Source organism: Rhizobium laguerreae (assembly GCF_019778565.1).
Lineage (GTDB): Bacteria > Pseudomonadota > Alphaproteobacteria > Rhizobiales > Rhizobiaceae > Rhizobium > Rhizobium laguerreae.
Genome location: NZ_JAAXQT010000005.1, coordinates 55860 through 170959 on the forward strand (window position 1 = coordinate 55860; position 115100 = coordinate 170959).

Annotated in this window: 106 protein-coding genes, 1 tRNA gene and 1 pseudogene (1 of these 108 only partly in view); 47 read left to right on the forward strand and 61 right to left on the reverse strand. The window is 60.9% G+C overall.

Annotated features, from left to right (window positions below; all coding sequences use genetic code 11):
• Window positions 1-57: 57 nt before the first annotated feature.
• The 4 genes from uvrA (at window position 58) to HFO71_RS16745 (ending at window position 5336) form a co-directional block, all read left to right on the forward strand.
• A complete protein-coding gene (gene uvrA / locus HFO71_RS16730) occupies window positions 58-2979 on the forward strand; it encodes an excinuclease ABC subunit UvrA (protein ID WP_131716547.1) in 2922 nt (973 codons plus the stop codon).
• Window positions 2976-3437 carry a GNAT family N-acetyltransferase gene (locus HFO71_RS16735; RefSeq protein WP_029875188.1) on the forward strand — a complete coding sequence of 154 codons (462 nt, stop codon included), beginning with the start codon at window positions 2976-2978 and terminating at the stop codon, window positions 3435-3437. The genes uvrA and HFO71_RS16735 overlap by 4 nt, the downstream gene beginning before the upstream one ends.
• A gap of 24 nt (window positions 3438-3461) precedes the next feature.
• On the forward strand, window positions 3462-4268 hold the full coding sequence (locus tag HFO71_RS16740) for a DUF72 domain-containing protein (RefSeq protein WP_168258388.1): 807 nt from the start codon (window positions 3462-3464) through the stop codon (window positions 4266-4268).
• 102 nt (window positions 4269-4370) lie between these two features.
• The gene (locus tag HFO71_RS16745) at window positions 4371-5336 is read left to right on the forward strand and encodes a magnesium and cobalt transport protein CorA (protein ID WP_065279920.1); all 966 of its coding nucleotides are present in this window, start codon (window positions 4371-4373) and stop codon (window positions 5334-5336) included.
• Between the two features lie 27 nt (window positions 5337-5363).
• Here the strand turns inward: HFO71_RS16745 and HFO71_RS16750 are convergent, their stop codons facing one another.
• The 4 genes from HFO71_RS16750 to HFO71_RS16765 all read right to left on the reverse strand — a co-directional run bounded on the left by HFO71_RS16750 (window position 5364) and on the right by HFO71_RS16765 (window position 11257).
• Window positions 5364-6383: a DUF808 domain-containing protein gene (locus HFO71_RS16750; RefSeq protein WP_168258387.1), complete on the reverse strand. Its 1020-nt coding sequence runs from the start codon at window positions 6381-6383 to the stop codon at window positions 5364-5366.
• A gap of 113 nt (window positions 6384-6496) precedes the next feature.
• Complete coding sequence (locus HFO71_RS16755) at window positions 6497-8230, reverse strand: Na/Pi cotransporter family protein (RefSeq protein ID WP_168258386.1); 1734 nt, start codon at window positions 8228-8230, stop codon at window positions 6497-6499.
• A gap of 117 nt (window positions 8231-8347) precedes the next feature.
• Window positions 8348-9439, reverse strand: a complete 1092-nt coding sequence (gene pstS, locus HFO71_RS16760) for a phosphate ABC transporter substrate-binding protein PstS (protein WP_168256246.1) — start codon at window positions 9437-9439, stop codon at window positions 8348-8350.
• A gap of 345 nt (window positions 9440-9784) precedes the next feature.
• Window positions 9785-11257 (reverse strand): NAD(P)H-hydrate dehydratase, encoded by a 1473-nt coding sequence (locus HFO71_RS16765; protein ID WP_168258385.1) that lies wholly within the window; start codon window positions 11255-11257, stop codon window positions 9785-9787.
• A 344-nt stretch (window positions 11258-11601) separates the two neighbouring features.
• Between HFO71_RS16765 and HFO71_RS16770 the strand changes: the two genes are divergently transcribed.
• The 3 genes from HFO71_RS16770 to hspQ all read left to right on the forward strand — a co-directional run bounded on the left by HFO71_RS16770 (window position 11602) and on the right by hspQ (window position 14017).
• Window positions 11602-11940, forward strand: a complete 339-nt coding sequence (locus HFO71_RS16770; RefSeq protein ID WP_003539626.1) for a P-II family nitrogen regulator — start codon at window positions 11602-11604, stop codon at window positions 11938-11940.
• Between the two features lie 78 nt (window positions 11941-12018).
• Window positions 12019-13428, forward strand: coding sequence for a type I glutamate--ammonia ligase (glnA, locus tag HFO71_RS16775; protein ID WP_011651961.1), 1410 nt, complete (start codon window positions 12019-12021; stop codon window positions 13426-13428).
• A gap of 259 nt (window positions 13429-13687) precedes the next feature.
• On the forward strand, window positions 13688-14017 hold the full coding sequence (hspQ, locus tag HFO71_RS16780) for a heat shock protein HspQ (RefSeq protein WP_020049907.1): 330 nt from the start codon (window positions 13688-13690) through the stop codon (window positions 14015-14017).
• A 114-nt stretch (window positions 14018-14131) separates the two neighbouring features.
• Here the strand turns inward: hspQ and HFO71_RS16785 are convergent, their stop codons facing one another.
• Complete coding sequence (locus HFO71_RS16785) at window positions 14132-14794, reverse strand: invasion associated locus B family protein (RefSeq protein WP_020049906.1); 663 nt, start codon at window positions 14792-14794, stop codon at window positions 14132-14134.
• Between the two features lie 285 nt (window positions 14795-15079).
• Between HFO71_RS16785 and HFO71_RS16790 the strand changes: the two genes are divergently transcribed.
• Window positions 15080-16885: an extracellular solute-binding protein gene (locus HFO71_RS16790; RefSeq protein ID WP_170269561.1), complete on the forward strand. Its 1806-nt coding sequence runs from the start codon at window positions 15080-15082 to the stop codon at window positions 16883-16885.
• A gap of 65 nt (window positions 16886-16950) precedes the next feature.
• Complete coding sequence (locus HFO71_RS16795) at window positions 16951-17622, forward strand: DsbA family oxidoreductase (protein ID WP_077981015.1); 672 nt, start codon at window positions 16951-16953, stop codon at window positions 17620-17622.
• Window positions 17623-17639: 17 nt separating this feature from the next.
• On the opposite strand, the gene HFO71_RS16800 is transcribed toward HFO71_RS16795, so the two are convergent.
• The 3 genes from HFO71_RS16800 to HFO71_RS16810 all read right to left on the reverse strand — a co-directional run bounded on the left by HFO71_RS16800 (window position 17640) and on the right by HFO71_RS16810 (window position 21974).
• Window positions 17640-18107: an OsmC family protein gene (locus HFO71_RS16800; protein ID WP_077981016.1), complete on the reverse strand. Its 468-nt coding sequence runs from the start codon at window positions 18105-18107 to the stop codon at window positions 17640-17642.
• 64 nt (window positions 18108-18171) lie between these two features.
• The gene (gene mfd / locus HFO71_RS16805; RefSeq protein ID WP_077981017.1) at window positions 18172-21672 is read right to left on the reverse strand and encodes a transcription-repair coupling factor; all 3501 of its coding nucleotides are present in this window, start codon (window positions 21670-21672) and stop codon (window positions 18172-18174) included.
• On the reverse strand, window positions 21669-21974 hold the full coding sequence (locus HFO71_RS16810; protein ID WP_003539598.1) for an FAD assembly factor SdhE: 306 nt from the start codon (window positions 21972-21974) through the stop codon (window positions 21669-21671). The genes mfd and HFO71_RS16810 overlap by 4 nt, the downstream gene beginning before the upstream one ends.
• A 92-nt stretch (window positions 21975-22066) precedes the next feature.
• Between HFO71_RS16810 and recG the strand changes: the two genes are divergently transcribed.
• A complete protein-coding gene (recG, locus tag HFO71_RS16815; RefSeq protein WP_168258383.1) occupies window positions 22067-24172 on the forward strand; it encodes an ATP-dependent DNA helicase RecG in 2106 nt (701 codons plus the stop codon).
• Between the two features lie 81 nt (window positions 24173-24253).
• Here the strand turns inward: recG and HFO71_RS16820 are convergent, their stop codons facing one another.
• The 14 genes from HFO71_RS16820 to pcsA form a co-directional block, all read right to left on the reverse strand.
• A complete protein-coding gene (locus tag HFO71_RS16820; protein WP_025394528.1) occupies window positions 24254-24961 on the reverse strand; it encodes a DUF502 domain-containing protein in 708 nt (235 codons plus the stop codon).
• 135 nt (window positions 24962-25096) lie between these two features.
• Entirely contained in the window at window positions 25097-26923 is a 1827-nt protein-coding gene (gene glmS, locus HFO71_RS16825) for a glutamine--fructose-6-phosphate transaminase (isomerizing) (RefSeq protein ID WP_170269559.1), read from the reverse strand.
• 109 nt (window positions 26924-27032) lie between these two features.
• On the reverse strand, window positions 27033-28394 hold the full coding sequence (glmU, locus tag HFO71_RS16830; RefSeq protein WP_168258381.1) for a bifunctional UDP-N-acetylglucosamine diphosphorylase/glucosamine-1-phosphate N-acetyltransferase GlmU: 1362 nt from the start codon (window positions 28392-28394) through the stop codon (window positions 27033-27035).
• 164 nt (window positions 28395-28558) lie between these two features.
• The gene (locus tag HFO71_RS16835; RefSeq protein ID WP_025394525.1) at window positions 28559-29344 is read right to left on the reverse strand and encodes a FadR/GntR family transcriptional regulator; all 786 of its coding nucleotides are present in this window, start codon (window positions 29342-29344) and stop codon (window positions 28559-28561) included.
• A 16-nt stretch (window positions 29345-29360) separates the two neighbouring features.
• Window positions 29361-30329: a galactofuranose ABC transporter, permease protein YjfF gene (gene yjfF, locus HFO71_RS16840; protein WP_221988236.1), complete on the reverse strand. Its 969-nt coding sequence runs from the start codon at window positions 30327-30329 to the stop codon at window positions 29361-29363.
• On the reverse strand, window positions 30326-31336 hold the full coding sequence (locus tag HFO71_RS16845) for an ABC transporter permease (protein ID WP_168258380.1): 1011 nt from the start codon (window positions 31334-31336) through the stop codon (window positions 30326-30328). Before HFO71_RS16845 ends, yjfF begins: the two co-directional genes overlap by 4 nt.
• Window positions 31333-32856 (reverse strand): galactofuranose ABC transporter, ATP-binding protein YtfR, encoded by a 1524-nt coding sequence (gene ytfR / locus HFO71_RS16850; protein ID WP_168258379.1) that lies wholly within the window; start codon window positions 32854-32856, stop codon window positions 31333-31335. The genes HFO71_RS16845 and ytfR overlap by 4 nt, the downstream gene beginning before the upstream one ends.
• A 223-nt stretch (window positions 32857-33079) precedes the next feature.
• Complete coding sequence (ytfQ, locus tag HFO71_RS16855; RefSeq protein ID WP_027665874.1) at window positions 33080-34042, reverse strand: galactofuranose ABC transporter, galactofuranose-binding protein YtfQ; 963 nt, start codon at window positions 34040-34042, stop codon at window positions 33080-33082.
• 144 nt (window positions 34043-34186) lie between these two features.
• Window positions 34187-35263, reverse strand: a complete 1077-nt coding sequence (locus tag HFO71_RS16860; protein WP_168258378.1) for a BMP family ABC transporter substrate-binding protein — start codon at window positions 35261-35263, stop codon at window positions 34187-34189.
• Between the two features lie 50 nt (window positions 35264-35313).
• Window positions 35314-36234 carry an ABC transporter permease gene (locus HFO71_RS16865; RefSeq protein WP_131642644.1) on the reverse strand — a complete coding sequence of 307 codons (921 nt, stop codon included), beginning with the start codon at window positions 36232-36234 and terminating at the stop codon, window positions 35314-35316.
• Complete coding sequence (locus tag HFO71_RS16870; RefSeq protein ID WP_132609503.1) at window positions 36231-37316, reverse strand: ABC transporter permease; 1086 nt, start codon at window positions 37314-37316, stop codon at window positions 36231-36233. Before HFO71_RS16870 ends, HFO71_RS16865 begins: the two co-directional genes overlap by 4 nt.
• The gene (locus HFO71_RS16875) at window positions 37306-38874 is read right to left on the reverse strand and encodes an ABC transporter ATP-binding protein (protein WP_131661919.1); all 1569 of its coding nucleotides are present in this window, start codon (window positions 38872-38874) and stop codon (window positions 37306-37308) included. Before HFO71_RS16875 ends, HFO71_RS16870 begins: the two co-directional genes overlap by 11 nt.
• Window positions 38875-38913: 39 nt before the next feature.
• The gene (locus tag HFO71_RS16880) at window positions 38914-39894 is read right to left on the reverse strand and encodes a quinone oxidoreductase family protein (RefSeq protein WP_170269558.1); all 981 of its coding nucleotides are present in this window, start codon (window positions 39892-39894) and stop codon (window positions 38914-38916) included.
• Between the two features lie 10 nt (window positions 39895-39904).
• Window positions 39905-40633, reverse strand: a complete 729-nt coding sequence (gene pcsA, locus HFO71_RS16885; RefSeq protein ID WP_012757415.1) for a phosphatidylcholine synthase — start codon at window positions 40631-40633, stop codon at window positions 39905-39907.
• Between the two features lie 355 nt (window positions 40634-40988).
• Here pcsA and HFO71_RS16890 point away from each other — a divergent pair, with 355 nt between their 5' ends.
• The gene (locus HFO71_RS16890) at window positions 40989-41801 is read left to right on the forward strand and encodes a ferredoxin--NADP reductase (RefSeq protein WP_168256255.1); all 813 of its coding nucleotides are present in this window, start codon (window positions 40989-40991) and stop codon (window positions 41799-41801) included.
• 50 nt (window positions 41802-41851) lie between these two features.
• Here the strand turns inward: HFO71_RS16890 and HFO71_RS16895 are convergent, their stop codons facing one another.
• From HFO71_RS16895 to HFO71_RS16945, 11 genes are all read right to left on the reverse strand, one after another.
• Window positions 41852-42466, reverse strand: coding sequence for a GntR family transcriptional regulator (locus tag HFO71_RS16895; RefSeq protein WP_168258376.1), 615 nt, complete (start codon window positions 42464-42466; stop codon window positions 41852-41854).
• A 300-nt stretch (window positions 42467-42766) separates the two neighbouring features.
• On the reverse strand, window positions 42767-43126 hold the full coding sequence (locus tag HFO71_RS16900; RefSeq protein ID WP_168258375.1) for a VOC family protein: 360 nt from the start codon (window positions 43124-43126) through the stop codon (window positions 42767-42769).
• 96 nt (window positions 43127-43222) lie between these two features.
• On the reverse strand, window positions 43223-44425 hold the full coding sequence (locus tag HFO71_RS16905; RefSeq protein WP_168258374.1) for an ABC transporter permease: 1203 nt from the start codon (window positions 44423-44425) through the stop codon (window positions 43223-43225).
• Complete coding sequence (locus tag HFO71_RS16910; protein WP_132609513.1) at window positions 44415-45131, reverse strand: ABC transporter ATP-binding protein; 717 nt, start codon at window positions 45129-45131, stop codon at window positions 44415-44417. The genes HFO71_RS16905 and HFO71_RS16910 overlap by 11 nt, the downstream gene beginning before the upstream one ends.
• A 12-nt stretch (window positions 45132-45143) precedes the next feature.
• Window positions 45144-46436, reverse strand: a complete 1293-nt coding sequence (locus tag HFO71_RS16915) for an efflux RND transporter periplasmic adaptor subunit (protein ID WP_168258373.1) — start codon at window positions 46434-46436, stop codon at window positions 45144-45146.
• A 160-nt stretch (window positions 46437-46596) separates the two neighbouring features.
• Entirely contained in the window at window positions 46597-46971 is a 375-nt protein-coding gene (locus HFO71_RS16920; protein ID WP_131642635.1) for a GFA family protein, read from the reverse strand.
• Between the two features lie 9 nt (window positions 46972-46980).
• Complete coding sequence (locus tag HFO71_RS16925) at window positions 46981-47190, reverse strand: hypothetical protein (protein WP_131642634.1); 210 nt, start codon at window positions 47188-47190, stop codon at window positions 46981-46983.
• Window positions 47191-47484: 294 nt separating this feature from the next.
• Window positions 47485-48111, reverse strand: a complete 627-nt coding sequence (locus HFO71_RS16930) for a methyltransferase family protein (RefSeq protein ID WP_131642633.1) — start codon at window positions 48109-48111, stop codon at window positions 47485-47487.
• 90 nt (window positions 48112-48201) lie between these two features.
• Window positions 48202-48909, reverse strand: a complete 708-nt coding sequence (locus HFO71_RS16935; RefSeq protein ID WP_131642632.1) for a helix-turn-helix transcriptional regulator — start codon at window positions 48907-48909, stop codon at window positions 48202-48204.
• Window positions 48906-49838, reverse strand: coding sequence for an NAD(P)-dependent alcohol dehydrogenase (locus HFO71_RS16940; RefSeq protein WP_168258423.1), 933 nt, complete (start codon window positions 49836-49838; stop codon window positions 48906-48908). The genes HFO71_RS16935 and HFO71_RS16940 overlap by 4 nt, the downstream gene beginning before the upstream one ends.
• A gap of 337 nt (window positions 49839-50175) precedes the next feature.
• Window positions 50176-50916 carry an SDR family oxidoreductase gene (locus HFO71_RS16945; RefSeq protein ID WP_131642631.1) on the reverse strand — a complete coding sequence of 247 codons (741 nt, stop codon included), beginning with the start codon at window positions 50914-50916 and terminating at the stop codon, window positions 50176-50178.
• A 484-nt stretch (window positions 50917-51400) separates the two neighbouring features.
• On the opposite strand from HFO71_RS16945, the gene HFO71_RS16950 reads away from it, so the two are divergent.
• From HFO71_RS16950 to paoC, 6 genes are all read left to right on the forward strand, one after another.
• Window positions 51401-51781, forward strand: coding sequence for a DUF2255 family protein (locus HFO71_RS16950; RefSeq protein WP_168258372.1), 381 nt, complete (start codon window positions 51401-51403; stop codon window positions 51779-51781).
• Window positions 51782-51847: 66 nt separating this feature from the next.
• Window positions 51848-52831 (forward strand): aldo/keto reductase, encoded by a 984-nt coding sequence (locus HFO71_RS16955; protein WP_131642629.1) that lies wholly within the window; start codon window positions 51848-51850, stop codon window positions 52829-52831.
• A 102-nt stretch (window positions 52832-52933) separates the two neighbouring features.
• The gene (locus HFO71_RS16960) at window positions 52934-53401 is read left to right on the forward strand and encodes a (R)-mandelonitrile lyase (protein ID WP_376766913.1); all 468 of its coding nucleotides are present in this window, start codon (window positions 52934-52936) and stop codon (window positions 53399-53401) included.
• 53 nt (window positions 53402-53454) lie between these two features.
• Entirely contained in the window at window positions 53455-54249 is a 795-nt protein-coding gene (locus HFO71_RS16965) for a carboxymuconolactone decarboxylase family protein (RefSeq protein ID WP_131642627.1), read from the forward strand.
• Window positions 54250-54378: 129 nt separating this feature from the next.
• Window positions 54379-55272, forward strand: a complete 894-nt coding sequence (locus tag HFO71_RS16970; RefSeq protein WP_017960398.1) for a LysR family transcriptional regulator — start codon at window positions 54379-54381, stop codon at window positions 55270-55272.
• 555 nt (window positions 55273-55827) lie between these two features.
• Window positions 55828-58038: an aldehyde oxidoreductase molybdenum-binding subunit PaoC gene (gene paoC / locus HFO71_RS16975; protein WP_168258370.1), complete on the forward strand. Its 2211-nt coding sequence runs from the start codon at window positions 55828-55830 to the stop codon at window positions 58036-58038.
• Between the two features lie 38 nt (window positions 58039-58076).
• Here paoC and HFO71_RS16980 read toward each other — a convergent pair whose 3' ends face one another.
• The 5 genes from HFO71_RS16980 to HFO71_RS17000 all read right to left on the reverse strand — a co-directional run bounded on the left by HFO71_RS16980 (window position 58077) and on the right by HFO71_RS17000 (window position 65129).
• Complete coding sequence (locus HFO71_RS16980) at window positions 58077-59156, reverse strand: ABC transporter ATP-binding protein (RefSeq protein WP_168258369.1); 1080 nt, start codon at window positions 59154-59156, stop codon at window positions 58077-58079.
• A 31-nt stretch (window positions 59157-59187) separates the two neighbouring features.
• The gene (locus HFO71_RS16985) at window positions 59188-60237 is read right to left on the reverse strand and encodes a carbohydrate ABC transporter permease (RefSeq protein ID WP_003539547.1); all 1050 of its coding nucleotides are present in this window, start codon (window positions 60235-60237) and stop codon (window positions 59188-59190) included.
• A complete protein-coding gene (locus HFO71_RS16990) occupies window positions 60234-61271 on the reverse strand; it encodes a carbohydrate ABC transporter permease (RefSeq protein WP_130655509.1) in 1038 nt (345 codons plus the stop codon). Before HFO71_RS16990 ends, HFO71_RS16985 begins: the two co-directional genes overlap by 4 nt.
• Before the next feature lie 11 nt (window positions 61272-61282).
• Entirely contained in the window at window positions 61283-62542 is a 1260-nt protein-coding gene (locus tag HFO71_RS16995) for an ABC transporter substrate-binding protein (protein WP_168258368.1), read from the reverse strand.
• A 64-nt stretch (window positions 62543-62606) separates the two neighbouring features.
• Entirely contained in the window at window positions 62607-65129 is a 2523-nt protein-coding gene (locus tag HFO71_RS17000; RefSeq protein WP_168258367.1) for a hypothetical protein, read from the reverse strand.
• 188 nt (window positions 65130-65317) lie between these two features.
• Here HFO71_RS17000 and HFO71_RS17005 point away from each other — a divergent pair, with 188 nt between their 5' ends.
• Window positions 65318-66373, forward strand: a complete 1056-nt coding sequence (locus HFO71_RS17005; protein WP_168258366.1) for a LacI family DNA-binding transcriptional regulator — start codon at window positions 65318-65320, stop codon at window positions 66371-66373.
• Between the two features lie 22 nt (window positions 66374-66395).
• Here the strand turns inward: HFO71_RS17005 and HFO71_RS17010 are convergent, their stop codons facing one another.
• The 5 genes from HFO71_RS17010 to HFO71_RS17030 are packed head-to-tail and all read right to left on the reverse strand — an operon-like array spanning window position 66396 to window position 71510.
• Window positions 66396-67139, reverse strand: coding sequence for an ABC transporter ATP-binding protein (locus HFO71_RS17010; RefSeq protein WP_168258365.1), 744 nt, complete (start codon window positions 67137-67139; stop codon window positions 66396-66398).
• Window positions 67136-67981: an ABC transporter ATP-binding protein gene (locus HFO71_RS17015; RefSeq protein WP_168258364.1), complete on the reverse strand. Its 846-nt coding sequence runs from the start codon at window positions 67979-67981 to the stop codon at window positions 67136-67138. The genes HFO71_RS17010 and HFO71_RS17015 overlap by 4 nt, the downstream gene beginning before the upstream one ends.
• Window positions 67968-68870 carry an ABC transporter permease gene (locus HFO71_RS17020; protein WP_017960388.1) on the reverse strand — a complete coding sequence of 301 codons (903 nt, stop codon included), beginning with the start codon at window positions 68868-68870 and terminating at the stop codon, window positions 67968-67970. The genes HFO71_RS17015 and HFO71_RS17020 overlap by 14 nt, the downstream gene beginning before the upstream one ends.
• A complete protein-coding gene (locus HFO71_RS17025) occupies window positions 68867-69895 on the reverse strand; it encodes an ABC transporter permease (RefSeq protein WP_025394486.1) in 1029 nt (342 codons plus the stop codon). Before HFO71_RS17025 ends, HFO71_RS17020 begins: the two co-directional genes overlap by 4 nt.
• A gap of 19 nt (window positions 69896-69914) precedes the next feature.
• Window positions 69915-71510 carry an ABC transporter substrate-binding protein gene (locus HFO71_RS17030; protein WP_168258363.1) on the reverse strand — a complete coding sequence of 532 codons (1596 nt, stop codon included), beginning with the start codon at window positions 71508-71510 and terminating at the stop codon, window positions 69915-69917.
• A 134-nt stretch (window positions 71511-71644) separates the two neighbouring features.
• Between HFO71_RS17030 and HFO71_RS17035 the strand changes: the two genes are divergently transcribed.
• The 3 genes from HFO71_RS17035 (at window position 71645) to kdgD (ending at window position 74354) form a co-directional block, all read left to right on the forward strand.
• Complete coding sequence (locus HFO71_RS17035) at window positions 71645-72355, forward strand: FadR/GntR family transcriptional regulator (RefSeq protein ID WP_131642617.1); 711 nt, start codon at window positions 71645-71647, stop codon at window positions 72353-72355.
• Window positions 72356-72420: 65 nt separating this feature from the next.
• Window positions 72421-73395: a mannonate dehydratase gene (locus HFO71_RS17040; protein ID WP_025394483.1), complete on the forward strand. Its 975-nt coding sequence runs from the start codon at window positions 72421-72423 to the stop codon at window positions 73393-73395.
• 32 nt (window positions 73396-73427) lie between these two features.
• Window positions 73428-74354 (forward strand): 5-dehydro-4-deoxyglucarate dehydratase, encoded by a 927-nt coding sequence (gene kdgD / locus HFO71_RS17045; RefSeq protein WP_131642616.1) that lies wholly within the window; start codon window positions 73428-73430, stop codon window positions 74352-74354.
• Window positions 74355-74509: 155 nt separating this feature from the next.
• Here the strand turns inward: kdgD and HFO71_RS17050 are convergent, their stop codons facing one another.
• Window positions 74510-75508, reverse strand: coding sequence for an AraC family transcriptional regulator (locus HFO71_RS17050; RefSeq protein ID WP_244735510.1), 999 nt, complete (start codon window positions 75506-75508; stop codon window positions 74510-74512).
• 166 nt (window positions 75509-75674) lie between these two features.
• Here HFO71_RS17050 and HFO71_RS17055 point away from each other — a divergent pair, with 166 nt between their 5' ends.
• Window positions 75675-76445, forward strand: a complete 771-nt coding sequence (locus tag HFO71_RS17055; RefSeq protein WP_168258361.1) for an alpha/beta fold hydrolase — start codon at window positions 75675-75677, stop codon at window positions 76443-76445.
• A 171-nt stretch (window positions 76446-76616) separates the two neighbouring features.
• On the opposite strand, the gene HFO71_RS17060 is transcribed toward HFO71_RS17055, so the two are convergent.
• The 6 genes from HFO71_RS17060 to HFO71_RS17085 all read right to left on the reverse strand — a co-directional run bounded on the left by HFO71_RS17060 (window position 76617) and on the right by HFO71_RS17085 (window position 82430).
• Complete coding sequence (locus HFO71_RS17060; RefSeq protein ID WP_168258360.1) at window positions 76617-77117, reverse strand: GFA family protein; 501 nt, start codon at window positions 77115-77117, stop codon at window positions 76617-76619.
• An 85-nt stretch (window positions 77118-77202) separates the two neighbouring features.
• Window positions 77203-77970, reverse strand: coding sequence for an alpha/beta hydrolase family protein (locus HFO71_RS17065; protein ID WP_168258359.1), 768 nt, complete (start codon window positions 77968-77970; stop codon window positions 77203-77205).
• 195 nt (window positions 77971-78165) lie between these two features.
• Window positions 78166-79239 carry an ABC transporter ATP-binding protein gene (locus HFO71_RS17070; protein ID WP_025394477.1) on the reverse strand — a complete coding sequence of 358 codons (1074 nt, stop codon included), beginning with the start codon at window positions 79237-79239 and terminating at the stop codon, window positions 78166-78168.
• Window positions 79240-79261: 22 nt separating this feature from the next.
• Window positions 79262-80110 (reverse strand): carbohydrate ABC transporter permease, encoded by an 849-nt coding sequence (locus HFO71_RS17075; protein ID WP_077981051.1) that lies wholly within the window; start codon window positions 80108-80110, stop codon window positions 79262-79264.
• On the reverse strand, window positions 80103-81041 hold the full coding sequence (locus HFO71_RS17080; RefSeq protein ID WP_027684787.1) for a carbohydrate ABC transporter permease: 939 nt from the start codon (window positions 81039-81041) through the stop codon (window positions 80103-80105). Before HFO71_RS17080 ends, HFO71_RS17075 begins: the two co-directional genes overlap by 8 nt.
• A gap of 84 nt (window positions 81042-81125) precedes the next feature.
• Window positions 81126-82430, reverse strand: a complete 1305-nt coding sequence (locus HFO71_RS17085) for an ABC transporter substrate-binding protein (RefSeq protein ID WP_077981052.1) — start codon at window positions 82428-82430, stop codon at window positions 81126-81128.
• Window positions 82431-82633: 203 nt separating this feature from the next.
• On the opposite strand from HFO71_RS17085, the gene HFO71_RS17090 reads away from it, so the two are divergent.
• From HFO71_RS17090 to HFO71_RS17100, 3 genes are read left to right on the forward strand one after another with little or no spacing between them, the layout of a single operon-like run.
• The gene (locus HFO71_RS17090) at window positions 82634-83833 is read left to right on the forward strand and encodes an ROK family transcriptional regulator (protein WP_168258358.1); all 1200 of its coding nucleotides are present in this window, start codon (window positions 82634-82636) and stop codon (window positions 83831-83833) included.
• A gap of 45 nt (window positions 83834-83878) precedes the next feature.
• Entirely contained in the window at window positions 83879-84979 is a 1101-nt protein-coding gene (locus HFO71_RS17095; protein WP_168258357.1) for a Gfo/Idh/MocA family protein, read from the forward strand.
• An 18-nt stretch (window positions 84980-84997) separates the two neighbouring features.
• The gene (locus HFO71_RS17100; RefSeq protein WP_168258356.1) at window positions 84998-85639 is read left to right on the forward strand and encodes a ThuA domain-containing protein; all 642 of its coding nucleotides are present in this window, start codon (window positions 84998-85000) and stop codon (window positions 85637-85639) included.
• A gap of 423 nt (window positions 85640-86062) precedes the next feature.
• Here HFO71_RS17100 and HFO71_RS17105 read toward each other — a convergent pair whose 3' ends face one another.
• Window positions 86063-86539, reverse strand: coding sequence for a DUF2938 domain-containing protein (locus HFO71_RS17105; RefSeq protein ID WP_168258355.1), 477 nt, complete (start codon window positions 86537-86539; stop codon window positions 86063-86065).
• A 409-nt stretch (window positions 86540-86948) separates the two neighbouring features.
• Here HFO71_RS17105 and HFO71_RS17110 point away from each other — a divergent pair, with 409 nt between their 5' ends.
• The 4 genes from HFO71_RS17110 (at window position 86949) to HFO71_RS17125 (ending at window position 89885) form a co-directional block, all read left to right on the forward strand.
• Window positions 86949-87836, forward strand: coding sequence for an AraC family transcriptional regulator (locus tag HFO71_RS17110; RefSeq protein WP_168258354.1), 888 nt, complete (start codon window positions 86949-86951; stop codon window positions 87834-87836).
• 166 nt (window positions 87837-88002) lie between these two features.
• Window positions 88003-88401, forward strand: a complete 399-nt coding sequence (locus HFO71_RS17115) for a GlcG/HbpS family heme-binding protein (protein ID WP_131642330.1) — start codon at window positions 88003-88005, stop codon at window positions 88399-88401.
• Between the two features lie 51 nt (window positions 88402-88452).
• On the forward strand, window positions 88453-89256 hold the full coding sequence (locus HFO71_RS17120; protein WP_168256284.1) for an SDR family oxidoreductase: 804 nt from the start codon (window positions 88453-88455) through the stop codon (window positions 89254-89256).
• A gap of 80 nt (window positions 89257-89336) precedes the next feature.
• Complete coding sequence (locus HFO71_RS17125) at window positions 89337-89885, forward strand: nuclear transport factor 2 family protein (RefSeq protein ID WP_077981058.1); 549 nt, start codon at window positions 89337-89339, stop codon at window positions 89883-89885.
• Window positions 89886-90045: 160 nt separating this feature from the next.
• Here HFO71_RS17125 and HFO71_RS17130 read toward each other — a convergent pair whose 3' ends face one another.
• The 3 genes from HFO71_RS17130 to HFO71_RS17140 all read right to left on the reverse strand — a co-directional run bounded on the left by HFO71_RS17130 (window position 90046) and on the right by HFO71_RS17140 (window position 90846).
• Entirely contained in the window at window positions 90046-90312 is a 267-nt protein-coding gene (locus HFO71_RS17130) for a hypothetical protein (RefSeq protein WP_077981059.1), read from the reverse strand.
• On the reverse strand, window positions 90312-90482 hold the full coding sequence (locus HFO71_RS17135; protein ID WP_162039352.1) for a hypothetical protein: 171 nt from the start codon (window positions 90480-90482) through the stop codon (window positions 90312-90314). Before HFO71_RS17135 ends, HFO71_RS17130 begins: the two co-directional genes overlap by 1 nt.
• Before the next feature lie 106 nt (window positions 90483-90588).
• The gene (locus HFO71_RS17140; RefSeq protein WP_003539480.1) at window positions 90589-90846 is read right to left on the reverse strand and encodes a DUF982 domain-containing protein; all 258 of its coding nucleotides are present in this window, start codon (window positions 90844-90846) and stop codon (window positions 90589-90591) included.
• Window positions 90847-91282: 436 nt separating this feature from the next.
• Here HFO71_RS17140 and HFO71_RS17145 point away from each other — a divergent pair, with 436 nt between their 5' ends.
• Window positions 91283-92110 (forward strand): nickel-binding protein, encoded by an 828-nt coding sequence (locus HFO71_RS17145; protein WP_131642318.1) that lies wholly within the window; start codon window positions 91283-91285, stop codon window positions 92108-92110.
• 180 nt (window positions 92111-92290) lie between these two features.
• On the opposite strand, the gene HFO71_RS17150 is transcribed toward HFO71_RS17145, so the two are convergent.
• Entirely contained in the window at window positions 92291-92581 is a 291-nt protein-coding gene (locus HFO71_RS17150; protein WP_168258353.1) for a DUF982 domain-containing protein, read from the reverse strand.
• A gap of 1020 nt (window positions 92582-93601) precedes the next feature.
• Between HFO71_RS17150 and coxB the strand changes: the two genes are divergently transcribed.
• The 6 genes from coxB (at window position 93602) to HFO71_RS17180 (ending at window position 99988) form a co-directional block, all read left to right on the forward strand.
• Window positions 93602-94573 carry a cytochrome c oxidase subunit II gene (gene coxB, locus HFO71_RS17155; protein WP_206116594.1) on the forward strand — a complete coding sequence of 324 codons (972 nt, stop codon included), beginning with the start codon at window positions 93602-93604 and terminating at the stop codon, window positions 94571-94573.
• A complete protein-coding gene (gene ctaD / locus HFO71_RS17160; RefSeq protein ID WP_132609558.1) occupies window positions 94570-97086 on the forward strand; it encodes a cytochrome c oxidase subunit I in 2517 nt (838 codons plus the stop codon). The genes coxB and ctaD overlap by 4 nt, the downstream gene beginning before the upstream one ends.
• A gap of 4 nt (window positions 97087-97090) precedes the next feature.
• Window positions 97091-97471: a hypothetical protein gene (locus HFO71_RS17165; protein ID WP_025394464.1), complete on the forward strand. Its 381-nt coding sequence runs from the start codon at window positions 97091-97093 to the stop codon at window positions 97469-97471.
• Entirely contained in the window at window positions 97468-98100 is a 633-nt protein-coding gene (locus HFO71_RS17170) for a cytochrome c oxidase assembly protein (protein WP_077981064.1), read from the forward strand. Before HFO71_RS17165 ends, HFO71_RS17170 begins: the two co-directional genes overlap by 4 nt.
• Entirely contained in the window at window positions 98091-99137 is a 1047-nt protein-coding gene (locus tag HFO71_RS17175) for a c-type cytochrome (RefSeq protein WP_168258352.1), read from the forward strand. Before HFO71_RS17170 ends, HFO71_RS17175 begins: the two co-directional genes overlap by 10 nt.
• A 113-nt stretch (window positions 99138-99250) precedes the next feature.
• Window positions 99251-99988 (forward strand): hypothetical protein, encoded by a 738-nt coding sequence (locus HFO71_RS17180; protein ID WP_168258351.1) that lies wholly within the window; start codon window positions 99251-99253, stop codon window positions 99986-99988.
• 19 nt (window positions 99989-100007) lie between these two features.
• Here HFO71_RS17180 and HFO71_RS17185 read toward each other — a convergent pair whose 3' ends face one another.
• Both HFO71_RS17185 and HFO71_RS17190 read right to left on the reverse strand, forming a co-directional pair.
• Window positions 100008-101501 carry an FAD-dependent monooxygenase gene (locus tag HFO71_RS17185; protein WP_168258350.1) on the reverse strand — a complete coding sequence of 498 codons (1494 nt, stop codon included), beginning with the start codon at window positions 101499-101501 and terminating at the stop codon, window positions 100008-100010.
• Window positions 101502-101823: 322 nt separating this feature from the next.
• Window positions 101824-101994: a hypothetical protein gene (locus tag HFO71_RS17190; RefSeq protein ID WP_020049827.1), complete on the reverse strand. Its 171-nt coding sequence runs from the start codon at window positions 101992-101994 to the stop codon at window positions 101824-101826.
• Window positions 101995-102138: 144 nt separating this feature from the next.
• Here HFO71_RS17190 and HFO71_RS17195 point away from each other — a divergent pair, with 144 nt between their 5' ends.
• Complete coding sequence (locus HFO71_RS17195) at window positions 102139-102366, forward strand: hypothetical protein (protein WP_020049826.1); 228 nt, start codon at window positions 102139-102141, stop codon at window positions 102364-102366.
• Between the two features lie 71 nt (window positions 102367-102437).
• On the opposite strand, the gene HFO71_RS17200 is transcribed toward HFO71_RS17195, so the two are convergent.
• A complete protein-coding gene (locus tag HFO71_RS17200; protein ID WP_168258349.1) occupies window positions 102438-102641 on the reverse strand; it encodes a CsbD family protein in 204 nt (67 codons plus the stop codon).
• 169 nt (window positions 102642-102810) lie between these two features.
• Window positions 102811-102984: a hypothetical protein gene (locus tag HFO71_RS17205; RefSeq protein ID WP_231283788.1), complete on the reverse strand. Its 174-nt coding sequence runs from the start codon at window positions 102982-102984 to the stop codon at window positions 102811-102813.
• A 304-nt stretch (window positions 102985-103288) separates the two neighbouring features.
• Between HFO71_RS17205 and HFO71_RS36325 the strand changes: the two are divergent.
• The 4 genes and pseudogenes from HFO71_RS36325 to HFO71_RS17220 form a co-directional block, all read left to right on the forward strand.
• A pseudogene (locus tag HFO71_RS36325) lies at window positions 103289-103480 on the forward strand (hypothetical protein); the annotation flags it as partial.
• A 127-nt stretch (window positions 103481-103607) separates the two neighbouring features.
• Window positions 103608-103808 (forward strand): hypothetical protein, encoded by a 201-nt coding sequence (locus tag HFO71_RS17210; protein WP_020049824.1) that lies wholly within the window; start codon window positions 103608-103610, stop codon window positions 103806-103808.
• Window positions 103809-104227: 419 nt separating this feature from the next.
• A complete protein-coding gene (locus tag HFO71_RS17215) occupies window positions 104228-106156 on the forward strand; it encodes a hypothetical protein (RefSeq protein ID WP_168258348.1) in 1929 nt (642 codons plus the stop codon).
• A 24-nt stretch (window positions 106157-106180) separates the two neighbouring features.
• A complete protein-coding gene (locus tag HFO71_RS17220; RefSeq protein ID WP_020049822.1) occupies window positions 106181-106399 on the forward strand; it encodes a hypothetical protein in 219 nt (72 codons plus the stop codon).
• Window positions 106400-107028: 629 nt separating this feature from the next.
• Here the strand turns inward: HFO71_RS17220 and HFO71_RS17225 are convergent.
• Window positions 107029-107104 (reverse strand) — tRNA-Lys (locus tag HFO71_RS17225).
• Between the two features lie 231 nt (window positions 107105-107335).
• On the opposite strand from HFO71_RS17225, the gene HFO71_RS17230 reads away from it, so the two are divergent.
• The 3 genes from HFO71_RS17230 (at window position 107336) to HFO71_RS17240 (ending at window position 110129) form a co-directional block, all read left to right on the forward strand.
• The gene (locus HFO71_RS17230; RefSeq protein WP_168258347.1) at window positions 107336-108085 is read left to right on the forward strand and encodes a cytochrome c biogenesis CcdA family protein; all 750 of its coding nucleotides are present in this window, start codon (window positions 107336-107338) and stop codon (window positions 108083-108085) included.
• A gap of 239 nt (window positions 108086-108324) precedes the next feature.
• The gene (locus tag HFO71_RS17235; protein WP_077981274.1) at window positions 108325-109095 is read left to right on the forward strand and encodes an SDR family NAD(P)-dependent oxidoreductase; all 771 of its coding nucleotides are present in this window, start codon (window positions 108325-108327) and stop codon (window positions 109093-109095) included.
• A gap of 239 nt (window positions 109096-109334) precedes the next feature.
• The gene (locus HFO71_RS17240; RefSeq protein WP_077981072.1) at window positions 109335-110129 is read left to right on the forward strand and encodes an ion channel; all 795 of its coding nucleotides are present in this window, start codon (window positions 109335-109337) and stop codon (window positions 110127-110129) included.
• 93 nt (window positions 110130-110222) lie between these two features.
• Here HFO71_RS17240 and HFO71_RS17245 read toward each other — a convergent pair whose 3' ends face one another.
• Window positions 110223-110387 (reverse strand): hypothetical protein, encoded by a 165-nt coding sequence (locus tag HFO71_RS17245; RefSeq protein ID WP_168258346.1) that lies wholly within the window; start codon window positions 110385-110387, stop codon window positions 110223-110225.
• A 224-nt stretch (window positions 110388-110611) separates the two neighbouring features.
• Between HFO71_RS17245 and HFO71_RS17250 the strand changes: the two genes are divergently transcribed.
• The 3 genes from HFO71_RS17250 to HFO71_RS17260 all read left to right on the forward strand — a co-directional run.
• Complete coding sequence (locus HFO71_RS17250; protein ID WP_168258345.1) at window positions 110612-111649, forward strand: alpha/beta fold hydrolase; 1038 nt, start codon at window positions 110612-110614, stop codon at window positions 111647-111649.
• Between the two features lie 255 nt (window positions 111650-111904).
• A complete protein-coding gene (locus HFO71_RS17255; protein ID WP_077981074.1) occupies window positions 111905-112942 on the forward strand; it encodes an LLM class flavin-dependent oxidoreductase in 1038 nt (345 codons plus the stop codon).
• 697 nt (window positions 112943-113639) lie between these two features.
• Window positions 113640-115100 carry the 5' portion of an aldehyde dehydrogenase (NADP(+)) gene (locus HFO71_RS17260; RefSeq protein WP_168258344.1) on the forward strand. 69 nt of this gene lie beyond the right edge of the window, so 1461 of the gene's 1530 nt are visible here — the first part of the coding sequence; it begins with the start codon at window positions 113640-113642; its stop codon lies beyond the right edge, outside the window.

The window sequence follows — 115100 nt, forward strand, 5'->3', positions numbered from 1 at the left end:
CTCGCCCGTCGGCATCACTAAATAAGGGCTGTCATCCAGAAAACCAAAGCAGAGACGATGAGCGAACTGAAGACGATCTCCATCCGCGGCGCGCGCGAGCATAATCTCAAGAGCATCGATCTCGATCTGCCGCGTAACAAGCTGATCGTCATGACCGGGCTTTCGGGATCCGGCAAATCCTCGCTCGCCTTCGACACGATCTATGCCGAGGGCCAGCGGCGCTATGTCGAGAGCCTGTCGGCCTATGCCCGCCAGTTCCTCGAGATGATGCAGAAGCCCGACGTCGACCAGATCGACGGGCTTTCGCCGGCAATCTCGATCGAGCAGAAGACCACCTCGCGCAATCCGCGCTCGACGGTCGGCACCGTCACCGAGATCTACGACTATATGCGCCTGCTCTTTGCCCGCGTCGGCGTTCCCTATTCGCCGGCGACCGGCCTGCCGATCGAGAGCCAGACTGTCAGCCAGATGGTCGACCGCATCCTCGATTTCGGCGAGGGCACCCGTCTTTATATTCTTGCGCCGCTCGTGCGCGGGCGCAAGGGCGAATACAAGAAGGAACTGGCGGAGCTGATGAAGAAGGGCTTCCAGCGCGTCAAGGTCGATGGTCAGTTCTACGAGATCGCCGAGGCGCCGGTGCTCGACAAGAAATACAAGCACGACATCGACGTGGTGGTCGACCGCATCGTCGTGCGCTCGGATGTCTCGGCGCGCCTGGCCGACAGCCTGGAGACCTGCCTGAAGCTCGCCGACGGGCTGGCGGTCGCCGAATTCGCCGACAAGCCGCTGCCGCCGGAAGAGACGTCGGCCGGCGGTTCGGCCAACAAATCGCTGAACGAGACGCATCAACGCGTGCTGTTTTCGGAGAAGTTCGCCTGCCCGGTCTCCGGCTTCACCATTCCCGAGATCGAACCCAGGCTCTTCTCCTTCAACAATCCCTTCGGCGCCTGCCCGACCTGTGATGGCCTCGGCGCCCAGCAGAAGATCGATCCGGATCTGATCGTGCCCGAGCCCGAGCGGACGCTGCGCGACGGGGCGATCGCGCCCTGGGCCAAGTCGACCTCGCCCTATTACAATCAGACGCTGGAAGCGCTCGGCAAACATTACGGCTTCAAGCTCGGCACCCGCTGGAACGATCTTTCCGACGAGGCCAAGGACGTCATCCTCAACGGCACCAACGACAAGATCGAATTCCACTATGCCGATGGCGCCCGCTCTTATACGACGCAGAAGAATTTCGAAGGCATCATCACCAATCTCGAGCGCCGCTGGAAGGAGACCGATTCCGCCTGGGCGCGCGAGGATATCGAGCGCTTCATGTCGGCCGCCCCCTGCCCTTCCTGCAACGGCTTCCGCCTGAAGCCGGAGGCCTTGGCGGTGAAGATCGACACGCTGCATATCGGCGAAGTGACCGGTATGTCGATCCGCATCGCCCGCGACTGGTTCGAGACGCTGCCGGCAAGCTTCAATGCCAAGCAGAACGAGATCGCCGTGCGCATCCTCAAGGAAATTCGCGACCGGCTGCGCTTCCTCAACGATGTCGGCCTGGAATATCTCAGCCTGTCGCGCAATTCCGGCACGCTGTCGGGCGGCGAAAGCCAGCGCATCCGGCTCGCCTCGCAGATCGGTTCGGGGCTGACGGGCGTGCTTTACGTGCTCGACGAACCGTCGATCGGCCTGCATCAGCGCGACAATGCCCGGCTGCTCGACACGCTGAAGCACCTGCGCGACATCGGCAACACCGTCATTGTCGTCGAACATGACGAGGATGCGATCCTGTCGGCCGACGACGTGGTCGATATCGGCCCGGCCGCCGGCATTCACGGCGGCGAGGTCATCGCACACGGCACGCCGCAGGATATCATGGATAATCCGAAGTCGCTGACCGGCAAATATCTCTCCGGCGAACTCGGCGTTCCCGTTCCCGACGAGCGCCGAAAGCCGAAAAAGGGCCGCGAGATCAAGGTGGTCGGCGCGCGCGGCAACAATCTGAAGAATGTCACGGCGTCGATCCCGCTCGGCGTGTTCACGGCGGTGACCGGCGTTTCCGGCGGCGGCAAATCCACCTTCCTGATCGAAACGCTGTATAAATCGGCAGCAAGGCGCGTCATGGGCGCGCGTGAAAACCCGGCCGATCACGACCGCATCGACGGCTTCGAGCATATCGACAAGGTGATCGACATCGACCAATCGCCGATCGGCCGCACGCCGCGCTCGAACCCGGCGACCTATACCGGCGCCTTCACGCCGATCCGCGACTGGTTCGCCGGCCTACCGGAGGCCAAGGCACGCGGCTACCAGCCGGGCCGTTTCTCCTTCAACGTCAAGGGCGGGCGCTGCGAGGCCTGCCAGGGCGACGGCGTCATCAAGATCGAGATGCACTTCCTGCCCGATGTCTACGTCACCTGCGACGTCTGCCACGGCAAGCGCTACAATCGCGAGACACTCAACGTCACCTTCAAACAGAGGTCGATCGCCGACGTGCTCGACATGACCGTGGAGGAAGGCGTCGATTTCTTCACGGCGGTGCCTGCGGTGCGCGACAAGCTGCAAGCGCTGAAGGATGTCGGTCTCGGTTATATCAAGGTTGGCCAGCAGGCCAATACGCTCTCGGGCGGCGAGGCACAGCGCGTCAAGCTTGCCAAGGAACTGTCGAAACGCTCGACGGGGCGCACGCTCTATATTCTCGATGAACCGACGACCGGCCTGCATTTCCACGACGTCGCCAAGCTGCTCGAAATGCTGCACGAACTGGTCAACCAGGGCAATTCGGTAGTGGTGATCGAGCACAATCTCGAAGTCATCAAGACGGCCGACTGGGTGCTCGATTTCGGCCCCGAAGGCGGCGACGGCGGCGGCGAGATCGTCGCGACCGGCACGCCCGAAGCGATCGTCAAGGAAAAGCGGTCCTATACCGGACAGTTCCTGAAGGAATTGCTGGAACGGCGGCCGGCGAAGAAGGCGGTTGCGGCGGAATGACGATGAGGCCAGCGTCGCCCGATGATCTGGAAACGATCGCGACGCTGACGTCAGCCGCTTATCGGCCCTATAGCGAACTCTTCGGCGCTCCGCCGATGCCGGTGACGGAGGATTACACGCCGCGGATCGAACGCGGCGAGGTCTGGCTGCGCGAGATCGGCGGGCAAACGGCTGGCCTGGTGGTCGTCGAGCAGCATTCCGATCACCTCATGCTGTTCAGCATCGCGGTCTCGCCGGCGTTTCAGGGTGCCGGGCATGGACTGGCGATGCTGCGCTGGCTGGAGGGCAAGGCACGGGAATGGGCCGTGCCGGAGATCCGGCTCTACACGAATGCGCGGATGGAGCGGAATATCGCGCTCTACAGCGCCTTCGGGTTTCAGGAAACGGGTCGCCGGCCGAACCCTTATCGGCCAGGATGGACGCTCGTCGACATGACGAAAGAGATCAATGCGGCCTGAGCGGCTGCAAATGGGGAGGACGACATGACGAAATCCGGCACTATCCGCACCGGCATCGGCGGCTGGACCTTCGAGCCCTGGCGCGGGCATTTCTTTCCCCAGGGCCTGAAACAGAAGGACGAGCTGAATTATGCCAGCCGCCAGCTGAAGGTCATCGAGGTCAACGGCACCTATTACAGCACGCAGAAGCCTGCGGTTTTTGCCAAATGGGCGGCTGATGTGCCCGACGGTTTCATCTTCTCGCTGAAGGCGACACGTTTCGTCACCAATCGGCGGGTGCTTGCCGAAGCCGGTGAATCGATGGAGCGGTTCCTGTCATCGGGCATCAGCGAACTCGGCGATCATCTCGGGCCGCTGCTGTGGCAATTCGCGCCGACGAAGAAATTCGATGCAGACGATTTCGAAGCCTTCCTGAAACTGCTGCCGGCAAAACAGGACGGACTGTCGCTCCGCCACGTGGTCGAAGTACGGCACGATTCCTTCAAGGTGCCGGAGTTCGTGGCGCTGCTTGCAAAATACGGCGTGGCGCCGGTCTGTGCCGAACATTTCGAATATCCGATGATCGCCGACGTGACGGCCGATTTCGTCTATGCGCGGCTGCAGAAGGGCTCGGACGACATTCCGACCTGCTATCCGGAAAAGGACCTGAAGGCCTGGGCAGACCGGCTGGAGACCTGGGCCGAGGGCAAGATTCCCGACGACCTGCCGCTGATCGATGGAGATCGCAAAGTGAAGGTCGAGCCACGCGACGTCTTCGCCTTCATGATCCATGAAGGCAAGGTCAATGCGCCGCATGGGGCGATCGCCCTGCAGCAGGCGTTGTCGAAATAGGCGGGGCTCGATAGTCACAAAAGGATCGTGACCTTGTGGGTATCACATCGTCAGACACGCATTGCATGAGGGCATTATGAGCGTGGTAACCCGGGAGCCCGCATGAGCGTTGCCGCATCCTATCTCTATCGCGACGGACGCCGGGTCGAGGCTGTCCCTTTCGAGGCTGCCTCCATTCCGGCGACGGATAACGAATTCATCTGGATCGGCCTGCACAAGCCCAGCCGGGACGAACTCCTGCTGCTGCAAAGCCGTTTTGGCCTTCACGAACTCTCGATCGCCGATGCGCTCAGTTCCCTGCAGATGCCGAAGCTCAGTGTTTATGACAACCAGCTGTTCGTCATCGCCAAGACGGCGCAGCTCGAGGGAGACCACATCACCTACGGGGAAACCGCAATTTTCGTCGGCAAGCGCTATATCATCACCGTGCGGAATGGTTCCGAGCGTGGGCACGGAGAGCTGCGCGGCCGGCTGGAGACGTCGCCGAAGACGCTGTGCCACGGCACCGATTATATTCTGCATGCCATTCTCGATTTCATCATCGACGGCTATCTTCCCATCGTGCGCACGATCGAGGATTCCGTTTTCGACATGGAACGAAAAATGCTCGACGCGTTTCTCGACCGCAGCCAGATCGCCCGCATTTTCAAGTTGCGCCGGGAAGTCATTCTATTTCAGCGGGTGCTGGACGCGATGCTCGACCTTTGCGGGAAGCTCTACCATCTCGACCTGCCGTCGCTCGACAGGGAAGCGAAGCCCTATTTCCGCGATGCGCTTCAGCACATGCACCGTGTCGAGACGATGGTTGCAAGCTTGCGCGACGTGATCACATCGGTTTTCGAAGCGAGCAATCTGCTTGAACAGCAAAGACAGGGCACGATCACCCGGCAGCTAGCGGCCTGGGCTGCTATTCTCGCCGTTCCAACGGCAATCGCCGGCATCTACGGCATGAATTTCGACAATATGCCCGAGCTGAAAACCAGCTACGGTTATTTTATCGTCCTGGCAGTCATCGCCGTCATGTGCATCGCACTTTTCATCCGTTTCAAGCGCGCCCGCTGGATATGACGCCTTGCTCGTCAACGGACTCGGGCTTCATTTCTTCCCGTCCGCCAGCGCCTCTTTGCGGCGGCGCGGCAGGAGCGATTTGAGGTAGCGCCAGATCGGCGAGACGGCGTAGCCGGCGACCGGAATAGCGATCAAGCCGGCGACGATACCGACGATGCCCGCTCCTGCGGCCTCGACGATCCAGCTGAGCACGGATGCCAGAGCGGGAATGGCATGCGCGGTCGCCTCGCCGGCATCATGGATCAGATGCGCAGGGCCGCCGATACCATAGGCTTCGAGGCCGTGAACGAAGATGCCGCCGCCGACCCAGATCATCGCGGCCGTTCCGACAATGCCGAGCACTTTCAGAAAATAAGGCATGCCTGTGACAAGCCCCTTCCCGATCGAGCGCAAGAAGGCGCCCATCGCCGATGCCGTCCGCACGCGCGCCAGCATCAGACCGAGATCATCGGCCTTCACGATAAGCGCGACGCCGCCATAGACCAAGACCGTGATGCCCAGTCCAACGACGGCAAGGATGAGGGCCTGTGTGAACATGCTGCCTGACGGAACCGCGGCGAGCGTAATCGCCATGATTTCGGCCGAGAGGATGAAATCCGTCTTGATTGCACCGGCAACTTTTTCGTCTTCTACCGATTTGGCATCGAGGCTTGCCGTCTCGAGTGCCGATTCATGGGCGTGAGCTGCATGCGGCAGCACCAGTGCGTAGACTTTCTCCACACCCTCGTAGCAGAGATAAAGTCCGCCGATCATCAGCAGCGGTGTGATCGCCTGCGGTGCGACAAGGCTCAGGATCAGTGCAGCCGGAAGCAGGATCACAAGCTTGTTCTTCAGCGAGCCGAGCGCGATCCTGCCGATGATCGGCAATTCGCGCGCTGCCGAAAATCCGGTGACGTAGCGGGGTGTGACTGCGGCATCGTCAATGACGACGCCGGCCGCTTTCGCGCCTGCCTTGGCAGCCTGGCCGGCAATATCGTCGAGCGATGCCGCAGCCACCTTGGCCAATGCCGCGATATCATCAAGAAGGGCGATCAGGCCAACACTCATTCGAGCCTCCGTCGGGAAGACAGACTTATGCAGCAAAAACGGAAGGCCCGTCAACGAGACGTGGCATCCTCCGCCGGGAAGATGCCACGCAAGGATCGCGACCGCGATGGCCGTTATTCAGCCGGCATCGGGCTCAACCCGCCCTCGTCCAGCGGAGGACGTGCCTGCCGTTCCCGTTTCTGCGAAACTCGCGACAGAACGCTCTGCCTGTTCACGGATTTGCGCTCCTCGTCGATGCGGCGGATCAGAATCTCCGCGCGCTCGACGGAGCCGAGAAGCGCCAGGATCGTGCCGCGTTCAGCCGCGCCGGCATTCGGGCCAAGCGCCAGTGTCTGAGTCCGAAGTTCGGTGACGGTGGGAAGGCTGACATGGCCGGCCGGCATGGAGGGACGAACCACGCCGTAGTCGGGCATGATTTCCTGCAAAGAGGCATCGAGCTTGCTCAATGCCTGGTTGACGATCGCCAACGCGGGCTCGCTGAATTTTTCACGCTTCACGCGCCGGGCGACCTGATGCATCGATTCCGTCAATGCAGCGGTGAAATCGGCCTCCTCGATCAGGCTGGCAACCAGATCGAGTTGCTCGTAAGGCAGATCCTCCTTCATCAGCGATGCGGTATAATCGCGAATGTCGCGGCTGAGGATATCGGTGGCGAGATAATGTTCGCCCGGATCGGATGGAGCCGACTTGGCGGACCGGGCAATATCCAGGAACATCGCGCCGGCCTGCAGATGCCGCGCGGTCTCCTGCTGGACGGCCGGAACCGCCCGCGCGAAGTCGCTGGTGAGCCTGCGATCGAGGAATTTCGGCGTCGAATAATCTTCCACATCCTCCGCATCGGTGCGGCCAATACGCGACAAGACACGTTCGAAGACGCTGACGAAAGGAAACAGCAGCGCTGTGTTGAAGACGTTGAAGAAGGTCGAATACAGACCGACAGCGACCGGGACCAGCGGAAATGTCTCCTTGCCCTCGACCACGACCGGAACGCCGGGATCGCCGCCGAACCACTGCATCGCCCATGCCAGAATGTCGATGGAGACGAAGAACAAGGGCACGGTGATACAAACGCCGATAATGTTGAAGGACATATGGGCATAGGCAGCGCGTTTGGCGTTCTTCGACAGGTTGATCGAGGCAATCCAGGAGGTGATCGTGGTTCCGAGATCCGCACCCAACGAGAAGGCAACCGCCGTCGTCCAGTCAAGGACACCGGCCGCGCCGAGCCCCATGACGATACCGATCGTCGCCGACGAGGAGTGGATCATCGCAGTGACGCCGGCGGCGATCAGCACGCATTTGATCAGGTTGTAATAGGAGTCGGCGGTCAGCGTCGACAGAACGTCCATGACCTCCGGTATGTTGCGCAGCGGCCGAAGGCCGCCGGTCATCAGATTGAGACCGTAGAAAATCAGCGCGAAACCCATGCAGGCAAGCGCGACGTTGCGGACGCGCTCGCTCTTAGCAAAGCAGTAAACCAGCGAAAAAACGCCCGCAAAGATCAGGCCAAGTGGACCGAGCGGCAAGGCGATCAAGCCGTTTCCGAGCGTCGTTCCGACGTTGGCGCCCATGATGACGCTGATCGCCGGACGCAATCCGACAACGCCGGCATTGACGAGGCCGACGACCATGACCGTCATTGCCGTGGATGACTGGATGACACCGGTGATGAGCGTTCCCGCGATGACGCCCTTGATCGGCGTGCCTGCGGCTCTCGCGAGAAATGCGCGCATCTTGTTGACGGAGAGTGCCTGGATGCCGTTCGACATGAACTCCAGACCGAGCATGAATATCCCCAGCCCGCCAATAACAGGCACAAGAATATCCTTGAAAATGTCGATGTTCATTACGCCTTACCCCCTTGGCGCCAAAATGGCGCGCTTCAACGACGCCCCCGCGTCTCACATGCCCGATTTGATACGGTCGGGGATGCCCCGACCGCGTATCATGCGCGCCCGAACGACTTACTGGCTCGCGGATGCATCCTGCTTCAGCCAGTATTTGACGATCTGACTGACGAGCTGCGGCGGCAAAGGCACATAGCCCAGCGCCTCGGCGTCCTTACTGCCTGCCTCGAACGCCAGACGGAAAAAATCATGCACGCGGCGATAGCGATTGGGCGCCTGTCCCGTGATTGGAACGACAGCAAATGTTGCGCCGCTGATCGGATAGGCCGCCTCTCCCGGTTGATCCGCGAGCGATACCGAAAAATCCTTCGCTTCATCCCATGAGGCAGTGCTGGCGGCAGCCCGCACGCCATCCGGTCCCGGTTTTACGAACTGGCCGGATTTGTTCTGAACAGCGGCATAGGGCAGGTTTGCACGCTCGACCTGGCCAAAATCGGCATAGGCGATCGCCCCCTTGGTTGCCTGCACCGCGCGAATGAGATCCCCGGTTCCCTCGACACTCGTCCCCACAGGCCAGGCGATCAGCGTATCCGCTCCATGTGCCGCCTTCCATTCCGGGCTTGCCGAGGACAGGAATTCGGTGAACATGAAGGTGGTGCCTGATCCATCCTTGCGGCTAACCGGGCTGATTTTCTGATCGGGAAGGCTGATCTCCGGGTTGATCGCCTTGATGGCAGGGTCAGCCCACGACTGGATCTTGCCGAGATAGATATTCGCAAGCAGCGGGCCAGTCAGGTTGATACGGCCCTTGTCGATACCGTCAAGATTGACGGCAATCGCCACGCTGCCGAGCACGATCGGAAATTGCTGGCGGCCATGCTTTAAAAGCTCGTCGTGGGAGACAGGCACATCGGTCGCAGCGAAATCCAGCTCCGGCTGATCAAGGCGCATCAGGCCTGCCAGCGAACCGACGAGCTCGTAATCTACCGTCCAATCGGGTGAGCTGAAGTCGCCGTCATCCATCCGCGCCTTCTCGTAGATCTCCGCCCACTTCGCGATGATGGGTGCCGCGAATGTGGAGCCGGCGCCCCGAATGGGCTCGGCCATGGCTGCAGGAGCGATGAAGAGTGAACCGACAACTGCCGCAAGTCCGCTAAAGCCGGCGGCGGCGGTCGTCACTCTGTGGACTTGCCGAAAAAAACGTTCCATCGGCGCTTCCCTCGCAACCGTTAACTGCGCACTTCGATCAGAATTCAAACCAGATCAGCTCAGGACCCACTGTCCGAACCCGTGTTCCAGCCGACAGGAATTCCTGACACGACTAAGTATTTCCATTCATTAACATTTTAATGACAGTTTAGTTTTGCGGGTTGCGGATTCTCCGCGCAGGACATTCTTGGACTGATCGATGTCGCTCTAAAAATTCGAAATAAAACCGTCACTCAACTGACACATCGGCCGCATTTATAATGGTAAAACAACGCAGCCCGCGCCACGGCCAGACCGACGGTGCGGATTGCTTCTGCGTTCGAGGTGCAAGAGGATGCGGCGGCGCTAAAGCGGCAATACCTCGGCTGCAAGCTCCTCCGCCGTCAGCCCCTTGCCGGCGCGTTGGCCGGCCTCGCCGTGCAGCCAGACGCCGGCAGCGGCGGCCTCGAAGACCGGCAGGCCCTGGGCGAGCAAGCCGCCGATGATGCCGGCAAGCACGTCGCCGGAACCGGCGGTGGCAAGCCAGACGGGAGCGTTGGTATTGATGAGCGCACGTCCATCGGGTGCTGCGATAACGGTATCGGCGCCTTTGTAAATGATCGCGGCATTGGCGCGGCGGGCGGCGGCCACAGCCTTATCCACCTTTCCGAGCGCATCATCGCTGCCGATATCGGGAAAGAGCCGCGCGAATTCGCCCTCGTGCGGTGTCAGCACCAGACGCGGCTCACCCCGGAAAAGATCGAACAGCTGTTGCGGATCATCCTTGAACGAGGAGATGCCGTCGGCATCGAGCACCAGATGACGATCGGCAAGGGCCGAGACGAAGCCGCGCGCCCTGGCGCCGATGCCGAAACCGGGGCCGAGGACGAAGGTCTGCAGCCGCTTGTCGGAGAGCCAGTCGCCGAGGTCGGCCTCGTCGTCGATGGCATGCAGCATGACGGCGGTCAGATGCGCGGCATTGGCGGCCATTGCCGCGCGGGGGGCGGCGATCGTCACCAAGCCGGCGCCGGCCTTCAGGCCCGAGATCGCCGACATGCGCGCCGCACCCGTCTTGTCGGCCTCGCCTGAGAAGACGACCAGATGACCGCGCTTGTATTTGTGGGTTTCCAACTGCTCGGCCGGCAGCGCACTCTTCCAGGCATCCGGCCTGTTCTCGGCAATGATACCGCCTGCCTCGGCGCGGATGATGCGGGCGGGGATACCGATGTCGAAGACCTCCAATTCACCGCAAAGCTCCCTGCCCGGCATCAGCAGATGGCCGGGCTTGCGGGTCATGAAGGTGATGGTGTTGCAGGCCCGGAAGGCGGCACCCAGCACCTTGCCGGTGCGGCCATCGAGGCCGGAGGGCAGATCGATGGCGAGCACGGGAATAGCGACCTCGGTGACGCCCTCGATCAGCGCGCACACATCGGCCGACACCGCGCGGCCAAGCCCTGCCCCGAACAGACCATCAATGACGACGTCGCCGGTTTCCGGCCGATAGAGGCCGAGTTCCTGTCCACTGAGCGCGCAGCCCATGCGGGCGCGGGCGGCATCACCCTTCAACCTCAAGGGATCGCCGAGGTGGAAGAGCGCCACCTTCGCCCCGCTCTCCTGCAGATGACGGGCTGCGACATAGGCATCGCCGCCATTGTTGCCGGGTCCGCAGAGTATGACGAAACGCAACGCTCCGGGATGAAGGCGCAGAGCAGCAGCTGCGACCGCGGCACCTGCCCTCTCCATCAGGCCAAAAGAGTCGATGCCGGATGCGGCAGCGGCCGCGTCGACGGCGGCCATTTCGGCAGGAGTGAGAAGAAGGTCGGACAGATGTTTGCTCATCATCCTATTCAAATCAAAAAACGCCTAAAAAACAACCGTCTGAAATACCAAAGAGAAGGACTCAATTTAGGCATTTGCCTACATTTTCATCTCAACGTGACGCGTATTCGCAGTTGCGAAAATACATGAGTTTTTCCGTTTCCGATGGGATTTTGATCGGGAGACGATGTTTTTCCATCTGGCCGTCGCCAAAACCACACAGAATTCCCTACAAACTCGCCGGTTTTGGCAGAATCGACGTCTTTTTTCGACAGGATGGATTTCAAACTGGCACGATATCTGCATCATATCCCGCGAGCGGGAAAATTCCTGCCATAACAAGAGAAGCGGAGAGACATTTTCTCATGAAAAAGATCGAAGCGATCATTAAGCCTTTCAAGCTGGACGAAGTGAAGGAAGCCCTTCAGGAAGTTGGCCTGCAGGGTATCACGGTCACGGAAGCCAAGGGTTTCGGCCGTCAGAAAGGCCACACGGAACTCTACCGTGGAGCCGAATACGTCGTCGATTTCCTGCCGAAGGTCAAAGTCGAGGTCGTATTGGCCGACGAGAACGCGGAGGCCGTTATCGATGCGATCCGTAAGGCGGCGCAGACCGGCCGAATCGGCGACGGAAAGATCTTCGTCTCCAATGTCGAAGAGGTTATCCGCATCCGAACCGGCGAGACCGGTATCGATGCCATCTGACCACTTTGCCAATCGCGCAAAGTCCGTTACCGTCACCGCCGACCTACACCGTCATCGCAAATCGGAGGAAACTACTTAATGGCGACCGCAAGCGAAATTCTGAAGCAGATCAAGGAGAACGACGTAAAGTTCGTCGATCTGCGTTTCACCGACCCGAAGGGCAAGTTGCAGCATGTGACGATGGACGTTGTCTGCGTCGATGAAGACATGTTCGCTGATGGCGTGATGTTCGACGGCTCGTCGATCGGCGGCTGGAAGGCCATCAACGAGTCCGACATGGTGCTGATGCCCGATACCGAAACGGTGCATATGGACCCATTCTTCGCCCAGTCGACCATGGTTATCGTCTGCGACATCCTCGATCCGGTTTCCGGCGAGGCCTACAACCGCGATCCACGCGGCACTGCCAAGAAGGCCGAAGCCTACCTCAAGGCATCCGGCATCGGCGATACGGTCTTCGTCGGCCCGGAAGCCGAATTCTTCGTTTTCGACGACGTCAAGTACAAGGCCGATCCCTACAATACCGGCTTCAAGCTCGATTCGACCGAACTTCCGTCGAACGACGATACCGATTACGAAACAGGCAACCTCGGCCATCGCCCGCGCGTCAAGGGCGGCTATTTCCCGGTTCCCCCCGTCGATAGCGCCCAGGACATGCGTTCGGAAATGCTGACGGTGCTCTCCGAAATGGGCGTCGTCGTCGAAAAGCATCACCATGAAGTCGCGGCCGCCCAGCACGAACTCGGCATCAAGTTCGATACGCTGGTGCGCAACGCCGACAAGATGCAGATCTACAAATACGTCGTGCACCAGGTGGCCAACGCCTACGGCAAGACGGCGACCTTCATGCCGAAGCCGATCTTCGGCGACAATGGCTCGGGCATGCATGTGCACCAATCGATCTGGAAGGGCGGCAAGCCGACCTTTGCCGGCGACGAATATGCCGGCCTTTCCGAGAGCTGCCTGTTCTATATCGGCGGCATCATCAAGCATGCCAAGGCGATCAACGCCTTCACCAATCCGTCGACGAACTCCTACAAGCGCCTCGTCCCGGGTTACGAAGCCCCTGTGCTGCTGGCCTATTCGGCCCGCAACCGCTCGGCTTCCTGCCGCATTCCGTTCGGCTCCAACCCGAAGGCCAAGCGCGTCGAAGTCCGTTTCCCGGATCCGACCGCCAACCCCTATCTCGCCTTTGCCGCCATGCTGATGGCCGGCCTCGACGGCATCAAGAACAAGATCCATCCCGGCAAGGCCATGGACAAGGATCTCTACGACCTGCCGCCGAAGGAATTGAAGAAGATCCCGACCGTCTGCGGCTCGTTGCGCGAAGCACTCGAAAGCCTCGACAAGGACCGCAAGTTCCTGACGGCCGGCGGCGTCTTCGACGACGATCAGATCGATGCCTTCATCGAGCTGAAGATGGCTGAGGTGATGCGTTTCGAAATGACGCCGCATCCGGTCGAATACGATATGTACTATTCGGCCTGATCGGCCGCAAACACAGAAAGTCCCGGCCCGCCGGGGCTCTCGCCTCCCAGGTCATGGACGCCACTACGGCGCCGCGCGTCTATCAGACGCGCAAAGGACGCTGTAGAACTTGGAGTGCTGCATAATTTTGTCCTTAAATCGGTTCCGATTTAAGGAGTTATGCAGAAGGAGGATATGACGTTCATGTGACGAACTCGCGCACAAATCTTGATTTGCGCGGCACCAATCACCAAATTTGGTGATGAAAGGAAGTCGTACCATGAAAGAAAGAGTAGCAAAGTTCAGTATCGGCGAAGTGGTTCGGCACAAGGTTTTTCCGTTTCGCGGCGTCATCTTCGACGTTGATCCGGAGTTCGCGAATACGGAGGAATGGTGGAATTCCATTCCCGCCGAGGTGCGTCCGAGCAGGGACCAGCCCTTCTATCACCTGCTCGCCGAGAATGACGAAAGCGAATATGTCGCTTACGTCTCCGAGCAAAACCTGACGAACGACGAAAGCGGTACGCCGCTTCGCAACCCGCAGATCTACCAGATTTTCGATCAGGCCCCGTCAGGGCAGTTCAAACCCAAGATGAGCTTCGCCCACTAACCCACTCGTGCCGATCGTTGAATCAAGGCCTCGCTTCTCCCGGCGAGGCCTTTTCTTTGCGAAACAAAAAACCCGGCGCGAAGCCGGGTTTCTGTTTCAAAGAAAGTGGCAGGATTACTGCGCCTTGGCTGCCTTCTGGGCGTCTTCCAACTTCTTGCGGGCTTCTTCGGCCTTCTTCTGCATGCCTTCCTGGAGGCTGCGCTGGCTTTCGGCGAGCTTGGATTCGGAAACCGGTTCGCCGTCGTAAGCGCCGGTGAAGCCTTCAAGCGAAATCTTGATCGGGTTCGGGGCGCGGCGGAAGTTGATCGAAGTGAAGATCACGTCGCTGCCCTTCTTGAGGCTGGCGATCATCGCGTCGGTCAGCGGAATTTCGGCGGTGCACTTGTCCGGCAGGCAGACGGCGTAATCGAGCTTCTGGCCCTTGCCGCCGTCGATCTGCATGATGACGCCGGGAGGAACGAGGCGTGCCGTGGGAACCGAGACCTGCAGGAGCTTGCGGTTGATCTTGCCGGAAACCGAGATCAGGCCGACGGCCGTGACGAGCTGGCCGCCATTGGCGAGGATCAGGTTCTGGACAACACAGATGTCGTTGTCTTCCTGCTTGCTGCAGGTCTTGTACCAGCCGAGCTTCGGCGCTCCTGCGGCCTGTGCCGGGGCATCGGCCGGAGCCTGTGCCGCCGCATCCTGTGCGAAGGAGGAGACCGGAGCCGAAGCGCCGAACACCACTGCCAGAACGGACAGTGCTGCCCGCATTTTCTTTTCAGACTTGAACATCATAACGAATTCCGTCTCCTGATATCCGTTCGGGGCAGCGGTTTGCCGCCCCAACCATCGGGTCGTTCGGCACTCCACCTCTTAAAAAAATAAGGCAAATGCATGACCCCTAAACTTCGGGTTCACCTGTTACATCGCAGCGTTCAAGATATCCAGCTTTTCTTTGGCAATTTGAGGTGCATTTCGTCGCGAAGCCAAAGAAATCGCCGATCCGTGTTGGAATCGGTCGACCCCATGATAATCTTGGCGTGAATCATGCCCCGTTTTTCACGGCTCAAGGATTGCCGAATGCTCCGGATCGTCGTCCCCCTCGTCCTCTCGCTGCTGCTGTGCGGCACTGTCGCTGCCGAGCCGCTGCACGGCATCGCGATGCACGGCGAGCCGGCCTTGCCGGCCGACTACAAACACTTCCCTTACGTCAATCCCGACGTGAAAAAGGGCGGCAAGATCACCTATGGCGTGGTCGGCACCTTCGACAACCTCAACCCGTTCATCCTCAAGAGCATGCGCACGACGGCGCGCGGCATGTGGGATCCTGATTATGGCAATCTCGTCTACGAATCGCTGATGCAGCGCTCCAGGGACGAGCCCTTCACGCTCTACGGCCTGCTGGCCGAGACGGTGGAATGGGACGACGACCGGAGCTTCATCCAGTTCAACCTCAATCCGAAGGCGAAATGGGCCGATGGCCAGCCGGTGACGCCCGAGGATGTGATGTTCACATTCGAGCTGATGCGCGACAAGGGCCGCGTGCCCTTTGCCAACCGCCTCAACGTCGTCGCCAAGATGGAGAAGGTCGGCGAACACAGCGTGCGCTTCACCTTCAACGACAAGGCCGACCGCGAGACGCCGCTGATCTTCGGCCTGTTCCCGGTGCTGCCGAGACATGCGATCGATCCGGCAACCTTCGACCGGTCGTCGCTGACGGCGCCGGTCGGCTCCGGTCCCTACAAGGTGAAGACGGTGAAGCCCGGCGAGAGCATCACCTATGAGCGCGATCCGAATTACTGGGGCAAGGACATTCCTGCCAAGGTCGGCACCGACAATTACGACCAGATCACCGTCCAGTATTTCCTGCAGGACACAACGCTGTTCGAGGCCTTCAAGAAGGGCGATGTCGACATCTATCCCGACGGCAATCCCGGTCATTGGGCCAATGCCTATAATTTCCCCGCCGTCACCTCGGGGGTTGTGGTCAAGGACGTGTTCACACCGAAACTGCCGAGCGGCATGCTCGGATTCGTGTTCAACACGCGCCGGCCGATCTTCGCCGATCCCAAGGTGCGCGAAGGTCTGTCGCTGGTGTTCGACTTCGAATGGGCGAACAAGAACCTTTATTCCGGCGCCTATAAACGCACGCAGAGCTTCTGGCAGAATTCCGAGCTGTCGAGTTTCGGCGTTCCCGCCAACGCGGCCGAGCTTGCCCTGCTCGGGCCGATCAAGGACAAGATCGCGCCGGAGATTCTCGACGGCACCTACAAGCTGCCGGTCACCGACGGTTCCGGCCGCGACCGCAATGTGCTGAAACAGGCCGTCGAGCAGTTGAAACAGGGCGGCTATACGATCCAGGGCGGGAAGATGAACGACGCCTCCGGCCGCCAGCTCGCCTTCGAGATCATGACGCAGAATGCCGACCAGGAGAAGCTCGCCCTCGCCTATCAGCGTTCGCTGCAGACGATCGGCATCGCCGTTTCGATCCGCACCGTCGACGATTCGCAGTATCAGAGCCGGACGAACAGCTTCGACTACGACATGATCATGAAGTCCTACACGTCCTCGCTGTCGCCCGGAAACGAACAGCTCGGCCGCTGGTCTTCGGCCGCCAAGACCCGCGAGGGCAGCGACAGTTTCGCGGGCGCTGCCGACCCGGATCTCGATGCGTTGATCGATCACCTGCTCCGGGCGCGCACGGCCGAGGATTTCACCGCGGCGGTGCGCTCCTACGACCGGCTGCTGCTGTCCAGCCATTACGTGCTGCCGCTCTATCATATGGGTCAGCAATGGGTGGCGCGTAGCAAACGCATCGGCCATCCCGACGCGGTGCCGCTCTATGGCTATCAGCTGCCGCTATGGTGGGATACGAGCGCCCAATAAGAAGCAGCCGAACCGCCCCGGCTTAAATGTCTCCCCTGGAGACGCACAGAATAAGGAAAATCATCATGGAGCGTATCACCATCGACGTCGTCTCGGATGTCGTCTGCCCCTGGTGCTATCTCGGCAAGGCGCGGCTGGACCTCGCCATCGCCGAGGTGCAAGACGAGATCGGCGTCGACATCAACTGGCGGCCGTACCGGCTCAATCCCGACTATCCGAAGGAGGGCGTCGACCAGAAGAAGGCGCTGGCTGAGAAGCTCGGCGGCGAGGAGCGCGTGGCGCAGGCGCACAAGATGCTCACCGATTACGGCCGCGAAGTCGGTGTCGCCTTCAATTTCGAAGCGATCAAGATCGGCCCGAACACGCTCGATGCGCATCGGCTGATCCACTGGGCGATGATCGAAGGCCGCGAGAAGCAGGACAAGGTTGTTGCCGCGCTGTTCAAGGCGAATTTCGAGGAAGGCCGCAATGTCGGCGACCATGCTGTGCTGCTCGATATCGCCGAAAAATCGGGCCTCGACCGCTCGGTCATCACCTCACTTCTTGCCTCCGATGCCGACCGCGATCTGATCGTCGCCGAGATCAAGGCGGCCCAGGAGATGGGAGTCAACGGCGTGCCCTTCTTCATCTTCGACCAGCAATATGCCGTCAGCGGCGCGCAGACGCCCGACGTTCTCGCCAATGCGTTGCGCGACATCGCCAAGGCGAAAGCCGAGGCGCGGTCGGGCATGAACTAACGCTGCCGGCTCCAGGTTCAGCCCAGAACCGGAACGCAGCGCACATCAGTCTTCACCGAATTTGCAATGAAGCATTCGCCGTGAGCGCGATCGTGTAGAGCTTCCAGCTCGCTCAGCGAGGGCTGCTTTTCGCCGCTGAAGACGACATGCGGACGGAGGGTCACTACGGTCATGGCGAGGCGGCCTTCGGCATTCTTCTCCATGATGCCCTCGGCGGCATCGGTGTAGCTGTCGACGCAAAAGCGCTGTTTGGCGGCGATCGACAGGAACCAGAGCATGTGGCAGCTGGAGAGCGAGGCGACGAAAGCTTCCTCCGGATCGACGGCATCTTCGGCGGAATGGGGCAGCGGAACGACATGCGAGGAGGAAGACGCCCGCACCTCGACGCCACCGTCGAAGGTCCAGCGGTGGACGCGGCTGTAGCGGTTGTCGGTGAAGGTCTCGCCGTTGCGCTGCCAGGCAATCGTTGCGCCGTATGTTGCCATCCTTGTCTCCTTTTTCCACACAATTCCGGACGCAAAACTGCGGCACAGTTTTGCTGGAATTGCTCTATTTCGCAAATTCAGCCAGCTGCGTCATGATGACGGCAGCGCCCTGCAGGCGTTTTTCCGGCGTCGGCAGGTCGCGGGTCAGGAACAGGCTGTGGTCGGGGCGGATCTTCGCCATCGTGCCCTGCTTGCCGATATAACCGACGAGGTTTGCCGGGTTGGGGAATTCCTTGTTGCGGAACTGCACGACGACGCCCTTCGGGCCGGCATCGAGCTTTTCGACATTGGCGGTGCGGCAGAGCGACTTGATGTAGACGATCTTCAGCAGGTGCTGAACTTCGATCGGCATCGGGCCGAAGCGGTCGATCATCTCGGCGCCGAAGCCGTCGATCTCCTTGAGTTCGGTGATTTCGCCAAGGCGGCGGTAGAGCGCCATGCGCAGATGCAGGTCGGGAACGTAAGTTTCCGGGATCATCACCGTCGTGCCGACGGAGATCTGCGGCGACCAGCCGGTGTCGTGGATCTCGTCGACACCCTTGACCTCGGCGACCGCCTCTTCCAGCATCTGCTGGTAAAGCTCGAAGCCGACCTCCTTGATATGGCCGGACTGCTCCTCGCCGAGCAGATTGCCGGCGCCGCGGATATCGAGATCGTGGCTTGCCAACTGGAAGCCGGCACCGAGCGTATCCAGCGACTGCAGCACCTTGAGGCGGCGTTCGGCGGTGGCCGTCAGCACCTTATTAACAGGCAGGGTGAAGAGCGCAAAAGCGCGCACCTTCGAGCGGCCGACGCGGCCGCGCAGCTGATAGAGCTGGGCAAGGCCGAACATGTCGGCGCGGTGGACGATCAGCGTATTGGCGGTGGGTACGTCGAGGCCGGATTCGACGATGGTGGTCGACAACAGCACGTCGTAACGGCCTTCGTAGAAAGCGTTCATGATGTCTTCGAGTTCGCCGGCCGGCATCTGGCCATGTGCGACGGCGACCTTCAGTTCCGGCAAATCCGACTGCAGGAAGGCATGCACGTCCTCGAGATCGGCAAGCCTTGGGCAGACATAGAAGCTTTGGCCGCCGCGATAATGCTCGCGCATCAGCGTCTCGCGGATGACCAGGCTGTCAAAAGGCGAAATGAAGGTGCGCACCGCCATGCGGTCGACCGGCGGGGTGGTGATCAGCGACAATTCGCGCACACCGGTCATGGCGAGCTGCAGGGTGCGCGGGATCGGCGTTGCCGACAGCGTCAGCACGTGCACGTCGCTCTTCAATTCCTTCAGCCGCTCCTTGTGCTTGACGCCGAAATGCTGTTCCTCGTCGATGACGAGCAGACCGAGATTGGCGAATTTGATGCCGGCGCCGAGCAGCGCATGGGTGCCGACGACGATATCGGTCTTGCCTTCCGCCACTTCCTTCTTGGTCAGCGCCAGTTCCTTGGCGCCGACGAGGCGCGAGGCCTGCTGGATGCGCACCGGCAGACCACGGAAACGGTCGGAGAAGGTCTTGAAATGCTGGCGGGAAAGCAGTGTCGTCGGCACGACGACGGCGACCTGGGCGCCGTTCATCGCCGCGACGAAGGCAGCGCGCAGCGCTACTTCGGTCTTGCCGAAGCCGACGTCGCCACAGACGAGGCGGTCCATCGGCCGGCCGGCACCGAGATCGGAGCGCACGGCTTCGATGGCGTTTTCCTGGTCCTCGGTCTCGTCATAGGGGAAGCGGGCAGCGAATTCGTCGTAAAGGCCTTCCGGCGTCGTCAGCATCGGCGCATGGCGCGTCAGGCGCTCGGCGGCGATGCGGATCAGCGCATCGGCCATGTCGAGCAGGCGCTTCTTGAGCTTGGCCTTGCGCATCTGCCAGGCGCCGCCACCGAGCTTGTCGAGCTGGGCTTCGGTGCCCTCGCCGCCGTAACGCGAGAGAAGATCGATGTTTTCGACCGGCAGGAAGAGCTTGGCCTCGTCGGCATATTGCAGTTCGAGGCAGGCATGCGGCGCACCTGCGGCCTCGATGGTCCTCAGCCCGATGAAGCGGCCGATGCCATGTTCGGCGTGGACGACGATCGAGCCCTCATCGAGGCCCGCGACTTCCGAGATGAAATCGGCGGCGCGCTTGCGGCGCTTGGAGCGGCGCACCATGCGGTCGCCGAGGATGTCCTGCTCGCCGATGACGACGAGGTCGCCGGCCTCGAAGCCGGCTTCGAGACTGAGTACGGCAGCAGCAGCCTCACCTCTCGCCAGCGAGCCGACATCCTTCAGCGCCTCGATCGGCTTGACCTTTTCCAGGCCATGTTCGTTCAACACCTGCAGCAGGCGCTCCAGCGAGCCTTCGGTCCAGGCGGTGACGAGCACTTTCGCGCCGGCAGCGCGCCGGTCGGCAATATGCTTGACGACGACGTCGAAGATGTTAATGCGTTCGGCATCGCCGCCGCCTTCGGCGTTCGAGCGAGCCCAGCGCTGGCCCTGGCGAGCGTCGACATTGACGACCCGCCTTGCCTCGCCCTCATGCTCGTTGAAGGGGCTGATGCGGATCGCGCCGAGAGCGTCGAGGGTTTTGCCGAAAAGCTTGCTGTCGAGATAGAGCTGGCCCGGCGTCACCGGCTTGTAGGGCGTGCCCTGCGTCATCCCCTTGGCCGGCTGGCCGGAGTTCAGGCGGGCATCGTAATAGTCGAAAACGAGCTTGGAGCGCTCTTCGGCTGCTTCACGTACCGTATGGTCGATGACGATCCGGAAGCCGCTCAAATAATCGAAGACGGTATCGAGCTTCTCGTAGAAAAGCGGCAGCCAGTGCTCCATGCCGGGGTAACGGCGGCCTTCGGAGACGGCGAGATAGAGCGCGTCGTCGCGTGTGGTCGCGCCGAAAGCGGAGAGGTAATTCTTGCGGAAACGGCTGATCGTATCGGGCGTCAGCGTCACCTCGCTCATCGGATTGAGATCGAGGGAACGCACCTGCCCGATCGTGCGCTGGCTGGCCGGATCGAAGGAGCGGATGCTTTCCAGCGTGTCGCCGAAGAAATCGAGGCGGACCGGCTCTTCGGAACCCGGCACGAAGACATCGAGAATGCCGCCGCGCACCGCATATTCGCCGACTTCGCGAACGGTGGCGACTCGCTCGAAGCCATTGCGCTCCAGGCGGCCGGCGAGATCGTCCATGCGCAGCTGGTTGCCGGGGCGAGCCGAAAAGCTCAGGCTTTCGATGACATCCTGCGGCGCCACCTTCTGCAGCATGGCATTGGCGGTGACGAGCACGATTGCCGCATGCGGCTTCTTGCGATGGGCGATGAGGCCGCCGAGTGCAGCCAGCCGGCGAGCCGAGGTGTCGGCGCTCGGCGAGACGCGGTCATAGGGCAGACAGTCCCAGGCCGGCAAGGTGAGAACCGGAATGTCGGGGGCGACGAAGCTCAGCATCTGTTCGAGATCAGCCATGCGGTGGCCGTCGGACATGACATAGGCGACCGGCTCTCCCGTTCGGGCGAGCTCGGCGAGCAGCAGCGTTTCAAGACCTGCCGGCACATTGCCGATCGTCAGCGGCTCGGCAATGGCCGCAAGCTTCTTCGCATCGAAACCAGGGATCATTCCGGCGTCCTGAGGGGCTTGTCAAAATCGGGCTTGTAGGCGGCGATGCGGGCAAACATCGGTGTCTGGAAACGCTCGGGCACCGGCCATGTTCCCATGACCCAGCGGACGAGATCATTGTCCTCTTCGGCCATGATCGTCTCGAACTCGTCGAGCTCGGCTTCCGACAGCATCGCGATCTCGGCCTCGGCGAACTGGCCGAAGACCAGATCCATTTCGCGCAGCCCGCGATGCCAACAGCGGAAAAGGATCCGGCGGCGGCGCGGGTCGAGACCGGCACTCGTGAGCGTGACACCTGTCATGGCATTACCTTCCTGTTGATGCGCCTCTATAGACCCTGGAAAGCGGCTTGTCAGCCTTGCCAAGGCCGCATTGTTTATCGCATTTTGGCCGAATGCGCCCCGCCATTCTCGATCCTCTGTTTTCACCCATTTCGGGCCTTCCCGGCGTCGGCCCGAAGATCGCCGACCTGCTGGTCAAGCTGCTCGGGCGCGAGACGCTGGAGGATTGCCGGGTCATCGACCTGCTCTTCCACGCGCCTTTTTCGCTGATCGACCGGCGCAACCAGCCGGGCATCGCCCGCGCGCCGCAGGGTGCGATCGTGACGATCACGGCGCGCGTCGACCGCCACCAGGTGCCGCCGGGCGGCAAAAGCAATATCCCTTACCGCGTCTTCCTGCATGACGAGACCGGCGAACTGACGCTGGTGTTCTTCCGTGGACAGGCGGCATGGCTGGAGAAGCAACTGCCTGTTGACGCGGAGGTGACGGTCAGCGGCAAGATCGACTGGTTCAACGGCCGCGCCTCGATGGTGCATCCCGATTATATCGTCAGGGCTGACGAGGCGGAGAGCCTGCCGCTGGTCGAGCCGATCTATCCGCTGACGGCGGGACTTTCGCCGAAGACGCTGCGCAAGATCATCGACGCCGGCCTGCCGCGTTTTCCCGAGCTGCCGGAATGGATCGATCTGGCGCTGACGGAGAAGCAAGGCCTGCCGTCGATCCGCGACAGTTTCCACATGCTGCACGAGCCGCACGATCCTGGGGATATCGACCCGCAGGCCCCTGCCCGGCGGCGGCTTGCCTATGACGAGTTCCTCGCCGGCCAGCTGTCGCTGAGCCTGGTGCGGCAAAGGCTGCGCAAGGTAGCGGGCCAGCCGGTGCATGCCACCGGCGCCATCAGCAGCAAGATCCTGAAGACCTTGCCCTTCTCGCTGACCGGCAGCCAGAACGAGGCGATCGCCGAGGTTTTGAAGGATATGGCCGGCAACGAGCGCATGCTGCGGCTGCTGCAGGGCGATGTCGGTTCCGGCAAGACGCTGGTGGCGCTGATGGCGATGGCGGCGGTGATCGAGAGCGGCGGCCAGGCCGTGCTGATGGCGCCGACCGAAATTCTGGCGCGGCAGCACCATGCAACGATCTCGAAATTCGCCGTCTCCGCCGGGCTCGGCATCGAGGTGCTGACCGGGCGCACCAAGGGACGCGAACGGGAGGAAATCCTGGAGCGAATCGCCTCGGGTGCTGCCCAGATCATCATCGGCACGCATGCGCTGTTCCAGGACAGCGTCGCCTACCCCAATCTGATGCTTGCCGTCGTCGACGAGCAGCACCGTTTCGGCGTGCATCAGCGCCTGCGGCTGACCGCCAAGGGCCTCTCGCCGCATATGCTTGTCATGACGGCGACGCCGATCCCGCGCACGCTGGTGCTTGCCGCCTTCGGCGATATGGACGTCTCCAAGCTCACCGAGAAACCGGCCGGCCGCAAGCCGATCCAGACGATCACCGTGCCGATGGAACGGACCGGTGAAATCGTCGGGCGGCTACAAAGCGCGATCGCCGAGGGCAAAAAGGCCTACTGGATCTGCCCGCTGGTCGAGGAGTCCGAAGAGCTCGACCTGATGTCGGCCGAGGAGCGGCATGCGACGCTGGTCGCAGCACTTGGGCCGGGCATCGGTCTCATCCACGGTCGCATGAGCGGGCCGGAGAAGGACGCAGCGATGATGGCGTTCAAGAACGGCGAGACCCGGCTGCTTGTCGCCACGACCGTCGTCGAGGTCGGTGTCGACGTGCCGGACGCGACGATCATGGTGATCGAACATGCCGAGCGTTTCGGCCTGGCGCAATTGCATCAGCTGCGCGGCCGCGTCGGGCGCGGCGACGAGGCCTCGACCTGCATCCTGCTCTACAAGGGGCCGCTCGGCGAGACCGGCCATGCCAGGCTCTCGATCATGCGGGAGACGGAGGACGGCTTCCGTATTGCCGAGGAGGATCTGAAGCTGCGCGGTGAAGGCGAGTTGCTCGGCACACGGCAATCCGGCACGCCGGGCTTTCGCATCGCCAGCCTTGAGGCGCATGCCGACCTGTTGGAGATCGCCCGCAAGGATGCGGCTTACCTGATCGAGCGGGATCCGGAATTGACCACGGAGAGGGGAACGGCGATCCGCACCCTGCTCTATCTTTTCCGCCGCGACGAGGCGATCGGGTTCTTGAGAGCGGGTTAAAGCGCCCCGAGGCGCGCTTTAAGTCTTTGTTCTATGCATGTCGTCATCCCAAAACTGCCGAACACTTTTGGGCGACATGCATCATTCAGCCTTGGAAACCGCCACCGGCTTCGGCCGCGGCAAATGCTTCTGCTTCGGCTCCGGCTGCGGGGTTTCAGGAGCCACCAGACCGCCCGAAATCAGGAACTTGGCGGCATCCTCCGGCGACATGTCGAGCAAGACGATCTTCTCACGCGGAACGAAGACGAGGAAACCAGCCGTCGGCACCGGCGTCGGCGGCAGGAAGACCGCCACCATATCCTGGCCCATGGCATTGAACTTCGACGCGATTTCACCTTTGGCGTCGGTGGCGACGAAAACCAGTGCCCAGAGACCGGGACTTGGATATTCGATGAGGCCGACTTTTTTGAAGGAGTTGGACTGCTCCTTCAGCACGGTTTCGAAAATCTGCTTCACGCTTCTGTAGATCGTCCGCACCAGCGGCATGCGTTGGACGATCGATTCGCCGAAACCGACGATGCTCTGGCCGATGAGGTTCTTGCCGAGAAAGCCGACGACAGTGATCAGCACGACGGCAGTCAACAGGCCGAAACCGGGAATGGCAAAATTGAGATAGCTTTCCGGATTCCAGCGTGCCGGAATATAGGGCCTGACCCAGCTGTCCGACCAATGGATGAAGGTCCAGGTCAGCCAGATGGTAATCGCGATCGGGGCGCAGATGATCAGTCCTGCGAGAAAATTATTCCTCAGCCGCGTCGCGACCGGCATTCTGGGGGTGTTGTCGGCCATCGTTTCCTGATGAACTCCATATCAGTCCTGGACGGGGCCGGAACGCCGGCCCTTCCCCCTTGTCCGCACACCAAAATTGCCAGAATTCGGGGCGCCGCACAATATGTTTCGGCGCAACGGTCACGGCGTTACAGGTTATTCCACGGTCACGGATTTCGCCAAGTTTCGCGGCTGATCGACATCGGTGCCCATGAAGACGGCGGTGTGATAGGCGAGCAGTTGGATCGGCAGCGAGAAGATCATCGGTGCGATGATTTCGTCGACGACAGGCAGGGTGATCGTCGCCATGGTCGGCAGTTTCGAGGCCGCCGCGCCGGCCTCGTCGGTGATGAAAATGATGCGGCCGCCGCGGGCTGCGACCTCCTGCATGTTCGAGACGGTCTTTTCGAAGAAACGATCGTAGGGGGCGATGACGATAACAGGCATGTTCTCGTCGATCAGCGCGATCGGTCCGTGCTTCAATTCGCCGGCGGCATAACCTTCGGCGTGGATATAGGAAATTTCCTTGAGCTTCAGCGCGCCTTCCATGGCGAGCGGAAAGCTGGTGCCGCGGCCGAGATATAGCACGTCCTTGCACTTCGACAGCTCGCGCGCCAGGCTTTCCATCTGCGGCTGGATAAGGTTAAGCACCCGGCTCATGATGCGCGGCATTTCGGCAAGATGGCGCACCAGCGCCCTCTCCTCGTCAGCACTCACCGTGCCGCGCGCCTTGCCGGCGCCGATCGCCAGGGATGCCAGCACGGCGAGCTGGCAGGTGAAGGCCTTGGTCGAGGCGACGCCGATTTCGGGGCCGGCCATGATCGGGAAGACGGCGTCGGATTCGCGCGCGATCGTCGATTCGCGGACATTGACGACGGCGCCGATCTTCAAGCCGTTGTCGCGGCAATAACGCAAGCATGCGAGCGTATCGGCGGTCTCGCCGGACTGCGAGATGAAGAGGGCTGCCTGTGACGGCGACAGCGGCATTTCGCGGTAGCGGAATTCGGAAGCGACGTCGATCTCGACCGGCAGGCGGGCATAACGCTCGAACCAATATTTGCCGACGAGGCCGGCGAGATAGGCCGTGCCGCAGGCCGAGATCGCAAGGCCGGTCGCCGCCTTGAAGTCGATCGCGGCGGCATTGGCGCCGATGGTGTTCTCGGCGAAATCGACATAGTGGCTGAGCGCGTGAGAGATAACCTCCGGCTGCTCGTAGATTTCCTTTTCCATGAAGTGGCGGTGGTTGCCCTTGTCGACGACATAGGCGGTCGCCTGCGAGATCTGGCGGGCGCGCTTGACCGGCTTGCCGGCGAAATCAAGCACCACGACACTGTCGCGGGTGAGGATGGCGCAATCGCCGTCGACGAGATAGGTGATCTCGTTGGTGAAGGGCGAAAGCGCGATCGCGTCCGAGCCGAGGAACATCTCGCCGCGGCCGTAGCCGACGGCGAGCGGCGGGCCGGAACGGGCGGCCATGATCGTGCCGGGATCGGCCTTGAGCATGATGGCCAGCGCATAGGCGCCGGTTACCCGGTTCAGCATCTTCAGCATGGCGGCGCGCGGCTCCAGGCCTTCGCGCAGGTATTTCGCCATCAGATGGGCGACGACCTCGGTGTCGGTCTGGGTTTCGAAAACCGACCCCTCCTCGGTCAACTCGTCGCGAAGCTCGGAGAAGTTCTCGATGATGCCGTTATGGACGACGGCGACGCCTTCGACGAAATGCGGATGGGCATTGGTCTCGTTCGGCACGCCATGGGTCGCCCAGCGCGTGTGGGCGATGCCGACGGTGCCGGGCAGCGGTTCGCTGTCGAGGCGCTTTTCCAGATTGAACAGCTTGCCCTCGGCGCGGCGGCGATCCATCACGCCGTCATGAATGGTGGCGACACCGGCGGAATCGTAACCGCGATATTCGAGACGCTTCAGCGCATCGACCAGGCGCCCGGCAACAGGCGCAGTTCCGACGATCCCCACAATACCGCACATATAGTATCCCCATAAAGGCTTCGACTACGAGGCCAGTCCTAACGATTCTTGCTTATTTCTCAATCACCTCGGCGGTCACTTTCAATTTCCGCCGGTTACGCAAGGCCGGTCAGGCTTTCGCCTTCTTCGCCGCCTTGATGGCGAGCGCACGCTCACGCAGCAGCGTCGCGCGGCCGGGCTTGATCTCCTGCCGGGCGCGGCCGAGCGCCAGCGCGTCGGCCGGCACGTTGGCAGTGATGACGCTGCCGGAGGCGATATAGGCGCCGTCGCCAATCGTCACCGGCGCGACCAGCGAAGAATTGGAACCGATGAAGGCGTTTTCGCCGATCACCGTCTCGCTCTTGTTGACGCCGTCATAGTTGCAGGTGATCGTGCCGGCGCCGATATTGCTGCCGGCGCCGATGACGGCATCGCCGATATAAGTCAGGTGGTTGACCTTGGCGCCCTCGCCGAGCCGGCCGTTCTTGACCTCGCAGAAATTGCCGACCTTCGAACCGGTACCGAGATCCGCACCCGGCCGCAGCCGCGCAAAGGGGCCGACCGTCGCGCCCTGGCTGACATGAGCGCCTTCGATATGCGAGAAGGCATGGATGACGGCGCCGCTGTCGATCACCGCGCCGGGACCGAAGACGACGTTCGGCTCGATCAGCGCATCCTGGCCGATGACGGTGTCGTAGGCGAGAAAAACCGTTTCCGGCGCGATCATGGTGACGCCTGAAAGCATCATCTGGTGGCGGCGGCGCTCCTGCCAGAAGCGCTCGATGACGGCGAGTTCGGCCCGGGTGTTGCAGCCGGTCATCTCGATCTCGGGAGCATCGACCGCGGTGACGCGTCCGCCGAGCGAACGGGCGATCTCGACGAGATCGGTCAGATAGAATTCGCCCTTGGCATTGGCGTTGCCGATGCGCGAGAGAAGATCGAGCGCCTTTCTGCCGTCGATCGCCATCAGCCCGCTGTTGCACCAGGTGACGGTGCGCTCGGCATCGGTCGCGTCCTTTTCCTCGCGGATGGCGATGAGTTCGCCGTCCTTGACGAGCAGACGACCGTAGCCGGTCGGGCGGTCGGTGTGGAAGCCGATGACGACGACATCGCTGCCATCGGCAAGGCCCTGGCGGGCGGCCTTCAGCGGTCCGTCGGTCTGGAGCGGCACATCGCCATAGGTGACGAGGATATCGTCATAACCCTTGGCGATCGCGTCGCGCGCTGCCAGCACCGCGTGGCCGGTGCCGAGGCGTTCCTTCTGCAGATAGGATTCGATGCCGACTCCGTCGATGCTTGCCGCCTTTGCCACGTCCTCGGCATCACGGCCGACGACAAGGGCGACGGACGAGATGCCGGCGGAGGCGACCGCCTCGACCACATGGGCGATCATCGGCCGGCCGGCGACCGGATGCAGTACCTTCGATTTCGAGGATTTCATCCGCGTGCTGTCACCGGCGGCAAGGATGACGGCAAGACAAGTGCGTTCCATGATTTGCTCCGCGAATCCGCGCTATGAGGCGGCTTTATCGCCTCATACTGCATAATTCCCTAAATCGGAATCGATTTAAGGATAAATTATGCAGCCATTCAAAGTGCTGCAGCGTCCTTTGCATCTCTCGAAAAGACGTGCGGCGCTGCAGACAAGCAAAGCCTTCACAAGGGTGAAATTGCGGCCGAAATCGACCCTGTGACGGCCTCGGACCCGCGGGCCTCGAAAGCTTCATGCACATGGATGCGACCGTCGAGGATGACGTCCTCCATCGCACGGCGCGCGGCGGCGTTATCGCCGGAAACGATCGCATCGACGATGCGCATATGGGTATCGGCGATATTGGCGAAGCCGTTTTCGGTTGGCGGCGTACTCATCCGGAACATGCCGACGAGGGCTGCTTCGATGAGACTGCCCAGTGTCCGCATGAAGGGATTGTGCGAGGCTTCGGCGATCGCCAGGTGAAAACGAAGGTCGGCGAGTGCGAGGCTGTCGGCCGTATGACCGGCCGCCGCCATCTCGAGCGCCAGCCCGCGCAGCATCTCGATCTCCTCGGCATTCGCCCGCTCGGCGACGAGACCGGCGGCGAAAGGTTCGAAGGCGAGACGGATATCGTAGAGCTGCAGCAGAAACTCTTCCGTCACGCCGTTGTCGAAGTGCCAGGCGATGATCTCGCTGTCGAACATGTTCCAGAGGTTCTTCTCGGTCACACGCGTACCAACCCGCGCCTTGGCGACGACCATGCCTTTGGCGGCGAGCGTCTTCATCGTCTCGCGCAACACCGTGCGGGACACTTTGAAGCGTTGCGCCAGTTCCGTATCGCCTGGCAGGATCGAGCCGACCGGATAGGTGCCGGCGACGATCGCCTTGCCGAGTTCGTCGACCACCTGAGCGTGGCTCGTCCGGGTTCTACGCCCCGTTTTGCGTGTCTCGTCCAATTTGTAGCGCAAGCGATCCGTCTCCCCCTCAGGCGTACCTCTTGTTCAGACTGGAAACGAACAGGATGGCTTTCTGCATCAGGATGAATGCAAACAGCAAAAGGCCAATCAGGATCTTGGTCCACCAGCTCGACAGCGTGCCGTCGAAGGTGATGTAGGTCTGAATGAGCCCCTGGATCAGGATACCGATCAAGGTTCCTGCCACGAATCCCGCTCCTCCGGTCAGCAGCGTCCCCCCAATGACGACCGCCGCGATGGCATCGAGTTCGACGCCGACTGCTGCAAGAGAATATCCGGCAGAGGTGTACAGCGAAAAAACGATCCCGGATAGACCCGCGAGAAAACCCGACAGCGCATAGATCTGGATTGTCGTGCGGCCGACCGGCACGCCCATCAGCCGCGCCGTCTGCGTGCCGCCGCCGAGCGCATAGACATTGGTGCCGAAGCGGGTGCGCTGGGCGATGAAGATGCCGACGGCAAAGACCAGAAGCATGATGCCGCCGATCAGCGTCAGCCGCCCGCCACCGGGCAGACGGTAATAGAGGCTCGTCAGCGTCGAATAATATTCGTAGTTGATCGGGATGCTGTCGATCGAGAGCACGAAGGCCATACCGCGCGCCAGGAACATGCCGGCAAGGGTGACGATGAAGGCCGGCATTTCGAGATAGTGGATGATCGCGCCCATGATACCGCCAAAGGCAGTGGTGATGACGAGCACCAGCGCGAAGGCAAGCAGCGGATGGATCGAGGTGTTCTCAAGGATCACCGCCAGGAAGACGCCGGTAAAGGCGATGACCGAGCCGATCGACAGATCGATGCCGCCCGAAATGATGACGAAGGTCATGCCGACGGCGGCGATGCCGAGAAAGGCGTTGTCGGTCAGAAGATTGCCGATGACGCGCGTCGACAGAATGTTCGGATATTGCAGCGCGCATCCGGCATAGGCGAGCACGAAGATGACGATGGTCGCAAGCAGCGGCAGGTATTTCGAGTTCATTTCGGCTGCTCCCTGCCCTGCCGGCGGCTGGCGAAGATGGCGAGCGATTGTACCGCCGGCGACTGGATGACGAGAATGACGATAATGATGACGGCCTTGATGATCAGGTTGAATTCAGGCGGGAAGCCGGCGGACAGGATGCCGGTATTCACCGCCTGGATGATCATCGCACCGATCAGCGATCCGAGAATGCTGAAGCGTCCGCCGAGCAGCGAATTGCCGCCGACGACGACGGCAAGGATCGCGTCGAGCTCCAGCCAGAGGCCGGCATTGTTGGCATCGGCGCCCTTGATGTCGGCTGCGACGATGATGCCCGCAATCGAGGCGCAGAGACTGCTCAGCATGTAGACCGCCATCAGCAGCACCGGCGTTTGAATACCGGAGAGCGTGCTGGCGCGACGATTGATGCCGACGGCCTCGATCAGCATGCCGAGCGCCGTGCGGCGGACGAGCAGGATGACGAGCAGGCCGACGAGAAGCCAGATGACGACAGGCATCGGCAGGAGAGCCAGCGAACCGCTGCCGAAGAAGGTGAGCCCGTCATCGTTGAAGGTCAGGATGGCGCCTTCGGTGATCAGCTGGGCGATGCCGCGGCCGGCCACCATCAGCACCAGCGTCGCGATGATCGGCTGGATATTGAGGACTGCCACCAGGAAACCGTTCCAGACACCGCAGGCAAGCCCGATCGCAAGCGTCAGGATAATGGTATAAGCAACTGAATTTCCTGACACAATCGACGACGCGGCAACGGCGCCGCAGATCGCGATGACCGCACCGACGGACAGGTCGATGCCCTTGGTGGCAATGACCAGCGTCATGCCGATCGCCAGCAGCGCCACCGGCGCGCCGCGGTTCAGCACGTCGATCAGGCTGCCATAGAGGCGGTCATTCTGAACCACGACATTAAAAAACTGCGGTGACGTTATGAAATTCAACAGAAGAATGACAACGAGCGCTATCAATTGCGGCGCCAGGCGATATGCCAGCGCTTTCAGCGAGGACCTCATGCATCCTCCATCTTGTGCTCGGCCGCAGCGATGGCATCGACGATGCCGGCAGCGGTGATACGTTCGCCTGTCAGTTCGGCGATATGCTGTCTGTCGCGAAGTACGATAACACGTGAACTATAGGCGACAAGCTCTTCAAGTTCCGATGAAATTACGATCAGCGACATGCCGCCGGCACAGAGCTCTTCGATGAGCCGGATGATCTCGGCATGGGCACCGACATCGATGCCGCGGGTCGGCTCGTCCAGGATCAGAAACTTCGGATTGGTCGCCAGCCAGCGGGCGAGGATCGCCTTCTGCTGGTTGCCGCCGGACAGCAGCCGGATCGGTTTTTCGCGATCGGTGGTGCGGATATCGAGCGCCTTGATGTAGCGGTCGGCGAGCGCATTCTGTTCGGCGCGCGACAGCGGCCGCGTCCAGCCGCGGCGGGCCTGCAGCGCTAAGGCGATGTTTTCCCTGATCGACAGGTCGCCGATGATGCCGTCGGTCTTGCGGTCCTCGGGGCAGAAGCCGAAGCCCTTTGCGATCGCCGCGCGGGGGCTCGAAATCGTCGCCGGCTGGCCGTCGATCGTGGCGCTGCCGCTGTCGGCGTGTTCGATGCCGAAGAGCAGTTCGGCGGTTTCGGTGCGACCGGAACCAAGCAGCCCGGCGACGCCGACCACCTCTCCGGCGCGCACTTCAAGGTCGAAAGGCTTGACCTTGCCACGTTTGCCGTAGCCTGAAAACCGATACCGGACGTCGCCCGCCGCAAGGTTGTGTTCCCTGACCGTCTCCTCGACATGGGCCAGTTCGCGGCCGAGCATCATGGCGATCAGGCCCTGGCGCGGCAGATCGGCGACATCGCGGGTGCCGACGAGCTTGCCGTTGCGCAGCACGGTGATACGGTCGCTGATAGCATAGACCTGCTCGAGAAAATGGGTGATGAAGACGATGCCGAGGCCGCGCTTCTTCAGGTCGTCGATGATGCGGAAGAGCAGCGCCACTTCCTGATTGTCGAGACTTGCGGTGGGCTCATCGAGGATCAGCACCTTGCCGGAGAGATCGACGGCACGGGCGATGGCAACCACCTGCTGGACGGCGACGGAGAAACGGCCGAGTTCGGCGGTGACGTCGATATCGACGCCGTAGCCGGCGAGCAACTCACGCGCCTTGCGGTTCATCGCACGCACGTCGGTCATGCCGAACCGCCTTGGCTGGCGTCCGAGAAAGAGGTTTTCGGCCACGCTGAGATTGGATAGGAGATTGACCTCCTGGTAGACCGTGCCGATGCCGAGCTTCTGGGCGGCGAGCGTATTGGCCGGATTGATTTCGTGGCCGTCGAGCGTCAGGCTGCCCTCGTCACGATGGTAGGCGCCGGTGATGCACTTGATCAGCGTCGACTTGCCGGCACCGTTCTCGCCCAGCAATGCATGCACCTCGCCTCTACGGAGTGTGAAATCGACCTTATCCAGCGCCACCGCGCCGGGAAAGAATTTCGATATTCCAGAGGCCGCGAGAACGTTCTCGAAATCGTGAATCATAAGGGTCTGTTTTCCTGATATTGACGCCGAAAGCCGCGCCGCCGCCGGACATGACGTCCCAAGGCGGCAAGGCAGTTCCGCACCGGTCCATGACGGGCCGGTGCGGTTCTACAGCGCCCTCTCGTCTTTTCAGACGCAGGACGCTGTAGCGCTTTTATTGCTGCATGATTTTACCCTGAAATCGACTCCGATTTGAGGAGTTATGCAGCGGTGTCACATCAGATCAGTAGCCCTGACCCTTCTTCTCTTCGTAGACCTTCATCGGGTCGTCGGCCGGCGTGTAGAGCTTCGACTCGGTCTGGATCCACTTGGCCGGAGCCTTCTTGTCCTTCAGATAGGCTTCGAGCGCATCGAAGGCCGGACCTGCCATATTCGGCGTCAGCTCGACCGTGGCATTGGCCTCGCCTTCGGACATCGCCTTGAAGATATCCGGAACGGCGTCGATGGAGACGACGAGAATATCCTTGCCGGGCTTCAGGCCGGCTTCCTTTATCGCCTGGATGGCGCCGACGGCCATGTCGTCGTTATGGGCGTAGAGAGCGCAGATATCCTTGCCGCCATTCTCGGCCTTCAGGAAGCTTTCCATGACTTCCTTGCCCTTGGTGCGGGTGAAGTCGCCGGTCTGGCTGCGAACAATCTTGAGGTTGTCGTGGCCGGCAAGAGCTTCTTCGAAGCCCTTCTTGCGGGCGATGGCCGGCGACGAACCGGTGGTGCCCTGAAGCTCGACGACATTGCACTTCTTGTCGCCGACGGTCTTGACCAGGAAGTCGCCTGCGACCTTGCCTTCATGGACCAGGTCCGACGTCACCGCCGTCAGGTAGAGATCGTCAGGAGCCTTGATGGTACGGTCGAGAAGGATGACCGGGATTTCGGCTTCCTTGGCTTCCTTGAGAACGTCGTCCCAGCCGGTTTCGACGACCGGAGCAATGAGAATGGCATCGACGCCCTGAGCAATGAAGGAGCGCAGAGCCTTGATCTGGTTTTCCTGCTTCTGCTGCGCATCGGCAAACTTCAGATCGATGCCGCGCTTCTTGGCCTGTTCCTTGGTCACGGTCGTTTCAGCCGCACGCCAGCCCGATTCCGAGCCGATCTGCGAGAAGCCGACAGTGAGGCCGGCGGCCGAAGCCGAACCGAACATGCAGGCAGCCAGAATCGTGGCACTCAAAAGTGCAGTCTTCAATTTCATGATTTCCTCCCAATGCCGCATCTCGCGGCGCAGGGTCAAAAAATCATATAGTATTACTTTTGTAAATCGGAATCTTGGGATGCATTGCAGCAAAAAAAGAGCGCCCAGAAGGGCGCTCTTCGCAACTGCGAGATAGCTACGGGACTATTTACCCGGCAGCTTGTCGTCGACACCTTCGATATAGAAGTTCATGCCGAGCAGTGTGCCGTCATCGGCCTTCTCCCCGGCCTTCAGCCAGGGCGTTCCGTCCTGCTTGTTGATCGGTCCGGTGAAGGGATGCAGTTCGCCTGACTTGATCTTGGCTTCGGTCTCCTCGGCGAGTTTCTTCACGTCGTCGGGCATGTTGGTGTAGGGCGCCATCGTCAGGATGCCGTCCTTGAGGCCATCCCAGCTCTGCTCTGACTTCCAGGTGCCGTCGAGAAGCGCCTTGACGCGCTTGACGTAATAATTGCCCCAGGTGTCGATGATCGCGGTCAGCTGGACGTTCGGGCCAGCCTTGATCATGTCGGAAGCCTGGCCGAAGGCCTTGACTCCGCGCTGCTCGGCGACCTGCATTGGAGCCGTCGTGTCGGTGTGCTGGGTGAGGATATCGACGCCCTGGTCGATCAGCGCCTTGGCGGCATCGGCTTCCTTGCCCGGGTCGAACCACGTGTTGACCCAAATAACCTTCATCTTGAAGTTCGGATTGACCGACTTGGCGCCAGTTTCGAAGGCATTGATGCCCATCACCACCTCGGGGATCGGGAAGGAGGCGATATAGCCGGCCGTGCCGGTTTTCGAGAGCTTGCCGGCGATAATGCCACTGATGTAGCGGCCTTCATAGAAGCGGGAGTTGTAGGTCGCGACATTGTCGGCGGCCTTGAAGCCTGTCGCATGCTCGAACTTCACTTTCGGGAACTTCTTGGCGACGGCAATAGTCGGGTCCATGAAGCCGAAGGACGTGGTGAAAATCAGCGAGCAACCGGAGCGGGCCATGCGCTCGATCGCGCGTTCGGCATCCGGGCCTTCCGGGACGCTTTCGAGGTAGGGCGTCTCGATATTGTCGCCGAATTCCTTCTCGAGCTGGAGGCGGCCGTTCTCATGGGCCTGCGTCCAGCCGCCGTCGGTGCGGGTGCCGACATAAACGAAGCAGACCTTGGTCTTGTCAGCCGCCTCGGCGGCCGAACCGATGCTCAGGACGAGGGCAGCTGTCGCTGCGAGAGCAAGTGCAAATTTTTTCATATTGATCCCTGTTGGTTGGAAGTTTCGAAACCCGTCTTATTTGTTGTTGTTCACCGGTCCGGCACGAAGGCTTTGCCGAGCGAGGCCGGCGTATTGATCAACGTCGTGCGCCGATTATGCGAGATGATGATGAGGACCACAACTGTCGCCGCATAGGGCAGCATCGAGAGGAACTGCGAGGGAATGCCGATGCCGAAGGCCTGCGCGTGCAGTTGCAGGATCGTTACCGCCCCAAAGAGATAACCGCCGGCCAGCAGGCGCCAAGGCCGCCAGGAAGCGAAGACGACGAGCGCCAGCGCGATCCAGCCGCGCCCGCCTGACATGTTCTCTGTCCATTGCGGCGTGTAGATCAGCGACAGCTGCGCGCCGGCAAGGCCGGCGCAGGCGCCGCCGAACATCACGGCGAGGTAGCGCATGCGGATGACGTCGATACCGAGCGCATGCGCCGAGGCGTGATTGTCGCCGATGGCGCGGATCTTCAGGCCGGTGCGACTCTTGAAGAGGAACCAGTTGACGGCGATAACGAGCAGGATCGACAGGTAGAAGATCAGATCCTGCTTGAAGAGGACCGTTCCGACATAGGGAATGGCCGAAAGCAGCGGGATTTCGATCGGCAGCAGCCGGACGCCGGGTGCCCCGACGAAGGCCTCGCCGAGCATCCCGGAGGCGCCGAGGCCAAGGATCGTCATCGCAAGGCCTGTCGCCACCTGATTGGCGACGAGTGTCAACGTCAGGAAGGCGAAGAGCAGCGAAAACACCGCGCCGCTGACGACGCCGCCGACAATGCCGATATAGGCCGAGCCGGTGAGCTGTGCCGTGGCAAAGGCACCGACCGCGCCCATGATCATCATGCCCTCGACACCGAGATTGAGAACGCCGGAGCGCTCGGTCACCAGTTCGCCGAGTGCGGCGATGACGAGCGGCGTGGAGGCGGTGATGACGGTCAGCAGAATGGCTTCGAAGATGCTCATGCCGCCTTGCCCCCTACCCGCGACCAGACCAGGCGGATTTTGTAATAGATCAGCGTATCGCAGGAGAGCACGAAGAAGAGCAGCAGCCCCTGGAAGACGCGGGTGACCTTGTCGGAAAGGCCGAGCGAAAGCTGGGCTGCCTCGCCGCCGAGATAGGTCAGCGCCAGCACCAGGCCGGATGCGATGATGCCGAGCGGATTGAGGCGGCCGAGGAAGGCGACGATGATGGCGGTGAAGCCGTAGCCCGGCGAGATCGCCGGCTGCAAATGGCCGATCGAGCCGGAGACCTCGCTGATGCCAGCAAGGCCGGCAAGAGCGCCAGAGAAGAGAAAGCTGAACCAGATCATCTTCTTCGACGAGAAGCCGGCAAAGCGCCCCGCCCGCTCCGATTGGCCGAGCACGACGATCTCGAAGCCTTTCAGCGTATAACGCAGCATGAACCAGGCACCAACCGCCGCAATGATGGCGAAGATGAAGGCCCAATGGGCGCGGCCCGACTCTTCCCAGATCGCCGGCAGCACTGCTTCCGGCGCGAAATCACGGGAAACCGGAAAATTGAAACCCTTCGGATCGCGCCAGGCGCCGCGGATCAGCCAATCGAGGAAAAGCTGGGCGATATAGACCAGCATCAGCGATGTCAGGATCTCATTGGTGTTGAAATGCGCCTTCAGCAGCGCCGGAATGGCGGCGAAGAGCGCACCGCCGAGCGCGCCCAATATCAGCATCAGCGGCAGCACCAGCGGCGAATGCCAGTCGTAGAAGACGATCGGCAGATAGGAGCCGGTGATGGCGCCGATGGTGAACTGGCCTTCGGCGCCGATATTCCAGTTGTTCGAGCGATAACAGACGGCCAGGCCGACGGCGATCAGGATCAGTGGCGCGGCCTTGATCGCCAGTTCGTGCAGCGACCAGACCTCGAGCAACGGCTCGACGAAAAAGGCGTCGAGTGCGGCGACCGGATCCTTGCCGAGCATGGCGAACATGATGGCGCCGAAGACCAGCGTCAGGACAAGGGCAAGCAGCGGCGAGACGAAGGCGAAGAGCTTCGAGACGTCGGGCCGTTTTTCGAGTTCAATGCGCATGGGGCGCCTCCGGGGCAGAGCTGCTCTCGTGCAGGCCGCCCATCAGCAGGCCGATCCTTTCACGCGTCAGTTCGCCCGCCGGGAACGGGCGGGAAAGACGGCCTTCGCAGATGACGGCAATATCGGTCGCCACTTCGAAGATCTCGTCGAGATCCTGGCTGATGACGACGACGGCCGAACCAGCTCTTGCGAGATCCACCAAGGCCTGACGGATGCGGCTTGCCGCCCCGGCATCGACGCCCCAGGTCGGCTGGTTGACGACGAGCACCGCCGGCTGGCGGTCGAGCTCGCGGCCGACGATGAACTTCTGCAGGTTCCCGCCGGAAAGCGAGCCTGCGGCCGGATCATCGCCGCTCTTACGGACATCCATGGCCTCGGAAATGCGCCTTGCGGCGGATTTCACCGCAGCATGGCGGATGATGCCAAAGAGGCCCAGAAACGCTTTGCGGTCCGACTGGCTGCGGGCAAGGATGAGATTATCCGACAGTTTCATGGCGGAGACGGCGGCATGGCCGTGGCGCTCCTCCGGCACGAAGCCGGCGCCGAGAAGACGGCGGGCGGTAATGCCCTGATTGCCGACCGGCTTCTTGCGGATGACGATCGCCTCGGCCAAGGCGACCGGATATTCGCCCGACAGTGCGTCGAAGAGCTCGCTTTGCCCGTTACCCGCGACACCGGCAATGGCGAGGATTTCGCCGGAGCGCACCGCCATCGACACATCACGCAGCGACATGGCGAAAGGGGTGCGCGCGGCGACGGAAAGATTGGCGACGGCAAGCTGCACCTCGCCCTTGTCGCTGCGCTCCGGATGCGTGACGGTCGCCACTTCGCTGCCAACCATCATGCGGGCGAGAGAGGCAGGCGTTTCCCGTTTCGGATCGCAGGCGCCGGTCACGCGGCCATGACGCAGGACGGTGGCGCGATCGCAGATGCGCTGCACTTCTTCCAGGCGGTGGCTGATATAGAGAACCGAACGGCCTTCGGCGCGCAGCTTGAACAGCGTCTCGAACAGCCTGTCGGCCTCCTGCGGCGTCAGCACCGAGGTCGGCTCGTCGAGGATGATGAGCTTCGGGTTCTGCAGCAGTGCGCGGACGATCTCGATGCGCTGGCGCTCGCCGACCGAGAGATCGGCGACATGGGCATGCGGATCGAGCGGCAGGCCGTAGGCGACGGACAGTGCCCTCGCCTCCTCGGCGATCCTGTCGATCGGGATGGCGTCATCGAGCGACAGCGCGATGTTTTCGGCAACCGTCAGCGCCTCGAACAGCGAGAAATGCTGGAAGACCATGCCGATGCCGAGCCTGCGGGCTTCACCCGGCGACGTGATCGCAACCGGCTGGCCCTGCCAGAGGATATGCCCGCCCGTCGGCTCGAGGACGCCGAACAGCATCTTCACCAGGGTGGATTTGCCTGCACCATTTTCGCCGAGAAGCGCATGAATTTCGCCCGGCGCTATATCGAGATCGATTTCATTGCAGGCTGCAAAGCCACCGAAGAACTTCGTCAGCTTCTGGACCGATAATAACGCGCCGGAATCCGGCACATTCAATGGCGACACGTTCCCCTCATTTCTTCTGCCAACCGGTCCGTTCGGATCTCATGGAATCAGCAGCGTCGTTCCTGTTGTTTTTCTTGTTTCCAGATCCGCGTGAGCCTGCCCAACCTCACGCAGCGGATAGGTTTGATTGATATTGATACCCACTTTGTTGCTTTGCACAATATCAAATAGCGCTTTGGCACTGTCGATCAGTTCCTGACGCGCGGCGATATAGGTGAAGAGCGTCGGCCGTGTCGCAAAGAGCGAGCCCCGCTGCGCCAGAGCCGCGAGGGTAAAATTCTCGATCGGACCGGAAGATTGGCCGAACGAGGCAAAAAGGCCGCGCGGTTTCAGACAATCGAGCGACTGTGGAAAAGTATCCCGGCCGATCGAATCGTAGACGACATCCACACCCTTGCCGCCGGTGATGTCGCGGACACGGTCGACGAAGCTGTCGCTCTTGTAGTTGATCACATGGTCGTAGCCATGGGCGAGCGCCAGCTGGATCTTGTCGTCAGAGCCCGCCGTGCCGATGACGGTGGCGCCGAGCGCCTTTGCCCATTGGCCGGCGATCAGGCCGACGCCGCCGGCAGCTGCGTGGAACAGCAGGACCGTCTGCGGGCCGACCTGGAAGGTGCGGTTCAAGAGATATTCGGCGGTCATGCCCTTCAGCATCATCGCCGCTGCGGTCTCCAGCTCTATGCCGTCCGGCACATGCACCAGATGCCGCGTCTCGACATTGCGTTCGGCGCTATAGGCGCCGTCGGCACTGGCATAGGCGACACGGTCGCCGACCTTGAAATCCTCGACGCCGGGGCCGACCGATGTCACGGTGCCGGCGCCCTCCTTGCCGGTGACAAAGGGCAGATGCGGCGCCTTGTAGGTGCCGTTGCGGAAATAGACATCGATGAAATTGAGCCCGACCGCCGCCTGTCTGATCTGCACTTCGCCTGTCGATGGCGGCGGAAGATCGATCTCAACATAGTCAAAAACCTCCGGCCCGCCCGTCCTCGAAAATGAAACCGCCTGCGTCTTGGTCATCTTGCCTGTCCTATGCTTCGCGCCCAAGGGCGGGGAAGAATTGCAGCACCGCGCCGATGACGTAAAGATAGGCGCCGGTTACGATGAAGAGAATGAGCGCCCATTCGGGTGTGTCGAAATGCATCAGCAGCGAAAAAATGCCGAGCGCCGACCACAGGAAAAAGACGCCGAGATTGAGCGGGCGCAACCTTTTGACCCGGACCGGGTGAAGGAAATTGATCGGCAGGAAGGTCAGCACCACCGAAACGATGACGACGGTGAGCGCCGTCGTGGCGCTGGCATCGATGACGAACAGCGTGAAAACGATCATGTTCCAGACGACGGGGAAGCCGGAGAAGAAATACTCGTCCGTCTTCATGCCCATATCGGCATAGTAGATGGCGCTGGAGACGACGATCATGCCGGCGGCGACGAAGGACCAGGGCTCGCCGATCATGCCGCTCTGATAGAGCGCGAAGGCCGGCAGAAGCACATAGGTGACGTAGTCGATGATATTGTCGAGCGTATCGCCCGACCAGTTCGGCAGAACTTCCTTGACGCGCACCTTGCGGGCGATCGGCCCGTCTATGCCGTCGACCAGAAGGGCGAGGCCCAGCCACCAGAACATGTCGATGAAGCGGTGCTCGGCGGCGGCAACGACGCCGAGAAACGCAAGAAAGGAGCCGGATGCCGTCAGAATATGGACGGAAAAGGCGCGCATCTCCGCATAAGGAACTCGCTTGTAGTTGAAAATCTTCATATTCCCCGACCGCCCTATCGCGCTCGCCCCGGCAAGCATCTTTTTTTCGCCACCATCGCCGGACCCTGTTGCTGAATCGGGTTCGACGCCGTAGGTCTTTGTTGTCGCACCGTTTTTGTCGAAAACCGGTATCCGTTTGCGGCGCGCTGCTCTAATATGCATCCTTTGCCGGCCTTCGCCAGCGGGAAATACGACATTCCCCGCCTGCCCTTGCTGCCCATTGAATCCTGACAATGACATGCATATTTCCCTTTAGAAGCGTCGCGTGGAATGGAATGCCTTTAATTCCGGCCGGATTTGTAATATCTCGCTCGCATTCGAAAGTTCATCCGACGAAACGGGATCCGCTACCGAAATGAACGCGCCTGCAAAGACCGAAGACTTCGCCTTGTCCATCCCCGCCGGCGTCTATGCCGAGACGGTGCTCGATGTCACGCACTATACCGACCGGCTCTTCCGCTTCACGATGACCCGGCCGCAGGGCTTCCGTTTCCGTTCCGGCGAATTCGCGATGATCGGCCTGATGGTCGAGGGCAAGCCGGTGTTCCGCGCCTATTCGATCGCCAGCCCCGCCTGGGCCGAGGAGCTGGAATTCTTCTCGATCAAGGTGCCGGATGGCCCGCTCACCTCCCATCTGCAGGCGATCAAGCCGGGCGACCAGGTGCTGATGCGCAAGAAGCCGACGGGCACTCTGGTGCTCGACGCGCTGACGCCCGGCCGTCGTCTCTACATGTTCTCGACGGGAACAGGCATTGCGCCCTTCGCCAGCCTGATCCGCGATCCCGAGACCTATGAAAAGTTCGAGGAAGTCATCCTCACCCATACGACACGCGATGTCGCCGAGCTGAAATACGGCTTCGACCTCGTGCACGAGATCCAGAACGACGAGTTGCTGAAGGAAGTCGTCGGCGACAAGCTGCGCCACTATCCGACAGTCACGCGCGAGGAGTTCGAATATCGCGGCCGCATTACCGACCTGATCTCCTCCGGCAAGCTGTTCACCGATCTCGGCGTGCCGCCGCTCGACCCAGCGATCGACCGCGGCATGATCTGCGGTTCCTCGGCCATGCTGAAGGATACCAAGGAACTGCTCGAGAAGGCTGGCCTCGATGAAGGCGCCAACAGCAAGCCTGCCGAATTCGTCATCGAGCGCGCTTTCGTCGGCTAAAGCATTTCTGACAATCTGATCTGACAACGGCTCCGGAAACGGGGTCGTTGCTATGTGTGGCTAAGGTAATCGATCAGCACCGCCATGCTGGTGCGCGCTTCATCCGGCCTGCCTTGATGGATGGCGCGGATGACGGCGACATGCAGCGCGATGGCGCGATCCATGCGCTCCGGACTTGCCTTGGAGTACCAGAGGCGACGTGAATGCGTCTGCACCGGGCCGAGTGCTGCCGTGATGAAGCCGTTCGGGCAGGCATCTTCAAGGATTTCGTCGAAGGCCTTGTCGGCGGCGAAGAAGCCGGCGAGATCGCCGGTGACGGCGCATTCCTCCATCGCGCGGGCGCAATCGATGAGGCGCGCGCGGTGCTCGTCGCTTGCATGTTCAGCAACAAGGCTTGCCGCGATCGGCTCCAGCTCGCGGCGCACCTGCATGACATTGCCATGATCCTGAGCCGCGATCTCGGCGATCTGCAGGCCGACGCGCGGCTTGACCAGGATCAGCCCCTGCCAGGCAAGCTTCTGGATCGCCTCGCGCACCGGCGTACGCCCATGGCCCGCCATATCGATCAGCTGCTTTTCAGTGACCAGCGCGCCGGGCTTCAAGGCCAGCGTCACGATCAGATGCTCCAGCGCGAGATAGGCAAGATGGCTTTGTGAAGTCTGCAATACGGAGCTCCGTCGCCAAGTCTGATATATCACATAGTGACACGGCCAAAAACCGAAGACAAGTCGGCACCGAAATATCGAATAGAGACAGATAGATAACATTCGCGAGGCTGCTGAAAATCTGCGAATGGCATTGCAGGCGCGGGCGTCTACGCCGTGAATGGCTCCTGCCGACCACCCCACTCTCCGTCGTGCTCGGCCTTGAGCCGAGCATCCACCTCGCATCCATCAGCAGCCGCGGGCTCTCTCGCCAAACTCGCCCTCGTCTATAGAGGCAAAGCGCGCGCTACCTTCCCTCGGTCACCCCTTGCGAAATGCCCGGCTGGAAACCGAGATCGAATTTTGACATGGGTCTTTTGCATTGGCGAACTGATAGCCATCGGCTTTATGGATGGCACCGAACTCCAGGCCGTTCTCCGCGCATCGCCTGCAAAAAGCCTCGACGTCCTCCACATCGAAGACCAGCTTGACGGTGGATTGGCCGCTCCGCTGGCCCTTGGCGGCCTGGTGCAGCATGATATTCGCACCGCCGTCCTGAGCGATGAGTTCAACGATCCTGTCGCCGGGCAGGCTGGTTGCCTTGAAACCGAAGTGCTTCTCATAAAAGCGCGCCGTTTCCTCGACATTCCCAGCATAGATCACCAGCCTGTTAAGCGGCATGATGCTTGGCCTCCGATAGCGGTTGCGTTCGATTGACAAGAGCAGAGAGACGTCATGCGTATTGCCATGGCGCATTTATCGGGGAGCCACAGTCTTTCACTCGTGCCGCAGCGCCTCGATGGGGTTCAACTGCGCGGCCCTTCTCGCCGGGAAATAGCCGAAGATCATGCCGATCGCGGCGGAGAAGAGGAAGGCGACGGCGACCATCAGGGGACTGAAGACGAAGGGGACTTTCAGCAGCGTCACGGTGCCGAAGCCGAGGCCGAGGCCGAGTATGATGCCGGTGATGCCGCCGAACAGCGACAGCGCCACGGCCTCGACCAGGAACTGGGTGAGCACCTGGCTTTCGAGCGCGCCGATCGCCAGGCGGATGCCGATCTCGCGGGTTCGCTCGGTGACGGAGACCAGCATGATGTTCATGATGCCGATGCCGCCGACGAGCAGGCTGATCGCGGCAACGGCGCCGAGAAGGCCGGTCAGCAGCGTCGTCGTGCCAGTCATCGCCTCGGCGATCTGGGTCATGTCGTTGACGTTGAAATCGTCCTGGCGGCCGGGCACGATCTTGCGGCGCTCTCGCAGGAGATTTTCGACATCGGACTGGACCTTCGCGGTGGAGACGCCGTCGCGCGCCGAGATGATGATCTGCGGCACGTTGCTGCTGCCGCTGATGCGCCGCTGGAACACTTTGACCGGCATGATGACGACATCGTCTTGGTCGTTGCCCATGCCGGACTGGCCGCGTTTGGCAAGCACGCCGATGACGGGGCACGAGACCTTGCCGACGCGGATCTGCTGGCCTGTGGGGTCGGCGCTGCCGAAGAGCTGTGAGCGCACCGTCTCACCGATGATACAGCGCGCCTGGCCACGCTCCTCGGCAGGGGTGAAATTGCGGCCGAGCGCCAGGTTCCAGTCCTGTGCGATGAAATAATCGTTGGTGGTGCCGGAGACGCTTGTGGAATGGTTCTGGCCGCCGAAGATCACCGTCGCCGTCGACTGGTTGAGCGGCGCCACGGCCCTGAGGCCGCCGATCTGGTCGCGGATCGCCGCGACGTCCTTGACGCTGAAGCGCTTGGCCTCGGAGCTCGCCCGGCCGGGGCCGAACTGGCCGGGACGGACGAACAGCATGTTGGTGCCGAGCCGCGACAGCTCGGTCGAGACCTGTGCGGTGGTGCCGTTGCCGATCGTCACCAGCGCGATGACGGCGGCGACGCCGATGACGACGCCGAGCACGGTCAGGAACGAGCGCAGCATGTTGCGGCTGATGGCCCGCAGCGCCAGCTTCAGCGTTTCAAAGAACATGATCCGCCCTCCTCCGATGCTCGACTTCCGTCTCCAGCTTGCCGTCGACGAAACGCAGCAGCCGCTGCGCATAGGCGGCAATATCGGGCTCGTGCGTGACCATGACGATGGTGATGCCCTGCTCGCGGTTCAGCCGGGTCATCAGATCCATGATCTCGATGCTGGTCTTCGTGTCGAGATTGCCTGTGGGCTCATCGGCGAGCAGCAGCGCCGGCTCGGTAACGATGGCGCGGGCGATGGCGACGCGCTGCTGCTGGCCGCCTGACAGTTCCTGTGTCTTGTGATGCTCGCGCCCGGTGAGGCCGACCAGCGCCAGCGCCTCGCGGGCCCGTTCGCGCCGCTCGCGCACCGCCATGCCGCGATAGATCAGCGGCAGCTCGACATTTTCGACGGCCGAGGTGCGCGACAGCAGGTTGAAGCCCTGGAAGACGAAGCCCAGCATGTGGCGGCGCAGCAGAGTCAGCTGGCTGCGGTCGAAGCCGCTGGTCGGAATGCCCTCAAAGATGTAGTCGCCGGCGCTCGGCACGTCGAGGCAGCCGAGAATGTTCATCGCCGTCGACTTGCCGGAGCCTGACGGCCCCATGATCGCGACGAATTCATGGGCGTTGATCGCAAGGTCGACGTGGTCGAGCGCGCGGATCGCCGCCTCGCCCTCGCCATAGACTTTCGAGACCTGTCTGAATTCGATGAGCGGCGGGCTTGCCATCCGTCTCTCCGCCTAGTTCGCACGCGCCGTGGCGTCGATCACCAGTGCGTCGTCTTGCTTGATGTCGCCGGAGACGACCTGGGTGAACTGGCCGTCGGATGAGCCGACCTGGATGACAACAGGCACTGGCCGGCCGTTGCGCAGCACCCAGACGCGGCGCTGCGTGCCCGTCAGCGCCGAACCGGCATTGTTGTTGCGCTGGCGCGGCGGGCCGAAGATGCCGAAAATGCCGCGACCGCGCCTTTCGGCCTGGGCCGGGGCATAGCGCAACGCAGCGTTCGACACCATCAGCGTGTCCTTGACGGCCTCGACGGTGACATCGGCCGTCGCCGTCATGCCGGGGCGCAGCAGCAGGTCGGCATTGTCGACCGACAGCACCGCCTTATAGGTCACGACATTGTTGACCACTTCGGAGGCGAAGCGGATCTGCTCGATCTCGGCGGGAAAGGTCCGGTCGGGATAGGCGTCGACCGTGAACTTCGCCTTCTGACCAACGGCGATCTGGCCGACATCGGCCTCGTCGACATCGACCTGCAGCTCCATCTTCTTCAGGTCGCCGGCGATGGTGAAAAGGATCGGGGCCGAAAGCGAGGCTGCGACCGTGGCGCCCGGATTGACGGAGCGGGTGAGGATGACGCCGTCGATCGGCGATATGATCTTCGCCTTGGCGAGATTGACTTCGGCAAGCTGCAGGTCGGCTTCCGAGGCCAGGACCTCGGCTTCGTTGATCTGTTTGGCGGCGACGGCGGAATCATATTTGTAGCTGGCGTCATCGAGGCTCTGCTGAGTGGAGACGTTGCTCCTGACCAGGCTCTTCAACCGCTCGAGCGAGGTACTTGCCGATTGCATATCGGCATCGGCCTTGACGACGTTCGCCTTGGCCGAATTGAGCTTGGCGCGCGAGCTCTTCACATCGGCCTCGAGCTTGTTGGTATCGAGGAGGGCGAGCACTTCGCCTGATCTGACCGTGCTGTTGTAATCGACATTGACGTCGCGGACCGTGCCTGACAACTCGCTCGATATATCCACCTGCTCGGTCGGCTGTACGGAGCCGGTTGCGGTGACGAGCACCGTCAGGTCGCCGCGTTTTGCCGGCTGGGTGGCATAGCTCACTTCGCTTTGCCCGCGGCCCATATAGAAATAAGCAGCGACTGCTGCGGCAGCGATGAGGATCAGCAGGATGATCAGGCGTCCGCGCCAGCGGCTGCGCTTGCCCTGTCGTCCCGATGCGGCAAGGACCGTTGCGAGATCGGACGCTGCGCCTGTCTTTGCTCCGGTCTCGCTGCCGCTTACGATTTTGTTCATGTCGTCCTCAACCCGTCAGTGGCGCCTGCGGCCTTTGCGGCGAAATAATCACAACGCAGATGAACCGGCGATTAGCGTGCCGTCGAACTGGCACGGAATTGCGGATGGGTGAAATGAAATATTGGTAAGGAAAGGCTGGTTCAGGCGCCCGAAGCGTCTATCAATCCGCGTCCTCGGCATATTGGCCCGCGCCGGGCAAGGGATGCAGCCACAGTTCGCGCCGCCTGATCCAGACTTCATAGCCAGGCGCAAGGTCGGTCGGCGGAGTGTCCAGGGACCCTAGGCGGATTTCCGCCTCGTCTTCCCTGAGGCAGAAAAGCCTGCTGCCGCAGGCGGGGCAGAAGCTGCGGCCGGCGAAGGTGGCGATCTCGCCGTTATGGGAGAAAGCCTGGCGCGGCCAGACCGCAAAAAAGGTGAAGGCGGAGCCGCTCGATTTGCGGCAATCGGCGCAGTGGCAGAGGCCGGTGCGAAGCGGCTCACCGTCCACCCTGTAGGCGACCGCCCCGCAAAGGCAGCTTCCGGTTCGGATTTTCATGTCGGACCGTCAGGCGTCGAGATTGGTCGGCAGGCCCGGCGGGCGCTGCTTTGCCGCCATCAACAGGTCGAGTTCGGTGGCGGATGGGCCGAACTTCTCGTAGAGGCGCTTTGCCTCCTTGTCGTCCAAGCGGTATTTCCTGGCAAATTCGCCGATACTGTAGGGGCGGCCACGCAACACTCTTCGCGCCGGGGTCGCCGTATTCGGTGCGTCGGTCATGGTTTTCTCCTTTCGTCACGTCCCTTTTAAGCTAGAGCGAGCTGTCGATTTGGAAAGAGCCGACGAGCCGCATCGAGGCTTCCGGCATTGGGGAATGCGGTTGTTTTCCTGGAACCTTTTCGCCGATATGCGTATTTTTCGGACCGAGGTTGCGGGCCGCGCCAAGCGGACGCGGCGGTGCCAGCCTGTGCTGCGCGCCGCACAAAAACTCTAACGTGCGGACACAAGGGGCTGCCTGAGCATGCCGACGACAACCGTGAGCGCGTCCCGGGCTTCGACTTACGCTCGGCGCGATCAAGGAACAACGATTGCCATGGTTAGAAAGCCGCTTTCTCGAAGGTATTCGACCAGTTCGGAAAATGGGATCATGGCGATGGTAAAGAGAGAATCTCTTGATGTCACCAGCAGCGCCCGGTTGGAAATTACCGGAGCCTGCCCCCACTCAAAATTGGAGAAATTGGGCCAGAACAACGGTGTGCGCCGGGCGTATTCCGCATATGGCTCAACGAAGAGGTGAGACAAATATACAGCCTCCCGCTTCGCCGTATATCTGAACACAAGATAGGCGAGCAGCGTGAAAATTGCGGTGATAAGCAGACTTCCGAACACCAGGCAGACACCGCTGATCATGCAGAGCGAAAAGAGATAAAGAGGGTTGCGCGTGATCGAATAGGGTCCCTGGGTCACAAGCGCGGAATTCTTTCGACCTCCAATATAGATGGTCGACCAGATCCGTCCGATTATGCCAAAGGCGATCAACAATGTACCGAACTGAGCGAGCAGGGTCAGAAAAAGGCTTTCAGATCCAAGGCCCGGATGCGCGATGAGTTGGAAGGTGACGAAAGCAACGGTCAGCACCCAAAAAGCCAAAATTCGCCGCTTCTGCTTAAAGGGGCGGTCGGAGGAAGTCGTATAAGCCATAAATATTTCCGATCTCTATAAAGTCTTCGAAACGCTCTGCAGGCTGTGCCTCAGGGCGAGGTTGAATTCGGGGGTCGAGGCGACAATCAGCTATCCGCAATCCCTCTGTTTGCAGGGATGCTTTTCCTGAGCGCGCCACTCCTTGACGAGTTGGCGGCGGTTTCCCGGATAATGATCGTCCAGGAAACTGACGGTCATGACGTGGTCAGCTTGGAAGATACGAAAGTCGCCCTGCAGTTCGCACCAACCCGCGATAAATCGCTGTGAATCAATAAACCCCAGCATGATTGGCCATATGGTCCTTTCGAACACGGCCCCGCTTCGATCTTTGTGCGTGATGCTTATCTTTCGCTGCTCGCGCATCGCTCGCCTGACCTGCGCCAGATCAACAACCGATGAACCTTTTTCAGAACGACCAACAAAGAACGTGTGGTCGTCCAAGCTCCGTCGCAGGTCGGGCGGAAGCACACCGCCGATTTTTGCGAGCGCGTTTTGAACAGCGTGCGCCAAAGCATCGTCCGTGTGCCGACTGACCCACTGCGCGCCAGCGACAAGCGCCTGGATCTCTTCTTCCGTGAAAGACAGAGGCGGCAAAAGGAAGCCCGGCTGCAGTATGTAGCCGACCCCGGGCTCTCCATCGATATCGGCGCCCATGGCCTGTAGCGTCACGATGTCACGACGGATGGTCCGCAGCGAAACGCCGAGCTCACGCGCAAGCGTCAAGCCGGGCACCGTTCCGCGGTGACGACGAAGAACTTGCATCAGGTCAAATAGTCGATGGCTTCGTGACACGCTCACTCCATCACGACGAGGGCTTTTCCGGCGAGCTTCCGTCCGGACTCAAGAGCCGTGATGAGTGGAATCGCTTCGCTGAGAGGCACGATCTCGGCGATCGGAAGGCGAAGATTTTCGTCCTTGGCGGCACGAGCGAGCCTATCGAGGATCTCGGCCCTCGGCGTGCACACCACAACCTTCAGTCTTCGGTTGAACATCGATCGAATGAATTTCCCCGGCGTGGGATTGAGGTCGACGAACCGGCCATTCTGACGCAACAGCCCAAGCCCTACTGCGTCCGTCATCGTCGCCGCCGTGTCGTAGACCACATCGTAACGCTCGCGAACCGTCGACAAATCAGTTGTACGATAGTCAAACACGGTTTGAACGCCGAGGGCCCGCGCCCGTTCCGTCGCCACCGCGCTGCAACTGCCCGAGACCTTTGCGCCCAGAATCTGCGCGATCTGCACAGCCGCTTCGCCCACCGCACCGGTACAGCCATTGATGAAGACGTGCTCGCCGGCAGTCAGCTTCGCCTTATCGACCAGCCCGTTCCAAGCAGTGGCTCCAGGGGTTCCGAGGCAGGCCGCCTGCTCAAACGAAACGGTGTCGGGCTTCTTGGCCAAGAAGCTGTCCTTGGTGACGACAGCCTCTCCCAGGGCGCCGCTCTCCTTGAACCGGGCAAGACCGAACACGGCATCGCCGATCTTGAAACGCGTCACCCCTTCACCGACCGAAATGACCGTCCCGGAAATATCCATCCCCATTGCGCGAGGAAAAGCCCTTCCTGTAACGATCTTCATCCGTCCCGCCCGCAGCTTCCAATCGATGGGATTGATCGCTGCGAACTTGATCTTGACCGCCACCTGTCCTTTACCCGGCGAAGCCAGTTCGAACTCCTCGATCCGCATTAGATCGGGGCCGCCGTACTGGTGATATTGAATGCGTTTCATAGTGGGCCATTCTTCCTGTTTTGCTGAAGGCACGACTGTGACGGTGGCAAGCCGCCGCGAGCCCGGGCAGTGCCAGCGGCCCGACGACCAGGCGGCCTCCCCTGCCCGCGTTTGACGGGAATGCTTGGAGATCGCATAGACATCCGCGGAGGCAATCCGGCGTCGCCGCGAAGTCTGATGACCATGGCTTTCCTGAATTCCGTCACGTCGATGCAGGTTAGACCACCATGGTGCCAGATTCTGGCACCATCGTTTTTGTGACATCGTCCGCTTACAGATCCAGCCGCCGAGCAGGATCTTCGCGAGGGTCGCCGCGACCGGTCGCGGCAATCCACCATCAGGAGCGGCTGTTCATGCGCTCGAACAGGGCTTCGCCCATCCGGCGCGTGTCGGCGGAGATGCCGATCAGGATCTCATCCTTATCCGTTTCAAGCTGCGCCAGCGCATCGGCAGCGAACTCTTCCGAGGAGACCATCATGCGGCTTGCGGTGCCTTCGCTGCGCGTACCACCGCCGAGAGCGGTATCGACGATCGGTGGCGCGACCTCGATCACCCGAATTGCGGTGGATTTCAACTGATGGCGCAGGCTGAGCGTAAAGGAGTGGATCGCGGCCTTTGTGGCACAATAGACCGGCACATCGGCCATCGGCGAAAAAGCGAGGCCCGAGCTGACGTTGATGATGAACGCATGTTCTTGCTGCCTCAAGGTAGCGAGCAACTCGGCAATCAGATGGATCGGCGCCGTCAGATTGATCGCCACTTCCTGATCGAGAGTGTCGATCGCCGGATCGGTATTGAAATCGCGCCGATGCTGAACGCCGGCGTTGTTGACGATGATATTGAGTGCCGGATGTTCCACCTTCAGCCATTCGACCATTGAATGGCGGCTCTCGCCGTCGGCAACGTCGCAAATGCGGGTGATCAGCGCAGGCACTTTCTCTTGTGCCTTCCGCAGCGCGGCTTCGCTTCTGCCGCAAATGATGACGTGATTGCCCTTTTCGCAAAGGCGCCGCGCGAGCGCGAAACCGATGCCGGTTGCGCCGCCAGTGATGAGAATTGTGTTTCCTGTGAGCTTCAAGGTCGTCCATCCTTCCAACAGTTGAGAAGGTGCGCCGACGATGACGTGGTTATCAGCGGACACACCTTTGCGACCGGCAAGCCGGTCTCGGGTGTCGCGGATACCCTTGGAGGGAGAATTGCCGTCCCTTGAGACGGCGACCGGGCTACCATCCGGTCAGCACTCTTTCGACGGGCCGTTCGTACCAGAATGCCGATCGAACCGCAATCCGGTCGCCATGTTCCCTCGCACCGGGTTACGTCGCCTGTTGACGTGAGCGATGACCGATGTGCGTTTCAGCCACCTTTCCAGCACAGCACCGTAAGAGCAAAAGGTCTGCATCGCAGGCCGAACCTCCGCCGGCGACCGGCCTGCATTGATGATTCACGCTCATAAGTTCATGCGATTTGCGGCGCCTAATCATGGTTGGGCACGCGCTCTATATTCAGAGCATGAGATCGGGAAGCGGCACCACGACTGTAGCCAAACTGAGCGGAGAGCGACGATGAACTGGTCGGATGACGAGCTCAGCAAAATCGATCAGGCCGACGATCTGAAAATCGCACCGTTTCGCGAAGATGGCGCCACCTATGGCACCCCGACCTGGATCTGGGAGGTTGTCGTCGATGGCTCGCTCTACGTGCGCGGCTACCATGGTCAGAAGTCCCGCTGGTATCAGGCGACGGTCCAGCAGAAGGCTGGACGGATCATTGCCGCCGGCATGACGCGCACCGTCGCCTTCGAGCCTGTCGACGGCCCGATCAACGATCGCATCGACGACGCCTACCGCGCCAAATACGGCAAGAGCCAGTATCTCGCGCCGATGGTCAGCGCCCGAGCACGCGCGGCAACCGTCCGGATCACGCCGCGTGAGGAAACTGCCTGACGGCGCTCGGATCCGGATGGCGTCGTCGGTAGCCATCCAAACCAACTCGAGCAAAGGAGACGCAAGATGATCAAGCGCACACTCGGCCAGGGCCTGGAGGTCTCCGCTTTGTCGCTGGGCGCCATGGGCTATGGCAAGGCCCGCGAACTTCCCGACCGGGCCGAGATGATCGACCTGCTTCGCACCGCCGTCGAACGCGGCATGGATTTCTTCGACACCGCTGAAGTCTACGGCCCCTGGACGAACGAGGAGATGGTGGGCGAGGCGCTTGCCCCGGTTCGCGACAAGGTCAAGATCGCCACGAAATTCGGCTGGGACATCGATCAGGAGACGGGCAAGCACCGCGGTGGCGTCAATAGCAAGCCGGCGCAGATCCGCCGCGCCATCGAGGGCAGCCTAAAGCGTCTGCGCACCGATCACATCGACCTCTACTATCAGCATCGGGTCGATCCAGACGTGCCGATGGAAGATGTGGCCGGGACGGTCAGGGAGCTGATCGCCGAGGGCAAGGTGCGGTGGTTCGGCCTGTCCGAGGCCGGTGCCCGATCGATACGCCGTGCGCATGCGGTACAGCCGGTGGCCGCGCTGCAAAGCGAATATTCCTTGTGGACCCGCGAGCCGGAGGCCGAAATCATTCCGACGATCGAGGAACTCGGCATCGGGCTCGTGCCTTTCAGCCCTCTCGGCAAGGGATTTCTGACCGGCAAGATCGACCTCAACACCAGGTTCGACAGTTCCGATATCCGAGCGGGCATCCCCCGCTTCTCTGAGGAAGCCCGTCTCGCCAACCAGAAACTGGTCGATCTGATCGGCAAGATCGGTGAGAGGCATGGCGCGACGCCTGCGCAGGTCGCGCTAGCCTGGCTGTTGGCGCAGAAGCCGTGGATTGTCCCGCTATTCGGCACACGCAAGCTCGAACGGTTCGAGGAGAATATCGGCGCGCTGAACGTCACCTTGGACAAGGCCGATCTCGACGAGATCGAGCAGGCCAATATCGTCATTCATGGCGCTCGGTATCCCGAAGCCATGATGCGCCGATCCGGGCTCTAGTCCCGTCATTGCCGTGAGCGAGACGCAATCAAGGCTCCGCTTTAATTTGCGGGAGCACGATTTGCGGACGGTCAGCCGAAATCATAAATGGAGATGGAAACGATGAAGAAGATACTTGCAACGGCATTGCCTCTCGCCCTCATGGGTGTGGAACCCGCATCCGCCGAAGGCGTCGCCGTCTCGCCGAACGGCTCCCGCGCCCACGCCATTGGACCTGCCCAGAATTTCACCGGCCATGTCTTGGTCGAGCCGCTGTTTGCCGTCCATCAGAACAAGCGCTCCATTGGTGGTCACGTGACTTTCTCGCCGGGCGCCCGGTCGGCCTGGCATGTCCATTCCACCGGGCAAGTTCTGATCGTCACGGACGGGGTTGGCTGGATCCAAGAAGATGGTGGCGCCAAGCGCGAAATCAGGGCTGGTGACGTCGTGTGGACGGCGGCAGGTGTCAAACACTGGCACGGCGCCACGGCCACGACCAGTATGCGTCACATCTCCATCACCTTCCCGGATGACCCAGCAGTTCCCGGCGGCTGGATGGAGCATGTCATCGACGAGCAGTACCTTAACTGATTGGCCAAGCGTCGACGCCGGGTCGGCAAGCATTCAGTCGCCAGGAGATATCGATGAAGAGAATTATAGCTGCCACGGCGATCTCGCTCACGATGGGTGAGCCTGTCTTCGCTCAGGAAGGAGCGGGAGGCGGAGCTATGCCAGGAAGCGCATCGTCATTGTCGGTCAGCGACATCCAGTCCGTATCACCGGCTCTTGGCCGATACGCGGAAGAGGACGTGCTCGGAAATCTGTGGCAGCGGCCGCAACTGTCACGCCGCGATCGCAGCATCGTCACTCTGGCCGTGCTGATCGCCCGAAACCAGGCAATCGATCTGAAGCAATACGTCGACGTCGCTCTCGATAACGGGGTGAGCCCGACGGAGGTCTCCGAGATCATCACGCATCTGGCTTTCTACTCGGGCTGGTCGAACGCGATGTCGGCAGTCGCCGCGACCAAGGACGTCTTCAAAGACCGGGGCATCACGGCCGACCAGCTGCCTGCGGCCTCTCCGCAACTGCTGCCGCTCAACGAAGAGGTCGAGCGCCAACGCGCCACCGGCGTCGAGAGGAACGTCGGTCCAATCTCTCCGGGGCTGGTGCAGTTTACGACCGACCCGCTGTTCCTCGACCTCTGGCAGCGGCCGGGCCTTGCACCGCGAGACCGCAGCCTTGTGACGGTTAGTTCGCTGATCGCATCGGGCCAGAGCGCTCAGATCACCTATCACCTCAACCGCGCCATGGATAACGGCCTGACCGCCGACGAAGCCGGCGAGATCGTTGCCCATACGGCCTTCTACGCCGGCTGGCCGAACGCCTTCTCTGCATCGCCGGTTGTCGGAGAGGTGCTGCGTAGCCGGGCGAAGTGAAGCTCCAGCTTGCAGCAAAAGCACGCCGGTCCGGCGCAAAGGGGTCCGGCGTGCTTGCTGCTCCAGAGTTGATTGCTACCATTTCATAGGCAGGCGTTTATGATGGGCGTCTATGAGGAGGAATCATCATTGGAGCGCCAGAATATCAACGACCTGATGGTGTTCCTGGTGGTTGCGAGGGAGCGCAGTTTCACCAAAGCCGCAGCCAAGTTCGGCGTTTCGCAGTCGGCGCTGAGCCATACGCTCCGTCAGCTCGAGCAGCGGCTGGGCGTGCGGCTGCTGACAAGGACGACGCGCAGTGTCTCTCCGACCGAGGCGGGCGAAAGGATGCTGCAGAGCATCGGTCCGCTTTTCGACGAGATCGGATCTGCGCTCGATGGGCTCAACATTCTTCGGGACCAGCCGGCTGGAACCGTCCGGCTGACCGCCGGCGACTACCAGATCCAGTGCTACATATGGCCGAAGCTTCGAACCTTTCTCCAACAATATCCCGACATCAGGCTCGAACTGGACGTGAACTACGGTCTGCAGGACATCGTCAGCGAAGGCTACGACGCGGGCGTGCGCTTCGGCGAACAGATCGCCAAGGACATGATCTCGGTGAGGATCGGGCCGGATGTTCGCTTCGCGGTCGTCGCCGCAGAATCCTATTTTGCCTCACGCGATATTCCAAGACATCCGAAGGACCTCATGCAGCACAGGTGCATCAATCTGCGCCTGCCCACCTATGGCGGTCTTTATGCCTGGGAGTTCGAAGAGAACGGCCGCGAGATCAAGGTTCGGGTGGACGGACAGCTCGTCTTCAACACGATCTACAACGTTCTTGAGGCGGCTCTCGACGGCTTCGGCTTTGCCTATGTCCCTGAGGATATCGCCAAGCTCCATCTCGGAACTGGTCGCCTCCACCGGTTTCTGGAAGATTTTTCGCCCTATTGGGAAGGCTTCCATCTCTACTACCCAAGCCGACGGCAGTCTTCGGCCGCTTTTTCCCTTCTCGTGAACGCGTTGCGTTATTCAACGTGAGCGGCTGCGACGACACCGTGGAGAGCCACTTTAGGCGCCGTTGCGCGGCTCCTGCGGGAAATGAAGCGCAAACGGCGGCCATCTCGTCTCTGACGGCCAGCGGCATGTTCAGCACTGCCCACTTGCGGCAGGCGATCGATGCCGTCGGCGTGGACCGGATCCTGTTCTAGACGGACTACCCATACCAATATCGCCCCGGAGGCGCGGCGATTTGTCGAAGATCTGGGCTAGGCGCCGTTGACAAGGCAAAGTTCGCGCATGCGAACTGGGAGCGCCTCACCGCAGGCCGCTTGCTCGGCTGATCTCGGCAGAAAGCTCCCGTTCGTGAGGCAGACTCATAAGGTCTTGCAATTTGCCGCCGGTAATCCTTTCCGATGCGTGACCCATTTACTCACGTGAGCGATCCGCTGCCTCGCCGCTGAGCACGAGTCCCAGCATCGACTATACCGGCTGACCGACTACTGAAGGCGCGGAGCCGCGAGTCAAGAACCCGTTCAAGCTGTTATTGGTGGAGCGGACGCTCAGCGACGTGATAGCGCAAGCGAGGGCTGATCCATGAAGTTCGACACACCTGCAGGACCGAACCCGATTGACCGAATGACCGTTGTCGGCCAGCCTCACAACCGCTTCGAGGCAGAGCTCAAGACGACTGGGACGGCGACTTACGCCTACGAATATCACAACGTCGCACCAAACGCCGCCTACGGCTATATCCTTGGCGCGGCAATTGCCAAGGGCCGGATCTCATCGATCGACTCCCGGCGCGCCGAGGCCGCGCCCGGCGTGCTGGCCGTCATTACTCACCGCAATGCCGGTCCGCTTGGTGTCGGAAAATTTTATGTCCAGCGCATGTTGGCTGCCCCTGATGTCGATCACTACCATCAGCCTGTTGCAGTGGTGGTGGCCAAGACCTTCGAACAGGCACGCGCGGCTTCCTCGCTGATCCGCGTTGACTATACGCGCAGCCCGGGCCGATTCGATCTCGCCGAGCAACTGGACAGTGCCCCGGTTGCACCGCAGATGGAGTTTGGTGGACCGACCGAGACGCAGGTCGGAGACTTTGACCAGGCTTTCGCAGCAGCGGAGGTGAAAGTTGACGAGACCTATACTGTTCCCGACCAGGCACATGCAATGATGGAGCCGCATGCGACGATCGCGGCCTGGGATGGCGATCGGGTGACGTGCTGGACCTCAATTCAGCAGATGAATTGGGGAACCCGCGATCTCGGACTCATTCTCGGCATTCCGCGCGAAAACGTTCGGCTGATCTCACCCTTCATCGGCGGCGGCTTCGGCGGCAAGGGCACGGTGCAGTCAGATCTGGTGCTGGCGGCCGTTGCCGCGCGAATGGTGCGGCGACCGGTGAAGATCACGCTTCAACGTCCGATAATGTTCAACAATACGATCCATCGGCCGAAGACGATCCAACGAATCCGGCTCGGCGCCTCGCGCGACGGCAGGCTGACGGCGGTCGGTCATGAGAGCTGGTCGGGCAATCTCGCCGGCGGCCGCACCGAGCCGACCACCCTTTCGACACGGTCGCTCTACGCCGGGGCGAACCGGATGACAGCTGTCCGGCTGGCGACGCTCGACCTGGCCGAGGGCAATGCCATGCGTGCGCCGGGAGAGGCGCCCGGTTTGATGGCGCTCGAGATCGCCATGGACGAGATGGCCGAGAAGCTGGGCATGGATCCGGTTGAGTTCCGCATCCTGAACGATACCCAGGTCGACCCGGAAAATGCCGATCGGCCCTTTTCCTCGCGTCCCTTCGTCGAATGCCTGCGCACGGGCGCCGAACGCTTCGGATGGAGCATGCGGAAAACAGAGACAGGTCAAGTCCGCGATGGTGACTGGTTGATCGGAATGGGCATGGCGGGTGCGATCCGCGGGGCACCGATTTCAAAGGCCGGAGCGCGGGTCCGTCTCGATCGCCAGGGCATGCTGACGGTCGAGACCGACATGACGGACCTTGGCACCGGCAGCTATACGATCGTGCAGCAGACGGCGGCCGAGATGATGGGTCTGCCGATCGAGCACGTGGTGGCAAAGCTCGGGGATTCGAGTTTTCCGGAAACGCCGGGATCTGGAGGACAGCAGGGCGCGCCTTCCGTCACCGCAGGCGTCTATGCTGCCTGCACGAAGCTGCGGGCGGTGGTCGCCCAGCGCCTGGGCTTCAACGCCGCCGAGGCAGAGTTCGTCGACGGTGAGGTTCGTTCCGGAAATCGAAGCGCGCTGCTCGCTAACGCTGCCGCCGACGGCGATCTCGTCGCCGAGGACGTCATGGAATTCGGCGATCTGGCGAGGCGCTTGGCGATCCAGACCTTCGGGGCGCATTTTTCCGAGGTCGGCGTCGACGTCTATACCGGCGAAATCCGCGTTCGCCGCATGCTCGCCGTGTGCGCCGCCGGTCGCATCCTCAACCCCAAGACCGCCCGCAGCCAGGTGATCGGCGGGATGACAATGGGGATCGGGGCGGCCCTGATGGAAGAGATGGTCGTCGATAAGAGATCTGGCTTCTTTGTCAATCATGATCTCGCCGGCTACGAGGTTCCGGTCCACGCCGACATCCCTCATCTCGAGGCTATGCTCCTCTACGAAGTAGATCCAGCCATATCGCCGGTGAAAGCGAAAGGCGTCGGGGAACTGGGACTGACCGGTGTCGCGCCGGCCGTCGCAAATGCGGTCTACAACGCAACCGGCGTGCGGGTGCGGCAATATCCGATCACACTGGAGAAGTTACTCGACCGAATGCCTCATCGCGAATGATGATCTCAACGCCAGACAAGAGACTTCGCAGAGCGCCATCAAGACAGGCGCCGGCCGTCCTCGCCGAAGAGGTGGAGTATATCGGGATCGAGATGCAGCGGCAGGCTGTCGCCGGATTTCATGCGCTGCTGGCCGGCAAAGACCGCAATCAGCTTCTTTCCGGCCGCCTCGGCGTGCACGACGGTCTCCGAGCCCAGTTCCTCGACAAGCGTGACGCTTGTATCCAGCCTGCTCGCGGAGCCGGCATCGGCAAGGGTGATATGCTGCGGCCGGATACCGATGCTGACCCTTTCGCCCGCCGGGCGTGCCTCCTTAGCAATGACGGAAAGGCGATGGCCGCCGACGGTTTCGACCTCAGCGAAACCGCCGTCGTGACCGACGATCGCACCTTCGAGGAAATTCATGTGCGGCGCGCCGATGAAGCCGGCGACGAAGCGGTTGGCCGGTTTGTTATAGAGTTCCAGCGGGGTTCCCACCTGCTCAATCCTGCCGCTTCTCAAGACGACGATGCGGTCGGCCAGCGTCATCGCCTCGACCTGATCGTGGGTGACGTAGATCATCGTCGCCCCTAGGCGGGCGTGAAGGGCTGCGAGTTCGGCACGCATGGTGACCCTGAGTTCGGCGTCGAGATTGGAGAGCGGCTCATCGAGCAGGAAGGCATCCGGCCGCCGCACGATGGCGCGGCCGATCGCAACGCGCTGGCGCTGGCCGCCGGAGAGCTGGCCCGGGCGGCGCTGCAGGAAAGGTTCGATCTCCAGCATGCGTGCGGCGTCGGTGATGCGCGCTTCGATCTCGGCCTTCGCCACCTTGGTGTTCTCGAGACCGAAGGCGAGGTTTTCCCTGACGCTCATATGCGGATAGAGCGCATAGGACTGGAAGACCATGGCCAGGCCGCGATCGGCGGCGCTGATAGCGGTAACATCCTTGCCGTCGATGGCGATGCTGCCGCCAGTCGGCTTATCGAGGCCGGCGATCAGGCGCAGCAGCGTCGATTTTCCGCAGCCGGATGGGCCGACGAAAGCGACGAACTCGCCGTCGTTGACATGAAGCGAGACATCGCGAATGACCTCGACGGCGCCGAAATTCTTGACGATGTTCCTGAGCTCAAGCCCGCTCATGCACTCTCCTGTTTCTTATTTTAAGGTTGGCCTATTTGAGCCCCGAGCCGGCAATGCCCGTGGTGATGAAGCGCTGCAGGAAGACGAAGATCAGCACGACCGGGATCATCGAAACGACGGTCATGGCGAGGATGTAGTGCCATTGCACATTCAACTCGCCGGCATAGACGTTCAGGCCGACCTGCAGCGTATAGAGTTCCTTGCGCGAGAGTACGATCAGCGGCCAGAGGAAGTCGTTCCAACGCCAGACGACCGAGAAGATCGCCAGCACTGCGAGCGCCGGCGCCGACAGCGGCAGGATGATCCTCCAGTAGATCTGCCATTCGCTGGCCTTGTCCATACGCGCGGCGTCGAGCAATTCGTCGGGGATCGTCAGCATGTACTGCCTGAGCAGGAAGACGCCCGTCGGAGTGGCGACCGTCGGCAGGATGACACCCCAGAGGCTGTCGAAGAGGTTCAGCGTGCCGATGACGGAATAGAGCGGCACGACGATGACCGAGAGCGGCACCATCAGCGTCGCCAGGATCATCAACATGACGGCGGTGCGGCCGGGGAACTGGTATTTCGACAGCGCGAAGGCGGCCATGGAATTGACGAGCAGCGTAATCGCCGTCGCCACGACGGTGACGAAGACGGAGTTGCGCAGAAACAGGAAGAAATCGAAGCGCTGGAACGGTTCGGTGTAATTGCCGCCGGCGAATTCGACCTGGCGCACCGGTGTGCGGTCCTTGATATTCGCCTTGACGATTTCGCCCGGCTGTTTCGGATCGACCATCTGGCCGATGATGCCGATGCGGCGGACTTCGGCGAGCACGCGGGTGCTGCCATCCGGCATTGCGACATTATAGAGCGGCAACGGCTTGTCGTATCCCGGCACCACTGCCTGCTCGGTGACATAGGGCAGGAAGGACGGCGGGAATTCGGCAAGGGCCGCCGGCGTCTTGAAGGAAGAGAAGACCAGCCAGACGGCGGGGCCGAACATCAGGAAGACGCCCGAGATCAGCCAGATCCAGGTGACGACATCCGTCCAATGCCAGCCGCGACCGCGCCGGCGGAGCAGAAAGGCAGAAACGGCGCTCATTGGCGTGCTCCCTTCTTCTCGTTGCGGCTACTGACGCCGAGCTGGACCAGCGTCAGGATGACGAGCACGATGCCCATCAGGATCGAGGCGGCCGACGCCAGTCCCGGATTGCGCAGCGAACTCGCAAAGCCGGTCTCGTAGATATATTGGGTGATGTACATGGTGCTGGTGCCCGGTCCGCCGCCGGTGAGCACGAAGACCTCGTCGAAAATCTGCACGGCGCGGATCAGCGCCAAGACCAACACGACGATGAGGTTCGGCATCAGAAGCGGCAGGGTAATGCGCCGGAAGATGCGGGTCGGGCGGGCGCTGTCCATCGCCGCCGCCTCGTAGAGATCGCGCGGGATCGCCTGCAGGCCGGCGAGCAGGATCAGCGCATAAAAGCCCATATGCGCCCAGACCGAGACGAAGACGGCAAAGAAGAAGGCCCAGAAACGATCGCTGAGCCAGGAGAAGGGTTCGAAGCCGAAGGGGCTCAGCGCATAATTCAACAGGCCCTCCCGCTGCAGGATCCATTTCCAGATCAGGCCGACGACGACGGGCGACAGCAGCACCGGGAAGAAGAACACGGCGCGCCAGAAGCCGCGATTGGAAAGCTCGCGGTTGAGGATCAAAGCCGTTGCGAGCGCTGCGATCAGCATCACTGTGACCTGAAAGACGACGAAGACGGCGGTGTTGCGTACCGCCGCCCAGAAGGTGTCGGCGGCACAGGTCGAGGGATCGAGATAGCTGCGGCAATCGAAGAGGATGCGGTACTGGTCGGCGCCGACATAGGTCCTGTTCTGCAGGAAGATGGCGCTGCCGCTCGTCGTCGAATAGATGAAGTTGATGACCAGCGGCAGCAGCACGAAGACGGTGAAGATCAGCATGTTGGGCGCCAAAAAGACGCCCGCCATGCCGTTCAGCCCGGTGAGTTTCTGCCAGCCGCGCATGGGAATGTCGACGATCCCCATGGCAAGCCGGACAGGCGCAAGGAGCGCCTGCCGCAGACCGGTTCTCGCCGGTGGTTCAGAAGAAACCGTCTTCGCCGTCATCTGTTCTTCCGTCAGTTGCCGGCGACCTTGGCCTTGATGTCCTCGTCGATGCGGGCATAGGCGTCGTCGAGCTTCATTTCGCCGGCGATCACCTGGCTGATGCGGGCGACGATGGCGCTGTAATAGGCATCCGACCACTTCCAGCCCGGCAGCTTCATGGCGGGTGCCGCCGTCTGACCGGCCGCTTCGACGAAGGCCTTCAGCGCCGCCTGCACATGCGGATTGTCGGTCTTGAAGTCCATCTGGCCGGCGGCGACACCCTTATGCGCCGGAATGAACAGGCTGCGTTCGGCAAATTCCTTCTGCACGTCGGCACCTGCCAGGTAATCCATCACCTTGGCGACGTCCTTCGGGTTCTTGGTATATTTGACGGCGACCAGACCCGCACCGCCCTGCATGCCGGTGCAAGCGGCCGTGCCGCAGGGGCTTCCGGCCATCACCCAGTCGAAATTGTCGCCGATCTTTTGGGCGAAGCCCGAAACCTGCCAGCTGCCCGAATAAAGATAGGCAAGGCCGCCATTGATGAAGTCCTCGGCGGCGGAGCGGTAGGTGGTGCCGGCAGCACTGACCCAGACATCCTTGTTGATCGTGCCGTCCTCGTTCCACTTGACGAAGCGGCTGAGGAATTCCTTGGCGCCCTGATCGATCGGCGCCGGCTTGCCGTCGGCGGCGATATAGTTGGCGCCATAGGAGATATTGGGGCCGGAGACGCGGTGGCCGGAGCGGTCGATCGCCATGGCAAAGACCTTCTGGCTGTCGGCGACCTTCTTGGCCGCCGCCGCCCAGTCGTCCCAGGTGGCCTTCGGGCCGGGAATTTCGACGCCGGCCTGTTCGAACAGCGTCTTGTTGACGAAACCGCCGGTCAGCGTCAGCTGCGTCATGAAGCCGGTGATGGCATTCGAGCCGTCCGGACGCATCCAGTCAGCCTGGGCGCCGAAATTGTCCTCCCAATATTTCGCATCGGTGAGGTAGGGGCGAAGATCGAGCCAGTGCTGGGCCGGCGCCTTCAGATTGGTGAGGCGGGCGATATCCGGTCCCTGCCCGGCTTCGAGTTGCACCGGCAGCTGTTCCTTGACGACGTCGTAGGAGACCTCGTCGAGGATGACATTGACATCGGGATTGGCCTTGGAAAAGCGCGACAGCAGATCCTTGATCACCTCGCCTTCGCCGCCATCGGAATACCACATGATGCGCACGTCGCCGGCATGGGCGGCAACGGAACTCAACAGAATTGCAGCAAAAGCCGCGCCGATCGATTTCATTCTGGTCATTTTCTCCTCCTATTGACCGTGAATTCCTGCGCCCGGCCGGTCCTCCACCCGCCGGACATGTCGTCTACGAGGCCGCGCGCCGAGACTGCCTGCCCGGTATCTTCAGATGTACCGCGTCTCCCCGCACCGACCAGTCCGGCGGGCGAAGAATACGGCCTTCGGCACGCACGGTGCCGTCTTCTTCGAAGACGACCCGGCCATAATCCGGATCGGCGACGATCAATGCGCCCTCGTCGCCGCGGCGGGCCGAAAGCGTGGCGAAACGCGCCTGCATGCCGTCAAGGCTACCCTCGCGCCCGAGATCGGAGAGACGGACGATCCAGCGGCCGTTGCGGCCGGCCAGGCGCAGCTCGATATCCGTCGTCGGGCCTTGCTTTACCGGCTCCAGCGCGCCGTTGCCGATCAGCATCGCAATCCCGTTGCCGGAGCGGGCGAGCGCCAGATTGCCGTCAACCACCGTGTCGTCGAAAGCCTCGAGCGGGAACCAGGCATGGGTGAAATCCGGCTGGCCCTCATGGATCTCGAAATCGAGGATCGCCAGATCACGATATTGGTGCACCCGCGGCAGCGTTCCGCAGCCGCCCCAGAAGCTCGGCCGGCCATAACCGAACTGGATGGTTTCGCCGGGATGATTGATCCAGATCTGCGCTTCCGGCCGGCTGCCGAGACGCAGGTGCAGCACCGTCTCCTGGTAGCCCCAGGCGCCGGGACGATAACGGGCGATGGTGCCGAGCGCGGTGTCGCGGGTTTTATAGTGATAGAGGGCGGCGAAACGGTTTTCGCCCTGGGAAAAGGTCCATTCCTGCGCGTCGTCGGACTGGTGCGCGGCGATCGCGGCCAGCGTTTCTGGAAAACGCAGGCCATGATCGCGGATGCAGACGGCAAGCTGCGGCAAAGCGTGGACACGCCGGCCGTACCAGCCGCGGCCCCAGAGCAGCCGGGCAATGGCGGAGAGTTCGACCGAGCGGCCGGGGCGCAACGTATGTTCGTAGGAGCGGCCCTGGCTGCCAGTCAGCATGCCGTGATGGGCCGAGCGGGCGACGATCTCCATCAGGCGGACGATGCTGGCACTCGCCCGGTTGCGGATCGTATCATCCGGCGCGCAGGCGGCCAGCGCCGTCAGCCCCTTAAGGTCGATCGGGAAATAGGGAACGGAATTCCACTCGGCCATTTCCCAGCGCTCGAAATGATCGAGCCAGGCGCGGACACGCTCTTCGCCGACCTTCATCTGCTCGGTGCCGGTGCGGCCGGAACGAACGAAGACGGCATCGGGGAAAAGCCTGCCGCCGAGATAGGCGGCCGTATGGAAGAGAAGCGCGTGGTTTTCCGAGAAATACCACTGAACATCGTTGCCGGGCTCATCCATCCAGTAGCGGTAATTGAGGACGGCATGCTCGATCCTGTCGCACAGCGCGGGTGACAGCAGATCGCTCCAGCGCGTATAGGCAAAGAGCAGCGGCACCAGCACGAAATCGGCGCAGTCGTGACAATCCTCGATGACCGGCAGCATCGCCGAGATCATCGCCTCGGTTTCCTCGCCGCCTTGGCCCAGCGCAAGGCGCGCGAAAGCGCAGACCGTGTCGGGCTCGGAATGGGCGGCAACCTCGGCCAGCGCCTCGGCGACGCGGTCTTCAAGGGCGGCGGGTGCCTCCCCCTGCCGCTCCGGATGACAGATCTCGACACCGAGCGTGCGACCGAGCGAAAGCGTACCTGCTTTGAAGGTGATGCGGAAATGGCGGAAATCGGCGGGCATATCCGCCGAGGTGCCGAGCGCCAGTTTCGTTGCCCCCGCTTCCAGATCGAAATCATAGTCGAAGCGCTCGATCGACATGAAGTCGCCTTCGATCTCGACATGGCAGCTCAGCGTCACCGGCAGCGGCGCGGGAAAAAGGATGGTCACATCCTCGCCGAGATAAGCGGTGCGGTCGAAGCGCATGCCTTCGAGTATGACCTCCAGCGCATCCGCATCACCGGCGGCGATGGGAACAGGCAGGGCAGTTTCAACTTCCGGCCCTTCGACATAATCCAGCTGGAAATAGAAGCGGGCGTCGCGCTCGGCGAGATCGTCGAAATAGACGCGGATTTCGTTCAGGCCTGCCGTGAGTTCGACCTCGAAGTTTTGCTGGGTTTCGAGATTACGCTGGTAAGGCGCCATGAAACCCTGCTCGAGGCCATTGACGAAGAGGATCGCGCCGCCGCAGGTCGACAGCCGAAGCGTGGCACGCCCCGCGGAGCGGGCATCGAGGAAGGTGCGCGCCCAGCAGCCGATGCGTGTCGGGCGAAACCAGAAGCCGGAGAGATCGACACGCGGGGAGGCAAAGGGTAGCCACCAGCGGACCGCCTCGAATTCGCCAGTCGGCTGCGGCCGACGGTCGGAGAAGGATTTTTTGAATTCGGTGCGGCAGGGATATTCATGCGGAATGAAGTTCTTCGTCTTGGTGACGAAAAAAAACGGATCCATGCGGCCTTCCATCGGGCGGTCGGCGACGTCGTAGCGCTGCTGCCACGGGTCGGCGAGCTGCCAGTAGACGATCGGGCTAGCCTTGGCCGTTGCACGGCGGAGATGGGATTGCTGCTCAGCGGTCATGCTTCAGCCCGCTCAAGCCTTGGGACGCCGGGCAGAACGCCGACGCACGGATTGACCCTCAAGCCGCATCTTCAAAGCCTCCCTGCTCTGCCGCTTGTCGCGGGCTCCTCAGGCAACGATTGTGCACAGGCAATCCATTTGCGCAATCTGAAAGATTTTTGCATAGTAGCGGGGCGCGAGGAGACGACATGACGGCGGAAGAGAAAAAAGGTAGGCGCACGCGCCTCGACGACATTGCCGCCCGATGCGGTGTCTCGATCAGCACGGTGTCGCGTGCGCTGGCGGGCGAAAAGGGCGTCAGGCCGGAGATTCGCAAGCTGGTGCTGGAAACGGCAAGTGCGGTCAGCTACGCCTTGCCGGCAAGCGTTGCCGGCAAGAAGGTCATGCTCGTCGCCTCCGGCGCAGCGATGATCGACTATGTCCGCAACCAGTTTACGGTCTACGTGCTCGAAGGATTGAATGCGCGCGCCGCCGCCCTCGGCATCGAACTGGCGATGCGGCCGGTCGCCGATAAGGGGGATGAAGCCCGCGTCGTCGCCGAGATGCGTGACGATCCGAGCTTTGGCGGCATGCTAATCCTGACTGTCGACGAAGAAGAGATGCTGGCGGCGGCGGCTGATCTCGGAAAGCCCGTCGTGCTGGTCAACAGCGACGATCCCTATATGCGGCTTTCGAGCGTTACGCCCTGCAACCGCTCGGCCGCCTTCATCGCCGCCGAGCGGCTGATCAAAGCCGGGCATGAACGCATCCTGTTCATGCTGAGGCCGGGTCGGCGGACGATCGAGCGGCGCCTCGAGGGCTGGCGCGATGCCCTGCAGCATCATGGACTGACGGCCGATGCCGATCTGGTGCTCGAGGTCGACGACTGGCTGCCGGAACTTGGCGCCGAGGCGGTCACCCGTCTCATCCGCGAGAAAGGTCTTTCCTTCACCGCCATCCTGACGGCGGGCGACAGTCTTGCCAATGGCGCAGTGCGCGGATTGCAGGCGATGGGTTATGCCGTGCCGCAGGACATTTCCGTCATGGGCATAGACGACCTGCCGCAGTCGGCCTTTCTCAATCCGCCGCTCTCGACGGTGCATATTCCGATGCGCGAACTCGGCGCCACCGCGCTCGATCTGCTGCGCGACATGATGCTCGGCCTGGCGGCCCCACGGCGGCGGGTCGAGCTTGCCTGCCATCTCGTCGAAAGGGGCAGCGTCGCGGCCGTCAGGCATATGTCTGCCGTAGCGGAAGGTCGCTGAACCCACACCGTGATCGAGAATATCAAGCCTCGATAAAACTCGCTTCGAACAATTCTCGCGCATAGGCATCATGCGTGGTGCCGGCCTGCAGATCCGCTTTGGTGAGTTCGTCCACGAAACAACCATTCTTCATGATCAGCACCCGGTCGCACATATGGGAGATGACCGCGAGGTCGTGGCTGACGAGAAGATAGGTCAGGCCCTTTTCCTCGCGTTGGTCGGCCAGCAGGTTGAGGATTTCGGCCTGGACCGAGACGTCGAGCGCCGATGTCGGCTCGTCGAGCAACAGGATGGGCGGCGACAGGATCAGGGCCCGGGCGATGGCCACCCTCTGCCGCTGGCCGCCGGAAAGCTCGTGCGGGAAACGGTTTGCGAAGCTCGCCGGCAAACCCACCTGGATCAATGCCTTTTCGACTTTCGACCAGATGTCGGAATGGCCCATGGCGCGCAGCGGCTCGGCCAGGGCGGTGCCGATACGATGGCGCGGATGCAGGGATCCGTAAGGATCCTGAAACACCATCTGGGCGAATTTCAGCTCCTCGCGAGAGCGCTTCTTGCCGATCGGTTTGCCGCCAAGTTCGATGTCACCGGTCCAACCGGCCTCCATGCCGGCAAGGCAACGCAGCACCGTCGATTTTCCGCATCCGGATTCACCGACAATGCCAAGCGTCTCCCCCTGGCCGACCTCAAAACTGATGCCCCTGACGACATGGTTGCTTGATTTGCCGGAGGCAAAGACGACATCGAGGTCACGCACATTGATCATTGCGCCATCTCCAGATCGAGTTTCGTCCTGTCGAGAACCGCGAGCCGGCGAACCGGATTCCTGGGGTCGGGCAGCGCAGCGATCAGCCCGCGAGTATAGGGATGGCGCGCCTCCTCCAGACTGGTCAGCGTTTCCACGATCCGGCCGGCATACATGACGATGATGCGCTCGCAAAAGGCAGCCACCATGCGAATGTCGTGGCTGATCAACAGCAGGCCGGAATTGTTCTCGCGCACCAGCTCATCGAGCAACAGCAGCACGTCCTTACGGACACTGACATCAAGCGCCGAGGTCGGCTCGTCGGCGATGACAAGCTTCGGCCGTGCCAGCAGCATCATGGCGATCATCACGCGCTGGCCCATGCCGCCCGATATCTGGTGCGGATAAAGCGCCATGACCCGCTCCGGATCGCTGATGCGCACGCGCTCCAGCATGGCGCGGGCAGCCTCATGCGCCTGTTTCTTATGAAGACTGAGGTGAAGGCGGGCGGCTTCGGCGATCTGCTTGCCGATCGAAAGCACCGGATTCAGCGAATAGCGCGGATCCTGCATGATCAGCGCGATATCCTTGCCGCGAAGCGCGCCCATTTGACGTTCGCTCTTCGACAGCAACGAACTGCCGGCGAGATCCAGGCGTTCGGCGGATACCACCGCAGCGGGCGGCAGAAGGCGCATGATGGCGCGGCCGGTCGTCGATTTGCCGGAACCGGATTCTCCGACGATCCCGACGCGTTCGCGCCCGACGTCGAAACTGACATTGGAGACGGCAGGCACGGCGCCTCGGCCGAAACGGACGCTCAATCCTTCGACGGACAGAACGGGCTGCAGATCACGATCTTGCATGGCGAGGATCCAGAATGTCGCGCAGAGCATCTCCGGCGATGTTGAAAGCAAGGCTGGTGAGGAGGATGGCGATACCCGGCATCACGGCAACCCACCAATAATCGAGCATGAACTTGCGGCCGCTGGAGATCATCGCGCCCCATTCCGGCGCCGGCGGCTGGGCGCCAAGCCCGAGGAAGCCAAGCGAAGCGGCCGTCAGGATGATGCCTGCCATGTTGAGCGTCAGGCGAACGATGACCGATGGGACGCACATGGGTGCGATATAGAGGAGAAGAATACGCATCGGCGAGGCGCCATAAAGGCGGGCGGCAACCACATAGTCGGCGTTTCTGACGACGAGGGCCTCGGCGCGCGCTAGTCTCGCGATTGGCGGCCATGCGGTCAACGAGATCGCGATGATTGCCGTGGTCAATCCGGCGCCGAGCGCCGCAGCAAAGGCGAGCGCCAGGATCAGCGACGGGAAAGAGAGAACGATGTCGGTGGCGCGCATCAGCAGCGCATCGGTGCGCCCTCCGAAGAAGCCGGCAACGACTCCGATCAACAGGCCGATCGGCCCGACGATCAGGGAGACCGAAAATACGGTCTGGATGGTGATGCGCGTGCCAAAGATCAAGCGGCTCAAGATGTCGCGGCCGAATTCGTCCGTGCCGGCCAGATGCGCGAGGCTCGGCGGCTGCAAGGCATCACCAAGCCTCTGCACGACCGGATCGTAAGGCGCCAGCAGCGGCGCGAAGATCGCGATCAAGCAAAGCAGACCGAGGATGACGAACCCGCCGAGACCAAGCGGCTCGGCAGCCAATTTGCGGCCGGCGCGCGCAAACGAAGCCGCGATACGGGTCGACACACTTGGAGGGCGGATCTCTATCTCGCTGCGGATGACATCGCTCATCGGGCCGCCTCCCGCATGCGCGGATCAAAGACGGCGTAAGCGACGTCGGCCAGGAAGTTCAACAACATGAAGATGAATCCCACAATGATGGTGCCGGCGACGATGGCGTTCATATCGCCGATCATCAGCGCGTTGGTCATGTACTGGCCGATGCCCGGCCAGGAGAAAACGATCTCGGTCACGACAGCGCCTTCGAGCAACCCGCCATAGGAAATGGCGAGAATGGTGATCAGCTGCACCGCAATGTTCGGTAGCACATGGCGCCAGATCGTGCCGAGGGGGCTCACACCCTTGGCTCGGGCCGCAATGACATAGTCCTGGCTCAACTGCTCCAGGGTGAAGCTGCGCGTCATGCGGGTGATATAGGCCATCGCCGCATAGGCAAGGATGACGGCCGGAAGAATGATATGACCGAGCGCGTTCCAGAAGATTTCGGTCTCGCCCTGCAGCAGGCTGTCTATCAACAACAACCCTGTGTGCGGCGTGACGAGGCCTTCGTAAAAGACGTCAATCCTGCCCGGCCCGCCGACCCAGTTGAGGCCGGCATAAAAGATGACGAGCCCGACGATGCCGAACCAGAAAACCGGGATCGAATGGCCGACGAGCGCGACCACGCGGGCCGTCTTGTCGATGAAGCTGTCGCGAAAGAGTGCTGCGACCAGCCCGAGCGGGACACCGACGAAGGTCGAAATGATCACCGCCAGCGTCGCGAGTTCGAATGTCGCCGGAAAGGCTTGAGCGAGGTCTGCAGAGACCGGATTGCCGGTGAGGACGGCAGTGCCGAAATCACCATGCGCCAAGCCGTTCAGATAGAGGAAAAACTGCTGGTAGATCGGCAGATCGAGCCCCAGACGCGCCCGCATCGCCGCATAGGCAGCGGGATCGGCGAGCTCGCCGACAATTGCGCCGACCGGATCGGTGGGCAGAATACGGCCGATCACGAAGGTCACACATAAGAGGATGAACAGGCTGACCAGCAAATGCGCCAGGCGTCGGCCAAATTCGGCTACGGAGAGTTCCTTCATGATCGGCTGTCCTGGAGTATTACTGGGTTTCGACCTTGGTGACGTTCTCGAGACGCGTCAGCTGAGACGGGTGGCCGACATATCCCTCGACCTTGGTGGACAGGACGATCGGTTCAAAGCGCTCGAAGAGCGGAAGCACCGCCGGCTTCTGTTCGACGAACATCTTCTGCATCTGAACATAGAGTTCACCGCGCTTCTTGGCGTCCGGCTCCATGGATGCCTTCGCCGTCAAGGCCGTCAGCTCGGGAATGTCCCAGCCCGAACGCCAGACGAAATTGCCGGCATTGTTGGCTTCCTTCGAGTTGTCGGGATTGGAGGAGAACTGCTCCATTGAACCAAGCACGTTCGGCATATAGGCGCTGGTCTGCGGGATCAGCAGATCGAAATCCCTGGCGCGATGGGCGGCGATGATTTCCGAGCCGTTGCCCTGCTGGATGTCGATCTTGATGCCGATCTGGGCCAGCGATGCCTGGATGGCGGTAGCAAGATCGATGCGCGGCGTTTGCGCTATCGTCTTCAGCGACAGCGAAAAGCCGTCCTTGAAGCCTGCTTCGCTCAGCAGCTGCTTGGACTTTTCGACGTCGAGATGCCAATCGGGGTTCGGGATGGCATATTCGAAATTCTCCGGAACGGGAACGTTTCTGGCCCGCCCGTATGGGCCCATGATGGTCTTTTCGATGCCCTTGTAGTCGATGCCGTAGGCAATGGCTTCGCGAACCTTCGGGTTGGCGAGATATTTGTTGCCGGCATTCATCGACAGCACGTAGAAGCCGCCCGTCGGAATACGCTGGATAGCAAAGCCCTTCTTGTCCTGGAAGGTCGCGAGATCGGATGCGGTCAACGCACTGGCAATATCGATATCGCCGCGTTCGAGCATCAGCCGCTCGACCTGGCTTTCAGGCACATGCCGCACGATGACGCGACGCATCTTCGGCGCGCCGGTCATATAGTCCTTGTTGGCATCGAGGATCACCAGTTCGTTCGGAGACCAGCGATTGAGGGTGAACGGACCGGAGCCGGCCGAATGCGTTCGCATCCAGGCGTTTCCGTAGTCGTTGTCGACGGCGTGGCTCTCGACCTCGACGCTGTCGACCACACTGGTGGTCGTCGTCGTCAACCGGTAGAGCAGCAGCTCTGCCGTCACCTGATTGGAGAGATCGATCCGCACCGTCTGGTCGTCGACGGCCTTGACGAGCTTTTCGACATTGTCCTTGTCGTAGCCGACGCGCTTGAGGTTGGCGGCGGCGGCCTGATCCATCTTCAGGAGCCGGGCCAATGAATAGACGACATCCTTTGAGGTGACCGGATTGCCGGAGGCGAAATTTGCCTTGCGTAGCGTAAACGTGATGCCCTTGTCGTCCACCTTCCAGCTTTCTGCCAGCTGCGGAAGGACCTTACCATCCGCCGTGCTGGCAACCAGCCGATCATACAGATTCGACATGATCTCGACCGCCTTGCCTTCGGTCGCCTGGTGCGGATCGAGCGACAGAACCTGCGCTAGCGAAGTGCCAATCACTAGCTGGTCCTGCGGCGTAGCGGCCTGCAGCTGTGGTGCCGATATCGTCAGGGCGCCGATGACAGCGCCGACGAACAAGCTTTTAGAAAAATGCTTCATTGTCACTCCTCCCTGGATTACGATAGGAAACATATTATGTCGTCCGTATGTCGTATTATGATTTAACGAAGTCCGATAGGGTTGACAAGGCCCGAGCGGCAGAGACTTGATCGAAGGGATTGGGGGAGCCGAAAATGACGACACTCAGCCGTGGCCGGCAAAGACTGGCGCAACAGGTTATCGATCAGTTGCGGGCGCAAATCGAAACGGGGAAGCTGCGCGTCGGCGACCAGTTGCCGACAGAGCCGCAGCTTGAAGCGACATTCGGCGTCAGCCGCACGGTGGTGCGCGAGGCTATCGCCGATCTGAGGTCAGCCGGCTTCGTCAAGCCGATCCAGGGCAAAGGCGTCTTCGTCGCGGATCCGAAGGCGCATTCGGTCCTTTCTTTAACGCCGGTGGAAATCAAGAGCATTCCGGAAACCCTGGAATTGCTGGAGTTTCGCATGGCCGCCGAGGGTGAAGCGGCGGCGATCGCCGCCTATCGCCGCACCGCCGAGCAGGAAGCTGCGATCCGCGACGCCAACCGCAGAATGGCAAACCTTATCGAGACAGGACAGCAGACGGTGGAGGCGGATTATGCCTTCCACATGGCGATTGCTGCCGCCACGAACAATCGATTCTACGTTGCCGTCTTGCGCCAGTTCGGGCCAAAAGCCATCCCCCGCGGCCAATTTCCGACGCTTCCCGAGGCCAGCGACCGTGACTATCTTCAGAAGGTTTATGCCGAACATGTCGAGATTCTGTCGGCGATCGCCGACCAGGATCCGGAGCGGGCGCGACAGGCAATGCGGGCGCATATGCTGGCCAGCCAGCGCCGTTATCGCATGCTCGCGGAGCAGCAATAGGGCTCGACACTCTCAGACATTCATATTATGTCATATGACATTGTGTAATTTCGAAAGAGACTCAAATGTATCTGGGAACACAGGTCGCAGCGCGGGACGACGACGATTATCGTATCTTCGCGCAACTGGGTGTGAAGCATATCAACGCCGACCCGCCGGGAAAGCCGAGCAGCTGGACGCTCTCCGATCTCGAACGTCATCGCGACAAGGTCGAAAGCTTCGGTCTGATCCTCGACATGATCCAGTTGCCGCTGCCCTCGCAGCCGATCGAGAAGGCTTCCTATCCCGATATCCTGCTTGCCGGCCCCGAGCGCGACAGACAGATCGACGCCGTCTGCAAGCTGATCGAGAATGCCGCCGCCGCCGGCATTCCTGCGGTGAAGTACAATCTCAACCTGATCGGCATTCCCCGTACGCCGGATGAACCGGGACGCGGCGGATCGCTGAATGCGAGCTTCCGCTGGGACAAGACGGACCAGCAGGCCGAGCCCGGCCTTGCCGGCGTGCTTTCGGAAGACGAAAACTGGGAGCGGATCGACTATTTCCTGGAACGCGTCGTTCCTGTCGCTGCAAGCAACCGCGTCCGGCTCGCCTGCCATCCGCACGATCCCTATACGCCGCCGGGTTATCGCGGCGTCACGCGGGTGCTAGGTACGGTAGAAGGCTTGAAGAAATTCGTGCTGATGCGCGAAAACCCGTATCACGGCCTCAATTTCTGCCAGGGTTCGATCGGCGAGATGCTGGAAAATCCCGGCGAGGAAATCGACGATGTCATCCGCTGGTTCGGCCAGCGCGGCAAGATCTTCAATGTTCACTTCCGCAACATTCGCGGCGGCAAGCTGTCCTTCATGGAGACCTTCCCCGAAGAAGGCGACATGGACATGGTCCGCTCGGCCAGGATCTACAAGGAAGTGGGCTTCAAATACATGCTGATGCCCGACCATGTGCCGACCGTCAGCGGCAAGGATCCAACCGCCACCGCATTTGCCTTCTGCTACGGCTATATCGCCGCACTTCTGCAAGTGCTCGAGAGCGAGTGAGCCGGTTTTCAACACCTAAGAAATAGGACTTCATGATGAACCCGATTGAATTGAAGAAGGCCGTCGGTAGTGGCCTCCTGTCGTTTCCGGTGACCCATTTCGACGATCACCTCAAATTCGACGAAGCGAAGTATCGCCGTCATGTCGAGTGGCTTTCCGGTTATGATGCTGCTGCGCTGTTTGCCGCCGGCGGCACCGGTGAATTTTTCTCGCTTAATCCGGCCGAAATTCCGCAGGTGATCCGGGCCGCCAAGGCGTCGGCGGGCAAGACGCCGATCATTTCGGGAACCGGCTACGGCACGTCGCTCGCCATCGAGATTGCAGTCGCGGCCGAGAAGGCCGGTGCGGACGGACTGCTGCTGCTGCCGCCATATCTGATGTTTGCCGAACAGGCGGGTCTGATCGCCCACGTCAAGGCGGTCTGCCAATCGGTCGGCATCGGCGTCATCGTTTATAACCGCGACAACGCCATTCTGACCGCCGACAGTATCGCGCGCCTGGCGGAGGAATGCCCGAACCTGATCGGCTTCAAGGATGGCGTCGGCGATGTCGACAAGGTGATCGAGATCACCACCCTGCTTGGCGACCGCCTCGTCTATGTCGGCGGCATGCCGACCCATGAGGTTTATGCCCAGGCCTATTTTGCAGCCGGCGTGACGACCTATTCATCGGCCGTGTTCAATTTCGTGCCCGCGCTTGCCCAGCGTTTTTACGGCGCCTTGCGCACCGGCGATCAGGCAACCGTCGACGAGATACTGAAGGGCTTCTTCTTCCCCTTCGTCGCCTTGCGCAACCGCAAGAAGGGATATGCCGTCTCGATCATCAAGGCCGGCCTTCGCGTCCTCGGGCAGAACCCAGGCCCCGTGCGCCCGCCTTTGACGGATCTTACCCAGGAAGAGCTCGTCCTGCTGGAAAAGATCGTCCAGGCCAACGGCGTCACACGGATCGCGGCGGAATAATATATCGCGGCAGTCGGCCGCCGGGGTGGCCCGGCGGCTGTCCGGTTCGCACCAACAACGGACATCGGCTCGGCTTGGATAGACGACCGCTATGGGGCCGGAAGCGGCGCGTCTGTTATCAGGGCGAGTTCATGCATTGCGCCGGATCTACACCATCATCGATCCTGAATAGTTGTCGATTTGGCATTCATGGGCGCAAAACCAAACTGTGCCTTGAAGGCTCGGCTGAAGGCTGCTTCGGAATCATAGCCCACTTGCCTGGCGACCGACCCAACCTTGGCTTCAGGCTGGCGCATCAAGCCCAAGGCGAGCGTCAGCCGCCAGCGGCTGTGGTAGGAAAGTGGCGCTTCTTTCACCAATGCTGTAAATCGCGCCGCGAAGCCGGACCGGGACAGGCCCGCCACCCGAGCCAGATCGAGCACGGTCCAGCGCCGATAAGGTTCGTCGTGGATGGCCTTGAGCGCGCGGCTGATGCGCGCATCCCCGAGCGCTCCAAGCCAGCCGACATTGCCGCCCCGCTCGATCCGCACCCAGCTCCGCAGGATACTGATGACCAGCACGTCGATCAGCCGTGAAATCATGATGGACGCGCCGGGATACACCTCCTGGGCTTCCTTCATCATGAAGTAGCCAAGGCCCTCGGCCCATCCGCCGGTCTCGCCGCTGGCTTTTGGAATGTGAATGACCGACGGCAGTGCCGATACGAGCCAGGGCACAGAAGCGCTTTCGAACCGAAAAGCTCCAGCGATAAGCTTGGTCTGTTGGCCGCCTCCGCCGTGGGAGACATTGAGTTTTTCGGCGGTAACCTGCGCCGCCATCAGGGCTGCCAAGTCAGCCTCAGTTGCACACTCGCCATCGCTCAAGCCGTGCCCAAGGCCACGCGGCAGCATGATCAGATCGCCAGTTGCCACCTGCAAGGCATGGCCCTGATCGTTCACAACCGTCAGTCCCCCTTCGAGCACGATGAAGAAATAAGCCGCTCCTGGATGAAAGCGTAGCGCCCATGGTTGGCTGAGCTCGACTGTAAAGACGATTTCGCCATGCAGGCTGACCATGGCCAAAATCTGGGAGAGCAGATCCACCCGAGAGGCGAGCATGATCGCATTTTTGGACGACGGAGCATGCATTGCGGGGCTCGGGTCATGGTGATCCATCTCGGTAAGCCCTAGTTCTGTTTTGTCTTCAAAGAGGAATTATCTGGCAGTTCAAGTGTTTCCGCGAAGGCAAGGCCATCCTGGTCTTCCTGCCGTCGTGTAGGAGACAGCATTGCAGATTATCCGAATTAAGCAATCGCGCTGACGCGCCCTATAGGAGCTCCAAATGAAATCTGTTCTTATGTCCGCCCTAATGCTAACAACCGCCATGCTTGGTGCTGCACCCGCAAGGGCCCAGCCGGCTCTCCCGGATCAAACAATTAAGAATCTCGTTCTTGTCCACGGCGCCTTCGTCGACGAAACCAGTTGGGACGGCGTCGCTGCAATCCTGACCGCCAAGGGCTACAAGGTGACTGCGGTAAAGAACCCATTGACCTCGCTTGCTGACGACGTCGCTGCCACCAATGCGGTGCTGGATGCGCAAAATGGCCCGGTTGTCCTGGTGGGCCATTCCTGGGGTGGCGTGGTGATCGGCGAGGCGGGCGACAACGCCAAGGTGGCATCACTCGTCTATGTCTCGGCTTTTGCGCCCGAGAAAGGTGAAACCATCACAGCATTGGCAGCCAGCGGTCCGGCAACCCCCGGAGCGGCGGCCATTCGGCCCGACGCAAAGGGTTACTTGACCATCGATCCTGCAGTATTCCCCAGTGCAGTGGCGGGCGACCTGCCCAAGAAGATCGGTGAACATCTGGCAGCGCACCAGATGCCGATCAATCACACCGCCTTCGATGCACCTGCTGAGGTCGCGGCATGGCACGACAAGCCAAGCTGGTACGTCTTGAGCTCCAAGGACCTCGTCCTTGATCCCCACGCACAGGCTTTCTTTGCCGAACGGATGAAGGCCAAGGTGACGACGGTCGAGGGTAGCCACGCCTCGCTGGCCTCGCACGCCGAGGAAGTGGCTGCGGTCATAGAAGCGGCCGCAGGAGCAAAGTAGCCCTCGTCAACCGATGCTATCGCCCCCCTAGCGGCGGTCGGTAGCATCGATGTGCAAAGTTCCCGGTCGCAGGGGTCGCACTCGCAGCGCTGACCCCATATCACCGGCAACACTACTGCCCACGCGCCATGGCCTCGGACAGCGCCGCACTGGCAACCGCCGGATTAGGCCTCAGCCATCACGCCCCCTCACCGCCCACGAGGTGGTGTCGTGATCGGGGTGCTGGTTGTTGCTCTCCTTGATCGCCGCGGCCCAGTCGGCGCCGTTGTCTTCGGTCGCACCGGTATTTTCGATGCCCGTGATCGTATCGAACCATCCCACCATGTTCTCGGTGCAGGTATTGGCAAGCGGCGAGAAGGCATGCGGATCGTCGAGCGAACCGATCATCAGGTTGGTGCGACCGTTTTCGAGGTGGTGGAAGAACAATGGGGTGCCGCAATTGGCGCAGAAACCGCGCTCGACAAGCTCCGAGCTCTTCCAGACGCTCGGCTTGCCGCGTGTCCAGGTAAGCGCATCATCGGGCGCAGCGACGAGCGCGGCAAAGACGTTGCCCGAAGCTTTCTGGCACATGCGGCAATGGCAGAGATGCGAATTATCAAACATAGCGGTTGCGTGGTAGCGCACGGCACCGCACTGGCAGCCGCCGCTCACCTCCATCTCGATGCGTTTCATTTTTTCTCCTCCTTCAAGAGGCGGGTCTGGGCTTAATCTCTTTCAGGTTTTCGTCACTTTCCCGTTCCCGAAGCTGTCATGCTGCCTAGTGGTACGTCACGGCGGGATTGAACACCCTTTGCAGGAAGGGCCTGAGAGCTCCCTGCATGTGGTTCCTTGGAATTTGATGTCCACAGTCAAAGAGGTGAAGCGTCGCCAGGACTCCGGCATTGGACAGAGCTTTTGAGAAGCGTTCGGCTTGGGCAACCGGAGCACGGTCGTCATGCTTTCCATGCAGCAACAGCGTCTCAGACCGAACTTCTGGCGCATAATGCAATGCAGAGCGAGCCAGAAAGGCCTCTCTCGATAGGCCCGCCTCTTTCTCGATAGCCCACCGCAAACCGTCTGAACTCTCGTGATAAGCGGTTTCAAGATCGTAGACGCCGCTGGATAGAATGACTGCTCGCAGATCAGAAACCTGGGTAGCGACCATGGCCGATGCAACGGCACCACGACTGTTTCCATAGAGAACAATTCGGTCAGGATCGACGGAAGGCTGGCCCCGTAAGAAAGCGAGAGCAGCTATGATCGCTTGCTGGGTTTTGGGACCGCAGAAATCTGGAGGGCCGTCTGACGCCCCAAAACCGGGCTGCGAGACTGCCGCAGCAGTGATATTCAAACCGGAACAGAACCGAAGCAATGCGCCGCTGTCGACCGCCTCTATCCCTCCAAGCAGACGGCCACGCTGATTGCCGTGGACAAATAGGATTGCTCCTGCGGGCGTTTCGCTTGCGGCTTGAGCTTGAAAAAGCTCGACCGTGGCTCCGTCACCCCGGTCAATGAGATGTCGAGTTACTACCGGCATAACCACCATCAAGTTTTCGCGTGCCGGACAGACAATAGTGCAACTTGTGGCATTGGCAACGTCCGGTGGCGGCGGATATGGTGGAGAAACCGCTCATCCCGTCTGTTTCGGTCTTTTGAGCAAAGTAGGTGCTGGCTATCCGCCCTTGGCTGGTTTCGGCGATCTCCTAGACCGAGGATTCGCATACCCCAGCGGTTCCTGTACCTACAGCGCCACACCAGTACCGCGGTCAAACACGTGCACCTGATCGCTGGTGATGCTTGCCTCGAAGACGGCGCCGTAACGGGCGGGGTATTCGCCGTCGACGATGGCGGTCACCTGTTGTCCGGCGAGATCGAAGACGACATGGGTCTGGGCGCCTGTCGGTTCCACCAGCATCGTCCGGCCGGCGAGCGGCGTGCCGGCGGCGACACCGGGAACGAGATGTTCGGGGCGCAGGCCGATGGTGACGGCCTGGCCGGCCTTGACCTTGCGGTCGGGCGCGATGCGGATCGCCGTGCCATCCCCGAGGCGGGCGGCGGGCTCACCATTTTCGCCGTCGACCGTGCCTTCGAGCATGTTCATCGCCGGCGATCCGATGAAGGCGGCGACGAAGAGATTGGCGGGTTTCCTGTAGAGTTCGAGCGGCGTGCCCTCTTGCTCCACCCTGCCCTGATTGAGCACAACGATGCGGTCGGCAAGCGTCATCGCCTCAATCTGGTCGTGGGTGACATAGATCGAGGTCGTCCTGACCTTCTGGTGCAGCGTCTTGATTTCCGAGCGCATCTGCACTCGCAGTTTCGCGTCGAGGTTGGAGAGCGGCTCGTCGAACAGGAAGACGGCGGGATTGCGCACGACGGCGCGGCCCATGGCGACGCGCTGACGCTGGCCGCCGGAAAGCTGGGCCGGCTTGCGGTCGAGGAGCTCGGCGAGATCCAGCATGCGGGCGGCTTCGGCAACGCGGAGCTCGATCTGCGGTTTGGCAACGCCGGCGAGCTTCAGATTGAAGCCCATATTTTCGGCAACCGTCATGTGCGGATAAAGCGCGTAGGATTGGAAGACCATGGCGATGTTACGTTCGCGCGGCGTCATGGCGTTGACGACCTTGCCGCCGATGGCGATTTCGCCGTCGGTGATTTCCTCGAGGCCGGCGATCATTCTCAGCAGCGTCGATTTTCCGCAACCGGACGGCCCGACGAGCGCGACGAATTCGCCATCCTCAATATGAAGCGAGATGCCGTGGATGACATCGACGGCGCCATAGGTTTTGCTGATATCGGTGAGTTCAACGGATGCCATGATTGTACTCCAACGGTTCGGCTCAGGACTTCACGGCACCGGCGGTCAGACCGGCGATGATGTGTCTCTGGGCGACGAAAAAGACGATGATGGTGGGAAGGATGGTCAGCGTGATGAAGGCCAGCACCAGCTGCCACTCCGTGCCGTACTCGCCGCGATAGACCATGATGCCGAGCGGCCAGGGATATTTCGATTCCGAGTTCAGCATGATCAGCGGCAGGATGTAGCTGTTCCAGCTGCCGACGAAGGAGATGATGCTGACGGTGGCGACGATCGGGCGGGAAAGCGGCAGCGAGATATGCCAGAAGAAGCGGAGATAGCCGCAGCCATCGACAAAGGCCGCCTGAAACAATTCTTCCGGAAGATTGCGGAAGTAGTTTCGAAACAGCAGGATGCTCATGCCGAGGCCGAAGGCCACCTGCGGCAGCACCACGCCCCAATAAGTATCGAGCAGGCCTAGATCGCGGATGCGGATGAACAGCGGCAGGATCGCGGTCGCCGCCGGAAACATCAGGCCGAGCAGGAAATAATTGAGCAGGAACGACGACCCGAAAAAGCGGACATGGGCAAAGGCGAAAGCTGCCATCGACGATACGATCAGCGTCAGAAGGACGGTGAGCGACGCGATCAACAGCGAATTGCCGATCTGCAGCCAATAGCGTTCACCGAAGAGAATATCGGTGTAGTTCGCCAATTGCCACTCCGTCGGCAGGCCGAAGGGATTGGTGCGCAGGTCGCCCAGCGTCTTGAATCCGCCGAGCGCCGTCGTCAGCAGCGGCACGAGCACGATCGCGGCAATCAGGCTCAGCGACACGTAGAGATAGACGCGTGTTGATGTGCTCATGCGGATGGAAGAGCTCATATCAGTCATGGCGCATGAAGATCCTTTTGTAACCGAAGGCCAGCGTCACGCAGATGATGAAGAGCACCACGCCGACCGCGCTGCCGAGGCCGACCTGCATGCGCATGACGCCGTAGGTATAGAGGAAGGTAACCATCGTCTGGGTGGAGTTGGATGGCCCGCCGCCCGTCAGCGGCATGATCATGTCGAAGAGCTGCAGCGAGCCGACGACGGCAAAGAAGATGGAAAGACGCAAGGTCGAGCCGAGTAGCGGCAGTGTGACGTAGCGGAACTTCTGCCAGCCGGTGGCGCCGTCGATTTCGGCGGCCTCCAGCACGCTCTTGTCGACGGATTGCAGGCCGGCGATGAACAGCATCATGTGGAAGCCGAAATATTTCCAGACGACCACCCCAAGCACGGCATAGATCGCCACGTCCTTGTCGGCGAGCACGTAAGGGTTGGCGAAGCCGAAGAAGTTGGAAACGGCGGCAAACAGGCCATAGTCGCCATCATAGACGAAGCGCCAGATAAGGCCCGCAGCAACGTCCGCCAGCACATAGGGCAGGAAGAAGATCAGCCGGTAGCCGACGACACCCGGAATGCGGTGCGCCAGCATGGTGGCCAGCCAGATGGCGAGCGGCACCTGGATGCAGATCGAGATCACGATGATCAGGCCGTTATTGACCAGCGCCTGGGTGAAGGCCGCATTGCGGAACAGAACCTGGAAATTGCGCAGCGCGATGAACTCGGTCGGCGTGCCGTAGCCGTTCCACTTGTAGAGACTGTACCAGGCCGCCTCGCCCATCGGCATGATGACGAAGAGCGTGAAAAGCAGCAGCGCCGGCGGCAGGAAGATCAACAGCACCGCCAGCCGGTCATGCGCGACCGAGCTCTTGCTGTTTGCGGCTCTTTTCGCCGGCCTTGCGGCCGTCGTTATCGATGGGACTGAAATATTGGCCATGGGTCCTGCTTTCGCATCTCGTCGGCAGCAATGCTGGCGCTCCGGATTTTAGCGGGAGCGCCAGGAAGGGTCTGCAGGCGCTGGTTATTGTTCCAGTTCGAAAGCGTCCTGGATCATCTGGGCGCCGTCCTTGGAATTCATCTGCCCGGAGACGATTTCCACCGACACATCGTTGACGACACGGCCAACGGCTGCACCGAGATCCTGGTCGAAGAAGTTCTGATGCCATGTCGAGCCAGCCAACTGCTTGGCCGACTCGGCCAGGAGCGGACTGGTGACACCGTCATCGGCGCCGACGGCCACGGGCAGCAACATGCCGGCCTTGGCCATCGCACGCTCGTTCTCCGCATTCGTCAGGAAGGCGAGGAAATCGATCGCCTCCTTGGAAGCCTTCTTTGTGACGGCCCAGCCGTTCAAGCCGCCGAGCGTGTCCGTCGGCTTGCCGGCGCCGCCCTCAACCGCGGGGAAGGCGAAACGGCCGATATTGTCTGCCGAAAGCCCCTTGCCGTCACCGGCATTCTTGCGCTGGTTGGCTTCGGTATTTTCAAAGCCCAGGATCATCGCGGCCTTGCCGTCACCGAATACGCCGAGCGTCTGTGGCCAGCTCGCGCCGAGATAGCCAGGCTGGAAAGGTTCGAGCTTGCCGAGTTCGGCGAGGTCGTCGCCTGCCTTGATGACCGCCGGATCGAGGAAACCTTCGCCTTCGCCGTTCTTGGCCGCCTCGAAGACCTTCTGTCCGCCCTCGCGCATGACAAGATAGCTCCAGTAGAAATGGATGGGCCATTTCTCACCGCCGCCGCCTGCAATCGGCACGATGCCGGCGGCCTTGATCTTCTTCACCGCTTCGAGAAAATCACTCCAGCTCTTGATCTCCTCGGCTTTGACGCCGGCCTTGGCAAACATCGCCTTGTTGTAGAAGAAGCTGACCAGGCCGACCTTGTAAGGTATGGCCCAAGTCTTGCCGTCGAAGGTCAGGCCTTCGACCGAAGCCGGGGTATAAGCGCTGCGCAGCTTACCGCCATCGGCATCGAGGGCCGCCGTCACGTCCTGGAGCGCGCCGGTCTCGGACTGCTGCTTCAAGACGCCGCCGCCCCAGCTGTAAAAGAAATCCGGCACGTCGTCGGACTGCAGCAATGTCGGAAGCTTGGCCTTGAAGGCCTCGTTTTCGAGAAACTGCATCTGGATATCGACGTCGGGATGCTGGGCTTCGTATTTCTTGACGATGTCTTCCCAGGCCGCGACATATTTCGGGTCGAGCTCGAGATGCAGCCATTTAACGACCGTCGCCGCCGAAGCAGCACCAGCTCCGGCCAGCAATATGCCGGCAGCCGCGGCCATGGATGCGATACGCCTGCCGCCAAAAGCGGCGCTCTTGAACCTAAAAGTCATGATTTTTCCTCCCAGGGGTCCTGTCCTCACAATTTTTCCCCTATGCGGATTAATTCAACGGAGCTTTGGCATATTGTCAACCCAATGCCTCTATTTTTATCAAATGCGCTTGACATGACCGCTGAATTCCCTGCTATTTATTTCGTAACCCGTTAAAAATATTTGGGTTCCGCCCCAAAGAAACGCTCGCCTGGCTAGTTCCCATGAAGACCGCAGATCCCGAATTAATGCGCGCGATCAATCGCTTGAACGTGCTCGATACCATCAGGCGCCATGGTCCGATCTCGCGGATAGAGATCAGCGAGCGTACCGAACTCTCCACCACGACCGTTTCGGCCATCACCGCCTCATTGCTCGACGACGGGCTGATCCTGCCGCGTCACGAAGGCGATATCCGCAATGAGGCCGTGCGCGGACGGCCGCGGGTGATGCTGGAGCTCAATCCCGATGCCGCCCGCGTGGTCGGCGCCAAGATCGCCGCCAACAGGATGGTCTTCGTCGTCACCAATTTCCGCGGCGACGTGCTGTCGAAGCTCGCCTTGCCGATCCGCATCGACCGGCAGCCGATCGGCGTCATCGCCGATCTGGTCGAGGATGGCGTCCGGCGCTGCGTCGTCGATGCCGGGCTTTCGCTGGAGGATGTCGACAGCGTCTGCCTCGGTTTTCCCGGCGTCATCGAGCACCGCACCGGTTATATCAGGAGCAGCCCGATCTTTCGCGACACCAATGTCGATTTCGCCGCCGAGATGTCGACGCGGCTGGCGACGCCGACCATTGTCGAAAGCGACGCCCACGCCATCACGCTTGGCCATCACTGGTTCGGCAAGGCCCGCGATCTCGAGGATATGGTGCTGATTTCGCTGGAACAGACGCTGGGGCTCGGCGTCCTGCACGGCAACAGCCTGTTTCGCGGCGCTGGCGGTCTCAGCCACAATCTCGGCGATCTGGTGCTCGGCATGGGACCGAACGGCGTCGTCCGGCTTTCTAGCCGGGCCGGCGAAAGCGCGATCCTCGGCGAACAGCAGGCCGATGGGCGTTTTGCCGAGGCGATCCGTCTCGGCCGCGGCATGAACCATGCCCAGGCGCTGATCAAGGCAGACGACGACCGGCTGATTAGCGCCGCGATCCGCGCCGGCGAAGCGGTGGGTTTGACCATTGCCAACATCGTCACGCTGTTTGCGCCACCGCGAGTCATTCTGGTCGGATCGAGCCTGGCGCTCGGCGAACCCTTTCTCAACAGCCTGCGCGATGCCTATGCGCTCGCCATTCCGCCGTCGCTGCGCGGGGTGAGCGAACTCGTCTTCGACGATTCGACCGATGATTTCTGGGCGCAGGGTGCCGCTGCGGTGGCGCTCTACGAGCTTTACGAATCGCCCTGGAGCACGACAGGGCCGGCGCTCTGACGGGCGGCACAATCAACATCAATGGCACGATCAATGGAGGAATTCATGGACAAGGTCGGTATCGGCATCATCGGATGCGGCAATATTTCAGGCGCCTATCTCACGGCGATGGCATCCTTTCCCATCCTCGACATCCGCGGCGTCGCCGATCTCAACCGGGAGCTGGCGGAAGCAAAGGCTGCGGAATTCAACGTTCCCGTCAAGACCGTCGAGGAGCTTTTCACCGACCCCAAGGTCGAGATCATCGTCAACCTGACGATCCCGAAGGCCCATGTTGCCGTAGCGCTGCAGGCGCTCGATGCCGGCAAGCATACCTATTCGGAAAAGCCGCTCGGGATTAATTTCGCGGAAGGGAAAAAATTGGCGGAGGCCGCCAAGGCGAGGAATCTGCGCATTGGTGCTGCCCCCGACACCTTTCTCGGCGGCGGCCACCAGACGGCGCGTGGCTTGATCGACCAGGGCGTCATCGGCCAGCCGGTCGGCGGCTCGGCAACCTTCATGTGCCCGGGCCATGAGCGCTGGCATCCGAACCCGGCCTTCTATTACGAAGTCGGCGGCGGGCCGATGCTCGATATGGGTCCTTACTACATCAGCGATCTCGTCAATCTTCTCGGGCCGGTTGCGCAGGTTGCAGGCTTTGCGACGACGCCGCGGGCCGAGCGGCTGATCACCAGCGAACCGCGAAACGGCCAACGCATTCCCGTGCATGTGCCGACCCACGTCGCCGGGATGATGGCCTTTGCCAATGGCGCTGTCGTGCAGATCGCCATGAGCTTCGATGTTGCCGGCCACAAACATGTGCCGCTCGAAGTCTACGGCACCGAGGGCACGCTTGTTGTTCCCGATCCCAACAAGTTTGGCGGCCCGGTGGAATATCTGAAGAAGGGCGGTTCGTTCGAGGACCAGCCGGTCACAGCACCCTATGCCGACGGCAACTATCGCTCGCTCGGCGTTGCCGACATGGCGCATGCGATCCGCTCCAACCGGCCGCACCGCGCCAATGGCGATCTGGCGCTGCATGTGCTCGAAGTCATGGAAGCGTTCCACACCGCCGCCGCGACCGGCCGGACGGTCGCGATCGCCACGGCAACGGAGCGCCCCGCCCCGCTGTCCGATTCCATCGTCGACGGACGGTTGGCGAAATAAGTTTCAGGAGGAAAGACTATGCGTGAAGCACTGATCGTTTGGGGTGGCTGGAGCGGGCATGAGCCGCAGGAGTGCGCCGAAATCATCAAGACCATGCTCGAGGAGGACGGCTTCAAGGTCTATCTCGAGCACGGCACCGAGGCGCTTGCCGACCCTTCCGTCCATGATCTCAGCCTCGTCGTGCCGATCATGACAATGTCGAAGGTCGAGAAGGAAGAGGTCAAGAACCTCGCGACCGCGATCGAAAGCGGCGTCGGCATCGCCGGCTATCACGGCGGCGCGGGCGATGCCTTCCGCGACTCCGTCGACTACCAGTTCATCATCGGCGGCCAGTGGGTGGCTCACCCCGGCAACATCATCGACTATACCGTCAACATCACCCGCCCCGACGATCCGCTCATGGAGGGTATTGCCGATTTCCCCTATACGTCAGAGCAATATTACATGCATGTCGACCCCTCGAACGAGGTTCTGGCGACGACCAAGTTCACCGGCGAACACGCCTACTGGATCGACGGCGTCGTCATGCCCGTCGTCTGGAAGCGGAAATACGGCAAGGGCCGCGTCTTCTACTCCTCGCTCGGTCACCAGGCCAAGGAATTCGACGTTCCCCAGATGAAGACCATCTTCCGCCGCGGCGCCAACTGGGCGGCACGGTAGGCTAGGCTGTTGAGGCGGATGATGCCCCTCACCCTAACCCTACCGGGTCGAGCCACTCGTCTCGGCCCTCCAGACTCTGCAAACGCGGCGAAGGACATGCTTTGCGAGATGTGGCAAGGGACGGAGAGGTCGCGGCATAATCTCTTCTCCCCTCGGGGAGAAGGTGCCGGCAGGCGGATGAGGGGGCCACACGGCACAACCTCTCACATAATTCACTTATCCCGCCACACCGAGCTCCAGCGCCCTGAACACAGTCGAGACGATACCGACACGGTCGAATCCTGCGGGGTCCGCGTTGTTGAAAAGACCGGCTTCGCCGGCCCCCTCATCCGCCCTACGGGCACCTTCTCCCCGCTGGGGAGAAGAGGGGATCGAGACGTTGCCGCATGTCCCTCGCCCGGACGGACGAAACCGACCCCGCGCTCAGCCGATGATCAATGCCGTCCCGTAGAGCCCCAGCGCAAAAACCGTATGGGCCAGCAGGTTGAAGCACCGGACCTTGTTCGGGGTCGGATGTTTGGCGGCGGCCCAGCCGATGCCGAGGCCGGGCTGCAACAGGAACCACCCTGCCCCGACGGTGACGATTCCGAAGATCCAGGCGGGAAGAAATGTCGGTGCCGCCAGCCAGGCCGAGCCCATGATGATGGCGAAGATCACCCCATAGAGGATGCCGACGGCGTAGTGGCTGATCCAGCCGAGCGCCAGCTCATGAGCATAGGGCTCGGCGTCGGCAATGCTCTCGTGAAAGACCTTGCCGCGGCCGAGGTGCCAGAACCAGCGTCCCACAGGTGCCCAGTTTGGGGCCGCCTGGCCGAGCTGGGTGAGCACGATTGCCCAGAGGTCCATCAGGATTGTTGCGCCGGCGCCGAGCGCCAGACCACGCAATAGAATATCGAACATCGGGAATCACCGGAAGTGTTGCGAATGCAGGACGCTACCAAACCATTGCGGGCGCGCCTGCGCAAGACTGCCACCAGTTCATCGCCTCAACTCCAGTTTTTCCCCGGAGGAGGGTCCCTGCCCTCGTCGGCACTCGGTCATCCGCAAAGGCGTCAGTGCAGGCGTGAATTGACTGAAGGCACAAGGGGCTGCGGTATCGCTTTTGTTCCATAAGACTTGCGCTCCCCTGAAATTTAGCCAAAATCCTGATCGTAATACCCAGGCTCCTGACAGCAATGCGGCGCGCCTGGAAGCTATTCATTTAATACATCAAGGATGATTGCAGATTGACAGTGGCGTGGCGGTGTTGATTGATCCGCCGAGACTGAACAATTCGAATTTATATCTATCGTCACGGCGTGGATGCGACATGACTTTCGTGGAATCGCAAGGGGACAGAAAGTATCGGACCAGCGAGCGAGTGGGCGGGCTCGTTGAATGCTCGTCGCTGCAGGTCGAGCTCAGGCGTTTCGATCCGGGCTGGCAAGTCGACCTTACACTCGAATGCACGGAAATAGCCGTCCTGCTCTCGGGTCAGTCGAAGATCAGGTGGACCGGTGACGGTCACAGGCAGGAGGCCATCGCTCGCCCCGGTGTCGCCTGGATATGTCCGGCGGGTGTCCATGAGAGCGATGTAGAAATCATCGGCACCATGCCCGAGTCCCTGCACATCTTCCTGCCGCCGTCGCTCGTCGGTGAGAGCGCGCTTTCGAACTTTGACATCGACCCGGCCAAGGTGCAGCTCGCCTATGCGGGCGGCGTCCCCGATCCCATGGTGCTGCATATCGGCCAACTCTTTGGCGGTTTGTTGAACAGAAGCCTGGAGCCGACCGATCGACTCTTCCTCGACGGCATTCAGATGGCGCTGGTGGCGCACCTGCTCGGCACCTATTCGTCTGGTCGGTGGCATCCTGCCGTGCGGGTCCCGACCATCGATCCAAAAAGGCTGCAACGCGTCTTCGATTTCATCGAAGCCCGCATCGCCGCAGAGATCTCGCTGAATGACCTTGCTGCCGAGGCCTGCCTTAGCCCCTTTCATTTTGCCCGTATGTTTCGCAAGGCCACCGGCCTGACCCCGCATCGCTACGTCACCGAGCGACGGATCGAGGCGGCCAAGGAAAAGCTGCGGCTTGCGGGATCCTCGCTCGTGGAGATCGCGCTCGATACCGGCTTCGGCTCGCAGGCGAATTTCACGCGCGTCTTCCGCAAGATGACCGGCTTGACGCCCGGCCAATACCGCGCACTCGTCACCGGTTAGCGGTTTCCGCCTGTCGGACAGAGTTCGACGTTTGTGCACGCACGCCGGAGCGCAAGATTTGCGCATAGCGCAGCAAGAGCTGAAAATACCGCAAAACCATTTCCGGCCTACACCTGTCTTATCGAACGGGGAGCACTCATCCTCGAACGAAAAAGGAGGCAGGGAGATGATTACCATTGACGAAGCGCGCAAGATCATCGCCGCAGGCGAGGCGCGGGCTAAAGAAATCGGCGTGCCGGTCAATATCACGGTCCTGGACGCCGGAGCCCATCTCAAGGCGTTCAGCCGAATGGACGGCGCCGTGCTCGGCTCGATCGACCTTGCTATGGGCAAGGCCCGGACGGCCGTATTGTTTCAAACCACAAGCGAGGCCGTCTGGGAATATTGCAAGCCCGGCGCTCCCGCCCATGCCCTCGAGTTATCCAACGGCGGCCTGGCTCCCTTTCCCGGTGGCATCTCGCTTTTTGCCCACGACGGCACGGTGATCGGCGCCGTTGGCGTTTCCGGCGGAGCGGTTCCGCAGGATCTGGAAATCGCGAAGGCAGCCGCTGCAGCCGTCGCGTGACGTGCCAACCCTTGCTTTTGACCAACCCTAAAGTATCGAAAGGAATGTCGCATGACCAAGACCATTTTGATCACTGGTGCAGGCTCCGGCTTCGGCAAGGCTGCCGCCATTGGCATGGCCAAGAACGGCCACAGCATTATCGCGACCACACAGGTTTCGTCGCAGGTCACTCCGCTGCGTGAGGAGGTCTCCGCCCTCGGACTGAAGAACGTTCGAGTCGAGCGTCTCGACCTCACCGACGCCTATGACATCAAGCAGGCGCAGGGCTGGGACTTTGACGTGCTCTGGAACAATGCCGGCATGGGCGAAGCCGGTCCGGTTTGGGAAATCCCGATCGAGCTCGTTCGCAAGAACTACGAAGTCAATGTCTTCCTGCCGCTGGTGCTGACCCAGGGCGTCGTCCAGAAATGGGTGCGCGAACGCAAGAAGGGCAAGGTTGTTTTTACGTCCTCCATGGGCGGCCTCTTCACTCCGGCCAACTGGGGCACCTATGTCTCCACCAAGCACGCTTTGGAATCGATCGCCGAAGCGCTGCAGCAGGAACTCGCCCCTTATGGCATCAAGATCCAGACGATCAATCCGGGCGCCTACTACACCGGCTACAATGAGACCATGGCCGACAATCCGTTCCGCTGGCTGGACGACAGCAAGAACTTCACCAAGCGCGCAGATCTGCGCAAGGGCTTCGACGATTTCTTCGCCACCCCCGAAGGTATGATGGACCCGAAGGAAATGATCGACCGTATGATCGACGTCGTCCCGGCCGACACCGGCAGGTTCCGCAACGTGGTACCGAAGGTCGTCGAGGACATGCTGAAGGAGCATCAGCTGAAAGCCTGGGAAAACCAGATCTAAGCAGAATTTTTGGCGGCGAGCTCTGCAAGCGACACCCGGCCAGCGGTGTCGCGCCACCAAACCGATCCTTGGAGGAAACCATGTCCATCATCGCAACCGCAACTGTCCGCAGCCCGGCACCCTTAGTCCGCCGCATCTTCAACGCTGCCCTCGGCATCGCCGCCACCATACTGGCTCTGGGTGGGATGGAAGTGCGTGCCGCACCGCAGACGCTGACCGAGACTGAACGCCGCAACAAGACGACTGTCGAGGCCGGCTTTGAAGCGTGGGCGGCCGGCACAGGCAGCCCTTATGACCTCCTCGCTGACGACGCCCGCTGGACGATCGAGGGCTATTCGTTGGCATCGAAGACCTATTCCAGTCGCGAGGCGTTCTTGCGCGAAGTGATCCGCCCGTTTAACGCCCGCATGAAGGCGCCGCTGAAGCCCGCGATCCGCAACGTCTATGCCGACGGCGACACTGTGATCGTCTTTTTCGATGCCCGCGGCATCGCCCGCGACGGGGAGCCCTACGCCAACACTTATGCCTGGTTCCTCGACATGCGCGACGGCCGTATCGTCCGCGCCTCGGCCTTCTTCGATTCGGTCGTGTTCAACGCGTTTTGGACCCGTGTAACGCCGGCCGACTAGCCAGAACCAAACTTACCGTTTCAAGGTCGCGCGGCGGACATCCTGCTGGCCACCAGCCGGCTTCCCGGGATTCAACCGCAGGATCGGGGCGGCAGGCGACTGACGCCTGTTGCCGGCTCCGTTATTTGACCGGCTCAACATCCTTGGCGAAGGTCGACCGTCAAAGGGCGTCGCGCTCGTATCGCGGCGCCCATCCGCGGGCCATCCCGCGGCTCATCACTCTTTCCGCCAGCGCCAATTGCTGGCGGAGATGTTTGCAGTCATCGAGCAGCGAGCGTATCGCCGCCTTGGCATTGTCGTCATGCCAGGCAAGCACGGCTTCGACTTCCCAAGCTTGATCGGGCCAGCTTTGATCCGGCCAAGCTTGACCAGGTCCAGTTTGTTCGGGGCGTGCCCGATGGGGTTCCAAGGCTTTTACCGGCTGCATCAGTTCAGCGCCAACGGCAATTGAACAGGGCGCGGCAACGGCGGCAGCGGCCGGCTGAGTTCGACCTTTCTCTGCCAGGCGGCACGACGCTGTTGATCCCGCTCGCGGGCTGCGCGGGATGCTTCGACAAGCGCGAGAGCGTTGGCGATCACCTGTTCCGTATGCGTCATGATCATCTCCAATGTTCCTGTTTTGTTCTAAGTTAGAACTTCGGCAAGAAAAGTCAAGCGTCGGGACAATATGGCTTTGAGGATGGGTGGGAAGCGCGGAGAGTATTCAGTCCGCTGCTTCTATGACGGCAATGCCCGCCTCCTGTGCCGCCCTGATGAAGGCCGCCCGAACGTGTTCCGGCGGGAGATCGCCGATAATCGCATCCAGGCACGACTTGACGGCCTCGAAATACTCTTCGCCGTCGTCTACGGGCCAGTCGCGCAGGAGCGTGCGCGCGGCGTCCCACACAGAGTTAATAACGGCGTAATGGCCGAGCCCCATTGAGGCCAAGCCAACCGGTCGAAAATGTGCCGTCTGTTTCACTTTGCTACAGCTTTTCCCAATTTCGGTGGAGCTCATGGGTACGATGCAATTTGCATGCCGTTGGTAGGCCGCGTCACCAGCCGAAGTGCGGCTTCACGGGATTCGATCTTGGTCAGCGATGCTCGCAGTGTAGACGCTCCCCTTCGTCCACTCCAGATCCCTGCAGCCGGCCCGGTTTGAGAACACGGAGCTTGAACTGACGCCCTCCGATCAGTCTTTAAGCGAGCGATTATGGTAAATATCGGGCTCCCAGTCCCGCGCCTGCTGATTACGTCTCAGTCTTTCCTTTTATACTCTATAAGAATTACAGCAACTCATATGCTTTGCGCGACGCAGGACGCTCTCTAATCATTAATGGATTGTACCAGAGGTGGACGGAGTTTCATCCGGGTCGTACAATCCAAATCTATCTGCACGCGGATCTGGGAGGAGCGCGATGCCTATTTTCATGGACCGGCACTTTCTTGAAGGAACCACAGCCGCCGACGTTGCCCGGGCGCATCGCATGGATCTCGACATTCAGGACAAATACGGCGTCAAGTTCTTGACCTACTGGTTCGACCAGCGGCGCGGTACCGCCTTCTGCCTCGTGGATGCGCCGGATGCGGAAACGGCGCAATGCGTGCATCGAGAGGCGCACGGTTTCGTCGCCGGCGAGGTCGTCGAGGTCGCCTTATCGGCGGTCGAAGCTTTTCTTGGCCGAATTCACGATCCTGAGCCGGCGCCTGGACAGTCATCCAGCGACGTCGATCCCGGCCACCGGGCAATCCTCTTTACCGACATCGTCGGATCGACAGCAATGACATCGCGCCTCGGCGACCGCATTGCAACCGAAATGGTCAGGGCTCATGACGCTATCGTGCGCAGATGCCTCAGCCAGAATTCAGGCCGAGAAGTGAAACACACCGGCGACGGCATCATGGCGACCTTCGCCGCGACAACGGCAGCGGTCGCATGCGCCATGGCGATCCAGCGGGAATTCGAACGTTACAACGGCGGAAACTCCGAGCCTCTCCATATCCGCATCGGAGTGGATTGCGGCGAACCGGTCGAGGACAGCAACGACCTCTTCGGCTCGACCGTGCAACTTGCCGCGCGTCTCTGTGCGGCAGCCTCCAGCGACCAGATCCTCGTCTCGGAGAATATTTTTCGGGAATACGGCGCCGCCGATCTCTTCGCTCACGCAACGCGCCGACGATTCAAGGGGTTCTCGAAGCCTATGTTGGTCTTTCGATGCGACTGGGCCAATGCCGGCGTAAACTAAGATCTGCTGGATCCGACACCCGAATAGCCGGCTGCCTCTTGGCAGGGCTCGCCGCGGCGCTTTGTGGCCAAGAAATAGGGGATCATCCGATCTGTAGATATCTAAAGCAGAACGCGCCGCAACTGATGTCACGGCGCGCCCTCACCTGCCATGCAGGCGGCCCCCAACAGCCATGTCTGATTAAGCATTACCAATTTGATAATTCATCAGCCCGTCGAACCTGGGACCACCCTCGACCTTGGCAAGCACGCCCGACATCTTCAGAAAGCGCCGGAAATTCTCGCGCGCAGCGCTCAGCGGGAAACGCCCGTTGGCCGTATCTCTGCACGCCTTCAACAGCGTTTCATATGCCAAACCCCGTTTGTCCTCCGGCCACCCGTCCAGAACATCGAAGATTTCATCGAGGCATGTGACCTCATCGATGAAATGTTGACGATGAAGCAGAATCGGATCAAACCGAGTTGACGACATAGTATCCTCCCATTTATATTACTTTTTTATGGTGTAATTTTACTCAAAAACCGCAATCTATTCAAGTCGAAATCGCGCCCGCTTGACTATTAACGTCGCGGAACTACTTCCATAGGGACGGAATAGCCCGATCAGCTTAGACTTACGTGAATTTAGTCATCGGCTGAGGCCGCGACGCATCACGATTATAGATTGATTGATCAATCGCGCGAATGTTTCGGTTCAGGTGAGCGTGATCTAGCGGGCAAGAAGTTTTCGTATAGGCTCGCGTTAGCATGGTAGATTGCGACCATGACAAGCTTGTGAGGACACGTTCAGATGAACCGATTTTTTCCATTGGTGGCGGCAGTGCTGATCGGTGTGTCCGCGTTCACGTCTTCCTGCACGTCGCCTGCAAGGCAGGATCACCAGGATTTTCAGTATCAGCGGAATACATCGGTAAACCCGGCATGTGCGGATGGGTTCAGACCCAGCAATGCTCGCTCGTGCAGTTATTGAAAGGCATAGAGCCGGAAATTGGGCGGCACGCTGCAGCAATTGGACCGGTTGGGAACTCCAAGCCCTGCCTCACCGTTAGATGATCGGGTCACAATGGCCCGACCCTTAAACAGGAGAACGGTTTCCCATGAACAATTTGATCTGGCTTGTCGGCGCTGTCGTTATCGTGCTCGCGATTTTGAGTTTCTTCGGCTTCCGCTGATTGCAGACGTGCTGATGGCATGCGGCGGCTCAACCGCGTCTTCTTCTCCCGGCGATCGTATGGACGAGGGGAAGCCGGAGCACGCGCCTGGTTGAAAACACTTCACGAAACGCGATTGATCCGCCAACGCCTCCTGACAGGTTTCGAGAAGGCCGAACCGGCTGTTTCGCCAAAGGAATTTTCGGTCGTCGGTTGTGACGTATTCACAGCATTGGCGATACCGCCCAGTTGCCGCCTAACAAACACCAGCCACTTGCCACCGGACATACGCGTTCCATATCGGAGATCTTGAGCATTGGAGGAAAGGGAGACCGACAATCCTGCGATGTCTTGTTCCTTTCAGTGCACTCGTTCTTGCGGGTTGCAGCGGTCAGCAGTCCGCGCTTAGTCCCGCCGGCGAGGAATCGGAGGCGGTCTATCGGCTGTTCGTCGTCATGGTTATTGGCGGCATTTCGATTTGGGTCGGCGTAACCTCCCTGCTCCTTCACGCTGCGCGCCATCGACGGGAAGCATGGCCGGCGGAGAAGGCCGGCGCGCTCATTGCCTGGGGTGGCGTTGCATTTCCGACTGTCGTCCTTCTGCTTTTGCTGGGCTACGCAGTCTGGTTGATGCCGGCGATACGGCCTTGGAACCCGCTTGCAGCAAAGGATGGGGCGATCGAGGTGACGGGGGAGCAGTTCTGGTGGCGTATTCGCTATCCGGCCGTCGGTGACCAGCCTGCTTTCGAGACCGCCAACGAAATTCGCCTGCCCCTCGGCCGACCGGCGACTTTTTCCCTCAAAGCGACCGACGTTATTCATTCCTTCTGGATTCCGGCGCTGGGCGGCAAGATGGACATGATTCCGGGCCGGACCAATTTCCTCACGCTGACGCCAACGCGCACCGGCAGCTATCGTGCCCCTTGTGCCGAATTTTGCGGAGCCTCGCATGCCTATATGGCATTGTCGGTCGTCGTCATGGAGGAGGACGATTATAACGCCTGGCGCAGCAGGCTGATCGATGGCCAGGCAAGCGCTGCGAATGAAGGCGGACAACTCCTGCAGCGCCATGGCTGTGTGGGGTGCCATTCACTCCGTGGACTGCAGATCGCCGGCCAGACCGCCCCGGATCTCACCTTGATCGGCGCCCGCCTCTCGATCGGCGCAGGTGCGCTTGCCAACACGCCGGAAAACATCGCCCGCTTCATTCACTCACCCTCATCGGTGAAACCGGGCGCAAAGATGCCCGCTTTCAACATGCTTCCCGAAGATGATATCGAAGAAATTGCCCGCTATCTCGGGGGGCTCCAATGACGGAACCACTCGCTTCGGTCTCAGCCGAAACATCCGCCGCGCAGGAAGCGGAACTTCGGCGCGTATGGGCCAATCCGAAAGGCTGGCGTTACTGGACCTCCGTCAACAACACTCAGATCGGCCTTTGGTATGGATCGGCCGCCTTCATCTTCATGCTGTTTGCCGGCATCCTCGCGCTGCTCATGCGCCTGCAACTGGCAGTCCCCGACAACGACTTTCTCTCCGCCGATCTCTTCAACCAGGCCTTCACGCTGCACGGCACCGTGATGATGTTCCTGTTTGCCGTTCCGATCTTCGAGGCCGTCGCAATCTTCCTCCTGCCCTCCATGCTTGGCGCGCGGGAGTTGCCGTTTCCGCGGCTTTCCGCTTTCGGCTTCTGGAGTTTTGCGCTCGGCGGCGTATTCGTCTGCGGGTCGATATTTTTCGGGGCGGCGCCCAATGCGGGTTGGTTCATGTATCCGCCGCTTGCCACCGACAAGCAATATTCCGGCATCGGCGCGGATATCTGGCTGCTCGGCCTTTCCTTCATCGAGGTCGCCTCCATCGCCGCAGCCGTCGAGCTCATCGTCGGCATCATGAAATGCCGGGCGCCGGGCATGCGGATCAACATGATGCCGCTCTTTGCCTGGTATCTGCTGATCGTGGCGGGCATGATCCTCTTCGCCTTTCCGCCGCTGATTGCCGGCGACATCCTGTTCGAGATGGAGCGGATGTTCGACTGGCCTTTTTTCGATGCAGCACGTGGCGGCGATCCGCTGCTCTGGCAGCATCTATTCTGGATTTTCGGCCACCCCGAGGTCTACATCATCTTCCTGCCCGCCATCGCGCTGATGGCGATGATCGTTCCGACCTTCGCGCAGCGTCCGATCGTCGGCTATTCCTGGATCGTGCTGGCTGCGGTCGGCACTGGGTTCCTGAGCTTCGGGCTCTGGGTCCACCATATGTTCACCACGGGCCTGCCGCAGATTTCACTGGCCTTCTTCTCGGCAGCGTCCGAGGCCGTCGCAATCCCGACCGGAGTGCAGATCTTTGTCTTCATCGCCACCATGCTGGCCGGCCGGGTGATCTTTTCCCTTCCCATGCTCTTTGGCGCCGGGGGACTGGCGATCTTCATCATTGGCGGGCTGACCGGCGTCATGGTGGCGCTCGCGCCCTTCGACTGGCAGGCGCATGACACCTATTTCGTCGTCGCCCATCTCCATTACGTGATGATCGGCGGCATGCTGTTTCCGGTGGTTGCCGGAATCTACTATTATTATCCGCTGGTGAACGCACAAAAACTTTCGGCTCGATGGGGCAAAATCGCCTTCTGGCTCATGTTCGTCGGTTTCAACACCGCCTTCTTCCCCATGCACCTGACCGGCCTGCGCGGCATGCCGCGGCGGGTCTTCACCTACCCCTCCGATGTCGGCTGGAACCTCCTGAACCTCGTCTCCACCATCGGTGCTTTCATTTTTGCCGCAGGTGTCACCATCATCGTCGTCGATGTTCTGCGTCCTAAACATCGCGAGCCGAAAGGCGAAATGAACCCCTGGAATGCCGGAACGCTCGAGTGGATTAGCGAGCCGGAAGAAAATTGGGGCGTGCGGTCCATTCCGATCATCAAAAGCCGGTATCCGCTCTGGGACCAGCCGGAGCTGATCGACGGCATCAAGGCGGGCCGGTACTATCTGCCGGACGCGGCCGATGGTCGGCGCGAAACGCTCGTGACGTCGGTTCTGGACGCCGAACCGCTGCAATGCCTGCGGGTCGGCGGCACATCGCTTCTGACCATAATCTCCGCTTTGGCACTTGGCGGCGCATTCATCGCACTGACCTTCCATTGGTGGATCTTGACGGCGCTATGCGCCGCCGTGACACTTGTCGCCATCCTGATCTGGCTCTGGACCGGAACCAACGAGATACCAAGGCAAAACCTCAGGGATATCGGGCTTGACAAGCAGGTTCCCCTTTATGCCTCCGGCCCGGCTTCGGTCGGCTGGTGGGCGGTCTTCATCACCATGGCCGGAGACGGCACGGCCTATGCCAGCTTGATGTTCGGCTATTTCTTCTACTGGACGATCCATCCCGATTTTACAGCAGGATTGCCTGGTCCGGGCAGGATCTGGCCGCTGATGGCGGCCGCGCTCTTTGCCCTTGCCTGGCTTGCCATGCTGTTTGCGCGATCGATCAATACGAATGGCCGGATGGCATCTGTCCGCCTTTGCCTCCTCACCTCCACGATCCTCACACTTGCGGCCTGCGCCGCCGGTCTAGCGGGTCCCTATCTGTACGACATGCAGCCGACGGCGCATGTCTATCCGGCGATCGTCTGGGTCATCGTGCTCTGGACGGTCCTTCATGGCCTAGTTGCCGTGATCATGCAGTTCTATTGTCTGGCGAGTAGTTTTGCGGGTCGTCTGACGGCGGAATATGACGCCGATCTGCACAATGTCGTGCTCTACTGGCATTTCCTGGTCATCACTGCCCTCACCTCCTTCGGAGTGCTGGGCCTGTTTCCAGAGTTGAGGTGACGAGATGCGCCTGATCCCAAAAGAGGTGGAAACGCTCTGGACCCTGTTTACCGGGCCCGCCGTCTGGGCTCTGCACTTTCTTGTCTGCTATGTCGCAGCCGCTGTCTATTGCGCGAAAGCATCGGAAGTTGCTTTCTCTTTCGGCATGCTCCGCTTTACCCTGTCCATTGCGACGGTTTTCGCGCTGCTTGCCATTCTCGGTGCCGCCTGGCTCGCTTGGCGGCAATGGGGCTTCGGCAGCGGCGATCCGCCCCATGACGAACCGACGAGGCAAGACCGGTTGCTGTTCCAGGGCTTTGCAACACTGCTGCTGTCAGGCCTGAGTTTCGTCGCGGTCATCTTCGTATCCGTCCCGCTGCTTTTTATCGAGGCCTGTGCCCGATGAAGAACCTTGCTCTTGTCGCCGGCATCTTTGCCCTTTGTCTTGCGCTGGCGCTTCTTGCGACGACCTGGAACGGCGGGTCGCTGACGGCGCATATGATCGTTCACATGACGACCGTCGCCATTGCAGCTCCGCTGTTGGCGATAGCGGTCGGCGGCAGGCGGCTCGATCCCGCCGTCCATCTCCCCTGGTTCGGGCCGCTACTCGCCTCAGTCGCCGAGCTCCTCGTCGTCTGGCTCTGGCATATGCCGGCGCTCCGTCGGCTGGCGGAAACGCGGCTTGATGCGATGCTTCTCGAACAGGCAAGCTTTCTTCTCGCCGGCATTCTGTTGTGGACCGCGTGTTTCCGGCGTCATGAGGAAGGCACCCAGCGGTTGGCGGGCATCATCGGCCTGCTCTTCACCTCGATCCACATGACGCTGCTCGGCGTCCTGCTGACCCTTGCTCCCCGCCCGCTTTATGGGGTCGGAGATGTCACCTGTCTCGGCTTCGTCCTTGGCCGCGACACCGATCAGCAACTCGGCGGTGTCGTCATGCTCCTGGTCGGCGCAGCCGCCTACATGCTCGGCGCCATCATCCTGCTTGCCGACGTCCTCAAGCCTACGTCTTCAAGGGGCAGCCAATGCGGATAAGGTGGAGACGGATATCTGCCGGCACCGCAGTACTTGCTGCAGTGGGCCTGTTCGTCGCCTGGGCCGGCATCATCGACATCCGTGCAAGCACCGGGCATTGGCGCATCACGGACTGGTTCCTGCATTGGGTGATGCGGTCATCCGTGCGCACGGCAGCGCTCGGCGGGCATGCGCCACGGTTTACGGCGGCGATGCTGCCGCTTGCCGCAGGTCACTACGAAACCGGATGTGCGGGCTGCCATGGTTCACCGGCGATGCCGCGACCCGCCGCTGTCGAAAACATGCTTCCTCCTCCGCCCAACCTGCAGCATGTCAACGCGACATGGAATGATGCCGAGCTCTTCGAGGTCGTCAAACATGGCGTGCGCTATACCGGCATGCCCGCCTGGCCGTCGATGGAGCGGGATGACGAGGTCTGGGCCATGGTCGCCTTCCTGCGGGAATATCCAAGCCTCGACCAAGCCGCCTATCAGCGGCTCGCCGGCTTTTCCGCGACGGGATCCCGGGACTTCGATGCGATCGTGAAAAGCTGCGAAGGCTGCCATTCGCCGGCAGGCCCCGATGAAACCAGCCTCATTCCGCGTCTCACAGACCAGTCGGAGACTTACCTTCGTGACAGTCTCGAGGCTTACGCGACCGGCAAGCGTCCAAGCGGTGTCATGAAGGTTGCGCTCTCGCAGACATCGAGCGAAGACCGGAAAAAGCTGGCCAGCTATTTCGCCAGCCAGAGCGTAGTCACTGAAACGGGCCGGCCTTCGGGAATGATCTCTCGCGGCAAGGTCCTTGCGGAACGCGGTGACCGGACGCGTGGCGTCGCGGCCTGCGCCGCCTGCCATGATGCTGCCGGTGTCAACGAGGCCTATCCACGCCTTGCCGGCCAACCGGTGCCCTATATCGAAAACCAACTCGGTCTTTTCCGGAGCGGAAATCGTGGCGGCGGCGCCTATGCTGATGTGATGACCAGGGCTGCTGCAGGTCTGAGCGACGAGGATATTCAGGCGCTCGCAGCCTATTACGAGGCGTTGCCCCAGGATTGAAACTTTCCTGCGCGACGATGGTCGCCGATCGCAAAAAGTGGATGATCACCCCCTCGGCCTTCCTTTACAATCAGTCGTTTCGGCCTTCCAAGGCAGATGGCAAAGGAAAATCGATGGCTCGTTTTATGGGTCCGGATCAAGCGGCTCAATCGGAAAAGCGGACTGCAAAAGCTGATCGGCTGGAGGGCTTGGCCCGTGATGTGACAGCCGTCAAGGTCGGCGACTGCCTGCTCGGTTACAAGGCCGTCCAGCGCCGCATGCGGACCGGCCGCTGGAGCCATTTCCGCGGCCGGATGCGCGAGATCGAAAAATTGATCAGGCACCGTCACGGAGACATCGTGCCCGAGGCCGATGACGCCTTGATTTACGTCGAGGTGATCGCCGGCCTCGCTCTTGTCGAATTCAAGGAAGAGTTTGTCGAGGTGGTCCTCGGCTGGGCGGCGCGATGGCTTCCCTGGGCTAGGAAAGCCGACATAGAAGACGTGATCTACGAGCGGACAAAAGTGCGCTTTTCTGACTTGTCCGCCGACGCGCTCGGCCATGCTCTACACCTCAGCTACGCAGAACGGAGCGCCCTCGATATCCGCACCATTGGTGCATTCGATGTGCCGAAACAGAAACGAGCAAAACTTCAAAAGGAAAAGCGGCGGCAGCGGGACCGGAGCCGAAAAGAGGAGCAGCGCCGTGCCGCCGGCGCGCTTTCCAGAGCCGATTATCTCGCCAATTCTTTCAGCCAAGCGCGCCCCTGGGAGGCTTTCGGCATCAGCCGCCGGACGTGGGAACGCCGCGGCAAACCCATGCCGAAGCCCGCGACGATATCGGATTGCGATCCGATCTCGCTCGCCGCTTAGGCAAGCGCTTTCGTCAGCTTTAGCCGGGTGGTCCGAACCAGCTATTCACAGCCTCTTGCAGACCATCCTGCGCCCCGTCGCCGACCCACACCACATATCCATCGGGCCGGATCAACACTGCAGTTGGCGCCGAGACCAAGCCCAGCGCCGGCAGCTCCCATGCGCCCTCATATCCGGCGTCGACCAACTTGATGCGGTCCGACCACCGCGTGTTGCCGACGCTGCCGGGCGCGCCAAGGTTCAGGAGCACCGGCCGCGCATCCTGGAGCAGCGTAAAGAGACGCATAGGACCGACAGCCGTGGTGAGGTCGAGGTCAGGCATGCGGCGGCCGAGCAGCGGATGCCCCTCGCCAAACTCGTAGTGGATCGCCAATCCGGACATTTCGGCAGCGATGCGTTTGCGCGGTTCCTCCATGCCAAGCAGCTCCGTTACCACGTCACGCAAGGCTTCAGTGCGATCGTCGGTGCGCTGCAATGCCACCTGCGCCATCGTCATGCGCAACACGCGGGCGGCAACCGGATGCCGCTCGGCGTGATAGGTGTCGAGCAAGGCGTCAGGCGATCTTCCTTTTACCACCTGGGCCAGCTTCCAACCGAGATTGACGGCATCCTGCACACCGGTATTCAGGCCTTGCCCGCCGACCGGAGAGTGCACATGGGCGGCATCGCCGGCGAGGAGTACCCGCCCCTTGCGGTAGGCCGTCGCCTGCCTGGACATATCGGTGAACCGGGAAATCCAGTTGACGCGATGGAGTCCGTAATCCGTTCCAAATGCGGCGAGGAGGGCTTCCCTGAGATCGCTGAGCGTCGGTTCGGTCGTGGCGCCGGCATTCTTCTCCGGCACCATCACGCCGATCGGACCTTCCTTGGCAAAGATGATCTTGCCGTCGTGGATTTCATACTCCTCCCTACCGAAGGCATAGATGCCAAGGGCCGTGCGATGGATGCCCAATGGCGGCTCCTCTTCCATCTCCACCTCGGCGAGAATGTTGCCGGTCGTCGCATCCCACCCTGCAAACGCAATGCCGGCAGCCTTGCGAACCAGACTGCGGCCGCCATCGCAGCCGACGAGATAGCAGGCCCCGAGCGAGGCGCCATCGGAGAGTTCGATGATAACGCCGCTGTCATCCTGGGCGAAACCCGTTACCTCAAGGCTGCGATAGATCGGCACCGCCAGCTCGCCGACCCAGCCGGCCAGAATGCGCTCGATATGCTTCTGCCGCAGCGCCAGCCCGTAATTGCGCCGGGTCGGAAAATCGCTGATATCCAGACGCGTCACCGCAAACCCCGTGACCTGGGCTATCTGCCCTTCCGCGAGGAACCGGTCGAGGATGCCGCGCTGATCGAGAACCTCGAGCGTGCGTGCGCTCAGTCCGCCGGCACGCGTACCGGCAAGCTCCTGGTCAGGGCGGCGCTCGACAATGGCGACGTCGACGCCCGCCAAGGCCAGTTCGCCTGCCAGCATCAGGCCCGTCGGCCCTGCCCCTGATATCACGACTGCATGTTCCCTCATCCGCAAACTCCCTATTCCGCCGCTCCTTCAGGATTCCAGACAGAGCTGGCCCACTAGTAATCGGTCCTGCGCAGATGCCGATTTTCTCTGTCGCAGGTTGTTCTCCCTATAATAAGAGTTCCATACTGGTTGGAAGGACTTGCGACAGGATGTCGGGCTTGCTCTCTAAAGCCATATTCTTTGCCATTTGCTGCTCTTGTGCCGTGGAGCCTCAGGCGTTTCAGCACGACCTGACCGGGTGGGCGCTGGATGTTGACAGGCATCTTCCCCGGTCATCGTCCGTTCTCGAACGGCGGCCAATCAATGACTTGGAAAGGGTATCTTACTGCGGAGCCGGAGCTTTTTGCGGAATCGTCTCGGCCGCCGGTCGCTCGGACGGATCGGCGGGATGGCCATAGATCATGTAGGCGGCGCCTGCCAGCACCCCGAGGACGAGAAGAGTGAGCACGTACAACATCATTCCGCGGATGGCCGTCTTCGGTGTCTTGTCCATCAGGATCTCCAAGATTGCTCACAGTCAATTTCATGCGAGCGCTTTTGGTTCCGACGCGGCGGTTGTTCAGGTGAATAGCCGCGCACGGAACGATCGGGTCCGAATTTGGTTTAATCCACATCCTCATCGCTAGCGGAGGCCATCATGTGGGCAATCCTGACCGGAGCCGCTCTCATCATCGGCGGACTTCTTTTTCTTTTTACGTCGGCGCTTGGTCGAAAACCGAGTAATCCGCACCAAATGCCGCAAGGCGGCACCACGCTGGAACCACGACGCCAAGGCCTCAGGTTCCTCGGCATATCCCAAAACTGGCCGGCGCTGGCCGTTATCGCGATCGGCGCACTTCTATTGGCTTTTGGGGGATATTCATGACCGACACTCCTTGGGCGTCTTAGCTCCTTCGGCAACAAAAACCCGGCTTTCACCGGGTTTTTGTTCAGGCATTACCAAGTCTGGCGACCGCTCCAGTCATCGACGTCCCGTTTCACACGGTCCTTTTCGAGGCCATACCGCTCCTGGATCTTGCCTTCCAGTTGGTCACGCTTGCCGGCGATCTGGTCAAGATCATCGTCCGTGAGTTTGCCCCACTGCTCTTTGATCTTGCCCTTCGCCTGCTTCCAGTTTCCTTCGATACGATTCCAATCCATGGTGGATTTCTCCTGTTGTTGATGAGGAGAAAACGGACCGCAGCGGACGTTGGTTCCAGTGTCTGAGCCAATTTTACAAACCGTCGCGTTACCTGCAACGACGCGCGTAAACGACAGCCCGGGCCATGCGCGCGAGTGCTCGCCAGCAGTCGATCGCCATCGGCTTAGTTCAGTGCTTGAGCAAATGAGCACCTATTGTGCCGACCATAGTGCGGAGATCATCTTTCGACCGTACCCCATGCTCGAACATGGAGATCAACTCTTGAGCTGCTTTAATTGCACTTGGGCTATCCTTGGAGCAGCAGCGAGCGGCGCACCATTCGTCATAGATGTCTTTGATCATTGTGAGGTCTTCTGGACCCAGAGCCGACTTGGAGCCGTGCATACCTTGAAACATCGCAATCCTCCCAGATGCTGACGTGACACGTAACCACAAGGCACTGATTTTATGCCAAGTTCCGGAGATTTCAATGTGCGGTATAGGACAGAGCGAAAGACGCAAGGCTCTGCCCGCGTCCAATCAAACCCAGACTCCAATCAAGAAAATCGCAAACGATTTTTGAAACGACAATAGATGTGAAAATATTAATCTAAGCGTGAAGCAAATCATTTTCCCAGTGTTATACTATGTCGACGGGATAGGAACAATGTCACTCGATATATTCGTCGTTCTCTACAATCTAGGCGGCCTTGACGCACTTAACGATTCTCTGCGGAGCCTGTCGAATGAAGAAAGGCTTGGTGCATTACTCTCTCTTCAGAAGATAGGGTACGAAGTGATCTGGAACGCCCGGAGAAAGCCAGCTTCCGCATATGTGTGGAGTGGTCCGAACGAACACGAGTTGTCAGATGGGACAAAGGCCTATCCGGAAGATTGCGATGAGACCTCACGAGCTTGTGTCTCCCTTCATGCGCTGAAAAAGGAGATGTTTATTCTCTATCGTTCCAAAGGAAGTGAGGGCGATCATGATCCGATCCCAGATAGCCGACGCACAAACCGCATTGAGCGACGAAGAAGTCGCGCTTTGCCAAAGAGTCTTTGACCATATCAGCTCGGTGCGAGAAATCACGACAGACACCGAGCGCGAAGATCTGGCTCAGCGGGTTATCCATTCGTACCAGCATGGGGTGAAGGACGAGGCCGCGTTAATGCGACTGCTGATCTGAGAGCGCGGCGGCAATCTTGAAGGCCAGAAATGGTGAGAGCGTCGGGGTTCGAACCCGAGACCTACTGAATAAAGGTCAGTTGTATCAGCAGGTATCTCTTTGATTTTACTTAGTAGTCCTGTATTAATTTTCAACTGTGCGTAAAACTGTGTGTACGAATAAGCGGAGATTAGGCCGCTATTTGAGGGTGTGCGATGGCCCTTAGTGCCGGCCGCCTCCCCAACAAATTTTCAGAAAAAGGCCACCAAATCGCGCCGGCCATCCACCACACGGACGATCTCGACCGCATCAACTTGAATTTTGCCCCACATTGCGACAAGGTGCCATCGCAAGGATGTAGTCTTCGACTTCTGCTGGTGAATATACGCACCGGCACTTTCATGTAAACGCCGAGCCAATTAGGTGGCTTAAAGGGCAAAATGGCTTTTGTTCTGAAGACCTTCGGTAGGTTGCAGCTCGTTGACGAGGACGGCAATGATGTCGCGTTTCCCGAGAAAGGCCTGCTGCTCCTCGCGTATTTGTTTACAACCGATCAAGGTTCCGCGGATCGAGCAACCCTGGTGAGCTTTCTGTGGGGCGACGCCGATAGGGACGACACGCTTGCGACTTTGCGTAAGTTGATTTCGAGAATGAAGGCCCGTCAAATTGAACTCGGGATAAATATCCTTTCATCTCAGGGCAACATGGTCACCGTCGACCGGGAATCTCTGTCTTCCGATATTCTGCTGTCCGGGACGGAGGAAGAGGTTGAACCGTTCTCCCGGCTTAAGCTTCTCGTGAAGCTCATGAACCAGCCTTTTCTGGAGTCGGTTCACAGTCATAGCCGTCGGTTTCAACTGTGGCTTGCCGAGCGCGAAATTAGCCACATCGCACTTCTCGGAAGTACGTTGAGAGCGGCGTCCCGACTGGCGCAATCGCCGAAGGAATCCGAACTCCTGAGGAAGGCTGCAGTTATCCTATTTCGGGCGGAGCCGAAGGATCCCGATACGCTGCAAATGCTCATAGAGATATTCCAGGCGGAAGACGAGGTTGCGTCCCTTCGGAACCATTTTGAACAGCGGCGGAATGCGATTTTGCGAGGGACCGCAGCGCGCACCAGACCCGACGGTGACGCCATATCCCTCCGTCCGACATCATCGCCTTCGATGCCGAAACGCGAGACCGCTTTTCCCCTTGAGCCGCAAGATATCCGGATTGCAATTCCCCGCCTGGTGCTGCTTCCGCCCAAGAACCAATCCGCCCGACCCCAAGTCGGTTTTCTAGCCGCATCTTTGGTCGAAGATATCACAATCGGATTTTGCGCCTTCAACAGCCTGGAGGTCATAGCCCCCTATTCGGCAGTTCAAATCGGCCACCACGTGGAGACGCAGAAGGCTTTCTTTGAACGGCATCGCGTCAATTATATTCTCGATACCCGGGTCAGCAATACGGGCGATGAAGTCACCCTGTTCGCCCAACTGATCTTTTTCGACCAAAATCAAATTGTTTGGGCGGAAAGATTCAGCCTTGATCATATGGATCTCGTCAAAGACCGGAGAGTAGTCGCCCGACGGATCGCGCTCTCCGTGTCCAGTGAAATCGAGCGCCATGAGGCATTGCGCGAAGATCTGAACCCGATCGCTTACCATCGATATCTTGTCGGCAGGCGGCACCTGGCACGGTTGACGCTTCCGAATCTGCGGCGTGCGCGCAAGGAAATGAAAGCCGCACTCAGCGTAAGCCCCGATTTCGCACCCGCACTGAGCTCGATGGCGCGGACCTACTCCAAGGAATGGTTGCTGACGGCCCGAGGTGATATCGAGCTTTTGCAAACGGCGGAGAGCTTGGCTAAGCAGGCCACCGAGACACGTCCGGACTTCGCCGATGGGTATCGCGAGTTCGGGGTCGCCAAACTATTGCAGGGGGCGTTTGACGAAAGCGCCGAGGCGATGGAAGTGGCGGAGAGCCTTGCTCCGCACTACGCCGACGTGATTGCCGACTACGCTGACACGTTGGTTCATTGTTCGCTTCCCGCCATGGCCTTGCGAAAGATCGAGAGGGCAATTGAATTGAACCCGCTCGGTCCCGATACCTATTTCTGGACCGGCGCGGGAGCAAACTATGCGCTCGGCGAATTCGAAGCTTCGCTGGACTACATTGGGCAGATGGCCGATCCCAGTCTGGCGGACAGGCTGTCCGCCGCGAGTTGGGCGATGCTGGGCCGCCAGGACAAGGCGCGGATCTTCGTACGGAGGTTTCGCGAAGGCAATCCGGACTTCGATGTGGACAAGTGGTTGTCCGCGGTTCCAAGTAAAGAGCAATGGCATAAAGATCTTTATCGTCAAGGCCTGAAGAAAGCTGGATTTTAAACATCAATCGTTGGAGGGAATAACATGGCTACAGTTGTTGTTATTAGTGTTGAAGGTCAGGACGGGCTCTGGATTGCGGATCTGGACAACGGCACCGTCGTACCGCTCCCGGAGCCTAAATCGGGCGGCCTGAAAGTGGTGACAGACCTTCGCGCGACCGGGACAACCTTGACGAAGGGCGTGAATATTGCCGTGGTTGTTAAGTCTGCCGAGGCGGCACTTTCGGGCCACTATGATGGCTGAACGCCTATAAGCCTTGGGGGACAAGCTGGACGGCGGAGATTACTGCTCGCCGTTCCGCACCAAACAGGCCGCACGTCACGGCCTCCGTTGGGGCAGCGGCTGGCACCGCGCCTCCCGCAGCCGACATGACAAATGCAGAGGCGTAGGTTCTGTGCGACAGTAGGGCTTTAAGCCTCAATATTGTCGAGCATCGAATTCTTCAATCGTTTCAGGGTCCTGCTTATATTCCCATTGCATACCGTTCAGCCGGCGCCAGATTTGTCCCGATGGGTTTCGGGCGGCGCCGTCGACGTGGCACATATTCCCGAATGAGCTGCTTGGCAGCGTCGGCAAAGGTTCTTTCCAGCTTCAGCTGACCCACCCGGCTTTTGCCCCGGAGCTCAAGATATCAGTCCTCGGCAAACTTTGGCCAGCGCAAGACTGTCCGTCTTGGTGCTCACGTGCCACTCCCGGCCCTCCAAATAGGTTGGAGCATTTCCACAGAGAACTCTGGGCGCGACGATAGATTCGAACCTTGTCACCGAATACCGTATGCGAGGTCACTTACCCTTCCGGACTGTGCGAGACATGTGTGAGGGGTATTATGGCCGATATTTAGGCCAATCCCAGGCTTTAAGCCATTGAAATCGTGGTGAGAGCGTCGGGGTTCGAACCCGAGACCTACTGATTAAAAGTCAGTTGCTCTACCAGCTGAGCTACGCTCTCCCTCTCCGCGGGTGTGACCACCCCGGCTGGAAGTGGGCGGAACATAGGCAGGCGACCCATGCCGGTCAACCGAAAATTTTGCCTTTTGCAAACGTTCGGCACATTTCTTGCGCACGCCAAGACAAATATCTTACGCGCAGAGACAGATTTCTTGCGCGCGCAAAAAGGTGATTGGCAATCGCTTGCATGCAAAGCTAGGAACATCACGCAGATTGCAGCCGGAGAGAATGCGTGTCGATTGCCGATATTTCCCTGTGGAGCGCGCTCATTGCCGGGGCGCTTTCCTTCCTGTCGCCCTGCGTGCTCCCCCTCGTTCCGCCCTATCTCTGCTATATGGCCGGCATCTCCGTCGAGCAGTTCCGCGGAGGCGGTGCGGTGGCGGTGGCGCCCGACGTCAGGCGCGGCGTGTTCTTCTCGGCACTGCTCTTCACGCTCGGCTTTGCCACCGTCTTCGTGGCGCTCGGCGCCGGTGCTTCCAGCATCGGCATGGCGCTTCGCCAGCATCTCGACCTCCTGTCGAAGATCGGCGGGCTGATCATCATCGTCATGGGGCTGAACTTCCTCGGTCTCTTTCGAATCGGGGTGCTGGCGCGTGAGGCGCGCTTCCAGGGCAGCGGCAAGCCGGCGACGCTGACGGGCGCCTATATCATGGGCCTTGCCTTCGCCTTCGGCTGGACGCCCTGCATCGGCCCGGTGCTCGGCGCCATTCTCGGCGTTGCCGCCTCGCGCGAGACGGTCGGCTCCGGCGCCGGGTTGCTGGCCATCTACTCGCTTGGCCTTGCCATTCCCTTCTGGATAGCCGCCGGCTTTTCCGGCGCCTTCATGCGCTTCCTGTCGCGCTTCCGCCGCCATCTCGGCACGGTGGAAAAGGTGATGGGTCTGTTCCTCGTGCTGACTGGCCTCGCCTTCCTGTTCGGATGGGTCAGCAATGTGGCGATCTGGTTCCAGCAGACCTTTCCGATCCTGGTGCAGATCGGCTAGGCCAGCGGCTGCCGATTTTCCGGGCCATGGTGCAGGTGTGCGTGGGCTCCTCCGCTTCCTCCTGCGCCGTCCGTCGCCGGTACCGACGGGCAATGCGGCTTTGCGCGGCCTATCGGGAAAAGCGCCCCACGTTGCGGGATAGCCCATTGGTCAAGGGGACACTCCTCAGTATGCTGAGAATATCTGGCATCCGCACGCCGACGCTGCCATAAATGAGCTTCATCGAGGGAGGCATCGTGATGCAGAAGAATGCGCCGGACTTCAGCCTTGAGGGCAAGGTGACCTTAGTGACGGGAGCGAGCCGTGGCATCGGTCGAGCTTGCGCACTTGCCTGTGCCGCAGCAGGTTCCGATATCGTTTTGGGGGTCCGCGATGTCGCAGCGTCGGCGGGCCTAGTTGCCGAACTCGAGGGAGCGGGGCGAAAAGTTCTCCCCGTTGAACTGGACATTCCCAACAAGGCCCATATCGCACGAGCAGTCGACTCGGCGCTTGCGACGTTCGGCCGGATCGACATCCTCGTCAACAATGTCGGCGTGGCCCCGGGCAATCTCGCGGAACTCGTCGAAGAGAAGGATCTGGACGAGATACTCGATGTCAACATCAAGGGTACCTTTCTGATGACGCAGGCTGTGGGCCGTCACATGATCAAGCGCAACGGCGGCAGGATCATCAACATCAGCTCACAGGCCGGCACCGTGGCACTGCGCGGCGAGGCAATCTATTGCATGAGCAAGGCGGCCATCAATCACCTCACGCGTTGCCTTGCAGCCGAATGGGCACGCTATAATGTCACCGTAAATACCGTATCGCCAACGTTCATTCACACCGATGGCACAGCACCTTTTCTATCCGATGCCGACAATCGCGAAGCGACGCTCGATCACATTCCGCTCGGCCGGATCGGAGAAACCGATGATGTGGTGGGTGCAGTCATCTTCCTTGCATCACCGGCAGCGAGCCTGATCACCGGCACTAATCTGCTGGTGGACGGTGGATGGTCCGTCGCCTGAGATTGAGCCCCCTTGCAGCGCAAGTCCTGTGCAAGTGAACAACGATTTGCCGGACAAGGATCGCCCTACGTCATCGGCAAAGGCGCTGGTCATAAGATTTCGGCCAGGATCAATAGCTCTCATGCAAACTGGCCATGAATTCGGCTCGGAGTGGAAGGTCGGTCGAGCAGACGGACTGTCACCGAGGAGTCGATTTCTTGGCGACTTGCAGACGCCAATGAGGGATCTAGATTCCCTGGATGGAAACCCTCGAATCCGACAACGGCTCTCGGCAGAATTCGCTTCGTCAGGTGCTGCGAAAGCTCGATAGGGCCGACGGCAAGCAGGCGGTCGCCTTTCGGGTGGTATTTGCTGCCATTGATGTCGCCATTCTCGCCTTCTTCCTGCTCGGCCCGTACCTGCGATCGGGTCCGTCCTATCTGATCATCGACTATGCGATAGCCGTGTGGATCGCTGCCGAGATGGCGGGCCGGGCGATTGCCGCATTCTCTCTGCGCGAGTGGATTCGGCGGCCGATGACCTGGATCGACTTTGTGGTGCTGGCCACGCTGTTGCTGCCGGATCTGCTCTTCAATTTCGCTTTCCTGCGGATCATGCGGTTCTGGGCGATCGGCAGGAGTCCGTTGCTTAGGGACTTGCTGCGCAAGGCCGGCTATTCATACCTTCTCGACGTCGTCCGGGCGGTGATCAATTTCCTTGTGTTCCTCTTCATGGCAACCGGGTTCGTCTATACGTCGTTCTTCTATAACAGGGAGGGAGGCGAAGGATTCGTCGATGCGCTATACTTCACGGTCGCGACGGTGACGACGACGGGATTCGGAGACATCACGCTTCCGGGAACGTTGGGCAAGCTCACTTCCGTTGTGACGATGATTGTCGGCATTTCCCTTTTCGTCAGGCTTGCTCAGGCAGTGGTCCGCCCTCACAAGGTGACCTATTCCTGCCACCGATGCGGCCTTCAGCGCCATGACGCGGACGCCGTTCATTGCAAGGCGTGCGGAGAGGTCTTGAACATACCGGACGAGGGATTGTGACCGTCGATCCTAGCGATTTTTGCAATGCTTTCCGACGAGGCTTCGTCCGTCGGATTGCAGCCCGCCCGTGCTGGGGAGCACGCCGCCGCCGGCTTAACGGTCGATGATCCGGCTGACTGAACGGGTACCCAGACGCGGGCTGGCACGACGGGCTGTCTGACCGATACCAAGGCGCCAGCCAAAGCCGCCATGGCGAGAAGGATTGCGACGCAAGGAAAATGACCCCGACGTATCGTTGTCGTTGTCTCGGTAGCTCATCATCCTCTCCTAAAGCGCGCCGGCGGAACGCCCGCGGCCTGGAGAACAGTATGGCTAACGGCAAAAGAGGCGGCTGTTGCACCTAGGTATCGACGACACGTTAGTATGCCCAATACCTTCGTCCACTAGCGGACCCCAGTCATCAGTCGCAAACTCCCGATGCCAACGCTCTCTGAGCATGATCTCGAGGCGGCCATCCATCGTCCATTATCGGAGAAGCAATCATGAGCGATCTTAGAACTGGGAGCCTCACGCGTCGGTCCTTCGGCGGGGTCGCACTCGGATTTACGGCGGCGGGGATCCTCGCGGGACATGCCGCGGGTGCTGACCAGGGCAACATGGTCGGCCGAAAGAATGGCCACGGGCTGGTCGCTGACCGACAAATCGACGCGGGAGACCTCACTGTTGGATACGCCGAACTTGGCCCCAACGACGGATCGCCCGTCCTTCTGTTCCACGGTTGGCCCTATGACATCAATGCGTTCGCCGAAGTCGCCCCGTTGCTTGCAGACCAGGGCCATCGTGTAATCGTCCCCCATCTGCGAGGATACGGCAGCACCAAGTTTCTCGCCGACGACACGATGCGCAACGGCCAACAGTCGGCGCTGGCAGTCGATGCCATCAAGCTGATGGACGCTCTGAAGATCGAGCGAGCCACTGTCGCGGGTTTCGACTGGGGCGCGCGGACCGCCGACATTGTCGCCGCGCTCTGGCCGGAACGATGCAAGTGCTTGGTCTCCGTCAGCGGCTATCTCATCGGGAACCAGACCGCCGGAAAGGCGCCGTTGCCGCCGTCGGCCGAACTGCAGTGGTGGTACCAGTTCTATTTCGCGACAGAACGCGGTCGCGACGGCTATGAAAAATACACGAACGACTTCGCCAGACTCATCTGGCAACTCGCCTCTCCTCGGTGGAAATTCGACGACAAGACGTTTGAACGAAGCGCTGCGGCGTTCGCCAATCCGGACCATGTGGCGATCGTCGTCCACAACTACCGTTGGCGGCTCGGTCTCGCGGAGGGAGAGAAGCGGTTCGACGAGTTCGAAACCAAGCTCGCATCCGCTCCCGACATCCACGTGCCTGCGATTACGATGGAAGGCGATGCCAATGGAGCACCGCATCCTGATCCGAAGGCCTACGCCGGAAAATTCAAGGCAAAATACGAACACCGTCTGATCAAGGGCGGTATAGGCCATAATCTCCCGCAGGAGTCACCAGAGGCTTTCGCTCAGGCAGTCATCGACGCGGATGCATGGGCATAAGCACCAGCATTGCTGGACGGTTCTTCCGAGGCTCGCCAGCCATCAGGTACAGCCGAACTCACCTATCGGATATTTGGATAGTATCGATCAGAAAATGACGGGTAGTAGGACGCCCGTCATCGTGTGATGAAGCGGGAGGCGCTTCTGCAAGACAGACGTGTCCGCTCCATCGCGGGGCGAGTTATCAGAAGCAGGAAGCGCCGAAACAGCGACCACCGCGGTTGCGTGGCGACAGTGCCTCGAAAGGATCCTTCGTTGGAAATCGGTATCGATAGTTTTGCCATGCTGCTGAACGACCCCGCTACGGGACGACTGCAGTCAGCCATCGATCGCATGGAGAGCGTACTTGCGGAGGTCGAGCTGGCCGATCAAGTCGGCCTCGACGTCTTTGGCATGGGCGAACATCATCGAGAGAACGCACTTGATTCCGCGCCAGCCGTGATCCTTGCGGCCGCTGCGGCGCGCACGAAGTCGATCAGGCTGACAAGCGCTGTCGCCGTCCTCAGCGCTGCCGACCCCGTGCGGCTCTTTCAGGAATTCGCCACACTGGATCTGATATCGCGCGGACGAGCGGAAATCGTGGTCGGCCGAGGTTCATCCATTGAGGCCTATCCCCTGTTCGGATTCGACCTTCGGGACTACGATTCCCTCTTCGCGGAGAAGCTGGACCTGTTGCTGAAGATCAGGGAAAAGCCAAGTATCGAGTGGCAGGGCCGCTTTCGAGCGCCCATCGGCGGCCAGGGTGTCTTTCCCCGTCCGCACCAGCCAACCTTGCCAATCTGGCTGGGTGTCGGCGGGACGCCCGAATCCTTCATCCGCGCCGGAACACTTGGCTTGCCTCTGATGGTCGCCATCATCGGCGGTAGCTTCGAGCGGTTTCTGCCGTTGGTCGAACTTTATCGACGTGCATGGCTCGCCGCGGGCCACCCCAGCGAGGAACAGAGGGTCGGCGTGCACGCTCTCGGCTTTGTCGGGGAAACTGACAAAGCAGCCAGGGAAGCGTTCTTCCCTGGCTGGTTCCAGATGTTCACGGACGCTGGACGGGAACGGGGCTGGCCACCGCCAACGCAGGCGCAATTCGACTTCATGTGCGGCCCGAACGGTGCGTTTCTGGTTGGCAGCCCGCAGACGGTTGCGGCAAAGATCGAGCATGTTAACAGGACATTGGGAGGGATTTCTCGCCTCACCTTCCAGATGAGCACAGCCGCCTTGGAGACCGAAGCAATGCGCCGTTCGATCGAACTCCTTGGCACCGATGTCGCTCCGATCGTTCGCGGACACCGTCTCGGCTAGAGCCATTGAGGCGCCTACATTGATCGGCGCCGCTATCTTCGAATGCTCGACCGACCCGTGATGGTGAAGCTGTCGCCGGACCCCCGTCCCTGCGCACCAACCACGGCGTCGTCCGGAAGGCGATGTCAGGCGGACGCGCGCCGATCGAGGACGATCGGCCAGCGGGTCATGTGAACTCCAATCATCCGTGGTGCTGCTCGGGTGATACCTCCGGCCATTCCTCACGTCTATTGTACCTTGGTGTGCCCAAGGCGGCACCCGATCCGAACGTATCGGAGACACCTTCGTACAATATCGTGGCACGGTTTTCGGCGCGATTGTCCCGGCAAAGCGGAAGACGACGCAAACCGTGTCCGGCTGCCTCCGCACACAACCGGTCAGCGCATGGCGCCGCTAGGTGAACGAAGGCCACCCGCGTCGCCCAAACGGAGGCAGGCATGAGCGTGCTTAAAACCGTGGTTATCCCGGGGCTTCGCAGGGAATCGGAGCGGGACTGGTCAAGCCATTAGCATCCGGCGGTCGCCATGCGCGCGCCGATTTGGCATGAATTGAAAAGTAATACTTTTAACGAGCGAAGGGTTGGCATGCCCGCCGTCGATGCCTATGTGAGTTCGACAGCCGTACGCCGACGGTTACGCAGAGCCTCCATTCAGCATGGCGAGGGCGGCCATGGCTTCTCATTTTGAAAGGATCCACGATGACACTCTCCGGCGACCTTCTTATCGGCGGCGCGCACGTGCGCGGCGCGGCCGCGGCATTCTCCGCAATCAATCCCGCCAACGGCAACCCGATGGAACCGCGCTTCGCGGGTGCGACGAAGGAGCAGGTGGAAGAGGCCACGAGTTTGGCGTGGGACGCTTTCCCGATCTACAAGGAGACGTCGCTCGATGATCGGGCTCGGTTCCTGGAAGCAATCGCCGAAGGCATCGTCGCACTCGGCGACGATCTCGTCCTGCGAGCGATTGACGAGACTGGCCTGCCACGCGGCCGCATCGAGGGAGAGCGCGCCAGGACCGTCGGACAGCTTCGCCTGTTCGCCAAGGAGGTTCGCGACGGCAGATTTCAGGAACTTCGCTTCGATCCGGCCGATACGGAGCGCAGGCCGGTTGCAAAGCCGGACCTTCGGCTGCGAAACGTTGCCCTCGGCCCTGTCGCGGTGTTCGGGGCATCGAATTTTCCCCTCGCCTTCTCTGTCGCTGGCGGTGACACCGCCTCCGCCCTCGCCGCGGGCTGCCCGGTTATCGTCAAGGCGCACTCCGCGCATCCCGGCACGTCCGAGCTGGTCGGCAGAGCCGTCGCGGACGCGGTTGCTGCATGCGGCCTTCCGCGGGGGACGTTTGGGCTTTTGTTCGACGCGGGATTCGAGGTCGGTCAGACCCTGGTCGCCGACCACCGCATACGCGCCGTCGGCTTCACGGGCTCGCGCCGCGGCGGCACCGCGCTGATGAAGATCGCGTCGGAGCGGAAGCAGCCGATACCCGTCTACGCCGAAATGAGCAGCATCAATCCTGTCATCCTCTATCCCAACGCACTTCGGAGCAGAGGAGCGGAGATCGGAAAATCGTTCGTATCCTCTCTGACCCTCGGCGCTGGCCAGTTCTGCACCAATCCTGGCCTGATCATCGCCGTCGAGGGTGCGGGCCTCGACGCCTTCACCGAGAGTGCCGCCGCAGCGCTTTCGGAATCGCAGGCTCAAACAATGCTGACTGGTGGCATCTTTGACGCATACTGCAATGGCGTCGCAAGGCTGTCGTCATCGTCTTCCGTCTCGCAAGTGGCCGCGGGAAAAGACGGAACGCCCCATCAGGCAGCGGCGGCGCTCTTCGAGACGACCGCGGCTGCATTCCTCGCGAATCCGGAACTTCAGGAAGAGGTTTTCGGCGCCTCGGGACTGATCGTCCGCTGCCGTGACGACGAGGAATTGCGAAGGGTCGTGGGATCCCTGGAAGGTCAGTTGACCATCGCCCTGCACGTGGACGCTGGAGACATCGGGGCCGCCTCGCCGATGATCTCGCAGTTGGAGCTGCTCGCGGGCCGACTTCTCGTCAACGGCTTCGGAACGGGGGTCGAGGTCTCCCCGGCGATGGTCCATGGCGGACCCTATCCAGCCACATCGGACGGACGATCGACCTCGGTCGGGACCATGGCGATCTACCGC

Coding starts and splice junctions, on each gene's coding strand:
- uvrA (WP_131716547.1), top strand. CDS start 58: ATGAGCGAACTGAAGACGATCTCCATCCGCGGCGCGCGCGAGCATAAT.
- HFO71_RS16735 (WP_029875188.1), top strand. CDS start 2,976: ATGACGATGAGGCCAGCGTCGCCCGATGATCTGGAAACGATCGCGACG.
- HFO71_RS16740 (WP_168258388.1), top strand. CDS start 3,462: ATGACGAAATCCGGCACTATCCGCACCGGCATCGGCGGCTGGACCTTC.
- HFO71_RS16745 (WP_065279920.1), top strand. CDS start 4,371: ATGAGCGTTGCCGCATCCTATCTCTATCGCGACGGACGCCGGGTCGAG.
- HFO71_RS16750 (WP_168258387.1), bottom strand. CDS start 6,383: ATGAGTGTTGGCCTGATCGCCCTTCTTGATGATATCGCGGCATTGGCC.
- HFO71_RS16755 (WP_168258386.1), bottom strand. CDS start 8,230: ATGAACATCGACATTTTCAAGGATATTCTTGTGCCTGTTATTGGCGGG.
- pstS (WP_168256246.1), bottom strand. CDS start 9,439: ATGGAACGTTTTTTTCGGCAAGTCCACAGAGTGACGACCGCCGCCGCC.
- HFO71_RS16765 (WP_168258385.1), bottom strand. CDS start 11,257: ATGAGCAAACATCTGTCCGACCTTCTTCTCACTCCTGCCGAAATGGCC.
- HFO71_RS16770 (WP_003539626.1), top strand. CDS start 11,602: ATGAAAAAGATCGAAGCGATCATTAAGCCTTTCAAGCTGGACGAAGTG.
- glnA (WP_011651961.1), top strand. CDS start 12,019: ATGGCGACCGCAAGCGAAATTCTGAAGCAGATCAAGGAGAACGACGTA.
- hspQ (WP_020049907.1), top strand. CDS start 13,688: ATGAAAGAAAGAGTAGCAAAGTTCAGTATCGGCGAAGTGGTTCGGCAC.
- HFO71_RS16785 (WP_020049906.1), bottom strand. CDS start 14,794: ATGATGTTCAAGTCTGAAAAGAAAATGCGGGCAGCACTGTCCGTTCTG.
- HFO71_RS16790 (WP_170269561.1), top strand. CDS start 15,080: ATGCTCCGGATCGTCGTCCCCCTCGTCCTCTCGCTGCTGCTGTGCGGC.
- HFO71_RS16795 (WP_077981015.1), top strand. CDS start 16,951: ATGGAGCGTATCACCATCGACGTCGTCTCGGATGTCGTCTGCCCCTGG.
- HFO71_RS16800 (WP_077981016.1), bottom strand. CDS start 18,107: ATGGCAACATACGGCGCAACGATTGCCTGGCAGCGCAACGGCGAGACC.
- mfd (WP_077981017.1), bottom strand. CDS start 21,672: ATGATCCCTGGTTTCGATGCGAAGAAGCTTGCGGCCATTGCCGAGCCG.
- HFO71_RS16810 (WP_003539598.1), bottom strand. CDS start 21,974: ATGACAGGTGTCACGCTCACGAGTGCCGGTCTCGACCCGCGCCGCCGC.
- recG (WP_168258383.1), top strand. CDS start 22,067: ATGCGCCCCGCCATTCTCGATCCTCTGTTTTCACCCATTTCGGGCCTT.
- HFO71_RS16820 (WP_025394528.1), bottom strand. CDS start 24,961: ATGGCCGACAACACCCCCAGAATGCCGGTCGCGACGCGGCTGAGGAAT.
- glmS (WP_170269559.1), bottom strand. CDS start 26,923: ATGTGCGGTATTGTGGGGATCGTCGGAACTGCGCCTGTTGCCGGGCGC.
- glmU (WP_168258381.1), bottom strand. CDS start 28,394: ATGGAACGCACTTGTCTTGCCGTCATCCTTGCCGCCGGTGACAGCACG.
- yjfF (WP_221988236.1), bottom strand. CDS start 30,329: ATGAACTCGAAATACCTGCCGCTGCTTGCGACCATCGTCATCTTCGTG.
- HFO71_RS16845 (WP_168258380.1), bottom strand. CDS start 31,336: ATGAGGTCCTCGCTGAAAGCGCTGGCATATCGCCTGGCGCCGCAATTG.
- ytfR (WP_168258379.1), bottom strand. CDS start 32,856: ATGATTCACGATTTCGAGAACGTTCTCGCGGCCTCTGGAATATCGAAA.
- ytfQ (WP_027665874.1), bottom strand. CDS start 34,042: ATGAAATTGAAGACTGCACTTTTGAGTGCCACGATTCTGGCTGCCTGC.
- HFO71_RS16860 (WP_168258378.1), bottom strand. CDS start 35,263: ATGAAAAAATTTGCACTTGCTCTCGCAGCGACAGCTGCCCTCGTCCTG.
- HFO71_RS16865 (WP_131642644.1), bottom strand. CDS start 36,234: ATGAGCATCTTCGAAGCCATTCTGCTGACCGTCATCACCGCCTCCACG.
- HFO71_RS16870 (WP_132609503.1), bottom strand. CDS start 37,316: ATGCGCATTGAACTCGAAAAACGGCCCGACGTCTCGAAGCTCTTCGCC.
- HFO71_RS16880 (WP_170269558.1), bottom strand. CDS start 39,894: ATGACCAAGACGCAGGCGGTTTCATTTTCGAGGACGGGCGGGCCGGAG.
- pcsA (WP_012757415.1), bottom strand. CDS start 40,633: ATGAAGATTTTCAACTACAAGCGAGTTCCTTATGCGGAGATGCGCGCC.
- HFO71_RS16890 (WP_168256255.1), top strand. CDS start 40,989: ATGAACGCGCCTGCAAAGACCGAAGACTTCGCCTTGTCCATCCCCGCC.
- HFO71_RS16900 (WP_168258375.1), bottom strand. CDS start 43,126: ATGCCGCTTAACAGGCTGGTGATCTATGCTGGGAATGTCGAGGAAACG.
- HFO71_RS16905 (WP_168258374.1), bottom strand. CDS start 44,425: ATGTTCTTTGAAACGCTGAAGCTGGCGCTGCGGGCCATCAGCCGCAAC.
- HFO71_RS16910 (WP_132609513.1), bottom strand. CDS start 45,131: ATGGCAAGCCCGCCGCTCATCGAATTCAGACAGGTCTCGAAAGTCTAT.
- HFO71_RS16915 (WP_168258373.1), bottom strand. CDS start 46,436: ATGAACAAAATCGTAAGCGGCAGCGAGACCGGAGCAAAGACAGGCGCA.
- HFO71_RS16920 (WP_131642635.1), bottom strand. CDS start 46,971: ATGAAAATCCGAACCGGAAGCTGCCTTTGCGGGGCGGTCGCCTACAGG.
- HFO71_RS16925 (WP_131642634.1), bottom strand. CDS start 47,190: ATGACCGACGCACCGAATACGGCGACCCCGGCGCGAAGAGTGTTGCGT.
- HFO71_RS16930 (WP_131642633.1), bottom strand. CDS start 48,111: ATGGCTTATACGACTTCCTCCGACCGCCCCTTTAAGCAGAAGCGGCGA.
- HFO71_RS16940 (WP_168258423.1), bottom strand. CDS start 49,838: ATGAAACGCATTCAATATCACCAGTACGGCGGCCCCGATCTAATGCGG.
- HFO71_RS16950 (WP_168258372.1), top strand. CDS start 51,401: ATGAACTGGTCGGATGACGAGCTCAGCAAAATCGATCAGGCCGACGAT.
- HFO71_RS16955 (WP_131642629.1), top strand. CDS start 51,848: ATGATCAAGCGCACACTCGGCCAGGGCCTGGAGGTCTCCGCTTTGTCG.
- HFO71_RS16960 (WP_376766913.1), top strand. CDS start 52,934: ATGAAGAAGATACTTGCAACGGCATTGCCTCTCGCCCTCATGGGTGTG.
- HFO71_RS16965 (WP_131642627.1), top strand. CDS start 53,455: ATGAAGAGAATTATAGCTGCCACGGCGATCTCGCTCACGATGGGTGAG.
- paoC (WP_168258370.1), top strand. CDS start 55,828: ATGAAGTTCGACACACCTGCAGGACCGAACCCGATTGACCGAATGACC.
- HFO71_RS16980 (WP_168258369.1), bottom strand. CDS start 59,156: ATGAGCGGGCTTGAGCTCAGGAACATCGTCAAGAATTTCGGCGCCGTC.
- HFO71_RS16985 (WP_003539547.1), bottom strand. CDS start 60,237: ATGAGCGCCGTTTCTGCCTTTCTGCTCCGCCGGCGCGGTCGCGGCTGG.
- HFO71_RS16990 (WP_130655509.1), bottom strand. CDS start 61,271: ATGACGGCGAAGACGGTTTCTTCTGAACCACCGGCGAGAACCGGTCTG.
- HFO71_RS16995 (WP_168258368.1), bottom strand. CDS start 62,542: ATGACCAGAATGAAATCGATCGGCGCGGCTTTTGCTGCAATTCTGTTG.
- HFO71_RS17000 (WP_168258367.1), bottom strand. CDS start 65,129: ATGACCGCTGAGCAGCAATCCCATCTCCGCCGTGCAACGGCCAAGGCT.
- HFO71_RS17005 (WP_168258366.1), top strand. CDS start 65,318: ATGACGGCGGAAGAGAAAAAAGGTAGGCGCACGCGCCTCGACGACATT.
- HFO71_RS17010 (WP_168258365.1), bottom strand. CDS start 67,139: ATGATCAATGTGCGTGACCTCGATGTCGTCTTTGCCTCCGGCAAATCA.
- HFO71_RS17015 (WP_168258364.1), bottom strand. CDS start 67,981: ATGCAAGATCGTGATCTGCAGCCCGTTCTGTCCGTCGAAGGATTGAGC.
- HFO71_RS17020 (WP_017960388.1), bottom strand. CDS start 68,870: ATGAGCGATGTCATCCGCAGCGAGATAGAGATCCGCCCTCCAAGTGTG.
- HFO71_RS17025 (WP_025394486.1), bottom strand. CDS start 69,895: ATGAAGGAACTCTCCGTAGCCGAATTTGGCCGACGCCTGGCGCATTTG.
- HFO71_RS17030 (WP_168258363.1), bottom strand. CDS start 71,510: ATGAAGCATTTTTCTAAAAGCTTGTTCGTCGGCGCTGTCATCGGCGCC.
- HFO71_RS17035 (WP_131642617.1), top strand. CDS start 71,645: ATGACGACACTCAGCCGTGGCCGGCAAAGACTGGCGCAACAGGTTATC.
- HFO71_RS17040 (WP_025394483.1), top strand. CDS start 72,421: ATGTATCTGGGAACACAGGTCGCAGCGCGGGACGACGACGATTATCGT.
- kdgD (WP_131642616.1), top strand. CDS start 73,428: ATGATGAACCCGATTGAATTGAAGAAGGCCGTCGGTAGTGGCCTCCTG.
- HFO71_RS17050 (WP_244735510.1), bottom strand. CDS start 75,508: ATGGATCACCATGACCCGAGCCCCGCAATGCATGCTCCGTCGTCCAAA.
- HFO71_RS17055 (WP_168258361.1), top strand. CDS start 75,675: ATGAAATCTGTTCTTATGTCCGCCCTAATGCTAACAACCGCCATGCTT.
- HFO71_RS17060 (WP_168258360.1), bottom strand. CDS start 77,117: ATGAAACGCATCGAGATGGAGGTGAGCGGCGGCTGCCAGTGCGGTGCC.
- HFO71_RS17065 (WP_168258359.1), bottom strand. CDS start 77,970: ATGGTGGTTATGCCGGTAGTAACTCGACATCTCATTGACCGGGGTGAC.
- HFO71_RS17070 (WP_025394477.1), bottom strand. CDS start 79,239: ATGGCATCCGTTGAACTCACCGATATCAGCAAAACCTATGGCGCCGTC.
- HFO71_RS17075 (WP_077981051.1), bottom strand. CDS start 80,110: ATGACTGATATGAGCTCTTCCATCCGCATGAGCACATCAACACGCGTC.
- HFO71_RS17080 (WP_027684787.1), bottom strand. CDS start 81,041: ATGGCCAATATTTCAGTCCCATCGATAACGACGGCCGCAAGGCCGGCG.
- HFO71_RS17085 (WP_077981052.1), bottom strand. CDS start 82,430: ATGACTTTTAGGTTCAAGAGCGCCGCTTTTGGCGGCAGGCGTATCGCA.
- HFO71_RS17090 (WP_168258358.1), top strand. CDS start 82,634: ATGAAGACCGCAGATCCCGAATTAATGCGCGCGATCAATCGCTTGAAC.
- HFO71_RS17095 (WP_168258357.1), top strand. CDS start 83,879: ATGGACAAGGTCGGTATCGGCATCATCGGATGCGGCAATATTTCAGGC.
- HFO71_RS17100 (WP_168258356.1), top strand. CDS start 84,998: ATGCGTGAAGCACTGATCGTTTGGGGTGGCTGGAGCGGGCATGAGCCG.
- HFO71_RS17105 (WP_168258355.1), bottom strand. CDS start 86,539: ATGTTCGATATTCTATTGCGTGGTCTGGCGCTCGGCGCCGGCGCAACA.
- HFO71_RS17110 (WP_168258354.1), top strand. CDS start 86,949: ATGACTTTCGTGGAATCGCAAGGGGACAGAAAGTATCGGACCAGCGAG.
- HFO71_RS17115 (WP_131642330.1), top strand. CDS start 88,003: ATGATTACCATTGACGAAGCGCGCAAGATCATCGCCGCAGGCGAGGCG.
- HFO71_RS17120 (WP_168256284.1), top strand. CDS start 88,453: ATGACCAAGACCATTTTGATCACTGGTGCAGGCTCCGGCTTCGGCAAG.
- HFO71_RS17125 (WP_077981058.1), top strand. CDS start 89,337: ATGTCCATCATCGCAACCGCAACTGTCCGCAGCCCGGCACCCTTAGTC.
- HFO71_RS17130 (WP_077981059.1), bottom strand. CDS start 90,312: ATGCAGCCGGTAAAAGCCTTGGAACCCCATCGGGCACGCCCCGAACAA.
- HFO71_RS17135 (WP_162039352.1), bottom strand. CDS start 90,482: ATGACGCATACGGAACAGGTGATCGCCAACGCTCTCGCGCTTGTCGAA.
- HFO71_RS17145 (WP_131642318.1), top strand. CDS start 91,283: ATGCCTATTTTCATGGACCGGCACTTTCTTGAAGGAACCACAGCCGCC.
- HFO71_RS17150 (WP_168258353.1), bottom strand. CDS start 92,581: ATGTCGTCAACTCGGTTTGATCCGATTCTGCTTCATCGTCAACATTTC.
- ctaD (WP_132609558.1), top strand. CDS start 94,570: ATGACGGAACCACTCGCTTCGGTCTCAGCCGAAACATCCGCCGCGCAG.
- HFO71_RS17165 (WP_025394464.1), top strand. CDS start 97,091: ATGCGCCTGATCCCAAAAGAGGTGGAAACGCTCTGGACCCTGTTTACC.
- HFO71_RS17170 (WP_077981064.1), top strand. CDS start 97,468: ATGAAGAACCTTGCTCTTGTCGCCGGCATCTTTGCCCTTTGTCTTGCG.
- HFO71_RS17175 (WP_168258352.1), top strand. CDS start 98,091: ATGCGGATAAGGTGGAGACGGATATCTGCCGGCACCGCAGTACTTGCT.
- HFO71_RS17180 (WP_168258351.1), top strand. CDS start 99,251: ATGGCTCGTTTTATGGGTCCGGATCAAGCGGCTCAATCGGAAAAGCGG.
- HFO71_RS17185 (WP_168258350.1), bottom strand. CDS start 101,501: ATGAGGGAACATGCAGTCGTGATATCAGGGGCAGGGCCGACGGGCCTG.
- HFO71_RS17190 (WP_020049827.1), bottom strand. CDS start 101,994: ATGGACAAGACACCGAAGACGGCCATCCGCGGAATGATGTTGTACGTG.
- HFO71_RS17195 (WP_020049826.1), top strand. CDS start 102,139: ATGTGGGCAATCCTGACCGGAGCCGCTCTCATCATCGGCGGACTTCTT.
- HFO71_RS17200 (WP_168258349.1), bottom strand. CDS start 102,641: ATGGATTGGAATCGTATCGAAGGAAACTGGAAGCAGGCGAAGGGCAAG.
- HFO71_RS17205 (WP_231283788.1), bottom strand. CDS start 102,984: ATGATCAAAGACATCTATGACGAATGGTGCGCCGCTCGCTGCTGCTCC.
- HFO71_RS17210 (WP_020049824.1), top strand. CDS start 103,608: ATGATCCGATCCCAGATAGCCGACGCACAAACCGCATTGAGCGACGAA.
- HFO71_RS17215 (WP_168258348.1), top strand. CDS start 104,228: ATGGCTTTTGTTCTGAAGACCTTCGGTAGGTTGCAGCTCGTTGACGAG.
- HFO71_RS17220 (WP_020049822.1), top strand. CDS start 106,181: ATGGCTACAGTTGTTGTTATTAGTGTTGAAGGTCAGGACGGGCTCTGG.
- HFO71_RS17235 (WP_077981274.1), top strand. CDS start 108,325: ATGCAGAAGAATGCGCCGGACTTCAGCCTTGAGGGCAAGGTGACCTTA.
- HFO71_RS17240 (WP_077981072.1), top strand. CDS start 109,335: ATGGAAACCCTCGAATCCGACAACGGCTCTCGGCAGAATTCGCTTCGT.
- HFO71_RS17245 (WP_168258346.1), bottom strand. CDS start 110,387: ATGAGCTACCGAGACAACGACAACGATACGTCGGGGTCATTTTCCTTG.
- HFO71_RS17250 (WP_168258345.1), top strand. CDS start 110,612: ATGAGCGATCTTAGAACTGGGAGCCTCACGCGTCGGTCCTTCGGCGGG.